We start from the raw sequence: 115343 nt of genomic DNA on the forward strand, positions 1-115343 counted from the left end.
CTGGGAATCGGCGAACGGCTGGTTGACGAATGTTTGAACAGCCGCTCATCAAAATTTGACAGCTATGATGGCTTTGATTTTATCACGATCATTCTTCCCGAAGCGATTTGCCAGGATCTCAAACCGCAGCGGATCGGTATCTATTTCCGGGCTGACTTATTGCTTTTTGTGTCAGATCGCAGCAATTTTATCAACGATATTGTTATCAACACCCAGACCGAAGGGATTAAGGTTCACAGCCTGGGGAAATTTTTCCATTTGTTTTTTGACAAACTCACCATTGATGACCGGGAGGTCTTGGTGTCAATTGAAGAGGAAATCTCCAGTCTGGAAGAGGAATTTATTGTGTCGGTTAAAAATGATCTGGCGGATTATCTGATCACCTTCCGCAAGCGTCTGCTCAGTCTTAAACAGTATTATGAACAGCTTTTTGAAATCTCTGAGGCCATCGAGGAAAATGAAAATAACCTGATTGATAAAAAGGAACTGCGTTATTTTAAAATTCTCACCAATCGGACCAACCGCCTCTTTACCAATGTGCTGAACCTCCGGGATTATGGCACCCAGGTCCGGGAAGCCTACCAGGCCCAACTGGACATAAATCTGAATAAGGTCATGAAAATTTTTACTGTCGTTACTTCTATTTTTCTGCCGCTGACTCTTATCGTTGGCTGGTACGGCATGAACATCATGATGCCAGAGTTTCATTGGGAATATGGTTATCCTTTTGTGATTGTTTTATGTATCGTAGTGGTGTTGGGGACACTGCTGTATTTCAAAAAAAACAAGTGGTTTTAGAATCCACTTGTTTTTTTTAGCCAATTTGCTCTTCCCCTAAATAATTCAGAATCTTGAAGGACAGCTGTAAGGAAAATTTTGTTTCGGGATCTGCTAAACTGATATTGAGGATTTCTTCTATTTTTTTGATCCGGTATTTCATGGAATTGCGGTGGATTTGAAAATATTGGGCAGTTTTGGTGACGTTGCCGTCATGGAGTAAATGAATATAGAGATTATGTTGATAGTCGGTTTGGTAGTGGCGATCATAGTCGATTAAGTCAAACAATACCGGGTTACAGAAGGCTTTCAGGTCCGAGTCTGCTCCGGCCGTTTCCAGCAAATGATAGACAGCATAAGCATTATAATCATAAAAAAGATCTTGGGGGCTTAGGGCTGTCCCCAGTTCCAGCGCTTTGATGGACTGGCGATAATGGATTTTAAACTCGGTCAACGACTGGAAACAGGGGCTGATCCCGGCCCGCATTTCGTTAGTCGCTAAAAAGTCCCGCAGTTTATTCACAATGGCATTGGCAACCTCCTCTTTTCGGTGGCTTTGCAGTAGAATCGTAATCTTATTATGATAAACAATCGATTTTTCGGTGCCGATCAGGCGGTTGATGATGGTTTTTAGATAACTCAGGGACATCACCTTTTCGGCTTTTTGATCCGGGCTGATTGTGACCAGCAGCGAATATTTTCGGGAATTCAAGTTCAGTTTTTTTGCCTGCTTCTGTATGGTGTCAGTTCTGGTGATTTTCTCTTCCAGCAGATCCAGTAAAAAATGCTCATATTCATTTTCAAAGTGACTGCTCTGGATATTTTCTTTTTGCAGTTCACTGGCGACAATACTGCACAAAAACTGGAGCAGCTCCAGATCCATATCCGCAAATATTTTATGTGCTTCGACCACGGCAATATGGCCGATATTTTTTTCTTTGATAGTCAATTTGTGGGCCATCCAGCGGGTCGACGAATAGTCGAAATTCTCAATGCAGGGAACTGGACTGGCATAAAGGCGTTCAAATACGCCGCTGTCGTTAAGTTTTTTGATGCGCTCATAGGCCTCAAATTCTGTTTCCGGTTCGGCGGTGGGCCAGGAAGGGTCGCCCACCTCGGCATTTTTATTGAAGGCCAATACATGATACCCCAGATCACTGACAAACATCGGATTGCCCAGGACTTCATAACCCACATCAATGATATGCTGCAGACCACGGCATGATAAGAGCGCCGCCACCAGTCTTGCTTTTTTTCCTTCAATGCACCGCTTTTTTGAAAATAACGCGGTCAGCATTTGCTCCCGGCCGGGATCATTCAGAGAACGTTTCACCCGGATTCTATTCGGATTCTTATTATCTTTCTTGTCCATCATTTTCACCCTGCTTCTTTAATTTTTGAACCGCATTGTTTTGTTCATATTATACGCATTTAATAATTTAATAGCAAATACAGTATCGTCATTTTGCAATAAAACTATTCTTTATTTTTTGCTGTTCTGACATTGTTTTAAATCTCATTCCTGATAGAATTTTGTTAAGTAAACGATTTAATCAAATAGAAAGAGGTTTAATAAATGAACGTAAAGTACGCAAAAATTTTTTCCCCCATTAAAATTGGCAATATACTCGTCAAGAATCGGATTGAAACCTCCCCGGCCGCACCGCGGCTGGCATCTCCCGAAGGTTTGGTAACGCCTGAACTGATCGAGTGGACCCGGGAACTGGCCAAAGGCGGGGCCGGCATTGTCACCGTGGGGATTTCCATGGTCACGCCCCCCTTTGGACACATGAATGGCTTCTGTGTGAATATTGGTGATGACAATGTCGTGCCCGGTCTGGCCGTCCTAGCCGATACGGTTCATCGTTATGGAGCCAAGGCGTCCATTGAGCTGGCCGGATTCGCAATGGGACATGAGCTGCCGGAGGAAGGCAAATCACCCATCGACATGATGAGTCAGGAAGATATTGACAACTGGATTAGTCTCTTTGCCAATGCCGCCGAACGGGCCATGAAAGCTGGCATGGACATGGTGCTGATTCACGGCGGCCATGGCATTCTGGTCAGCAATTTCTTCTCTCCCCTATTTAACCACCGCACCGACAAATATGGCGGCAGCCTTGAGAACCGAGCCCGGTTTGCCTGTGAATTATTTGCTGCCATCCGCCGCAAGGTCGGTCGTAAACTGGCCATTGAGTTTCGTTTAAGCGCCGCTGAACTGGTTCCCGGCGGCGTGGAACTGGAGGAAACCATTGCCTTTATTAAAATTATTCAAGATCAGATCGATCTGGTTCATGTTTCGGCCGGGATGCTGCTGGATGATGCCATGGTCCCGATTACCACCCAGCCCACCTATTTTAAACGCGGTTATAATGCCCATTATGCCGCCAGCATTAAAAAAGCCCCCGGCATTACCGTCCCGGTGACGACAGTTGGCTCCATCGATCTGGATCTGGCGGCGGAAATTATCGAGAATGATGAGGCTGACATTTGTGCCATGATCCGGACCGTGATCGCCGATCCCGGCAGTGTTAACAAGGCCCGTACCGGCAAGGAGGCCGAAATCCGGCCCTGTATCCGCTGCGTGTTATGCTTGAACCGCACCCATGGGATGGAACCGCTGCGGGTGGCTTGTGCGGTTAATCCCAAGGCCGGCCGGGAATGTGAGTTAAAAGATACGCCAAAACTGGCGGATCAACCGAAAAAGGTGGTCATCATCGGCGGCGGACCAGCCGGTCTGGAAGCGGCCCGAACCGCTGGTGATCGCGGTCATCAGGTCGTCCTTTTCGAAAAAAGCGACAGCCTTGGCGGCACCCTGCGACTGGCGGTTGCTCCGGATTTCAAGGCCGATCTTAAAAACTATCTGGACTGGTCGATCCGCATGACCAGCCGCCACCCCAATGTCCAAATCCGGCTGGCCACCGCTGCCACCACCGAAAACATTCTCGCCGAAACGCCAGATACACTGATTATCGCCGTCGGTTCAGAAAGCAATATACCACCGATTCCGGGACTTACTGGAGATGATGTGGTTTGGGTCGGTGACGTGGAATCCGGCTCGGCTTCCGTCGGACAAGATGTCATCATTGCCGGCGGCGGATTAACCGGCTGTGAAACCGCTCTGGATCTGGCCCGCAAAGGGAAAAATGTGACCATTATTGAAATGGTCAGCGAGCAGCAGATGCTCACCCCTTCTCCGATTCCGATGACCGCTTTGCTACAGCTGCTAAAAAAAGAAAATGTCACCATTCTAGCTGAACATAAGCTCGAAAAAGTCAAAGATCATACTGTTCTGTTAAGCGGTGCTGAGGCTCAGAAAGAGCTTGCTTTTGATACCTTGATTCTATCGTTGGGGGTTAAACCAAAGCTGCTGGAAGTCTCCAAATTTGCAAATTTAATTGATGATGTCTTCTGTATTGGTGATTGCACCACCAGCCAGGGGACCCTCTACACGGCCACCACCGCCGGCTACAATGCCGGAATGGATATCTGATCGAAGCCCCGTAGCTTTGTCAGCAAAAAAACGAAGTACCAAAAATTGTCATCTATTACTAACCTCAGGAAACGCATCAACGCGTTTCCTGTTTTTGATTGCCTCACTGGCTTTAATCATTTAAATAAACGCTTGCATTATTATTCGGCATGTTGTATCATACCCACATGGTGGCATCGTCAAGAGCTGCACATGATTAACGCATAAAAACTTTAAATTCATTAAATAATAATCAATTAAAAACCTGCTCTAATCCCTGGTGATAGAGACTGAATAAAGCGATACTGTTTTGCATTTTTATAATGTCACGATAGGTCTTTTTGCAGTTGTTTATTTTCAGTGCAGAGGACCTTTTTTCTTTGCCCAAATTTAGACTACTGTCTATCCGGTTTTGTCGAACAGAGTACCGACAATTGTTACATCATGTTGTTTGCATCGGGGCGAACAGGTTGATAAACCTGCGTGGAGGCAATGAGCCAATCACAAGCTGGCTTGTAGTTGGCGACTGCCCGCGACTAATAAGAAATTTTATTTCTTATTAGTCGCCGATCCCGCAGCAAACAACAGATTAACAATTGGTCGGTACGGGGTTTTCAACACCCTGAGTTTTCAACAGCCACAGGTTTGCGTGCCATGTGTTTCTCTGCTCTTTGCGGTCATAACCAAATACTACTAACAGGTGAAACGCATGAAAATCGGATTTATTGGCGCCGGCAAAGTCGGCACCGCCCTGGGCATTTTTTTCAAACAAAATAGTCTTACTCTCTCAGGTTACCTAAGCCGCAGCGAGACCTCCTCTCAATGCGCGGCCAAAGCAACTGATTCCGCTGTTTTCTTCGACCTTCCCAGCCTTGTTGCCGCAAGTGAAGTGATTTTTATTACCACCGGGGATGATCAAATTTCTGCGGTTATCAATCAACTCGCCCAAACCGCCTGCTTGACCGGGCATCATACTCTTGTCCATACCAGCGGTGCCCTGTCCACCGATCTTTTTGATCCACTTTTAGCTTCAGGGTGCGGTTTGTGTTCGCTTCATCCGATCATGAGTTTTTCTGATCCCTTCACTGCGTCTCAAAATTTAAAGCAAGCGATTTTTACCCTGGAAGGCAATGAAAAAGGTCGGGCCGCTGCACAAAAAATCCTTAAGATCACCAGCAATCCCTATTCCGTTATTGACAAGGGCGATAAGGTCCTCTACCATGCCGCTGCCTGTGTCCTTTCCAACTATCTGGTGACCCTGATTGATTCGGGTTTTGAACTGCTAAAGACCACCGGAATCGCCGCCGATGAGATCACCAGGGCCTTTATGCCGCTGATCACCGCCACGCTGGGCAACATCGAAAGATCCGGAACGGTTAATGCTCTCACCGGCCCGCTGGTCCGGGGGGATGAAAACACCATCGGTAAACACATTGAAGCCTTAAAAACCCAAGCTCCGGAATTTATGACCCTCTACCAGACTATGGGTTTAGCCACCATTGACATGATCAAAGACAAACGGATTGATGCCGAAACCTATGAACATTTAGAAAGCAAACTAAAATAATAAAAACAAAGGAAGATACTAATGAAAAGTAAATTTACTGTCAGTTCTTTTTTGCAAGCCAAAGCAAACAAGGAAAAAATCACCATGTTAACAGCCTATGATTATTCCATGGCCAAAATTGTCAACGACGCCGGCATTGATGCGATTCTGGTGGGCGATTCTCTGGGAATGGTGGTCCAGGGCTATGAATCCACCCTGGAAGTGACCATGAACGACATGGTATATCACTGTCGCGCCGTTGCCCGGGGCGCTGAAAACGCCCTGATCGTCGGTGACATGCCCTTTTTGTCCTATCACGTTTCGGTGGAAGACGCCGTTCGCAATGCCGGCCGATTGATTCAGGAAGGTAAGTCCCAGGCTGTCAAGCTTGAAGGCGGTGTGGAGCAGGTTGCCAATGTTACAGCCATTGTCAAGGCGCAGATTCCCGTCATGGGCCATATCGGCCTGACCCCCCAATCGGTTAACCTATTCGGTGGATTTAAGGTTCAGGGCAAGGACACTGTCCAGGCTCAAAAGGTTATTGATGATGCCCTAGCACTGGAAGCAGCGGGCGTCTTTGCCATTGTTCTGGAAGGGATTCCTGAAAAACTGGCAACTTTAATTACTGAAAAAATCTCCGTACCCACCATCGGTATCGGTGCCGGTCGCTACTGCGACGGTCAGGTTCTGGTCATCCATGATTTATTGGGCATGTATTCAGGTCAATCGCCCAAGTTTTCCAAGCGCTACGCGGCACTGAATGAAACCATCAAGGATTCTGTCATGGCCTATGTCACCGAGGTGAAGACTGCCCAGTTCCCGGAAGAAAAACATACCTTCACCATTGACGATGCGGTTATCGCCGCCTTGCAGCAATAAGACCATGAAGATTGCCAAAACAATAACGGAACTTAAAACCTGTCTTGCCGAAATTGGCAAGGATAAAACCATCGGCTTTGTCCCCACCATGGGTTATCTTCACGACGGTCATCTTTCACTGATTAATGAAGCCCGAAGTCAGAATGATGTCACCGTCGTAAGCATCTTTGTCAATCCCACTCAGTTTGCCCCGGGCGAAGATCTTGATGCCTACCCCCGGGATTTTGACCGGGATTCACGACTTGCCGAAGCTGCCGGAACCGATCTGCTATTCTTTCCTGATCCAATCGAAATCTATCCGGCTGGTGCTTCCACCTTTGTTGCAGTGGAAGGCGCGATTACCAGAAAACTCTGCGGCCAGTCCCGGCCCACTCATTTTAAAGGGGTTACTACGGTCGTCAACATTTTATTTAATCTGATCCTGCCAACCCGAGCCTATTTGGGCCAGAAAGATGCCCAACAGGTGGCGGTGATTAAAAAAATGGTCCGGGATTTACATCTGCCGGTTCAAATTATTGTCTGTCCGATTGTCCGTGATGTGGATGGTTTAGCCCTGAGTTCTCGGAATGTATTTCTGAATCTGGAGGAACGCCGCCAGGCCCTGATTCTCAGCCAGTCACTGACTGCCGCCAAAGCTCTTTACCGAGCCGGTGAAGGCCGGGTTAAAAGCCTAAAAGATCAGATTGTCAGCCACATCAGCACCATGCCGCTGGCGATTATTGATTACGTTGATATCCTTGATTTTGAAACCCTGGCCGACATTGAAACCATCACCGCACCGGCCCTGGCGGCGGTAGCCGTTCGCTTTGGCAGCACCCGGCTGATTGATAATATCATTTTATAGCTAATTGCTAAACTGCCATAAGCTTCGCTGCCAGTTTGCACGAAACAATTTTTACACTGTACGTCGTACAGTTCTCCGAACTGTTCGCCTACACGTTACAAAATTCGCAAAGGTAACGAGCCAATCACAAGCTTGCTTGTAGTTGGCGACTGCCTGCGACCTCGAAGAAATTCGCATCGCGATTTCTTCTGGTTGTTTGTGAAACTAGCATCAAAGCTACAATTGTTCGATTCTTCCGATTTTTGCTATTTCTATAATATCTAGATTAAGAGGTAAATTATGTATATCACCCTATTTAAGTCAAAACTCCATCGGGCAACCGTCACTGAAGCTAATCTCAATTATGTGGGCAGCATTACCATTGATGAGAATCTTTTGGAACAGGCGGATATTCTTCCCGGTGAAAAGGTTCAGGTGGTGGATGTGAATAACGGCCAGCGTTTTGAAACCTATACCATTGTGGGTGAGCGCGGCAGCGGTATTATCTGTGTCAATGGTGCCGCGGCCCGGTTGGTTCATCCCGGCGATCAGGTGATCATCATCGCCTATGCCATGATCGACCGGAAAGAAGCACTGGATTTTAAGCCCCGGGTCCTGATTCTCGATGATGACAATCATGTGACCGCACTTAAGGACCACGAGGTCCACGGCCAGAGTCATTAATTTTCAACGTTTTCATCTAAAAACCAAATAAACAGGCTGCCAATTTTCAGATTCCGATCTGAAAATTGACAGCCTGATCTTATTTTTTTGAAACTGTTTTTTCTATCAACCACTATCGCATTAAATGAATCGCTTCGCCATTGACGGCGTGAGCGGCTTCCATCAGGGCTTCACCAACGGTGGGATGGGCATGGATGGTAGACATCAGTTCGGCCACCGTGGCTTCCAGGCGAATCGCCAGGGCACCTTCAACAATCAGATCGGTGGCTCGGGGACCGGCCATGTGCAGTCCCAGTATTTCGCCGGTGGCGGCGTCGGTAACGTACTTGACCACCCCGGTGGTTTCACCCATAATCATCGCTTTGCCATTAACGGCCATCGGGAAGGTCCCGACTTTTACTTCATAACCCTGATCCCGGGCCTGGGTCTCGGTTAAGCCGACACTGGCCAGTTCCGGTTTGGTATAGACACAATAGGGGATGGTTTTAAAATCAATTTGTGATCGCTTCCCCATGATCGTCTCAACCGCAACGATCCCCTCGGCTGAGGCTACATGGGCCAGCATCACCCCACCGTTACAATCGCCGACGGCATAGATATGCGGCACATTCGTCTGCATTTTTTGATTAACGACGATGGCCCCACGGGCGGTTTCGATGCCAGCCTGATCCAGTTCCAGGGTATCCAGCTCCGCTTTTCGGCCCACTGACATTAGCACTTTGGTAACGGTAATGATTTTTTCACCCGTCTGGGAGCTGGTCGTAACGGCTAAACCAGCAGCGCTTTCCTGGATTGATTCGACCCGGGTGCTGGTAAAAATCTCGACCCCATCTTTTTGCAGTTTTTCTTTTAGCGGTTTGACGATATCGGCGTCCATATTGGCGACAATTTCCGGTAGCATTTCAATAATCGTGACCTTGCAGCCAAAGGCATTGTAGATGCTGGCAAATTCACAGCCAATGACGCCGCCACCAATAATGCCCAGGCTGGCGGGCACAGCGTCCAATGACAGGGCCGTGTCACTGGTGATCACATCCGGATGATTACTCCCCGGTATTGGTGGTATCACCGGTTTTGAACCGGTGGCAATGATGGCAAAATCAAAATCGATGATCGTTGCTGTGTTATTCGATTCGCCTTGATTGTTATTATTGCCATCATTATAAACGACCTTAATTTGATGCTTATTAACAAAAACGGCGGTGCCCATTATTTTGGTAATGGCATTGTTCTTCAACAATCCATTCACCCCGCCGACCAATTTTTTGATGATTTTTGTCTTCCTTTTCTGCAACTTCGGCCAGTCGCCGTGATAATCTGAAATCGTGATACCCAGTTCTTTGGCATCATTTTTTAGAACATCCAGCAGTTCGGTGGTATGCAGCAGCACCTTGGTGGGAATACAGCCGACATTGAGACAGGTCCCGCCCAGATACTTGTTTTCAACCAGGGTTACCGCGGCGCCTAACTGGGCCGCCCGGATCGCGGCCACATAACCGCCCGGGCCGCCGCCGATAATGACAATCTTCATGATTCCACCTCCCTCACAACAGCAATAATCCCGGTTTTTCAATGAGCTCTTTGAGTCGGGCGACAAAAGCCGCCGCCACTGAGCCATCGACCACCCGGTGATCAGCTGTCAAACTCAGGTTCATCATTGGTTTAATGACCACCTGTCCATCCACCACCATGGGAGTATCGATAATGGTGTTGATTCCCAGTATGGCAACCTCGGGCTGATTGATAATCGGCGTGAAGGATTCCATGCCAAACATCCCAATGTTGGTGATGGTAAAGGTGCCCCCGGTAATTTCATCCGTTTCCAGTTCATTGGTTCGGGCTTTTTCGGCCAGGTTTTTGATTTCGCTGGAAATCGCGCCGAGATCCTTTTTATTGGCAAATTTAACGACCGGGACAATCAGGCCATCCGGTAGCGCCACGGCCACGCCAATGTTCACATAATTGCGGGTGACAATGTCGGTGCCAACAATCGAACTGTTTAAAAGTGGGAATTCCAGCAATGCCCGGGATAAGATCTTGACCAGAATATCGGTATAGGTTATTTTGGCAGTGCTTTTTAGTTCTTCCCGCAGCTGTTTCATGGCCGTGGTATCGACCCGCTGGTTGTAATTAACCGTGGCCGATGTTTCCTGACTGGCGGACATCCGGCTGGCAATAATTTTTCGCATCGCCGACATCGGTTTGCTACTGTCCTCCGGGTCGGCAAATTTGAGGAGATCAGCATTTTGCTTAAAGGCCAGTACATCTGCCTTCATAATCCGGCCGTCCTTGTTAATCTGTCCTGGATCGATACCTAAACCGGCGGCAATTACCCCGGCGGTTGGCGACATTTTTGGCTGAGCGGTTTGGGCTTTTTCAGCAAAGGCCGTGACATCTTTTTCGGTTATTGCCCCATCTGGACCGGTACCCGGTACCTGGGAAATGTCAATATTCAGCTCAGCGGCGATTTTTTTAGTGCGGGCTGAAGCTTTGACGCGACCGCCAGCCGCCGGTTGGATTGGGGCTGCGGTCAGCTTGGGCGCTTCCGCGGCTGGCTTTTCAGCCGTCGGGCTGGCTCCGGCCTTGTCTGCTTCGGCCAGCAAAGCCGAGATATCTTCGTCAGCCTTGCCAATGATGGCAATCGGTTTTAACACCTCCACCGTGCCCTCTTCCACCAGTATCTTTCTGATCACCCCTTCTCCCGGGGATTCAAATTCTTTGGTTATTTTATCGGTTTCCACATCAAAGATAATTTCGCCCATGGCAACGCTGTCGCCCTCGGCTTTTCGCCAGTTGGCAATATTTCCTTCAGTCATCGTCAAGCCGAGCTTGGGCATTACTAAAAACTTAGCCATAATGCATCCCTCCTGTTATTCTGAAATCACATAACTATTGAAAATTAAAACATCAAACAATAATTGCTTTACGATCAGTTTCCACAACCATAAGAAATCGCGAAGCGAATTTCTTATGGTTCGCGGACAGTCGCCAACTACAAGCAAGCTTGTGATTGGCTCGTTGCCTTCACGAAAACAATTGTGTAACGTATAGATGAACAGTGTAGCAATTGTTTCGTGCGAAACTGATCGTAAAGCTCACGGCACTTTATTAATTTAATCAAACCTTGAAAAATCCGTTTTTTTGTCCCACTTCGATGGCTTTTTTAACATCCACATGCCAGGGTCCGTTGCGGCTTATTTTAAAGGTAAAGGTCTGATCCTGATGAAATTCGATTTCCCGCTCGCCGTCCAGGGCAATCGTTCCCCGGCAATAGGTGGTCATCTCATATTTCTCACCGAAATTTAAGATCACCGGCTCGCTGGTACCAATTGGTAGAACAATCCCGGCCGCCATGGGAATCCGAATTTTGGGCGCATTTTTATCAATGCTGACATAGGCCCCAAAATCATCATCCTCAGTAATAATGGTTTTCCCGCCGACCACCGACGAAAAACCAATCGAGGCCGGATGACTGCGGGCCACAAATATTTTCTCGATATCCTCAACTTTCCAGATCGCTCGGGATCCCACAAAGACATCACGGGAAATCACCGCATCGATGAGAGCAATGTCTTTAAGCTGCCCCGCCGAGGATATTTCGATAATCTTATCTCTATTTGAATAGACTTCTTTATCAAATTTATGGGAAGCCACCACTGCTGCGGCAATGCCAGCAATCGTTCCTTCGATCATGTCCGGATAGACATTGTTGGTACCGGTAGAGATCGAAATCATCGGGATCTCTTTAATATCTTTGGCCACCGCCCGATTGGTACCATCCCCCCCCAGGGTGACAATGCAACCCACTTTTTTTTCATTCATTAATCGAACCGCTTTATACGTATCTTCAACGGTGTCTTCCTTGTAAAAATCGAACACCTCAATTTCACATCTCAACTCGCCGGAGGTTTTAAGCTTATCCTCGACCCGATAGCCCATATTATAGGGATCTGGCATCATATATACTTTTTTGACGCCATTCTGCTGGGCGCCCAGTATGATTCGCTCCACAATATTAATCTTCTCGTTATTATCGATAACCGTTGCATGCGAAACCAGTCGTCTGATATCCTTACCCGAAGCCGGATTGGCAATTATACCGATTGAATTCATAAGTCCACCACCTTTTTCTGTCTTAAAAATGCTAATAAGTATGCCATAACGTAGTACCGACAATTGTTGCATCATGTTGTACGCATCGGAGCGGACACGGCATCGCCTGTCCGATTCCGCGGCGAACAACAGATTAACAATTGGTCGGTACGGTAGTCATCTTGTAACCCTTAAAAAAGGTTCTGGAAATAATTTCATCGTTGTCACTCCATTATTTCCAAAACCATGACCCTTTTTCCCGAGTTAATTATTATAAGTTAAAATAAAGATTTAACCGCTTGAACCACATCGTCGGCATTGGGCAGCACGTATGCTTCCAGATTACCGGAAAACGGAATCGGGGTATTGAGGGCACAAACCCGTTTGATTGGCGCATCACATTCATAGAAACATTCATCGGCAATGATCGCGGCCAATTCGCCAGCATAGCTGCCCCGTTTGGCTTCTTCTGAGACAATGACAACCTTATGGGTTTTCTTGACTGATTCAAAGATCGCTTCCGTATCCAACGGATAGAGCGATCGTAAATCGATGACTTCCACATCGATGCCGTCTTTTTCGAGCATTTCGGCTGCTTTGAGGGAATCATATACCTGTTTGCCATAGGTAATAATGGTGACATCACTCCCTTCCCGTTTGATATTGGCTTTTCCTAATGGAATCGGTTTAACCTCATCTTCAACCTGGCTGGCGACGGCATACAAAGTTTTGTTTTCCAGATAGATAACCGGGTTATCATCATCAATGGCCGTCAGCATCAAGCCGATGGCGTCCTGGGCATTAGAGGGATAGACGACCTTCAGACCGGGAACATGTGTAAACCAGGCTTCCAGCGATTGCGAATGCTGAGCTGCTGCGGCTACGCCACCACCGGATGGTAAACGAACCACCATCGGTAGTTTCAGTTTCCCGCCAAACATGTAGCGCATTTTAGCGGCCTGGTTAACCAGCTGATCCATCCCGACTGTGGCAAAGTCAACAAACATCAGCTCGGGAATCGGTCGTAAGCCAACAGCGGCGGCTCCAACAGCAGCACCAATAATGGCACCTTCCGAGATTGGCGTATCGCGGACGCGTTTTTCGCCAAATTCTTCAAATAAGCCAGAGGTTACACCAAAACAGCCTCCGAAAAGACCAACATCCTCTCCGAAAATGAATACATCGGGGTTTTCCAACATTTTTATCCGCATACCTTCTTTGATTCCTTGACCATAAGTGAGCTCTCTCATCTTGATCGTCCCTCCTCTACTATATCGGTATAGACATCTTCAACTGCGGATGAGATATCTGGGAATTTACTGGCCAGCGCAAAATCAACCGCTTCTTCAACCAGAGCGTCAATTTTTTCATTGAGTTTATCCATTTCTGCCTGGGTCATCACCTGATTATCAAGGATATACTTTTCCACTCTGGGGATCGGATCTTTTTTCTTCCATTGTTCCAATTCACCTTCGGGTCGATAAACCGTTGGATCGCCTTCGAAATGACCACGCCAGCGATAGGTTTTGCATTCAATCAGGGTTGGGCCCTGGCCTTTACGGGCGCGGGCAACGGCTTCCTGAACCGCTTCAAAAACAGCAAAGACATCATTTCCATCGACGGTAATCCCAGGAATATTGTATGAAACTGCCCGCTGGGAAATATCGGTAATGTTCTGATGACGGGCCTGGCTCACGGAGATACCGTAGCCGTTATTTTCGCAAATAAAGACAACCGGCAATTTCCAGGTACTAGCCAGATTCAAGCCTTCATGGAAGGTACTCTGGTTGGTGGAGGCATCGCCAAAGAAGCAGGCACAAACCTGATCGGTGCCCTTATACTGAATGCCCAAACCGGCACCGGTAGCAATGTTATGGCCAGCGCCAACAATCCCATTGGCGCCGAGGATACCCTTGGTGGCATCGGCAATATGCATGGATCCGCCCTTGCCTTTGCAATAACCGGTTTCTTTGCCAAAGAGTTCTGCCATCATGTATTTCATGTCGCCACCCTTGGCTAAAATGTGCCCGTGACCGCGATGGGTACTGGTGATGTAGTCATCATCCCGTAAGCTTTCACATGCTCCCGTTGCAACGGCTTCTTCACCGATATAAAGATGGACAAATCCGCCAACCTGACCTTCGGCAAAAAGATTCATCGCTCTTGTTTCGAACTTCCGGATTTTTACCATTTTTTCATACATTTCAATGATGGTTTCGTTTGAAATTTTCAAAATACTTCCTCCTTTGTAATCTGTTCTTATTTCGGGAATCATATCAATACTAAGCTGAGCTACACACTCACGGTTACACAAACAATAGCGGCTTCAATCGTATCATCGGTATCGCCAAAACCGGGAAAGAAAAGACCGGCGGTAGTTAATCCTCCTTTCCTGGCTGTAATGGTTACCTTTCCCACCGGGAACAGTTTTTTTAGCTCCTCGATGTTTAAATCTTCTGGCCGCGACACGCCGATAATTGCCTCAATCATCATTTTTTCATTGAGATTTTCTTCGGTTAAACCATGGATCTGATTCAGGCCAATCAGACAGCTGCGGGAAATAGCATCTTTAATCGCTTTTCCGGCCGCTTTATTGACATCCTGACCATGAAAATCCATCCCCATTCCAAATTCAATAATAAACTTTTTGATAAGGGTCACCTCCTGACTTTTTCCAGCGGTTAATACTGACCCGTGCTCATTTTACGACTAAAATATTTCGTCGCCGCTTTTATTCTCCAGACCGGGGTGAATATCAAACCTGACGACGCCGACGGCTGCTTTTCCTTTGACGGCTTCACTGACCATTGCCGTCCCCCGGTGACCAAACCCGCCGCACAGTTCGAAGGCTACTACCCCTTCATCAACCAGCTTCCGGGCTGTATCCACCGCTGCTTCGTAAGATGAAACTCCGACCGCGATCAGGGTAACCTGTTCGGTTTCAACCGCAGACCGGTGAATGGCCGGATCTGCATTGGGGGCAATAAAAATAAATGCTGCTTTTAATGCCATCGTAAACCTCCTTGTTTTTATTTAATTACATGCGTTGCCTATTATTGTAGCAATATTCATGCCAGAATTTATAAATCTTCTCTATATTTAAACGTTTACTTAAATGGTGCTAATTTCCGATTTTGGGAAGAGCTGATGGTTTTCTCAGTAAATGGTTCAGTGATTATTTCTCATTATGAGAATTAGCGTCTCAAAATGAGAAAAGCAGTCTCAAAAATGAGACTGCTGAGGTTTTCAAAAAGATAACCCAGTACCGACAATTGTTACATCATGTTGTACGCATCGGAGAGGACACGGCGATAGCCTGTCCGATTCTGCGCGCAGGCAACGAGCCAATCATAGGCTTGCTTATAGTTGGCGACTGCCCGCGACCAATGCGAAAGGAGCGTAGCGAATTTCGCATGGCGCGGCGAACAACAGATTAACAATTGGTCGGTACGGTAGTAGGTGTTCACAAGCGTTTTAGAATGTCACTACGCAGCAGGCGCAATGCCTCGGAGGTCATCATTTCCTCGGGACTGGCATGCTTAACCGGCACGACAATTTCTTCGATAATGTGGGCCGGTGATCCGTTAATGATATAGATTCGGTCGGATAAAAAGATCGCCTCATCGATATCATGGGTAATGAATAGCACTGAACCCTGGATTTTTTTTAATATCTCCAGCAGGTACTCCTGCATTTTCAGTCGGGTAATGGCATCCAGTCCGCCGAAGGGTTCGTCCAGTAGCATGATCTCCTTTGAAAACATCGTGGTTCGCAGCAGTGAGACCCGCTGTTTCATCCCGCCGGATAATTGGATTGGATATTTTTCACCATCGTCTTCCAGCTGAAAAACCGGCAGCATCGCCTTGACCTTTTCCCGGGCTTCTTTTTTAGGGATGCCACGGATTTCCAGGGGTAAGATGCCATTGTCAATGACGTTGCGCCAGGGCAGCAGCAGATCCCTCTGATACATATAGCTGACTACTCCGGTTTCTCCGGTAACCTCTTTGTCGTTAACGAAAACATGACCGGCTTCCGGGGTCAGCAGTCCGGCGATGACATTAAATAGGGTACTTTTTCCGCAGCCGCTGGGGCCCAGGATGGAGACAAATTCGCCCTGATTTAAATGGATATGGATATCTTCAATAATATTCTTATGGTTATATTCCTGGGTTACCCCGACCACCTTGAGCACGCATTTATTGTGGCAGGTATTCATTGGTAAAGGCCTCTTCGGCATTTAACTGGTTCTCCAGCAAGCCCTGATCGTACATCCAGTTGCCATAGTTTTCCCAGATGTCTGGACTCATGAGACCCCATTTTTCGGCGTCACTCTGGTATTCGGCTGCCAGATATTTTTGCGAAGCCACTGCCAGCTCACGGTCAATTTCGGGGTTGTCAATTAATAACAGATCAGCTGCCGCTTCGGGATTTTCGATGGCATATTGATACCCTTTGGTGACGGCCCGTAAGAACTTTTTAGCTGTTTCCGGATTCTTGGCCAGATACTCTTCGTTGGCGATGATCACTGGGGTATAGTAATCCAGGTTTTTATCGACATCCTGAAGTTTAATAAAATTAATGGGTTCATTTTTAAGTTCGGCGGAGACCCCATCCCAGCCATAGAAGATCCAGGTAAAATCGACATGATCTTTAACCGCGGTAAAATAGTCCATGGCGCCGACATCAACGATTTCCAACTTGGTAAAGTCAGCATTGGCACCTTCCATCAGTCCCTTTAGGGTCGCTACTTCCATGGGAGAACCCCAACCGCCATATTTTTTTCCTTCAAAATCTTTAGGGCTGACAATCTTACGATCCGCTGGTGACGCGAAGCCGGAGGTGTTATGCTGGATAATAGCGGCAATGGCTTTAATCGGCAGGGGATTGGCCGCCGTTCTGGCATAGGTAACCTGTTCCTGATAGCTGACTCCAAATTCTCCCTGTCCGGCGGCAATCAAATCGGCCGAGCCGCCTTCGCTTGGTTGAATGATCTCCACATCCAGTCCTTCTTCTGCAAAATAGCCCAATTGCTGCGCCGCATATAAGCCCGTGTGATTGGTATTGGGGATCCAATCCAAAACCACGGTTATTTTTTCATTTTCTTTTGTTGTACACCCGGTTAATCCAATTATCAGTAAACCGACTAAAATAATCATACATCTCTTTTTCATTCCAATTCCTCCTTTAATTTTTCCCAGGGCATCAGGGCCCTTTGAATTCCGGCGATGCCGTAAAATAACATGATCGACAAGACTACAATCACCAGTATCGATGCGAAAACCAGATCCAGAGCAAAGGCATGCCTGGCTCTTAACATGTAAACGCCCAGCCCGGCTTTCCCACCCAGCCATTCTCCGATGACCGCCCCCATAATACTATAGGTGGCCGCAATTTTCAGGCCTGAAAAAAAATAAGGCAGGGCACTGGGAAACTTGATTTTAGCAAAAATCTGATGCCTGGTCGCACCCATCGACCGGACCAGGTTGATCAGTTCCCCATCCACACTTTGGAGCCCTTCGATCAGGTTTACGGTGATCGGAAAAAAACAGACCAGCACCACTACAAATATTTTAGGGGCGATCCCAAAGCCAAACCACATCGCCAGTAGCGGGGCAATAACGATAATTGGCACTGTTTGGGAGATTACCAGCACCGGATAGATGGCTTTTTTAACCACCGGAAACTGATCCATCACAATCGCCATAATTAGCGATAAAAAAATGGCCACCAGCAGCCCCGTCATGCCTTCAAAAAAGGTCACCCAGGTGTGCATCATGATATCCGTCCAGTTCATTAGCAGGGCATTGACGATATCAGTGGGTGATGGCAAAATGTATCGTTCCACCACCCCCAGGTTAACCACCAGTTCCCACAGTACGAGAATAACCAGGATAAAGATAATAGGGATAAGCTTATCACCGATATTTTGATACTTTCTCATCAATTGTGACGCCTTCTTCCTTGTAATCAATTTTTACGATAGAAACCACCCGCTCGGCCCCATGTTGGATGCAGATCGACTGGGCCCGCTTGACAATATCCAGAAGTTCATCCAGTTCACCTTCGATGGATGTCTCAAAAGGCCCCACTAGATACTCCAGACCAGTTTGTCTAATCATCTCAATTACCTGATCCACCACATAATAAATTTCGCTGTCCGGTACCACCGGCAAAACCTGTAAGCTAAGATTCACTTTTGCCAAAACTCTCACCTCCGTGTTCTTTTCGTTTTTGTTTATTCTTTCCATATTAATTGTAGCATGTTTCATGCCAAAAAAAGACCCTCCGAAAAAATAGTTAAAAATTTCTTCACAGGGCTTATCATTTAACTTATGTTCGAATTTATTTCTATACACCAGTCACATGAATATCATAGGCTTTGATTTTCCGATAGATGGTGGCCTTGCTGATGCTGAGATCTTCAGCAGCTTTTACAGCATTACCTTTATTGAGAAAAAGCGCATGTTCAATACTATTTTTTTCCAGATCTCTGAGCGTTTCGCCATCGCTGTCATGGCCAGGGATGATTGTTTCGGTTTCTTTAATCAGCACATCAATGCTGTCAATAAAGACCCCTGATGACAGATAAAAACCTCTTTCCACAATATTTTTTAGTTCTCTGACATTGCCCCTCCATTCATACGCCAGCAGTTTTTCTTCGAATGTCTTGCTGAAGAATTTTTTCGTGTCGCTATTTTCCCGGTTAAGCTGCTCCAGAAAATATCGGCCCAGGGCCAGAATATCTTCCCGCCTCCGCTTCAGCGGTAGCAGCCGTAAATTAATCACATTGAGCCTGAAGTAAAGATCCTGCCGAAAGGCCGATTTTGACATTTCGTTAAGGAGGTTTCGGTTGGTGGCCGCAATGATCCGGACATCGAGTTCCCGTTCAAAACTCCCGCCAATCCGCATTACCTTATTTTCATCCAGCACCCGCAACAGCTTGGGCTGCATTTCCAGCGGAATTTCGCCGATTTCATCCAAAAACAGGGTGCCACCATTGGCCAGCTCAAATTTTCCCGGCATTCCACCTTTGATGGCCCCGGTAAATGATCCGGTTTCGTAGCCAAAAAACTCGCTCTCAACCAGTTCCTTGGGGATCGCGGCACAATTGATGGCGATAAAGGGGCCGTTGCGCCGCTGGCTTTCGTTGTGTATCGATTGGGCAAACAATTCTTTGCCGGTGCCGCTTTCACCTTCGATGAGAACCGAACAATTTGTTTTAGAAATTCGCTTGGCGGTATTAATCAGCTCCAGCATCGTCTTATTCCGGGTAATAATCTTGTCAAAGGTATAGTTCGCCCGAAAGCCCGCCAGTTTATTGATTTCTTTACGAACCTGTTTGGATTCCCGAATCACCAATACCGCTCCCATCACCTTCTCATTAAAAACCACCGGGGTAATATCCAAAAAACAGTCAATTTTCAGCGGTCCGATAAAAAGAGTAATATCTGAATAGGAGAATTTTCGTTTGTTGATAAAAATATTATCTACCACATCAATATCTTTTAGCACATGGCTCATATCCAGGTTTAATATCGCAGCTTCACTCATTTGAAACAGCTCCGAAATCTTATGATTGAACTTTTTGACACGTAGCTCTGTATCAATAATCATTAGCCCATTGAGAATTGAATCCAGGGCCACATCCATTAGTTTATAAGAATCGACAATTTCATAACGCATTTCGCGGGTTAGCGTATCGCCATTTTTCAGTTTTTCCATCAGCGTCTTTACTTCCATGAATTTTACCTCCACTGAATCACCAATTCTACTATAAAATTGCATGACATAAACTCGATCCGGCTTTTCAAACTGACATCAGACGATTTACCTGGCCGCATCGCTTACCTTATGGAATATCCGTCCCGGGCAACTTCCCGTTTTTTTCCGGCCTCGGTGTGGCTATGCTGACCAGCAATTCGCCATTATAGGACCCAGTCGGCAAAAGTTCAGTACGGCCATTAAAAATTTGTTGGGCGGCCACCGCATAGGACCGGGCAATACTGGCAAAAGAACCTTCTCTAATCGTTGGGTTGATATTTCTGGTCACAATTGAAATGGTTCGATCCGCGTTTTTGAGGATTTCAAAAGATCGGAAATTCTGCGGAAAATCCCGGAGTGATGCCGTTTCAACCACCCAGAAACCACGTTCCGGCTGGTTAGGGTCCGGCGATTTTACTGGGGTTATGGTATTACGATGACGATGCCCGGCAACCCAGAGGATCAGATTGGGATAGGATTGCAACTTTTCAATCAATTCCTGTTCTGGCACTGGTGATATGGTACTCCAGGACATATAAGGCCTGGTTAAGGGTTCCTGGTATTCCACCCCAATGGGGATGTGGGCGGCGATAATCATTAATTGGCCGGCTTGCTGGCCGGCTTCCAGTTCTGCCACCAGCCAGTCAAAGCGTTCCCGATCCAGAGAGCCGTGAGCATATCCCAAAACATTGGGATCATCATCCCTTTGGGTATTATCCAGCACAATTACCTTAATGGGGAGCCCTTCTTTGGGCTCAAAGCTGTAGCAGGCAAAACCGGTCTCAAGACTCTCTTTATTAAAACCGTGGCCGCTGGGCTGGGTTTCGGTATTGAAGAATTCTTTCATCCATTCCAACCGGGACAAAAACCGCCGGTTGGGATCATCTGAAACTGCTTTTAACGATTTATCCGGCCAGATATGATCATGGTTGCCAATAATCTGATACCACGGAATCTGCTGATTGAATCCGACCGCCATAAAATCGTCATAGAAATCTTTCCGGGGGCCAATCCGCGGATTGGGATTGACACCAAAGTCCAGATTTATTTCCTTGCCGTCAAAAATGTCAATCGACCAGCGGAGTTCATTATACATGGCATTATTGGTATTATCACCCATGGACAGACCGAAATCCAGAGGATTTTGATGGTGAATGGCATTAACCGAATGAATCGCCCCATCCAAGACGTGGGAAGTGTAATGCATCATCTCCGAATACACTGATACAATCCCGCCGCCATATTTTGAATAGATCCCGTGGGCCGGAAATTCTCCATCGGTGATATGGATATCGGTAATGGCAAAAAAATGAAGCAGTTGTTCAGACTTATTTTCGGTGGGCTGCTGATAGTCAGCCGGCATCAGATCCAACCGGATTTCCGGTTCCTGATGAGGCGCTATCGTCCATCCGCCATAGCCTTCTTGTGCATATCCGATCATTTCGGCAGCCGCCACCTGAGGGGCGGTAGCAATCACCGGATCCAGAAAAAAGCGATAGGCTTCTTTTTCGGAAAAGAAATCAATTTCCCCCTCAATCACCGGCACCGCCACGGGGATAATCAGCTGTTCTATTTCTTTAAGCTGTTTTGCTAAGCGGTTTGTTTTTTTTGAACGTTTATTTCCCATCGGTTAGCCTCAACAATTTCCAGCATAGACAAAGTCCAGCGATTCTCTGGCGATATCAGCCAGATGATAAACCTGAGCCACGTCAGTGGCATCCCGGTCCAGCATTTCATATCTGGGGAAAAATCGCGACAGATGAAGGGGAATGGTTCGTCCCACCGATCCCAGCCATTGGGATAAGGACCGGATTTCCGCTTCGCTGTCATTCTCGCCAGGAACAATCAGGGTGGTCACTTCGACGTGACAGGTTTCACTGGCAATTTTAATCGACTGTTTGACCGTTTCCAGATCGCCGCTGATTTTGTGATAGAATTTTTCATTGAATGCTTTCAGGTCGATGTTCAGGGCATCGATATTCGGGAGAATTTCCCGCAGCGGTTCTTCACAAAAACAACCATTGGTCACCAATACATTTTTCAAGCCGTTCTTTCTGGCCTCCTGAGCACAATCCCGGACAAATTCAAAACCGACCAGGGGCTCGTTGTAAGTATAAGCCAGCCCGATGTTCCCTTCACCCACCAGTCTGAGGGCATTGGCCACCAGGCTTTGCGGAGTCAAGCGCCGGCCATGGGCTTCTTCCCTGCCAGCCATGGATATTTCGTAGTTCTGGCAAAATGAACATCTTAAATTGCATCCGAAACTACCCACCGACAAAATTCGGGAGCCCGGATAAAAATGCCGCAATGGTTTTTTTTCAATGGGATCGAGGGCAATGGCCGTAACTACTCCATAATTTAAATCTTCAATGACATCTGACCGGTTAATCCGGGCCCGGCAAAATCCAATCTCCGCCTCATCCAGTTTGCAATGATGGGGACAGAGCCGACATGCTATTTTACTCACAGTTTTTCCACCCTTCGTTGATTTGCACTGACCAAACTGTCCATTTGAGCACAATGGCCAGTTCAGATGCAATAAAAAAGGAAAACTTCATGATGTCTTCCTTTTTTGTATGCTATTCTTTTCATACCCAAATCGTTAGTTCAAAAATCACCCTGTGGTGATTAAATATCCTTTTTCTTGCAAACTTTTTTCAACCCCGCGAAGAATGCTGTCTGAGACGGCTTCGACGGTATGATAATGAAACTTGTCCGTGAGTTTCATCAGCGGACTGGTCTTTTTTTCTTCCAGTCCAGCCACAAAGGCGTCCACATCGGCCCGGGTGGCCAGAAACAAATTGACCTGTATTTTTCCATAGATTTCATGAATAATAAAAACATCCTTCACGAAACCACCGGCATCAACGATGGTATAGAGTTCATCACCAATCTCTTCGTGGCTGTGATAGACTTTGAAGATCTTTTCCCGGGGCGGCGGATCAACGATGATATAGCCTTTATTGGTCGAAATGATATTGTAATGGGCGGCCTTCAAAAGGGCAATATCCTGGACAATGCTTTGTCGGCTGACCTCAAAAATTTCGGACAAGGCAGTTCCTGAAACCGGCTCTCGGGAAGACCGGAGTGTCTTGACAATATCTTCCTGGCGTTGCTGTTTTTTCATGGTTTACACTCCTTTTCTGATTGACTGCCGTGAGTCTTATAAAAGTCGCAGATTTTTCATCGACAAATCAAGAATCGGCGAAGAATGAGTCAGGGCCCCGCAGGAGATAAAATCTACACCGATCTCACTAAGCTCTTTTAACCGGACTTCCGTGACATTTCCGGAGCATTCGGTTATCGCTTGACCATTGACAATTTTAATAGCGGCCTTCAGAGTCTCCATGTCCATATTATCAAGCATGATGATGTCTGCTCCGGCTTCCAGCGCTTGTCTTAGCATCTCCAGATTTTCCACTTCCACTTCAATCTTGCGGACAAAGGGCGCATATTTTTGGGTGGCAGCAATGGCTTCTTTAACGCCACCGGCAGCATTGATATGATTATCTTTGATCAGAACACCATCGGATAAATTATAGCGATGGTTATAGCCGCCGCCAACTGTCACGGCATATTTTTCGAAGATCCGCATATTCGGTGTTGTTTTTCGGGTGTCCAGCAATCTGGTGTTGGTGCCACTCAAATAACCGACCAGTTTCCGGGTGTGGGTGGCAATACCGCTCATCCGCTGTAGATAGTTCAGGGCAGTCCGCTCGCCAGAGAGCAGGGTTCGGGTATCAGCCTCAACTACCCCCAAAAGATCACCGGGGTTGACGGCATCGCCGTCGCTGACAAATTTTTCAATGGTTGCGGTTGGATCCAGAAGTTCAAATACCCGCTGGTAAACCGCCAGACCGGCAATGATGCCCGCCTCTTTGGCAATCAGATCAACCTGGGCTCTGACCCCCGCTTCGATGACCGCATTGGTGGTGATGTCCTCGCTGGTAATATCCTCCTGTAGGGCCAGTAAAATAAGTGGATCCATGTTAAGCTTTATCAATTCGTTCAATGACTTTACTCCTTTCGATTTCGTCCAGGATGATGGTTTTATAGTCCCTTCGCAACTGTTCCAGATTCTGGTAGTCATCAAGATCCAGCGTTGCCTGGTGAACCTTGTTAATCTCATAATGATCGTGGGTATCTTTAGCCGCTCTTTTGGCAAAGACCAGGCTTTCCAGCAGTGAGTTGCTGGCCAGCCGGTTGGCACCGTGGACCCGGTTGCAGCTGATTTCACCAATAGCGTAGAGATGCGCCATGGAGGTGCGGCTGTCCAGATCCACTTTGATGCCACCCATAAAGTAATGCTGGGCCGGGGTCACCGGGATACATTCCCGGGTGATATCATAGCCTTCTTCCAAACAGTGCTGATAGATATTGGGAAAACGATGGGTGATCACTTCTGCCCCCATGTCCTGCATCGACAACCAGACAAAATCACTTTCTTCCTGTTCCATTTGCTCATGGATGGCCTTGGTCAAAAGATCCCGGGGTAATAGTTCATCGACAAACCGCTGCATTTTGCGGTTATAGAGCACTGCCCCCTCTCCCCGCACCGATTCGGATATCAGAAACCGACGCCCGGGCTTTTGGGAATACAGGGTGGTGGGATGGATTTGAATATAACTGATGTTTTCCAGTTCGATCTGACGTTTTAAAGCGATGGCGATGGCGTCCCCAGTGAGATGGGCTAAATTGGTGGAGCTGTGAAACAGCCCGCCCAAGCCGCCGGTGGCCAGAACCACATAGTCGGAATAGTACAAGTGAATGGCACCGGTCCCATCACTGGCCACGACCCCGCTGCAACGGTTATCCTGACAAATCAGATCGACCATGGCCATATTTTCGATGATGGTAATATTGGGACGCTGTTTAACCTGGGTCAGCAATTTACTGGTGATTTCTTTGCCGGTGAGGTCTTCGTGATAAAGAATCCGGGCCCGGGAATGGGCCCCTTCCCGGGTATAGGCCAGTTCGCCGTTTTTCTTTTCAAACGCCACGCCAAGATCGATCAAATCGGTGATTATTTCCGGCGAGCTGCGGATCATCACGTCCACTGAGGCACGATCATTTTCATAATGTCCAGCTTTCATGGTATCCTCAAAAAAACTGTCATAATCGTCCTCATCCCTTAAAACACAAATCCCGCCCTGGGCCAGGTAGGAGTCACTTTCATCCACGGCCCTTTTGGTGATCATTAGAATCTCTTTGCTTGGGGGAATATTCAGGGCGTAAAACAAACCAGCGGCACCGGTGCCAACCACAATAATATCTGTTTTGCCATTCATTGCCGATGCTCCCTCATCTGGCCAGTTCCAGCATTTTTTCCAGGGCCAGAACGGCCTTGGTCCGGGTTTCATCATCGACTTCCATCTGATTAATGCCGTTTTCCAGGGCATAAACCACCTTAGCCAGGGTGATCTTTTTCATATTGGGACAGATCTGGTTTTTATTGATGGGATAGAATTTTTTGTCAGGATTGTTTTTCCCCAGTTGATAGAGAATGCCGATTTCGGTACCGATAATAAATTCGTCGGCATCGCTAGCCGTGGCATAATCAATAATCCCCGCCGTACTCCCGACATAATCGGCGGCGCCAATCACCGTCATTGTACATTCGGGGTGAACCAGTGCCTTGGCCTTGGGATGAGCAGCTTTGGCCTCTTCCAACTCATCGATCATGATTTCGTCATGGACATGACAATAGCCGTCATTAAAAATAAAGTGTTTTTCCGGAACCTGGCTGGCAATATATTGGCCCAGGTTTTGATCCGGCACAAAATAAATATTCTGCTGGGGCAAAGCCCTGACAATTTTTAGCGCATTGGACGAGGTCACACAAACATCCACGTACTTTTTAATTTCGGCGGTTGAATTGATATAGCAAACCACCGCCAGATCATCGTATTTTTCACGAATTTCTTTAATTTTATCGATGGAAGCCATATGAGCCATTGGACAATCGGCCAGCGCTTCCGGCATAATCACGGTTTTTTCGGGACTTAGAATTTTGGCACTTTCGCCCATAAAGGTAACCCCGCAAAAGACAATCACTTTTTGGGGCAGCTCAACAGCAATTTTACTGAGATAATAAGAATCGCCCACATAATCGGCAATTTCCTGGATTTCATCATTGACATAGTAATGGGCTAAAATAACCGCATCTTTTTCTTTTTTCAGTTTTTCTATTTTTAACAAGATCTCTTTCATTTTTATGCCTCCACCTTTTAATCGGGTTTTCATGATTAAAAGTATAGCACTTATCTTTACACCTGACAAGCTGACTGTAAAGTTTATTTTAGATAATTAACGGTTGTCGTTGAAATGCCGTACCGACCAATTGTTAATCTGTTGTTCGCCGCGGAATCGGACAGGTTTATCAACCTGTTCGCTCCGATGCGTACAACATGATGTAACAATTGTCGGTACTGCTTTATCTTTTTGTCTAACGTTTTTACTTAATTTATAAACTTCCTGATCTTGCGATTGCCCGCCATCATCTGCCAGCCGATGATAATGCCGGCCTGGTAGTGAAGGTGGCAGTCATCACTGGTGGCGACAAGCTGTTCCAATAATTGCTGGTTGGCGAAGACATCGTGGTAATAGCCCAGATCGTCCTGCATTTTTTCAAAGGCGTCCATCGATTTGCGGGTCTTCCGGTCAAGAATCGAAGCTAACTGTTCGATGACGTAGCGGAGTTTTTTGCTTTTGATGCGAACCCGGTGAACAGCCTGTTGATCTTTTATATCAAGACTTTTCATGATCCGCCTAATTTTCTTCAACCAATTTTCAATATGCTTGTCGGTATAGTCTTTGATTGATAATTGCAAATCTGGTGCTCCCGCTTCCCAGGGATCATTGAGTTTCCAGACCCAAATGTCCAGCAAATCCAGGGCAAAAGCATCACTTTCCAAGTCGCCCAATAACTGTCTAAAGGCCATTTCCCGTTTCCCTTGAAGATGATCTTTGAGCTTCCCTAAATCACTGCTCTCCAGATTCGCGTTTTTTTCGATTTCAGAAATTCCGGAAAGCAGAACATCCAGTTGCCGAACTTCACCAAATTCCTGTCCCATTTTTCGCAGTGTATCCTGTTGTAGCTGATAGCTTTCAACTTTGAATAGTGGTTTGAAAAAAGCCAGGACCGCCCGAAATTTGCGAATTCTAACCCGGACCTGATGAACCCCTTCCGGATCGCTCTGATTCTCAAAAAACCGATCATAAGCATTTAGGATTTCATTAAATCCGCTATTCATGATGATCTCTACCGCTACGCCAACCTTCTTTTTAGCTTTGATATTCAGGCTTGCCTGATTAACAACCCGTACTGATTTTATCGGCGGTATCTGAGGCAACCGTAATCCTTTTCCATATCGCCCCTGATTTTCTATTAATAAGATCGACAGCTTTTCCATCATCATCGCTATTTCCCAGCCTTTCAGGTTTATTATTTCATCGTTTTATTTATATACCCACCTTTACCTTAAACCCATGATTAAATCGATTGTTTTCACCGAAAACAAAAACAGGAAATCAACAATGCTGATTTCCTGTTTTTTTATTATGAGACAATGGTGGTTAAATTTATTGATCAACAAAGAACGCAAATTCCGGATTGATATAAATGATAAATGGTTCACTGAGATTCTTTAAGTGGTTGCGTTCTTCCCTGCTGATTTCGCACTGAATATGAAAATCATGTATTGACTCCGGTCGGGCACCTATTTTTAAATAAAGCGATGTTCGAAAAGGACCATCGCTTTCATCAGCGATCCAGACCTTAAAACAGTTTTCTTGCTGGCCATCCGGCTCGTCCACCAGTTTAACCTGATTGGCTCTGATCCCCAGATAACCGTTATCGTGTTCGATTTTCATGACCGTGGTCAGTGAAATATTCCACTGCGGGACGTGCAGGCGGTTTTCAGCCAGCCGGGTTGCTGCAACAATATTTTTGCAGCCAGTTATTTTGGCGGTCTCCAATGATGCCGGCCATTTGAAGATCGCATCTTTTTGTCCATAGATTTCGACCTTGCCAGTGTTAAATACGGCGATATAATCTGAAAGACGGTAAGCCTCCTCACGATTATGGGTGACAAAGAGGGTCAATCCCTGGAAGTCTTTTAACAACTCTGACATTTCTCGCATCATGTGATTTCTGAGATGCACATCTAAAGCTGAAAATGGCTCATCCAATAAGAGCATATCCGGTTCAACTGCCACCGCTCTGGCCAAGGCCACCCGTTGTTGCTGCCCCCCGGATATTTGGGTGGGGTATCGTTTGCCAATATCACCCAGATGGTATTTTTCCATCAAGGCGCTGACCCGGTTCTTTTTTTCAGTCTTCACCAGCTTGTCGAGTCCGAAAGCGATATTTTCCTCAATCGTCATATTGGGAAAAAGGGCATAGTTCTGAAAAAGGAAACCCACTTTTCTTTCCCGCATCGTCAGGTTGATTTTTTTTTCTGAATCGAAAAATGTTTTGCCATTAATAATAATTTGGCCTTCGTCCGGATTTACCAATCCAGCGATACACCGTAATAGCATACTTTTTCCTGAACCGGAAGCGCCTAATATTCCAATAGTATCTTCCTTTGACTGGAGTTTTACATCCAGTTGAAAATCATATAGTTTCTTTTTGATATCAATAATAAACTCCATCGATTACCCTCCAAACCCCCGTTGCTGGTTCTTTTTACGACTTTCCCAGTAATTGTTGATAACCAACACCGTTAACGAAATGGCAAAAATGATCAGCACCCAAATTAGGGCTACTTGCATCTCACCACCCTGGGTGGCAAAATAGATGGCAATCGGGATGGTTTCAGTTTTTCCGGGAATGCTGCCAGCTACCATCAGGGTCGCACCAAATTCGCCGAGACAGCGGGCAAAGGTCAGCGCTGTAGCGGCGGCAATCCCTGGCCGGGCTACCGGAACAGCAACCCGCCAAAATACTTTAGCTTCTGAAGCCCCCAGAGTTCTGGCGGCACTGAGGATATTGGGATCAATTTGTTCAAAGGCTCCCATGGTGGTTTTATACATCAGCGGAAAGGCCACCACGATGGCCGCAATCACGGCGGCATACCAGGAAAAGATGATGTTGACACCAAATATTTCCAGGAATTTTCCAACCGGGCCGTTATTGCCAATCAACAATAAAATCCCGAATCCGGCGACGGTCGGCGGTAAAACCAGTGGAAGTGTTAAAATGCCATCGATCAAGCCCTTCCAGCGGCCATTATATTTTGTCATCAGCCAGGCCGTAATGAGGCCCAGAAAAAAGACGATGACCGTGGCGCTCAAGGTAACCTTAATTGAAATCCATGCCGGTGATAGATCGAAATTCATTGAATCACTCCCTTTCTTTGTTATTTTGAGTTTCTGCTGTGAGTTTTTATCTTACAGGGTGGTGAAACCGTATTTGTCAAAAACGGCTTTAGCGGCGTCACTGCTTAGAAAGTCGACAAATGCTGCCGCCGGCTCGGGGTTTTTGCTGGCTTTTATGACTGCTGCCGGATACACAATCGCTTTATGAGATGCGGCCGGGGCGGTTGCAATGACCTTAACTCCGGTTGAGGCTTTAGCGTCGGTTGAGTATACAACACCAGCGTCCACATTTCCTGTTTCAACCCAGGTTAATACTTCTTTAACATCTTTTCCATAAACGATTTTTTCTGTTATCTGATCCATCACGTTATAATAGGTAAACACGTCCACTGCATATTGACCGACTGGGACACTGGTTGGTTCACCCAAGCCCAGTTTCGTGATGGCGGGATCAACAATCTGGGCAAAATCGGTAATCGCTGATTGGGAGTCTTTGGGTACAATCAATACCACTTCATTTCCAAGGATGTTTTTGAGGGTATCATCATTTAGTAATCCCGCATCTTTTAAGGTCGTCATATCCTTTGAAGAGGCTGGCATAAAGACATCAACCTCAGCCCCTTGCTGAATCTGCTGGGCCAGTGATCCCGATGATCCAAAATTCAGGGTTAAGGTGGTATCGGGCTCTTCTTTTAAATACAGGGTCTGGATTTCCGCCATCGCATCTTTCAAGCTGGCTGCCGCGGAAATGGTCAAGGCCACCGGTTCAGACTTCGCTTCCTCCTTGGCTGCTGGTTGACAACCAGCCAGGGCAAAAACGATTGACAACAATGCGATCAGTACAATTCCTTTTTTTAACAACTTCATCTCATTTCTCCTTTTTCTTTCTTTAGTTATGTTTTGTTATGTTTGATTGTTTTTCATTATACAAAACAGAATTGTTCAAGTCAAATGATTCTGCTGTTTTTTTTTAGTACATTCTGATCACGCTTTTTATTTATTAACCTCATCAGCGTGTTTAATTCCTTTTACATTCGCCCGAGATTGGTTATAATAGATAGTAGCATGCCATTGCGAGAAGGCTTTCAGCTTCTACTGTATAAATTTAATGCAATAATTTACTGTAGCCTTTATCGTCGCGCTATAAGTCAATAAAACAACAATCCGGAGGAGGCGATCATCGTGAATGACGAACTTTTATTCACCCCAGAAGAGATCAGCAAAAAACTTAAAATAACTAAAAACACCGTTTACGAGATGATCAAACGGGGGGATCTCGATGCTCATCGTTTGGGTAAGCATTTGCGCATTTCCCAGTCCCAGTTCGAAAACTATTTATTAAAGTCAAAGGGTTCCGCCAATCAGTATCAGGGAACCGTATTTATCGAAGATGACGACAAATTCGTTAAAATTGATACTGTCAATATCCATGTTCATACCGATTTATCCGGTGAAGTAAAGCTTTCCATCAGGCCGGAGGATATTATTCTCAGCCTTGAACCATTTACCAGCAGTGCCCGGAATATTTTTAAAGGCACGGTTGTGGATCTCATTGAAAATGATGATGGCGTCAAAGTTGTCCTGGATATCGGCATTCCGTTGATGTCAATGATTACTAAAAAGTCAATGGAGAACATGAACATCTCCAAAGGCTGCGAGCTTTATGGTGTTTTTAAAACCATGTCCATCAATGTCTATAAATAAATTTATCATTTAAAAGGACGATTGATGCCCCTTCCTAAAACCGTTATATAACGTTTCGAAACGTTATATAACGGTTTTTATTTACCATTTTTCCCATTATAATTATTTTCGTCACGTTTGTCAATCTAAATAATCACTAATATCAATTGTCAAACGTAACGAAACGTGTTATAATTCATTTAATTTATAATGACATGGAGATGAATATGGAAAATAACACCGCTTTAACCGCACAAGATGTTGCTGACATCCTTAAAATAGCCAAGAATACTGTTTATGAGTTGATCAAACGGGGCGAATTGAATTCTTATAAGGTTGGCCGGAAGGTTCGCTTCACCCTCAGCGATGTCGAGGAGTATATTGCCCGCTCCAAGAGTATCCAAAAGCCCCTTATCGGATCCGTTGTCACGCCTTCCCAGCCACCTTTAAACAATACGAATCCGACGGTTTCCGTGAATGATTTCATTATCTGCGGCCAGGATTTAATGCTGGACGTTTTGTCCAGCCATATTGAAAAGCTGGCTCCGAGCACCCGCACCCTGCGCTCTTATATTGGTAGCTATAACAGCCTGGTTGCCCTCTATCAGGGTCATGTTCAAGTTGCCACTGCTCACCTCTGGGATGGCGACACCGGCGACTACAATCTACCCTATGTACGGCGGCTGCTACCGGGAATACCCACTATTATTATCCACCTGACCGCCCGGATTCAGGGTTTTTATGTGGCCAAAGGCAACCCCAAAAACATTCACACCTGGGCTGATTTGAGCCAACCTGATCTGACCATCATTAACCGTGAAAAAGGCTCCGGATCCCGGATCCTTTTGGATGAACACCTGCGCCTGTTGGGAATCAACAGCGCTTCAATTAACGGTTATCTGCGGGAAAGCCAATCCCACTTTGCCGTTGCCAGCACGGTTGGCCGGGGCGGAGCAGATGTAGCCGTGGGTCAGGAAAAAGTAGCCAGCCAGATTAAGGACATTGATTTTATTCCGCTGCAAAAAGAACGCTATGAACTGGTTATTAAGAAGGAAGATTACCACTCGGCCCCGGTCCAGACAATTATTAAAATTCTCCGGTCCGAAGAATTCCGACAGGAATTTGAAGGCATCGACGGCTATTACATCGAAGAAATGGGAAACATTATTGCAGAAATATAAAAAAACGGCTTGCGCCGTTTTTTATTTGTTTCCCAATATTTCCATGATTTCGTCAGCAATCTGCGCTGGCAAAAATTTGCAGTAGTCGTACAACGCTGGGAGATCGCCCTGTTCCATTAAGGGATTTTCAATGGCGTGAATGCGGACCTTGCCGGGCTTAAGGTGGTCATCCTGGGCGATTGCAGCGGCCAGTTTTTCGCCGATTCCGCCACTTCTGATTCCTTCTTCCAGAACATACACAAGTTTTGGCTGTCCTATTAGTGACCGGATTTTTTCCAGCTGCAACGGATAAACCTTGACCAGTTTGATTAACCGGATCCGGTTGTTTGCTTTTAATAATTGAATTGCCTCATAAGCGTTTTTGGTAATTCGGCCATAGGTCAGGATCACAATTTCCGGATGCGCTGCATCTTTACCAGCTTCCGAAAAATCCTGATAACTGAGATCGCCATCATGAATAAAACCGCTGCGGTCGTATTGCTGTTCTGCTCCCTTGGGGTAACGGATGACTGCCAGATTTTTGTTTGCAAAGCTCTGCTTAAAGCTCTGCTTCATTTCGGTATAGGTTTCCGGACTGAAAATTTCCATTCCCGGAATGGAAGACAGATAGGAACAGTCGTAAATGCCCTGATGGGTAATCCCGTCGCCAGGCACCAGTCCGCAACGATCGAGCGCCATAATCAGCGGCAGTTTTTGAATCGCGGCATCATGAATCAGTTGATCATAGACCCGTTGAACAAAGGTTGAATAAATGGCACAAACCGGAGTCTTGCCATTGGCCGAAAGACCGGCTGCAAAAGTCACGGCATGTTCTTCGGCAATCCCCACATCGTAAAAACGCCCAGAATGGGTCTTGCTGAATTGTTCCAATCCGGTGCCACCGGTCATAGCGGCGGTAATGGCACAAATGGCGTTATTGGTATTGGCGGCTTCAACCATTATTTTTCCAAACATGGCCGAAAAGCTGTCTTCAGATTCTTTTTTCTCAATCCCTTTTTCCAAATTGAAGGGTCCTGATGAGTGATACATTTCAGGATGTTCCTCGGCATCGGGATAACCCTTTCCTTTAACCGTGTGGACATGAACCAGGCAGCAGGTGGTTTTACTTTTTGCTTCGCTAAGCACTGACTCGAGTTTTTTGAGATCACAGCCATCTACCGGCCCCAGATAGTCCAGGCCCAGATGTTCAAAAAAGTTCTCGGCAACCACCCGTTTTTTAATATGTTTTTTAAGTTTTCGGGTTCCTTCAATCAGACCATCCCCGACTAAGGGTATTTTGTGTAAAAACGACTGGGTCTGATGCTTTAAATTAAAATAATTCTGACTGTTTCTGATTTTTGACAAATAATTAGACAGCCCGCCGACATTTTCTGAAATCGACATTTCATTGTCATTCAGGATAATAATCAATCGCAAATTTTTTTTATTGCAATTATTCAAGGCTTCGTAAATCATCCCATTGGTGAATGATCCATCACCGACTACGGCAATCACATAATTATCCTTATTGTCCAGCTGATTGGCCATGGCCAAACCCAGCGCCGCCGATATCGAGGTGCCGCTGTGACCGGCTCCAAAAGCATCTTTGTCACTCTCTTTGCGATTGGTGAAGCCGGAAATTCCGTTCCACTGACGGAGGGTGTCAAATTCCTGCTGTCGCCCGGTTAATAATTTATGAGCATAGCATTGATGACCGACGTCAAAAACAATTTGATCATCGGGGTTGTTAAAAACCCGGTGGATGGCCAGCGTCGTTTCGACAATACCCAGATTTGATGCTAAATGGCCGCCATTTTTCGATACCGTTTCTAAAATTCTATTACGCAACTCTCCGGTCAGATTTTGGAGATCGGCTTCCTCCAGATTTTTTAAATCCTGGGGGGATAATATATTTTTTAATTGCTTCAATTTGAATCCTTTCACCGTTTCTTCCCCTCTATGCCATAGCACAAGGGATCATCGAAACAATTGCCTCAATCACAGCATTTTTTATTTGGTCAGATTCCTTTTTCGCGAATCTGACTTAATGTGTAATCATACCATACGAAGTATTATTTTTCTTTAATCCACTCTGTCCGTGATCTTCTCTGTTAACAACATTTCAAAGTCCTTTGCCGACAGCGGTTTATGGAAATAATACCCCTGTATTTGCTGACAATGGTTTTCTTTTAGAAACAGAAATTGTTCCTGCGTTTCAACGCCCTCAGCAATCACATTTATGTCCATTTGAGCGGCCAGATTCAAAATCGTTTTGGCAATGCTTCCGGTATCATGCTGTGGATAATCTTTAATAAATTCCCGGTCGATTTTCAGTTTGTCAAAGTTGAAATTCTGCAGATATTTTAATGATGAATATCCGGTACCGAAATCATCGATGGCCACCTTCACCCCCAGGGCTTTGATCTTCTCCAGCTGCAAGCTGGTACCCTCCATATTTTCCACCAGAATACCTTCTGTAATTTCGATTTCCAATAATTCGGCTGGCATCTGGTATTTTTCTAGAAGCTCTTTAATAATTTGTGGCAGATCAGATCTTTTGAATTGGATGGGTGACAAATTTACCGCCACTACAATTTTCTTGTTTGTTATATCGTACCACTTTTTGTTTTGTTTGATGGCTTCTTCCAAAACCCAATTCCCGATCGGGATGATTAGATCCGTTCTTTCTGCTACCGGGATGAATTGTTCCGGGCTTACCGGTCCCAGATTTTCATTATTCCATCGCAGTAGGGCTTCACTGGCGATGATTGCTCGCGTCTCGACCTGCACCTGGGGCTGATAGGCTAAACTGAGTTCATTCTTTTCAAGCGCACTACGTAATTCCGTTTCCAGTTTCAGATTATTGAGATAGTTTACCCTGATTTCTTTCTCATAAAAAACATAGGTGTTATCGCCAGTTTGAAGGGCATAATTTTTAGCAATATTTCCGTATTCAATGAGTTTTTCCAGATCAGCGCTGTCCTCCTGGAAAACAGCGATGCCAATGGACACATTTAAATAAACCTTCTCATTTTCAATTACAACCGGCTCTTTGAGATAGGTCATCATTTTATTCATTAAATGTCCCATTTCCAATTTGTCATTGCTATTGATCCGGGCAATGATAAACTAGTCTTTATGGAGAAACCCCAGTAGATCTTCATCTCTTAAAAATGTCTGAATCCGTCGGGATGCTTCATTGATCAAGATTGTCCCGGATTTTTTTCCTAAATTATCATAAAGGGCGTTAAAATTTGTAACCTGAAGGATAATGATAGCCATGTTATCATATTGTTTGATGAATTCCCGGGTCTTAAGTTCAAAAAGCGCCTGGGTTGCAGTCCGGTGACCTCATCATAATGTTTAATTTTATTGATCGCCTCTTCAGTAATCCCGGTATTGGTTAAATCTTCAAAAACCTCCAAATAATTGCTTAAGGTATCGCTTTTGCTGTCAAATATTTTCGAAATGGTGATATATTTGGGATAGGTGCTGCCGTCTTTTCTGACATCGACAATTTCACCCTGCCAATTACCTTCTTCATTGACGGTTTTCCAGATATTGCTGTAGACCTCCCTCAGCTTATCTGATGACTTAAAATCGATGGGTTTTTGACCCATGACTTCATCTTCAGGATATCCGGTTATGGTCGAGAAAGCTTTGTTGATATAAACAATCCTCATTTCGGCATCCATAATCATGATGCCTTCTTTGGAGTTTTTGAAAATGCCGTCGGTTATTTTTTCTCGCGAGCTGGCCTCTTTCCTGATCAGCAACAACCATGACACAATCAGGCTGATGATGGCTAAAACAAGGACCAGTAGAGCAGCGATCAGCACGATCATCCGGTTATCCTCATTTGCAAAAACACCGAGAACATCTAATGGTGCCGCGCCAACCAGTACCCAATGGAGATTCCGATAACCTTCGAGGGGATAAAGGGGGGCGTAAAAGTAAAGATCTTTTCCATCATCAAAATAGCCGCGACCATTATTTAAGATGGCCTGCCAAATTTCCGGATTTTCCTGACTAAATGATCCCCCTTGCTGATCGCCGTACACAAATGAAAATTCTTTGTTGCTATTCTCACTTAATAAATAATAGCCTTCATTATTTAACAGCAATATTTTCATATCCATGTTGCTTTTTGAATAATTTTCGATTTGATCTAACATGTTTTTAGCCAGATAGTTTAAAACCAGGATTCCCTGCCGTTCGTTTTGATCATTAAACACCGGCAACACCAGTCGCATTAACGGTTTTATCGGCATTTCAATTTCATCACCGGTCATGCTTAAATCCATCGGCGATATATAAATTTCGCCCGGATTAAGCTTCATCCCTTCCGCAAAATAAGTCTGATTGCCTTTATCTTCTAATTCGCTGTCCGTTACGGCAATCGTGGTGCCATTATCGGCATCATTGACCCGAACTTTCTCATAACCATCGATGCCGACAAACCGGATTGAATCATAAATTTTTTTGTTGGTCATCATATTGGAAAAAATTCGTTTGAGTTCATTTTGATTGTTGACCTCTGCGGCATTAGCCACATAGGCCTTAATTTCACTGGAGCTCAGAATAATATTTCCATCTGACTTGATATCTTCAAAGATCGAATTGACATTGAAACTGACAATCTCACTGTTATTCAACTGTCTGATTTTGATAATATTTTTTCCGTTGTCAATATTAATATTAATAAAGATCCCGGCTAAAACCGCCACAATAAGCAATCCCGGTGCAAAGATCATGACAAAGTTCTTGAGCATTTGTTTTATTCGTTTATTTTTTAAATCCATCATAACCGCCCTTTCAGTTTTGCTTACAAATCATTATACTAAACTAACTGAGGTGATGCAATCAAATACAAATAGCCACCTCTCATTTCTGACAGATGGCTATTTGTGTTAAATATATTTTTGATACGATGCATACGAAAGTTCTAGACTAACGGGGGTTCAATGATCACATTCGTATTTTTAACTCCCATTCCAGCTTCTGTTTGCGATCTTAAATTCATTTCATGAACGTCTGCTGTTTCAAACAATGATATTTTTTTAATCACTTTTACCCAGACCACTGAGTAAGCAATCAGTACGGCAAACAATCCAAAGAATATTTTATAGACCAGAATTCTGGCATCACCTTCGGCAATATGCCAGATCATATAGACATTACCAACGATACATAAAATCTGCGGTATCCCAAAGAGGGTCAACTTTTTATTGCGGCCCGGCATGTCCGGATATTTCTTTCGCAGTACCAGCACTGAAATATTGACTAGAATATATGAGGTCAACCAGAAACATGATGCCGCCAACAGAATCGTCGCCAAACCTGAAGACTGAGTAAATCCGGTGATCAGCATCACCAGATCACCACCAAAAATCAGCACCAGACCAGCTACCGGGATATTGCTTTTATTCTTTTTGGCAAAAATCTTTGGCATCATATCATCTTGAGCCATGCCCGACAGTATTTTACTCACACTACCCAGTACTGTATTGGCAGTACTGATCCCTGCCAGCAGGGTCACGATTCCCATCCAGTAAAGCCCGACATCGCCCAACAGGTTTTCGGCAAATAACATATGTGGCATCGGTGAACTGGCCAGGGCTTCCAGGGTAACATAATGGGTCATTCCGACACCAAGCATGGCTTGAACAGCAAACAATAAGATCAGGCCAAGAATCATTGCCAGGGTCACATCACGTTTGGGATTTCTTAAATCTTTAGCCATGGGAATGACAAACTCAATACCAATGAACAACCAGAATGCTAACGCCGCCAGAGAAGCATAACCACTGATCCCGGTCACCGGCGGTGGGGTTTGCTGGGCCGCAGTGATCACTGTTCCGGTCCCCAGATTAAAGAAACTGATAACCCCCAGGGCAATCAATGAACCAATCAGTAATACGACCACCACATTCTGGACCTTGGCAAAAATATCCACGCCATTGTAATTAACTAAAAACAGAATCGCCAGTAACAGCACACTGAGAATGGGTGCTGGGATCATCGGCAAAAAGATCTGATTAATCACCATCCCGCACATCGCCATTTCTACTGAAGATGCCAGAATCATGGTAATTACATAGGCTGATAAGTTAGAAATAATCGAAGCCACTGGACCAAGTCCCGCCAGCGTATACTGGCCAAGGCCACCTTCCACATCTGGCATAATCGCATGAAGTTCGCCAAATGTCAGTGATAGCATCACATTCAAAAAAAGTACAATGCCTAACGAAATAATAAATCCAGAACCTGCTAAACCCATTCCCTGACCCAGTAACAGCAAACAGCTTGTTGCGACAATCAGACCAACACAGACTGATACCGCAGAGCCTAAACCTAATTTTTTCTGATTCTCCATAATAATCTCCTTCTAATGTTTCTTCGCACTTAACTTCTTCATTGAAAAAAGTGCTTTGATGGTGTTCTATTAACTATATAAAAAGATGCTCAAATATCACATCTGGATATCTGAGCATCTTTGCTCCCATTTTTATTCAGCTAACACGATCCTAAAACATGATGAGAAACACCTATTTGTATTTCTCATCACTGCCCGGAAAACCGCCGCCCACACGCAAGCTTAGTTTTCCGATAAAAATAAAAAGACAAGACAGTTGATTCCCCAATGGAAAATCAGACTGCTTTGTCTTTCTGATATTACTATACTCTATTTTACTTTGCTTTTATTGTAAAAATCGGAACTCTTTAAAATTCGTCCGATTTTTTATTCAATCGGAATCCTAATTTGCGCAACTTCTCTGCCTTTTCCTCTGATAAAGATAACGTTGAGATTTTTACTATTCTTCTCCAGACCATAAGCAATGCTGGCTGAACAGCTGCCACCAATCGGCGTTTCCTGAATCATTCGGTTGGGATCTTTGATATTATAGGTCTCCAGGACATTCCCTGCGTCATCAGTAACCACAAAGTCCCCCTGGGCTAAAAAGAAATCCATATCATTTCTTTTTTCATAACTGATATTTTCGTAAGTAAAATCCAGAAACACGACCTGTTCAGGATCAGACTCCGAATTTTCATTTCGTTCCGGGGTTGTTCTAGCGCCAGTGATTGTGAGACTATAATCGCCATTGACGGTGGTTACTAAAAAAGGCTCATTCAAAACGATTTCCGGTAGTTTTTTTTCGGTACCGGCACCATCTCTTGGATTGCTTAAATACTCTACTATTCCACAGCCGGTGAGTCCAAAAACCACCAAACCAAAAACAAAAAGCATTATCCCTATTTTTTTCATCCTTGACCTCCGCATACTTAAATTATAGTCCTGTTGAAAGCAGAAGGCAAGGAGAAAACAACCATTGCCGCTCCTGCCGCAATTTAAAAACACTCTTCGCAACGATGGCCTTTCCGTTACCAAGAGTGTTTTTATTTTTTTATTTCATTAAGTGCTTTGTCAGTGATCTTGTCTTACTTTGACAGCGCGCCGATTTTACCAGCCCGGTATGCTTTGCTGTACTTTCGGCAGTGCTTATCCAATCCCAACAATGCTTCGGTAGCAAAAATGGTGCCCATCATGTCACGGTTCATGGGGTCCATCACGGCTGAATCCATCCCGGCCTGAATGGCAAAAGCCAAAGCATTTCGATTAATCAGCGGCCGAATCGGCAAACCGAAAGAAATGTTACTGATGGCACCGGTGACATGAATGGTCGGAAACAGTGTTTTGATGGCGCGGATCTCTTCAACAAAATTCAGCAGCGAATGATTGTCGGTCGACAACGCCATTACACAGGGGTCGATATGAATGCGATCTTGCGAAATGCCATATCTGGCAGCTTTATCGACCATCCTTTTGGTAATGTCCAGCTTTGTCTGCAAATCGGTGGGGATGCCATTATTGTCACAGGTCAGTCCCACCACTTCCCAGCCATTGCCTTCCATCAACGGCAGCAATACCTCGCACTTGTCGCCTTCTTCAGAAATCGAATTGAGCATCCCCGGTTTGTTGGCGTATTTGAAAACTGCTTCAATGACCCGGGGATTGGGACTGTCAATACACAAGGGCGTATCGGTAACATCCTGCACCACTTCCATTAACCATTTGAGGGTTTCAATTTCATATTCTGGTGCGGTACTGGCACATACATCAATGAAATTAGCGCCGGCCTCGGTCTGTTTCACGGCCCGATCGGCGATAAAGGCTGCATCTCTTTTTTCAATGGCTTCCTTCACGGTTGGGATGGTGCCATTGATTTTTTCTCCAATAATAATCATCTGTGTCTCCTTGTCTTTGTTGTACATATCTATCTCTAAGCTGAATCCTTGGTTTTAAATACTAACCGGAGTATCTCCAAAATAATTTTTCCAGAGTCTCAGCAAGTCACTGATCATCCGGATGCCCACTGCCGAAATCAGCACGATTTCGGTTTCTTCAACCGGTTTGATCCAGTGATTCAATACTGCAAAATCATTGACGCTGCTGACTTCAAAAACCCCCTGATCGGTTTGGACAAACCCTTTGATCCGATGGGTTGACAGTTTTATTTCATTCAAAAATCTTTCGAATGTCTGATAATCCAGGATTTCGTCCGTTTTTAAAACATGGGTATGGGGACGGCTTTCCCAGGTATTTACGGAAGGACTGGCTGTGAACGCTGTTCTTTTCATGGTCTTGACCAGATCAGCCAATGGCACCGCGCAAAAAGACGTCTGATAGATTTCCGCTGCCGGGTTAATCCCCTTAATCTTTTCTGTGATAACTTGAAGGGTTTCGGCATTTTGAAGATCGGCCTTATTAATAATAACCTTACTGGCATAAATGATCTGTTTTTCCAGTGCGGCGATCACGTCAACCTGTTTGAGAAAATAGCGTCCATCCACAATACAAATGGAGCCAGCATAATCATAAGCTTTACCCGTAATTTTTGTAACCGTCTCAAGAATAATCCCCATATTGGAAGGATCTGCCACTCCAGAAGATTCGACAAACACAATTTCCAATTGATGGTGTAAAAATTCCGCCAGTCCTTTGATGAAGTTTTCTTTCAGGCAGGCGCAAAAAACCGATCCGTTATTCAATTCAATCAGATCAAAATCCTCATTTTTGATCAATTGTCCGTCAATACCGGTCTCCCCAAATTCATTCATCAGAACACCGATTTTTCGGCCCTCATATTCGATTAACAGTTTTTTCAGCATCGTGGTTTTTCCGGCACCCAAAAATCCGGTCAGTAAGATCAACTTCATTCCATATCTCCTTGTTTTGAGCAGGGCGGCATTGACTGCCGCCGCTTCAGGCCAGCTTCTGGTTATAGATATTTGCCGACCACTTCAATTAATTCCTGCTTGCTGGGAATAATTGATGACCACTGCAGTTGGCCATTGATATAGGTGGATGGCAGGTGCTGAACGCCCATTTTTTTAGTCCGGGCAATATCCATTTTATTGGTGTATTTAAATTCTTTAATCTCAATCCGATCGCCAAACTCTTCTTCGGCCAGCAGGATTCCCTTGACCATGTAGGTACAGGCCGCACAGGTAGCTGAATCCAGGGTGAAGATTTCAATCAGCGGTTTTTCCAGCTTGTCATAATCCGGCAGATCTACGGGGATATCTTCATCCACGGCCTCATAGTTTTCGATCATTTTACGGACCGTTTCCGTTTGCTTAATGGCCTGGACAATCGCTACCGTATTATCAATCGGGACATTATAAGGCATATCACAGCCGGGGCTGACAATCAGGTTATGATGGTTGATCTGATCCAGCATGTCGACAATAAATTTCATATTGTCCTGTTGATTGCCGAACAGCAGGGTGGTTGTCAGTGGAATATTTCCGCCAATGGTAATATTGTATTGGTCGGTGATTTTCTTGGCTTCATAAATATTGACATTCTCATCAATGGAGATCCCGTCGGGATTGGTTTTACACATCACCTCCATTTGAACAGTAGCATCGCCGCAGACAAAGAAACTGCTTAAAGCCCCCTTGCTGCGAATAAAATCAAAGGCCGCCTGGAAGGGTTCCATAAACAGGGCCTCAATCGATTTCGGTGAAATCTGACTGATCAGCGGGTCAACCAGAGCAATGACATCCATCCCGGCATCAATATAGTAGCTTGACATGGCATTACACACTTCCACGCAGAATCCTACCAGTTCTTTGACATACTCCGGATACATGACGATATCCATAAAAAATTCGCTGCCGCGGATATGGGAAGCCAGGGTGACTGGTCCGCAAATTAAACCATAGAGAGCGGTGTCATCCCCCACTGCCGCTTTCACCCGTTTCATCACATCCACCACCATTGGAATGCGGCCGTCGGTAACTTTTGGAATCTTGCATTTGCAGGGTACTGTCAATTCACCGGCATAGGGATGGGTCATTACCGATGGCGGATTATCTTCCGCCCATAACAACTCGCAGCCAAGTATTTCTGCTTCAATTTGAAGATCGAAGATTACCGGCATCCCGTCAGGAGCATAAAGCTTGTGAACTTCCATCAATGAATCAAATAATTTATCGCCGTCGGTTAATACCTCCCGGGCTGTATACCCTTTCAGAAAACCGGCATGGACACCACTGAAAGGCACCCATGGTACCTCATTGACCGTTTCGTGTCTTAATGTCTTTAAAATTAGATCTTTTCCCATTTTTTACCTCATTATTGTGTTTTCTATTTTATTTTTATTTCAGTAACTGCGGTGTTGCTGTTTATTGATGATAATCGTGGTGCTATTGTGCCAAAATCTTCGACTTAATCCCGGATAGATAAAGAATCGGCATCAGCTGTTCGACTGACAAGAATTACCGCAACCAGCATCAGCCCGGCCCCGGCAATGGTATTGCCATTCCATGGTTCGTTGTATAATAAAATACCCAGCACTAAAGTTACCACCGCCTCAAAAGCAATTATCAGTGAGGTTTGGGTCGATCCGATTCGCTTAATGGCAAAGGTGACCATCTGTAGAACAAAGATAGTAATTCCGCCCAATGCCAGGGTGAAAATGATTCCTTTAGTCGATAATGATAAAAATTCTGAATTGCCTGAAATAATCCAGCCCTGAATACCGAAAAATATGGCGCAAATCCCGCCCAGATAAAATATAATTACCCGGTTTTCAAGTTTTTTAAGGCTGCTTTGCTGGAGACTAACCAGATAAATACCATATGCCAAGCCTGATCCCAGTGCTAATACACTGCCCATATTGATTAAATCGAAATTGAAATTCATCAGAAATAAGATCCCTACACTGGCAATGATCAAAGCACTGATCTTCGTCTGGTTGGGTTTTTCTTTAAAAACCATGGCCATAATGACAACCACGAAAAGCGGATAAGAGAAATACAGCATGGTTGCCAATCCCATCGGCATATAATTAAAGGACCGGGCCAATAAAAAAGTGGATCCACCATATCCGACAGCCGAATAAATAAATAGTTCCAGGGCCTGTTTTTTTGTTATCGTGATCTTTTCTTTTTTTAAGATAAAGGTTAGTCCCAAGCTGATAAAAACAACGACATACCGATAAAATAAAATGGTGGTGGCATCCAAACCATCCAGCATTAAAGCCTTGGTTAAGACCGGAATGAGACCTGCGGCCAATGCGGCTGCAACGGCTGCAATGATTCCAATTGACATGTTTGCCTCTTTTTCTTAATTTTTAAAAAGCACTCCTGAGTCGGAGTGCTTCAGACTGTCAAAAAAGATAACCTAGTACCGACAATTGTTACATCATGTTGTACGCATCGGAGCGGACACGGCAAAGCCTGCGTGGAGGCAACGAGCCAAGCACAAGCTTGCTTGTAGTTGGCGACTGCCCGCGACTAATAAGAAATATTATTTCTTATTAGTGTCCGATTCCGCGGCGAACAACAGATTAACAATTGGTCGGTACGGCAGTTAATCGATAACCTCAAGCACTCCCGATTCGGAGTGCTTTATTTGTCATAATCTTTAGTGTCTCCGTCTATTTTAAGCTTAGCTATGCTGTTAATGCTTTGGCGGTATCCACTGCTGCCGATGCATCGGCAGCATAAATAGCTCCTAATTTTTCGCTATATGCTAGTGATAGTGGTGCGCCACCAACCAGATATTGTACGATTAACCCTTCATCCTGGCAGGCATTGATGACTTCCTGCATATAGGTCATGGTCGTTGTCAGCATCGCTGACATCCCGACGATGTCGGCGTTATGTTCTTTGACTGCCGCTACAAATTGCTCGACTTTGGCATCAATCCCCAAATCGATAACCTTGAAACCAGCGCTTTCCAGCATCATCACAACCAGGTTTTTACCAATGTCATGCAAGTCCCCTTTGACGGTTCCAATCACAATAGTTCCCAGGCTGGGCATGTCTTTATCGGCAATCAACGGCTTGACAATATCCATTCCGGCATTCATCGCCCGGGCTGCCATCAACACTTCAGGAACAAACATATCTCCGGCTTTAAATTTTTCTCCGACAACATTCATCCCACTTAATAAACCTTCATTGATAATCGTAATCGGATCGGTTTTCGCTTCAACCAGAAGATTGACGTTTTCAATAATCCCTGGTTCGTTTCCATCAATTACAAATTGTCCTAAATCTGCTATCTTCAACATCATTTTTCACCCTTTTCCATATTCTTTATTTAATTTCTGCCAGCAGTTTTTCCAGTTCAGCGGCTTCTTCATCGGCAATTACATAGGTGTGCACGCCATCATCTGGAAACGCACCATTTCGCACTTCGTCGCAAAATGCGGTGAATCCTTTTAATAATTCAGCCCCTACATTGGCATATTTTTTTACAAACTTAGGGGTGAAGTCATCATAATATCCAACCATATCGGCATAGATCAGTAACTGACCATCGGTAAAGGAACCAGCGCCAATTCCCAGAACCGGAATATTCAGGCGTTCGGTGATGGCTTTACCGACCACTGCCGGAACCCCTTCAACCAAGATAAAGGATGCCCCAGCAGCTTCAATCGCCAGCGCCTGTCGCAATAGTTCCATCGCTGCCCCGGCACTTTTACCCTGGGCTTTATAGCCGCCCATCTGCGCTGCAAACTGGGGTGTTAGTCCAATATGTCCCATCACCAGAATCCCCACATCAGAGATGGCTTTAATCCGCTGACAAACTGAATCGGTTCCACCTTCCAATTTAATGGCATCCACCAGGGATTCTTTAGTAAACCGGCCGGCATTAAAGACCGCTTCTTCGTTGGAAATCTGATAGGACATATAGGGCATATCGCCAACAATAAAGGTATTGGGGGCGCCCCGTCTGACAGCTGATGAATGGGCAATCATATCATCCATGGTTACCGGGAAGGTGGTTTCATAACCCAGGGTTACCATTCCCAGGGAATCCCCAACCAGAATCATATCCACGCCGGCCCGTTCTTCATATTTGGCAGTTAAATAATCGTAGCCGGTAATGTATACAATTTTCTCTTTCTTCTCTGCCATTTCTCTAAAATTAATAATACTTTTTTTCATCATTCGCTCCTTAGTGTTTTATTATTTTCTCTACAGACCAGTCTTTTTTTAAGACCATCCACCATCGCACGCTCGTAAAGCGTGCGAACGGTTGAGGGTCTTGGTTTATTTTATTTTAAGGGGTGGCTGAGGAATATAAAGGGGAAAACTATTTCAGTTTTCCGATTCTTAAATAATCGTTTAGTTCTTCTTTGCTCATGTTGTCAATACCAATGTATTCCAGAGTATAGCCATTGGCGGTCAGGTCTCGGCCCAGGATGGCACAGGCCAGACTGATCATTGAGTCAACAACCGGAGTCTTGACCCCATAGACATCACCCAGTTGCTGATACACATAACAGCCGACGGGAATATCTTCGGTAATGTAACGGTTTTCCATGGTAAATGGACCGGTACCGTATTGGATCGGATCCTGTTTATCAAAGGGAATCAGGTAATCCAGTCCCATGTATTCCTGACCGAGGACGTTTTCCCGGGAAAAGAAATGCTCTTTCTCATAGGGTTGAATGCCCACTCCGATCGTTTCTGCCAAAGTACATTCTTCCTGATAGAAGGTGTATTGAACCTGGGAAATGGATGGACAATAGGCGTGGGAATAAATTGAGAATTTAAATTTATCTTCACCAAAAATGGTACCAAAGTTCTCCATCGTCGAGACCCCAAGAATTGCTCCCGGACAGTGCAGCACCGGATTAACATTAGAGAATCCAGTATCTAAAACGGTATCCCCGGCAACGGCACCTTCACCTTCAGTCACGGCGTCCATTGACGGCAGGTATTTAGAACTTTCGATAAAGGCCGCGGTATCCGTAGCTGGCATGGCGGCCCCACGTAGGGTAATGGCCCGATAATAGACCCGGATTTTATGCGTAATCACGCCACCCGGCATTTCCACCCGGCTGCCATAGGTTGAGCTTGACCAGCCACCGACGATGACATTTTTGGTACAGCCAGCTTCCCGCATCATTTTGCGCAAAATCAAACTGCCAAAATTGTCGGGAAAAATATGTATGACCTGTCCGTCTTCCAGACAGGGGATCAGTTTTTCAAAAAAAGGTTTATGTCCAAAAGTTGGGGTGGCAATTACAATGATACCAGCCCCTTTAACTGCTTCTGCCACATCGGTGGTAACCTTATCCATTTTTGCAAAGCCTTCTCGTTCAAAGCCATAAAGATTAACTTGCTCGCCAAAGAATTTGATCCCAACTTTTTCCACATTTTTTAGTGTTTTTTCAGCGAAAGGTTCAAAGTCACAAATCCTGACTTTTGCTCCGCCTAATGCACAGTCTCCGGCAATCGCCTTGCCAACTGCACCAGCCCCTAATACTGCAATGGGCTTGTCTTTTAAATAACTCATGTCTGCCATATTTTTTCTCCTTTTAGTCATCTCAATTTGAAATAATTGATCGTTTACTTACTGCTGAATTAAAGCAAGGTTCATGCCAACATAACACTGACATCAAATTTTCAGGTATTCGCTTGTTTATTGTCATTCTCAAGCTGGCCTGCTATTTGATCACAAAATGCAGGTGCAAAATTTCAGGCCGCTGATAACAGGCATTATCCTGTTTCCGCTTACTAATTCTTTACAAACCCCGTTTTAACGGGGTTTATGACAAGTGACAATTAATTTTGCGTGTTATCATATTTTGCATACCTGACTTTGTTGATCAGCAGCATATTCGAAAGTCTACAGCCACATCAATCGTCAATTAAAAAAGAACGCTACTCATGGTAGCCTGGACCTTCTGACCAGCCACCAGTTACTCAATAAAAAAAGAGTGTGACCTAATGTCACACCCTTTTGGGCTATTATTTACTCTTTTTTATCTTTTTTATTGTCTTTTTGTTTTTCCAGGGTATACCATTTTTTATGAATATGCGTGTCCGCAAGTTCAGCTTCGGCCTCAGCGGCAGCTGCAGCCACTTCACCATCCATAAAATCGGCATATTCCAGTTCATCCCGCTTTAGTTTGCCGGAAAACAAATGATACAGGAAGCCGAGAATCATTGCCAATTCAATAAAGAGAATGGGGAAACCGGCAATGGTTTTAACGATCTTGATGCCGTCAATCCCGCCGCTGATGACAAAAACCAGCGAAATTAAACCGATAAAGACGCCCCAGAAAACTTTGATTGGCAGCGGCGCTTCTTTGACACCTTTGGACTGTTTTAATGACATGGTCGAGATCGTCGATGTCATCGAATCTGCCAGGGTAATGAATGATAAACCGATGGTTACCAGCATAATGATGCGAATTAATTCGGTGAATGGCAAAAATTCAAAGATATACATCATAAACGCCTGGGCCCCATTATCAGCCAGGAATCCTGACATATCGGCAACGCCTCTTAATTGAAGGTCTAAAGCCAGGCCGCCAAAAATACTGAACCATAAAATGCCGAACATGGCTGGCAGAATAACATTGACGGTAATAAACTCGCGAATGGTCCGGCCATAGGATAATTTAACTAGGAATAAACCAACAATTGGTCCAAAGGATAACCAGTCAACCATCCAGTACATATCCCACCATTGGGGCCATAGATCACTGTCAACAATTGGTTGGGTGAATAAGCTCAAATCAACAAAGTTATTGACAAAATATCCAAATGATTGGGTAAACAGATTAAAGATATAGGCTGTAGGTCCGCAAACCAGGACAAAAATCATCAGGGCAATAAAGATCCAGGCATTTTTATCACTTAGCCAGGCAATTCCACGGTCAAGACCGGTTGCACTTGAGATGGTGTAAGAGGTAATGATCACTGCTGCGATAATCGCCCAGACAAAGGGTCCCGGTTCAATACCAAATACGAAATTCAGCCCACTGCCGATCTGGAGCAATCCGTAACCCAGAGAACCGGCAACACCACCGCAGATAGCAAATAAGATAATCCCATCAATGATTGTATTAATCTTGGAATTCAGCTCTTTGCCATCATTCAGATAAACAAGACCGGCACTGGCGGTATAGCTTTTGTTCATGTTATAGTAGGCATAACCAATGGTGATCCCTGCTACCGCATAAATGGAATAAGGTGAAAATGACCAATGCAGAAAGGACTTGCTCATTCCCCAGATGACTGCATCTAAACTGCCTGGTTCTAACCCGACTGATGGCGGTGGCGTAAAGGTATGCATGAGTGGTTCGGTGGCGCCCCAGAAAACAATCCCGGTTCCGATCCCGGCGCAAAGGGAAATAGCCCACCAGATCCAGGTTTTGTACTTGGGTAATGCATCTTTCCCTCCAAATTTAATACTCCCGAAGGGATGTACAAATAGTAATACCATACAGCCAACAAAAATTAATACGCCGATGGAAACCATCCATCCGGCATTTTCCATTAATGCAATAAAGAAATCGGTCATAATGGTTGTAAACTGTTCGGGAACAATGAAGCCAATAATCAGAATGATACCCATTAACACAATTGGAATCGCAACTGGAACAATACGTATTCGCTTTAACATAAGATTCTCTCCTCCTAAATTTTATACCGTTTTTTAATAACCTGTAAACACATAAGAATAATGATTTCCTGAAAATTACAGTTTCTACCATAAAACACTTTTCTTTTCTAGACACCTCCCGCAGATATTTAGCCATTCATCTATATTCGGTATCTATCGCAAGCTTTATGCCAATTCGTAAAATATATAAATATTTAAATTATCGTGATTTTAAGCCTTTTTTAAGCGATCATTATTACTATGTGTTCTAAACGCTGCAAAACATTATGCACCTCATCAAAGCAAACTTTGAAAACCATTACAAAAACTGCTCCATGTCGGTGTTTCTTGCTGACCGTCTTTTATTTTTGCATGACATTATTTTTTGCAGGCTATTTTATCGTCTCCCATCACATCTTAGTTTTTTTCTGTGGTTTCGAACTTTTTTATTTTTCTTTGTTTTTTTATCTTCTATTATAATGTTAATTAAGCCTTTTTATCATTAGCCTTATTGACAAAATGCCATTGTCCCGCAGCTTGAGAAAATTTAACCGTCGAGCTTTTAACAACGAAGAATGACCGCAATCATTTTTTCTTTTAGCTGGCAATCAATCATTTCTTGGCACAATACTTGCTTGATATAGAATAACAACTAGCAAAATTATATTTAATTATTATTAACTATTCAGGAGGAAGAAATGCAAAGAGATTTAGGAATTAACTACATGACCACCCGGAAAAATCATACCTGTTATGGAATGGGTATTGGAATTATGGTATTAGACGATGCCTATCCCGGTTTTCCTGGCGATGTCCGTAATGCCAGTGCCTGGGGTTTTCCAATCCAGTATGAAATCGCTCAAGGGGTAGACAACTATACCCTGGTCTGGGAACAAGATAAAACCCCCTGTCGTGCCCCCATTGTCCAAGCCGCAAAAAACCTGGAACGAATGGGTTGTAAGGCAATCGCTGCCGAATGTGGCTACTTCGCTTATTTCCAGCAGGATGTTGCCGCTGCTGTTGATATTCCGGTTTTCATGTCCAGTCTGCTGCAGGTTCCCTTTATTCAGCAAACCATCGGACCTAAAAATGCGGTTGGCATCATCTGTGCCCAAAAACGTTTCCTGACCGATACCCATCTGGAAAAAGTCGGTATTGACCTGAACAGTAATTTTTACATTGCCGGTGCCCAGGATGAATATGGCTGTCCGCAGTTTGACACCCTTTGGGATCATGAAAAACGGCCTGAAATTCCTGAGAGTTACTATGATGAATCAGAAAAGGATATGATTCGCATTACTAAAGAATTCATCGCTAAATACCCCGATATTAAAGCAATTATGTTGGAATGTACCGGAATGCAGCCTTTTGCCCGGGCCATCCAACGGGCCGTAGATTTACCGGTATTCAGCTGGGGAACCTTGCTGGATTATGCTTACTCCTGTGTTTCTCATCGTGATTACTATGGTGATATCTAAACCTTGTCCGAAATTCTGAATCTGTAAAGAAAAAACTCAATTAAGGGGATTAAAGTAATGAAACCATATGAAAAATATGTATCAAAAGAAGATATCCAAATTATCCACGCGGAATCGCTAAGAATTCTCAGCGAAATTGGCGTTAAATTCGAACATCCTGAAATATTGGATATTTTTAAAAATCACGGCGCCCGGGTTGTTGGCGAAACCGTCTTTTTAGATGAAAAAATGATCATCAATGCTATTTCAACCATTCCGGAAACTTTCACTATCGAAAACTCCAAAGGAAACCATACCCTTGGCGGCGGTAGTCTGATTTTAATGCCTGGGATCGGAAACATTTTCCGCCTGGAACATGGTCATCTTCATAAAATGACCAATGATGATGCCGTGGATCAGTTTAAGCTGTCCGACACCAGCGACGTTATCAATTGTAACTACTTTAATATTTTTCTCGATGACAAAGGCCTGTCCCTGGATGAACGGGTCTTCAGTCCCATCGCCATGATTTTAAAATATTCCAATAAAACGGCCTTGCATTTACAGGCCAACACCTTCCCGTTAAAATCAAACATGCGAGAATCTTTTAAAAAAGGTTTGGAACTAATTGAAAAATTTGAAGGTCGTAGTGGTGTTTACAATAATATTGTCCACGTCAATTCCTTGTCACCTTTATGCTTTGACCATGATCCGCTGGAAAAATTCCTGATTGCCGCTGACATGAATCAGCCGGTCTGGTTCAGCCCCTGTGCGATGCCAGTCCTCACCGGACCGCCTTCAGTGGCCGGGCTGATTGCGATGACCAATGCTGAAGTTTTGGCCGGAATGGTCATGTCCCAGCTGGTCAAACCGGGTTTGCCGGTGGTTTATGGCCAGACCTCGGCTTCCACCAACCTGCGCACCGTCCAATTGAGCATTGGCGCGCCTGAAACCGCTTTGATTTCTTATGCCACCCGGGGACTGGCTGATTTTTACAAGCTACCATGTCGCACCGGAGGCGGTTTAAGTGATGCTAAAGATTTTGATATGCAGGCCGGGATTGAGTCGGATATGATGATTCGCTCGACCCTTGAAGCGGCTCCCGATCTGGTTCTCCATTCCTGTGGAATCATGGGCAGCTTTAACATCTTAAGTTTTGAAAAATTCCTGATGGACGAAGATACTTATCGGATGAATCGCCGTCTATTAAAAGGAATTAAAACGGAAGAAAGCTACCTTTGTCATGATCTGATTGCCAAAATCGGACCCCGGGGTAACTTCCTTCAGGGCCGAACTCCGAAGATGTTCAAAGAAGAATTCTTTGTTCCCAAATACTTCAATAAAGAAGATCCTAACCAATGGCAGGAAAATGGCAGCAAACCGGTTCTAAGCGATGTCCAGGCCGCTGTCCAAGAACGTCTGGCTTCCTATACGCCACCAGACATTACCAAAGAACAGGCTAAACTGCTGGAAGACTATATCCCAGTTTGCTATCGCGAACGTATTTAATAATTATCATTTAAGATTTAAGGAGACATTATGGAAACCACACAAAGAAATATTGAATTCAATGTATTAAATAAAAATAAAATCGAAACCATTCACGAAAAAAGCATGGATCTGCTGGAAAACTTCGGAATGCGCGTCGTTGGCGCCCGAACCATCGATTTGCTTAAAAAATATGGCTGTACCGTTGATGGCGATCTGGTTAAATTCCCCAAAGCGGTTGTTGATAAAGCCTTGAACACCATTCCCAAAGAATTGACCTTATATACCCGAGACGGCAAACCTAATATGATCATCAACAGCAAAAACAATGTCTATTTCGGAACCCATTCCGATCAACTGGAGATCCTTGATCACAAAACCAATATGGCCCGCCCCTATCTGAAGGCGGACATTAAAAATATGTGCAAACTAGGCAGCTATCTATCCAACATCAGCTTTATTCTGTCAGTGGGGATGTGTGCTGATGTGGATCCATTGGTCCAATCTCAGGTGACCTTTATTGAAACCCTGAAAAACTTTGATAAAACCATCAATTTTTCCACCAATGACATCGAATCCCTTCAGGAGATCATCGACATCGCTGCCGTTGTTGCTGGTGGACACAAAGAACTGGCTGAAAAACCCTTTATCTTTAACTACTGTGAACCGATTCCGCCGCTGACCCATCCGGTCGAAAGTACTGAAAAACTTTTTATCAGTGCCACCAACAAAATTCCGGTTGTTTATATGCCTTACAGCATGATGGGGGGCACCTCTCCGATTACCATCGCCGGTGCCTTAACCCAGAATAACGCCGAAATTTTAGCCGGTGTGGTCATTACCCAGGCCGTTAATGAAGGCGCTCCGCTGATTTACGGTTCGATGCCAACGGTGTTTGATATGCAAACCACCATCGGTTCCTATGGTGCCCCTGAATTCCATAAGTCGGTGGCAGCTGCTTCGGAACTGGCAGACTATTATAACCTGCCCTTCTACGGCACGGCCGGTTGCAGCGATGCCAAAACCGTCGATCCCCAATCCATTGCGGAGGTCCAAATGGAACTCTTCTCGTCCATTTTAAGCAAGGCCAACATCGTTCACGATATTGGTGTATTGGATCACTGTAACTCGGTGGCACCCGCGATGGTGGTATTGGCCAATGAAATGATCAATGAGCTATCGGCCTACTCCAGCGGTGTCGAAGTGAACGAGGAAACCCTGGCCATGGATGTTATCAAAGGTGTTGGGCATGGCGGTCACTACCTTAATGAAATGCACACCCTCAGTAATTTCAGAAGCGTTTGGTATCCGGAATTCTTTAAACGGCGAATGGTTAATCCCGATCAGTCCGATATTCTCGAAATGGTCAATGCAAAAATTGATACGATTCTTGAAACCCACGAGGTCCCCCCATTAGAAGCTTCAATCCTGGCTGAGATTGAAAAAATCGAAAAAAATTACCAGTAATCCGTTGTTCAATCCCCTTTATCAATCAGACAGGCAACCCGTTCTCAGGGTTGTCTCTATGATTTTTTTGGAATTCATGTTATCATACTGTCTTAGTCAGTAAACCCGAAACGGAGAATACCAGTGAAAGTAAAAAACGAGCACATTTTGGAAGCTTTTGGCGAAAATTCTTTCCCGATTCAGGATGTTGAGCGGATCGAAGATGTGTGCATTCATGTTGTTGATGCCAATGGAAAAATCGTCTGCTACTCCAAGGGCTGCGAAATTATCGAAAACATGAAGCATGAAGATGTTATCGGTAAAAACATGTCTGATATTTATGATTATCTTGAAAACGAATCCATGGAATCTCTGGTTTTGAAAACCGGAAAAAAAGTTCAGGATGTCCATGTCAAATATACATCACCTTCCGGAAAGGTTGCTGATGTCATCAGCAGTACTTACCCGGTTTTTTCAAAAACAGATCCCCATAAGGTTGAAGCAGCCATCTGTATTTACCGGGATATTTCCGACTATATTCATATGGCCAATACCATTAATAAACTACAGAACGATCTGAAATCCCAGCAACTGAAAAATAATGGTACCCAATTTACCTTTAAAGATATTATCGGCACCAGTGCCCATATGGCTGAATGTGTTCGTCATGCGGAAATCGCTGCGCAAACCACCGCGCCGATCCTGATCGCCGGACCCACTGGTACTGGTAAAGAGGTTTTTGCCCAAAGCATTCACAATGCCAGTCCCCAGGCCAATAAACTTTTTGTGGCCATCAATTGTAGTGCAATCCCTGAAAACCTTCTGGAGAGCACCTTGTTCGGCACCGTCAAAGGTTCTTTTACCGGTGCGGTTGATTCCGTGGGGCTATTGGAAACCGCAGAGGGAGGCACCATTTTTCTCGATGAGATCAACTCCATGCACATGGGACTGCAATCCAAGCTGTTACGGGTACTGGAAACTGGCAAATATCGGAAGGTCGGCGGCCATAAAGAAATAACAGCCAATATTCGCCTGCTCAGCGCCTTGAACCAGGATCCGCTAAAAGCCATTGAAGAAAAACGACTGCGCTCTGATTTATACTACCGGCTGGCCGTCTTCTCCATTCACTTACCACCATTAAAAGACCGTAAACAGGATATTCTGGATCTGGTACCGGCATTCCTTTCCACCGAAGGGTCGGCCATGGGAAAACAGCTGTTTAAGGTATCTGATGAAGCCCAGGAAATTCTGCTCTGCCATGACTGGCCAGGAAATATCCGGGAGTTAAAGCACGCTATTACTCACGCCATTTATATTGCTCAATATCAGGATACGATTCTGACGCCAGACTTACTACCGGCTTATTTGAGGAAAAATATTTCCGATAAAAAGATCTATGAAAAATACTTATCCGCCAGCATTGATGATAAAAATTTAAAAAACACCTTAAGTAAGATCGAGAAACAAATGATTATCGATGTTTTGCAGGCCAATGATCATAACATTTCGAAAAGCGCCAGAGACCTGGGTATATCACGGCAGAATTTGCAATATAAGATCCGACTGCACGGTATTAAAGATGCCGATGGTGAGCTATAAAAAAGGGTTTCCGCCTAAATTTGACGGAAACCTTTTTTCTGCTTTGATATCCGCCTTCGGTAGCTTAATAAATATTTGATCTTAAAATCAGTTCTTCAGGTTTTTTCCAATAAACTGACAAACCTCTTCCAGGGCCTCAGTAGCCTCCGGGAACATCGGTGCCAGCAAGGGAAAACAATGAAACATCCCCTTCCATACCTTCAATTGCACATCAACCCCGGCTTCTTTCGCTTTTTCGCCAAAACGGGTTGAATCATCCCTTAAGGTTTCGTTATCGCCAACCTGAATAATCGTTGGCGGCAAACCGCTCAGATCTCCGAACAATGGTGAGGCATAGGGGTGCCGCGGATCTCCGCTGCCAACATAGTAACCCAGATAGGTTTCATTTGCGCCTCTGGGCGTACAGGGATCAGCCTTTGCCCTTGTTTTATGGGACTCTCCTGAAATCGTCATATCGGTACATGGTGAAAATACGGCACAGACCCCTGGTAGCGGGATGCCCTCATCCTTGCATTTTAGCAGGGTGGCCAATGCAATGCCGCCACCAGCTGAATCTCCGGCAAAAGCGATATTTTCTGGTTGATACCCTTGTTTAAGCAGCCAGCTGTAGACTGCTGCTGAATCATCAACTGCTGCCGGGGCCGAATGTTCCGGGGCCAGCCGATAGTCAAAGACCAGGGCTTTAATACCCAGATGTTTAACAAAATTCCCGACAATATTTCGGTGCGATCTGGCATTGCCCATGACAAAACCGCCGCCATGAAAGTACAAGACGACTTTTTCTTTGGGAGCCTCTTCACTTTCAACCCATTCCGCATAAAAATCCGGATAGTCACTGGGTTCAAAATCGATGCCCGGAATTGGTTTAAAAAAAAGCTCGGCGGTTTTATCACAGTCTTGTCGCAGCTTTGCGATTGAGGTGTCTTTATCAATCATTTCCGGGCGCAATTGCCCTTTAAAGAGATGACGATATTTCATCGTGTAGTGCATCATTTTTGCTTTTGTACTCATGCTAACTTTATTCCTCGCTTTCTCTTTCAATCAAAAACATCGATGCAATCACCCGATAATCCAGTTCTACGTCCCGATTATTATTGGTTGAATAGTATATTGCCAGACCATTGATACTGGTCCAGAATAAAATGGACAGCATTTTGGGATCACCTCCTACAATGGTTCCTTCTTTTTGTCCCGCTGCCATTATTGCCTCAATAACCTGATAGGGGATATTCCTTTTTTCTTGAATAAGATCCTGAGCATCGATCGGGATTGCTGTTGAATTGATTGCCTGGGTAATCAAACGACAGGTATCCAAAAATGTCTGGCTGTTTTCAATGGTATCCACCAATCGTTCTAAAGCAAAGCGGATTTTTTCACCTGGACCGGTCTCCATATCTCGTACCGAATAGGATGCTGCAATGGTCTTGTCCAGTGCCTCATTGATGAGGTCGACAAAAATTTCATCTTTTGATGAGTAATAATGATATAACAGTCCCTGGGCGATTCCAGCTTGGACCGCGATATCCTGGATTCGGGTGGCGAATAGGCCCTGTTTAACAAATTGTAACAGGGCTGCATTGCGAATCTTTTCTTTACGAGATTCCCTCATTCTATCGTTTTGTTCCTTTGATCGAGCCATGATCCCTCCCGGATGATATATTGAATATATATTCAATATATCATCCGGGTTATCTCTTGTCAAGTCTCAATTTCTATTTTATATACACGCACTGCGGCGCTGCCTGGAAATTTCTTAGGTAATACGTCCTAATTTCAGGTTTTTCTTAAGGAACCGTTTATTTACCATTTTATGTGGTATGATTAAAACAGTGCATATCGAACTACCTTTATTCTCAAACACATTAAGAACATTTAATTGAATCGTTTGTCTTGTAAAGAACTTGTTCTTGTCACGTGAAAGGAGTGCAAACTCTATGAAAGAAAAAGCTTTACTCTACTGTGAAGGTCAATTTGGTGAATCCGATGGAAAGACTGCCAATGGTTTAATCCGACGTTCCCAAAAATACCATATCACATGTGTAATAGACAGCACCAAGACAGGCCTGGATGCCGGAAAAATATTGGAAGGGGTTGACAATGGTATCCCCATCTATCGTGATTTATCCGAAGCCATGGATCAATTAAGCGAGGTTCCCAAATATTTTATTTATGGTATCGCCCCAAAGGAAGCCATCCTATCTACCAAAGAACGACGAATTTTTCTCAAGGCGATGTCTTTGGGGATGGATATCGTCAATGGTCTTCATGAATTTATTTCTGAAGATTCTGAATTTAAACAACAGGCCAAGCGCTATCGGGTTAAGTTATATGATATCCGAAAGCCACTTGCCAATCGCTACCTTCATCTTTTTACTGGTGATATTTTAAATGTAAAGACCCCCAAAATCGCCATCCTCGGGACCGATTGTGCCGTAGGCAAACGAACTACCGCGATGCTGCTGATTGCCGCTTTAAAAGAACGAGGACTTCGGGCCAGCTTTATCGGTACTGGTCAGACCTCATTAATTCAGGGAGAAAAATACGGGATTGCCCTGGATGCCATTCCCTCTGAATTTATGACTGGCGAATTGGAAAATGCCGTTGTCGAAGCCAATATTCACGAAAAACCGGACGTGATTATACTGGAAGGACAAGGCGCCCTCAGCCATCCGGCTTTTATCAGCTCCTGCGCCATTATCCGCGGCGGAAAGCCGGATGGTATCATTGTTCAACATCCTCCCAAACGAGTAAACCGGGTCGATTTCGATTATCTGCCAATGCCCACCCTCTCCAGCGAAATTGAACTCATCGAACGCTTCTCAGAATCCAAGGTTATTGCGATCACAATCAATCATGATGATATGAATGAAAATGAAGTGGCCGATACCATTAAGGCTTATGAGCAAAACTATCAGCTACCCACCACGGACACCCTGTTCCATGGCTGTAACAAGCTGATCAAGGCTGTTTTAGAGGCCTTTCCTGAATTACAAGAAAAAACTACCCACTAAAAAAAGCCCATGCGATTTTTCGCATGGGCTTTTCTGTTATTATCGGGTGGCGTGGTAATAAGCGTAGGTCATCGGTTCCTCTTTGCTGAAACCATCACCGTCAACAACCTTGCCAATGAACATATAGTGGGTTCCCAAATCGATGGTCTGCTCCACTTCACATTCAACAAAACACAGGGTTTCCAGTAAGCCGGGACAGCCGGTTTTGCCAGTAATGTAGCTGAGCGTTTTAAATTTATCTACATCTCTGCCGCTCTGGTAGCCAAAATGCTTGATCAGATCATGATTATCTTTACCCAGAATGGAGACCCCAAAGACGCCGGATTCTCGAACATATTCGGATGTCAAGGTCCCTTTTCCGAGGCACACGCTAGCTTTTAAAGGGGTGCTGGTGACCTGAATAAAGGTATTCGATACCATTCCATTCAGCTTTTCATCTTTGATCGACGAGATAATATATAAGCCATAGCTGACATTAAACAATAAAGTCTGTAAGGCCTCTCTTTTTTTATCGGTTAAACCATCCTCAACTTCTTCAACCAAAACAAATTTTTCTGGTCCCACACCGCAAACCGGGCAAACATCGGGAGGGGTTTCACCCACATGGATATAGTTACAAACGGTACAGCGCCATTTTTTTTCTTTAACAGTTTCAATGACTTCTGACTCTTCGATTAAAACAAACTTATCTGGTCCCACTCCGCAAATCGGGCATTTGTCTGGAGGAGTATCACCTTCATGTACATAATTGCATACTGTGCAGCGCCATTTTTTCATTTTGTTCACCACTTTCTTAGAATTACTGTCTACTTTGTAATTATTATAATTTAAAAGCAAATTGAAGTACAGGAATAAATTGATGTTCTGATTGTCATTATAACCCTTTTTCGATGAGATTCATATAAAAAATGTTTTTTTTTGTAAAAAAAGGGGGTATATCAGGTTATAATTATTTATCGCACACATAATTATAACCTGATATAAAATCACTAACTGTAGATAGGATGAAACATGAGAAAATATAAAGAAGACCTCAAAAAAAATATTGCCGTAGCCAACGGTTTTGAAAAAGCCGATCTGGTTTTTAAAAATGCCAGGATTCTCAACGTATTTTCCGAAGAAATCTGTTTTGGCGATCTGGCTGTTGCCAATGGCACCATAGTGGGAATGGGATCATACGAAGGTATCACTGAAATCGATCTGGCTGGAAAATATCTGGTACCCGGATTCATTGATGCCCATATGCATATTGAATCCACCATGGTTACGCCTTTTGAGCTGGCCCGGGCGATTGTCCCCACCGGTACAACGACGATTATTGCCGATCCCCATGAGATTGTGAATGTCGCCGGAAAAACCGGACTGGACTATCTGCTAAACGCCACTGAGCAGATCCCCTTAAACGTTTTTGTAATGTTACCTTCTTCGGTACCAGCCACCCCCTTTGAAACAAACGGTGCCGGTCCTTTTTTAGCTGCCGATATGCAGACCTATCTCGATCATCCCCGAATCCTGGGACTGGGGGAAGTGATGTGTTTTCCCGACGTTCTGGCCGGTGGTCCGGTGATTCTTGATAAGCTGACACTATGCCGGCACAAGCTTGCTGATGGCCATGCTCCGGGGCTGGCAGGTAAACCACTCCAGGCTTACGCCTGCGCCGGAATCATCAGTGAACACGAATCCACCACCTGGCCCGAAGCCCTCGAAAAACTGCGGGCTGGTTTCTACATTCTGATTCGGGAAGGTTCTGCCGCCAAAAACCTGCATGCCATCATCAGCGGCCTATTAACAACAGCGTTACCGACCGACCGGTTCCTCTTTTGTACCGACGACAAACATTTAGAAGACATCCATCAGGACGGACATATCCGCTGGAATATCAAACAGGCTATTGATCTGGGGTTGTGTCCAATCAAGGCAATCAAGATGGCCACGCTTAATACCGCCCAAGCTTATGGGCTAAAAAAACTGGGCGCCATCGCTCCCGGCTACCAGGCCGATCTGGTGATCGTGTCCGATCTGAACACCCTAGCTGTGGAGCAAGTTTATCAGCATGGCCGCCCGGTGAACGACAGCATCTGGGAACATCAACCCCATTATGAGATTGATTCCCAGCTGCTTAATTCGGTCCATATCCAGACCCTCACCTCAGAAAAACTGCGGCTCCTGATTAATCCCAAAAATCATGTTATCGAAATTATCAAAGATCAGATTGAGACTCATCATCTCCAGGAATCCCTACCCGGGAAAAACGGCTTTTTTATTCCCAATGAAAACTATGCCAAGCTGTGCGTTATTGAACGCCATCGCCATTCCGGTCATGTCGGCGTCGCAGCCATCAAGGGCTTTGGAATCCAGAGCGGTGCCATTGCCACCACCGTTGCCCATGACTCCCACAATATTATTGTCGTTGGCGATAACGATCAGGATATCCTGCTGGCGGTCAATCATCTCGCTGAAATTGGCGGCGGCTATGTGGTGGTCGGCAATCATCAAATAATCGGAGCCGTGCCCCTGTCTCTGGCTGGTCTGATCAGTCTTGAGCCCGGGGCCGAGGTTCAGAAAAAGGTCGCTTCGCTTATTTCAAGTGCCCACGGATTAGGGGTCGCCCCGGGCGTTGATCCCTTTATCACCCTTTCCTTTATGGCCCTGCCAGTGATTCCTTCCTTGCGCCTGACCGATCTGGGGCTTTTTGATGTCGATGCTTTTCAATTGATTAACGACTGAGCAATCAAAAAAGACAGCCATAAGCTGTCTTAGCAGACTGTCAAAAAAAGATAACCCAGTACCGACAATTGTTATATCATATTGTACGTATCGGAGCGGACACGGCATCGCCTGTCCGATTCTTCGCGAAAGCAACGAGCCAATCACAAGCTTGCTTGTAGTTGGCGACTGCTCGCGACTCATGCGAAAGGAGCAAAGCGGATTTCGCATAGCGCGGCGAACAACAGATTAACAATTGGTCGGTACGGTAGTTTATTGACAACCTCAAATGACAGCTATAAGCTGTCTTTTTTTCACTTTATTCAAATACGCGTTTGGCAATGCTGGCGCCTTCCCGGGCATCTTTGCCGTAATAATCGGCACCGATAGTCTTGGCATATTCAGGGTTTAAAACCGCCCCGCCGACCATGATGGTAGTGGCCGGGCAGTCGGCTTTGATTGCGACGATGATTTTTTGCATATTTTTAACCGTTGTTGTCATCAGGGCACTGAGACCCACCAGTTTAATGTCCTCGGTCCGAATGGTCTGGATAATGGTTTCAGCCTTGACATCCTTGCCCAGATCGAGAATTTCGTAGCCGTAATTCTCCAGAATAACCTTGAGAATATTTTTCCCGATATCGTGGACATCTCCCTCAACGGTAGCCAGCACAATTTTTCCTTTAACCACCTGAGTCTGGCCATCTCGCGTCATGGTTTCTTTGATAACTTCAAAGGCCTTCTGCGCCGTTTCCGCCGCAAAAATCAGATGGGGCAGGAAACATTCGCCGGTTTCGAAGGCATCGCCAACGGCATCCAGGGCCGGGACAATCTCGTTATTGACAATATCCAGCGGTTCTCTGGTCTCTAAGAGCATCGCGGTAGCCCCGGCCGCCTGATCAGTCAGTCCCTCTTCGATAATTTCCTTTAGGCCCAGGGCCGTTCGCTCCAGGTCTGATTTGGCTTGGCCAAAGCTGCTGTCTTTATAGGCATTGGCGTAAGCGATGCATTGGCCATCCAAACCCCAGAGCGCCCGGAACGCGGTAATGGTGTCCATCATTTCCCGGTCACTGGGGTTCATAATCGGGGTGGTCAGTCCCGCTTCCAGAGCCATCGCTAAAAAGGTCCGGTTTAACAACTCACGGTTGGGTAGACCAAAGGAAATGTTAGAAACCCCCAGCACCGTTGGCACCCCCAGTTCAGCCCGGAGTTTTTCCAGGGTTTTGATGGTTTCTCGCACTTCGGCCTGTTGGGCTGAGGCCGTTAACACCAGGGCATCAATGAGGATGTTTTTTTTGCTGATGCCGTATGATTCGGCCGTTTTAATGATTTTCCCGGCAATAGCAAAACGATCAGCCGCCAGACTGGGGATTCCGGTTTCATCCATGGTCAGCCCCAGTACCAGGGCGCCGTATTTTTGGGCGATCGGAAAGATCGCTGCCATTGAGGACTTTTTGCCATTAACCGAATTGATTATCGCCTTGCCGGGATAGCTGCGCAGCACCGCTTCGATGACTTCCGGATTAGATGAATCAATCTGTAGCGGACAATCCACCAGACGGCTGACCGTATCAACCGCCTCTTGCATCATCATCTGTTCATCAATGTCCGGCAATCCTAAATTGATATCCAGAATATGAGCCCCATCTTTTTTCTGATCAGTCGCCAGTTGGGTCACCACTGACAGTTCACCCTGGCGCAACGATGCCTTCAGCACCGGATTGGTGGTGGGATTAATACACTCACCAATAATATGGATATCCGTTCCCAAAATGATCGTCTTGGTGCTTGAGGATACGGCGGTAAAAGCTTTTTCAGTTACCTGATAAAGAAGCAGATCTTTGGTGGCGCCTTTCATTTTTTCGATATAGGCTGGGGTTGTGCCACAGCAGCCACCCAGAATTAATGCCCCCATTTCGGCAATTTGTACCATATAGTCGGTAAACTGATCAATGGTGATATCGTAGACCGTTTTACCATCTTTCATATGCGGCAAGCCGGCGTTGGGTTCCACCATGATCGGCACCGAGGCATAGCGCACCAACTCCGCGATAATCGGCAGCATCGCATCCGGGCCTGTCGAACAATTAATGCCGATGGCATCGGCTCCCAATCCTTCCAGGATGTTAACGACAGTCAAGGCATCACTGCCGGTTAAGGTCCGCTTATTTTCCTCATAGGTCATCGAAACAATCACCGGCAGCTCTGACACGGCTTTTGCCGCAATCAACGCCGCCCGGGCCTCGCAGATATCAGTCATCGTTTCAATGACAATTAAATCGGCCCCGGCTTTGTCACCGGCACTGATTATTTCCTTGAAATAATCAACGGCTTCATCAAAGGTCACTTCTCCCAGGGCGCCAATCAGTGTTCCCAACGGTCCGACATCGAGGGCTGTATAATCGGGATTCAATGCTTTTACATTCTTAACCCCGGCCGTGACCAGTTGTTCCACTGTGTAACCACTATCTTTTAATTTGTAACCATTGACGCCAAAGGTATTGGAAAGAATAATATTGGCTCCGGCATCAATGTATAATTGATGGATCTCTTTGATCAGTTCCGGTTGACTCAGATTTAAGGCTTCCGGTACCGGTCCGATCGTTTCAATACGATTCTGGAGCAGACTCCCCATGGCGCCGTCCAGATAAAGCCGTTTCTTTTTTAGTATTTCTTTTATATTCAATGGCATGTTCTCCTTTACGGGTATTCGTTTCTATTTGCTATTTACCCAATTTAGACCAAATACAGACTAATTTATAATAGTTTTATACTCGTTTTATATCAGTTTAAAACTAAGAAAAACCTCGTCCATGACGAGGTTAATGATAACATTAAATCCCATCATTGCAAATAAATCTGCTGGTATTGGCACCGTGCTTGCGCTGGTTGCCGGGTTTCATAGGGCCTGTCCCTCCACCTCTCTGGATAGGTAAATTATTCAATTGCTTTTGTGCATGATACCCTTCAATATTTTCTTTGTCAAGCACAAAATTTCAATCGTTTTTATGATTATTCGGTTTTCCCGCGCTAATTTTTTATCAGCACAATTCAATTTCGCCCCAGGCGCCCAGTTGATCTTCGATGATGATTAATATTCCCAGTATTTCCGGGATGTTTCTCGCCCACGCAAGTCCGCTTTCGACATCTCCCGGTTTCTTAATGCGATTTCCAAGCGCCGTGGCGACTGCATCGGCCAGGGGAATATTGGGGCTGATAATTGTCACCACATCGGCTTTGCCAAAACTCAGGGAATGGCCCATCATCCCGGATGAGGTGCAGACCCCCAACGTTTTTGCGTCAGATTTTATTTTTAATCCTAAATCAGCAAAGCGGGGATTGCCGGTGCGGATCGCAATACGCCGTTTTTTTTGGGTTTTAATCAATAAATCGCCGCCATTTTCGACGATAATTTCCGCGGTGAATGCTTCCAGCAAGCGGCCAATATATTTGGAGACCGCTCCAGCCACTGCTGCCATCGGCCCCACCCCGGCCATTTTGCCAGCTTTCAGCATATCGCAAATAATCGGCACGGCATGTGGATCGAATTCCAGTGGGATCAGGGATTCAATAAAACCGGGATGGGTCTGATTGTAGTCAACAATTGCTTGCCGCAGTTTTTTCAATTCAGCCGTTACGATTTTGGGGAGCTTAGGGGACATCGCCTGATGCTCGACCCCAATAAAAAGGTCGGATTCGAATTCGAGGACCTGGAAATAATCCAGATCCTCGGCTTTCATTATTTTTCGATAGGTTCGCGGTTCATAGATCATCTTCAAATTACGGCATGAATAGCCCGCATCGGGCAGGCTTTAACGCACAGCATGCACTCCAGGCATTTGTCGTCGTGATGGACTAAAGACCAGTCGGCTGTCATTTCGAGGGCACCAACGGCACAGACCGCAGTACATGCGCCACAGGAAACACATTTATTTTCATCGACCTCAACCACCGATTGAATATCTTTGACACCAATCTGGTTTTGTCTTAAAAAAACAATCCCCGCTTCAATATCGGCTTCTTCACCTTTAATTTCAAGCAACAGAGTGCCTTTAATATTGTCATCGATAAAGGCTTTAAGGATATTAAAATCCAGATGGTAAGTTTTTATCAGTTCCATGGCCATCGGCTGACCAGCTGACTTTTGCGGGAACGACAACAGTATTTTTTTTGTCATCATCGGGATTCTCCTTCCTTGATTTCGAGGCCCTTAAGCGAATTTCCCATCGGGAAGCTCTGGATCGGTTCCTGCAGGAAAAAATCGCCTTTTTTGATCCAGTTGTTCAGTTCCTCAGCAATTTCTCTGGCCATTTTCAGACTGGAAAGCGGTGAGGTCTTAATACTTTTTCCATTAATATCCACCGATCCGCTGCGAAGCTCGGCATAGCTGACCTTTTTCAGGGTCGGCTTGGCTTTTTTGGGAACACTGTAGTCAATCACATTGGTGTACAAGTCCTTATTTTCCACCGCCACAAAGGCCATGATTTCCTCATTGAGAATCGGAATCGGGATGCCCACCCCGACAAACATCGAGGCGCCGTAGCCCTCATAAACAGCGCCGCGAATATATTTGGGATCCATTTCTTTCATGTTTCCAATTAACGCCAGCGTCGCACCGGGGGTCTGGGGATAGCCTTTGTCATCTCTTGGACAGGCCGTATTAAACTGGGTTCCCATCCAGGATACATGACCCTGAGCGCCGCCAAAAAAGATCCGGGTACCCATGCCGATGGTTTTCAGCAGGGGATCATTGAGGAGGGGGCTTAATTCACCGGCGGTGCTATAGGTAATATTGCCCATATTTGGCTGTAATATCCCCATATAGGTATAAAGCCGCTGGCTGGAGCCATTAATGGCCGCATTATAATTCTGATAAACATTTCTGGGATTAAACAGATAGGCTTCATTTAAATCTTCCAGCTTCACCCAGGTATCCAGTTCTGTTCTGGGATAACAATCCGTGCCCTGAGATTTTGCCACCAGATGAACTTCTTTGCCGGCGATCAGGTCATGAATCACATGGGCTCCGCCATATTCAATACCCCGGTCTTTTGATGGCTGGGTGGCACCCAGATAGGTATCCACGGCGGCCAGACCGCCATAAGCTTCTACCCCATTGATGGTGATCTCACCCATCCGGATCGGTGGATCCGAATGTCCAAAATTCAAAAAAGCACCGGATGAGCACATCGGTCCGAAGGTGGCGGTGGTGACCACATCCACATATTCGGCGGCCTCTTTAACGCCCCGCTCTTTTACAATGCCGATGACTTCTTCGGCGGTAACAACCACCGCCTCGCCTCTGGCGATTTTTTCGTTAATTTCCTGATAGCTCTTTGCCATTTTCCCCTCCAACAATTCTTCTGATTTAGTTAACTGATTTATGACGTAATTTACACCATGGTATTGAGATAGGCGTTCATAAAGCCGTCCAGATCGCCATCCATGACACTGCCGACATTACCCACTTCGACATTGGTACGGTGGTCTTTAACCATGTTGTAAGGATGGAAGACGTAGGAACGGATTTGGCTGCCCCAGGCAATCTGGCTGTAGTCGCCCTTGATGTCTTCAATATGATCCATCTTTTCCTGCTCCATGATTTCCACCAGCTTGCCTTTAAGCATGTTCATGGCCACTTCTTTGTTCTGATGCTGAGACCGTTCATTTTGACACTGAACCACAATCCCAGTTTTTAAATGGGTAATCCGGATCGCCGAGTCGGTGGTGTTGACATGCTGGCCACCGGCACCACTGGAGCGGAAGGTATCAATCCGGATATCTTCCGGCAATATTTCAATTTCCACCGATTCATCGACCTCGGGCATGACGTCCAACGACGCAAACGAAGTATGACGGCGGCCCGATGAATCAAAGGGTGAGATCCGCACCAGCCGATGTACGCCCCGCTCGGTTTTTAAATAACCATAGGCGTTAATCCCTTCAATCAATAGGGTAACACTTTTGATGCCGGCTACATCGCCGGGTTGGAGATCCAGGGTTTTGACCTTGTATTTTTTCTTCTCCGCCCATCGGGTATACATGCGCAACAGCATTGAGGCCCAGTCCTGGGACTCGGTTCCACCAGCCCCTGGATGCAGGGAAATGATGGCATTATTACTGTCAAATTCCCCAGAAAGCAAGGTTTCAGTCCGGAAATTATCCAGCTTTTCGTCAAGATCCCGGATCGATGCACTGAACCCTTCCAGCAATTCCCCTTCTTCGGCCAGCTCCAGCATGACCATAATATCGTCCAGCGCTTCAGCCAGCTCATTAAAATGATCGACCTTGATTTTAATCAGCTTCTGCTCTTTTAAAACAATTTGCGCACTTTTCTGATCATTCCAGAATTCAGGATTCTCGGTTTTCTTTTCTAGCGCTTCCAATTCTTTGACAAGCCGTGGCAAGTCAAAGTGAATTCCCCATTTCTTTCAGTTTTGTTGCCATTGCATTGATGATCTGTTTTTCTTCATACAAATCTATCATCACGATCACACCCCTTCGTTTTATATTGTTAAATAATTATGAAAATTATTTCAGATCGTCAAAAAAGATAACCCAGTACCGACAAACTCAATTGTTTTTATGCGCCACAGCATTTCTTGTATTTTTTTCCGCTACCACAGGGACAAAGATCATTACGGCCGACCTTATCATGGGCGCTGGCCGGTCCGGCCGGTTTTCCCTCAATTTGGTTTTCGTTGGTTTTCAGCTGACTGAAATCCACCACTTTGGCCTGTTCTTCTTCCGCTGGGATCACCTGAATGTTGAGGTTGAACAGGTATTTGACGGTATCTTCCTGAATCCGCATGATCATGTCGTCAAACATGTCAAAGCCCTCTTTGGTATACTCTTTTACCGGATCATTTTGGCCGTAAGCCCGCAGTCCGATTCCCTGTTTCAGCTGTTCCATATTGTCGATGTGTTCCATCCAGGCAGCGTCGACGCTTCGTAATAAAATCATCCGTTCAATATTCTGTAGCTGTTCCAGACCCAGTTTTTCTTTTTTATCTTCCAGCACTTTGCGGCATTCACCCAGAATCGCTTCCACCAATACTTCGGTGCTTTCCGGTTTTTCTGGTAGGGTTAAACTTTCCTTCGGCAGTACGTTGGCCTCCAGATGCTTGTGTAAGCCTTCCAGATCCCAATCATCATAATATTGACCATCGCCGGTATACATGCTGACATAAGCATTAATCAGGGTTTCAGTCATGCTCCAGATTTCATTTTCCATGTCTTTGCCGTCAATAACCTGTTGCCGCTGTTCATAAATCAGCTCACGCTGGCGGTTCATGACGTTGTCATATTGAAGGACATGCTTCCGAATATCAAAGTTACGGCCTTCCACTCGTTTCTGGGAATTCTCGATGCCACGGGTGAGCATTTTGTTCTCAATCGGCGTTTCTTCGTCCAAACCAATGGATTCAACCAGTCCCTGGATTTTTTCCGATCCAAATACCCGCATCAAATCATCTTCCAGCGATACAAAGAATTGCGATGAACCAGGATCACCCTGACGGCCGGCCCGACCACGGAGCTGGTTATCGATTCGACGACTCTCATGACGTTCGGTGCCGAGTATATGAAGACCGCCCAGTTCTCTGACGCCTTCACCAAGGACGATATCGGTCCCCCGGCCAGCCATGTTGGTGGAAATGGTAACGGCATCTTTTTGACCGGCATTGGCGACTATTTCGGCTTCTTTTTCCAAGAATTTGGCATTTAAGACATTGTGCTTAACGCCAGATCGTTTCAGATAAGTGCTGAGCAGCTCCGACTTTTCAATCGAAATGGTCCCGATCAGAATTGGCTGGCCGGTCGCATGACGACGTTTGACCTCTTCAGTAACAGCCAGATACTTCCCTTGTTCACTTTTATAAATCAAGTCATTAAGATCTTCCCGAATCAATGGTTTATTGGTGGGAATCGATAAAACATTGAGGTTGTAGATTGTCTGGAACTCATCTTCTTCAGTTTTGGCCGTCCCGGTCATCCCCGATAACTTATTAAACATTCTGAAATAGTTCTGGAAGGTGACGGTTGCCAGGGTTTTGGATTCTCGATTGACTTTGACATTTTCCTTGGCTTCAATGGCCTGGTGAAGGCCATTTGAATAACGACGGCCCGGCATTAACCGTCCGGTGAATTCATCGACAATAATAATTTCACCATCCTTGATGACGTAATCCCGATCTTTAAACATCAGCGTATTAGCATGGAGGGCTTGATTAATATGATGGGAAATTTCCATGTTTTCCATATCGGCCAGATTGGTAAGATTAAAATACTTTTCTGCTTTAATGACTCCTTCGTCTGATAACATGACTGATTTTGCTTTTTCATCTCTGATATAATCATCGGCCTTCAGGTTTTTGGCAAAGCTGTTGGCCAGGGCATACAGTTTAGTGCTTTTGTCACCGCTGCCGGAAATAATCAGTGGTGTTCTGGCTTCATCCACTAACACGCTATCGACTTCATCGATGATGGCATAATTAAGTTCCCGCTGGACCTGCTGGGCCTTGACCGAGGCCATGTTATCTCTCAGGTAGTCAAAACCAAATTCATTGTTGGTTCCGTAGGTAATATCACAGGCGTAAGCATGCTGCTTTTCCTGAAAGGATAAACCATGGACAACCAGTCCCACTTGCAGTCCCAGAAACTCATGAATTTTCCCCATCCATTCACTATCACGTCGGGCCAGATAATCATTAACAGTAACGATGTAGACACCGCGACCGTCCAGAGCATTCAGATAGGCTGGCAGGGTTGATACCAGGGTTTTACCTTCCCCAGTTTTCATCTCAGCAATATTACCTTCATGGAGCGCCATGCCCCCCAACAACTGAACCGGGAAATGTTTCATTCCCAGGACCCGGGCACCCGTTTCCCGGACGGTGGCAAATGCATCCACCAATAAATCATCAAGGGTTTCCCCTTGAGCAAGTCGTTCTTTTAAGATCAGGGTTTGACCTTTTAATTCATCGTCGCTCATCGCCGCGAAACGGCTGTCCAACTCCAGAATCTGATCCACCTTTTTTTGCATCCGTTTTAATTCTTTTCTATTGCTATCAAATATTTGATCTAAAATTCCCAATACTTTCACTCCTTTGTAACTTTCTAACTATAATTATACACTAAACTTTATTATAGCATACTCTCTTTAATGAAACTTTATATAATTTTAAGGGGACTGTATTTTTTTATACAGTCCCCTTGCTTTATTTATTATCCGTTATTTATTTTTTCTTGCGCCAGAAGGCCACATCTTTGCCATCCAGTTTCAGTTCAACCAGTTCATAACCGGCCCGTTTTCGTTCGTCAACGGTTTCCTGAAAGTCTTTTCGTTCATCATCATCCATGTTAGCCAGCATTTTTTCCTTGTCTGCACTGGTACTTTCGTATACCCGCCCCACAACTGATTCAGTCACTTCTTCTATTTCCTTCAACGGAATGCCGACATCATCTCGGGGTGTTCCACTGATCAGACTTTCAGCTTCTTTACTGGTTTCTCGCATCAGTTGTTTGCGCCGATTGGCTTTGCGTTTTTCGTCTTCCAGATTCAGACGCTGCCAGACATTGAGCATTTCGTCTTCTGAAAACTCCACATCTTCCTCATCTTTACTTTTTACCCCGCTATCATAGGTGTTGGTTTCACTGCGCAAAACAAAGGGCTGGTCGAGGTCAGTCAATTTAAAACTTTCCACAATTCGCAAATCTGATTCCGGTACCGGATGGGGCTCGCCATCGGGATCACTGAGGGATTTAGCCACCTTGTTGAGCTCCATTTCCCGCATTTGCAGAATCAGTCGCTCTTTTTCAACGGCCAGTTTTTCCTCATAATATTTCTTGGTAAAGAATCCGGCATCATCACTATTGAGAATCTCTTCCATGTCGGCGGCTTCCAGTTCTTTATCACCCTTGACATAGGCGCCCACTTCCTGAATGTTGCTGATAATCTTAGTACTGCCATCATCAACCGGTTCCATAACCCGGGTTTCCTGATTGTCATTTTTACTGATAATAATTTCTTCGGTTTCGGTCCCGATTTCAGAATCCACCCCATCAAGAGCAGCTGGAATCAGTCTGGTTTCAAAGTTATCCCGAGCACCAATACTTTCATTTGAGTTATAGCCTTCTGTCGGAATGACAATCGTGGCGTTTTCATCCCGATCACCGCGAATACCGCCGGTAGCGGCCATATCCCGATAGTAATCTTCGATATCTTCCGGTTCATCATAACCTTCCTGATAACTATTCTGGATTGAAACACCGTCAAATCCATGATCTTCATCATCGCCAAAAATACCCTCATCTTCGCCATGATCATTTCGTTCATCCTGCATAATTGAGGCTTTTTTGTTCATTACATATTGAATAAACCCGATTAAACCAATGATAGTGACAATATTTCCAACCGTAACACCGGCGACCGATCCATAAAGACTCATGACCAAGGGTACATAGGGAACTGGAATGGGCAGATTAATTCCTAAAAACCATAACAGTGTATTGGGCTGAATCAGTGAGTATAGAGGACTTAGTCCCTGGGTGATCTGTTCGCCAAAGGCCGCTGGTAAAATATCGATGACCCCCTGGGCAACCGGCATGTGACCGCCATTAATAAAGATCACCACAAAATTTGCGGTAATCCCAACCGCCATCAGAATAACCCAGAAGTCATCAAGATTAAACACCAGCATGACTAATATCAGGATATAGCTGGCAAAGTTGACAATCTCCAGGTAGGGTTCAACCAGTGAAATACCACCAGTGTATATGTATAGATGCAAGGCAATTTGCAACACCAACCCTAAAATTCCTACAGGTAACAAGGAAATTTTTCTGACTTTGAAGCCACTCAGGCTTCCTCTTCGAATTTTTCCAATTAAAAAACCTAAAATAATCGCAATTAGTATTAACATATTTGTTTTAACCCCACTATTTATTTATAATCATTTCTTAGGTGTTATCATCTCTATCGATGCTTAGATAATAATGCATATAGATCTATTTTAAAACAAAAGAAAAGTTCTGTCAAAACTTTATGCCTAAATAATGTATAAATTTGAAAATAAATTGAATTTATAAAATACAATCATCAAAAACACCCCTTAAAACTATTATTCAAGGGGTGTCTGTTGTTCTTTTCAGTTTTTTCTTAAGAAAGTTTTAGAAAGTAGGCTCGATCAAACCATAATTTCCGTCTTTTCTCATGTAAACAACATTGACATCATCGGTATCTCCATTGAGAAATACGAAGAAATCATGTCCAAGCAATTCCATTTGCAAGGTTGCTTCATCGACATTCATGGGTTTGACTGCAAATTTTTTGGTTCGAACTACTTTAGGCTGGAAAACATCGTCTTCAATTGCTTCGATCCCTTCCAGGTTGAATTTGGCAGTTTCATCCTGATTGCGTTTCTGTAATTTGGTTTTATGTTTTCTGAGCTGACCTTCAAGTTTATTAACAACATCCTCAATCGATGTCACCATATCCTCTGATCTTTCTTCTGCTCTTAAAATGGTTTTTCCCACAGGAATGGTTACTTCCAGCATCTGGTAATTTTTTTCTTTGCTGAAGGTGGCATACACTTCTGTCTCCTGACCAAAGTAACGATCAAATTTCCCAAGTTTCTTTTTTAACGTTTCTTTTAAACCTTCTGATACATGCATATTTTTTCCGTAAATTGTGAATCTCATAACGACAACTCCTTTCAAAAGGTCAACCTTACTCGTTTACACTCATAATATAGTGCTTTTGAGTATATTTCTATTATACCCAATCCAATCCCCTTTAGTCAAAATCATTTGTGTCAAATTCTTGTCACAAAATATCATCTAAAAAGGGAACCTCATTTTAAAAAAGCTGTCTCAGTTGACCTGGTCTTTTCCCCCACACTCGCCAGCTGGAAGTTTAGCTCAGTGTTCGCATCACAACTCCTTCTCTCGGTGTACCCGGCTGGACTTACTTCTAAGACGCACCATGATCAACAACTCTCTATTGAATTGTCTTACGTGGATCGCTTCGCCTGCATCTGGCATCGACTTTCAACCACAAACCTGAGACAACGTCTATTATAAGATCACGATCCGTAAAATGTCAAGGGAAATCAAACCATCACGGATCAGGACTATTCCATTTGATGCCTTTTATGCTATAATAGACGAAATAAACTTTCGGAGGTTTTCATGTTATTGGGCATTACCGTAATCTTTACTGCGATTTTTTTCATCATAAATATAACCTTGACATTCACGATAATTTTTCTGGAGCGAAAAAACCCTCAAAGCACCTATGCCTGGTTATTATTTTTATGGATGGTTCCCATAATCGGTTTTTTATTTTACATCCTGTTCTCCCAGAATTTAACCAAACGCAAAATTTTCCGGTACAATACACCAGAGAATATTCAGTATCACCATTTATTAAGACAACAGCAACGGTCGCTATCCCGGATTATTACCATTGATCCGGACAGCCCCATCGAAAAATATCGTCATTCCATTGAATTCCATTTAAATGTCAGTGAATCTCTTTATACGAACAATAATACGGTCGATATTTTCACCGATGGCTATCAGAAATTTGATGCTCTTTTTCACGCCATGGAACAAGCCCAATCATCCATTCATGTGGAATACTATATTATTAAAAATGATACTCTGACAGCTAAACTTTTTGATGTGCTGACCCGAAAAGCCCTTGAAGGTATCGAGGTCAGGTTACTATTTGACGCCATGGGCGGCCGCTATCTTCCCTCTTCTCTCCTCGATGGCTTTGAATCCGCGGGCGGAAAAATCGGCGTTTTTTTTCCATCCCGTTTCAAGATGCTAAACCTTCGGGTTAATTACCGGAACCACCGCAAGATTGTCGTCATCGATGGGGTTACCGGGTTTGTCGGTGGATTTAACATTGGCAATGAATATCTGGGGCTGGAGAAAAAAATGGGTTACTGGCGGGATACCCATTTAAAAATAGTCGGTTCAGCCGCCTATGAATTGCAGCATCGCTTTCTGCTCGACTGGCGCGCCAGTTCTAATGAAGAGCTGCTTATTGATGACACCAAACTCAATCACTACTTTCCCACCATTCCGCAAAAATCCGGAGCCGGCATCCAGATTGTCTCCAGCGGTCCGGACAACATCAACCAACAGATTAAGCAGGGCTTCCTGCGGATGATCAATACCGCTGAGGACTATATTCTGATTCAGTCGCCCTATTTTGTACCCGACGAAAGTATTCTGGAGGCTCTGAAAATCGCCCTGTTATCCGGTATTGACGTCCGGATTATGATCCCCAACAAGCCGGATCATATCTTTATCTACTGGGTCACCCTGGCTTATGTGGGCGAGCTGATTGAATATGGTGCCAAAATTTTTATCTATGAAAATGGCTTCCTCCATGCTAAAACCATTGTCGTGGACGATTCGGTCTGTTCGGTGGGATCTTGCAACTTTGATATTCGCAGCTTCCGGCTGAATTTCGAAACTAACGCCTTTATTTATGACCGTAAGGTTGCCACTAAGCTTAAAAATATCTTTGTTGAAGATATTAAAAAATGCACTTATTATAACAAAGAACTCTATCGCAACCGCAGCCGACGGGTTAAGATCAGAGAATCAATATCCCGGCTATTTTCGCCGTTGCTGTAATTTACACCGCATTCCAATCGAACCTGGATGCAATCAATTTGAAATCATCTTGATTGTATCAAGGTTTTTTTTGATTATTTTAAAAAAAGATTGACCGCACAATACTATGTGTTGTATAGTATTGTGCGAGGGGAGGTATCTAAATGGATATACAATTAAAACGCGGTCTACTAGAGATCTGTGTACTGACCGTTCTCAATCGTGGTGATTCTTATGGTTATCAGATCATCAAAGATGTGAGTCCGTATATCGAAATTTCCGAATCGACACTTTATCCGATTTTAAAAAGACTGGAGACAAATCAAAGTGTGGTGGTGAACTCGGTGGAACATAACGGTAGACTTCGAAAATACTACAAAATAACCGCAACCGGTCGTAATCGAATTGTTGATTTTCTGGATAATTGGAAAGAGGTTATGACGGTTTATAATTTTATTACAGAAGAAATGAGGTGTTATACAGATGAATAAAACAGAATTTTTATTAAGTCTGGAGAAAAAACTTGTTGCGCTCCCCCGCCATGAAATTGAAGTAACCCAAGGGTTTTATTCTGAAATGATTGATGACCGGATCGAAGATGGCATGCAAGAAGAAGATGCGGTGGCTGCCATCGGCGATGTTGATGCTATCGTCCAGAACACCCTGCTGGAGCTACCCCTACCGACTCTGATGAAAGCCAAGATCCAACCAAAAGCCGGATTGAAGCTGTGGGAAATCGTCCTGATGGTGCTCGGATTTCCACTCTGGTTCCCCTTGGTATTAGCTTTTTTTATCGTGATTCTTGCCGTTTATGTATCCGTTTGGGCGGTTATTATTTCCCTCTATGCGTCAGTTGCCGCTTTTGCACTTAGTGGTGTGGCCGGGATTGTCAGCCTCTTATTTGCCCAAAGCTTCGCCGCCGGTCTGTTAATGTTTGGTTTATCGCTAATTTGCATCGGAATCGCAGTGCTTGCTTTTTTCGGAGTCACAAAATTATCATCCTGGCTGATCGGTCTGACCAGGAGATTTCTCCGTTGGGTTAAATCATTGTTTCTCGAAAAGGAGGTCGTTTAAATGCAATCAAACAAAAAAATAATAATGCTGGTCGCCGGTGGTTTGATTATCCTTGGTTTCGTCATTGCCTTGCTGGCGTTTGCTCTGGCTGGTTTTAACTGGAATTCGTTTAACACCAGTCTGCCTGACGAGGAAACAAGCTACAGCTATGATCTGGCCAGTGTTTCTGGCTTGACTATCAGCGAACTCGATGCGGATGTCATCATTGTCGGAACCGACGAAGACAAAATCAAAATAACTTGCTATGAAAACAAAAAAGATGCCTACACCATCCAACTCCAGGCCAACGGTAATCTGAATATCAAGCGTTCCCTTTACAAACACTGGTATGAATACATTGGTTTTAATATCAGCAATCAAAAAAGAACGTTGACTGTTGCTGTTCCTAAAAAATTCGCCGGTGAAATGGAAGCTGCCACCATGAGCGGGAATCTTGATCTGACCAACTTCGATGGCTTAGCTGCCATTAATACCAGTACTGCAAGTGGACAGATCACCCTTAAAAATGTGACTACCAATAACCATCTCAATGCGTCTACACTGAGTGGCAATTTCGATCTTGACAATCTCCGTACCGACAAGGACATGGAGATTGGAACATCCAGCGGCGAAATCCAATTCAACGACGGAAAAATTGCTGGTAATATGTCAATATCTTCACTCAGCAGCAATATTGACTTAGTTGATACCAGTATCAATGGCGACGTCTCTATTGGAAACAGCAGTGGTAATGTGAACCTTAATAAACTTGCCGCCAATAATCTTTCCATCACTACCCTCAGCGGTAATGTTCGGGGAAGCATTCTCGGTGATCCTGGCAATTATACGATCACTGCTGACAGCCTTAGTGGCACAATTGATATTCCCCGATCCGGAAATGGCAAGAATACTTTTGACATTTCAACCAGCAGTGGTAATATTGATATTGAATTCACCGCCGCCAACTAATCAGCTTCCTATTTAAAAGGGACTCACACAAATAAATCATTTGCGTGAGTCCCTTTATTATTTTAGAATCTAAAATCCCGTTTACCAGAATTAAGCTCCGTTAAATGGGCGGTGGCAATCCCGCGGACCTTATCGTTGGGAATCGCAGCCAGTTCCCGGGCTATGGTTTTTTCGCCATTTAACTTGGTCTCTGGGGCGGCATAATCTTCCAGATATTCTTTCAGGGTCATAATTGCGTTAGGCTGACAACAGTTGGCAATCTGGCCGGATTTGACCAGTTGCATAAAGCGGTCACCGGTGCGCCCTTCCCGGTAACAGGCGGTACAGAAGCTGGGAATATGGCCCATTTCTAACAGCCAGTTGACAATTTCATCAAGTTTCCTCGTATCATTCAGTTCAAATTGAGCGGAGTTTTCTGCTTCCGGTTCGGGGGTATCATAACCACCGACACTGGTACTGGAACCACCACTAATCTGCGATATGCCCAATTTCAGGACCCGCTCCCGGGACGCCTGGGACTCCCGGGTGGAAATGATCATCCCGGTATAAGGTACGGCAATGCGTAACACCGTGACGATTTTTTCAAAGATTTCATCGGAAATGGCATTGGAAAAATCGCCGGTGTCAATATCATCAGCCGGACAGATCCGCGGCACGGAGATGGTATGAGGACCCACTCCCATGGCGGCTTCCAGATGCTCGGCATGCATGAGCATCCCGACAAAATCGTAGCGGTACATGTTCAGGCCGAAGAGGACCCCAATCCCGACATCATCGATGCCACCTTCCATGGCCCGGTCCATGGCTTCGGTATGCCAGGCGTAATCGTGCTTGGGACCCGTAGGATGGAGCATTTCGTAATTTTCTTTATGATAGGTTTCCTGAAACAAGATGTAGGTGCCAATCCCCGCTTCTTTTAACTGTCGGTAGTCATCTACCGTCGTGGCCGCGATATTGACATTGACCCGACGGATATCGCCGTTTTTATGTTTAATGCTGTAAATGGTTTTAATGCTTTCTAAGATATATTCCAGGGGATTATTCTTAGGATCTTCGCCGGCTTCCAGCGCCAGCCGCTTATGGCCCATATCCTGCAGTGCGATGACCTCTTTGGCAATTTCTGCCTGGGTCAGTTTCTTGCGGCTGATGTTTTTATTTTTGGCATGATAGGGACAGTAGATGCAGCCATTGACGCAATAATTTGACAAATAAAGAGGCGCAAACATGACAATGCGATTGCCATAAAACTTGTTTTTGATCTCCATGGCCAGCTTTACCAGCTGCTCATTCTGTTCTTCCAGCTCGCAGGCCAGTAAAACGGCGGCCTCCCGATGGCTCAAACCCTTATAGGTACGGGCTTTTTCAATGATCTCATTAATCATTGCGGCATTGGTTTTATTTGCTTCAGCATAGGCCAGGGTGTCCAGAATTTCCTGGTCATCAATAAATTCAACAGCTTTCTTTGACATTACATTATACATTTTACGCTCCTAAAGTTTTTATTTTGGTTTATTGAAACAAGTACCTGAATTTTATTTTTGGGGGTAATCGCCCCGGTGGGTTAAAATTTCGTAGCCAATTCCTTCCATCCGCTTGCTTAAGCAAACCCGGCATTCAGCCGCTTCGTCGCCCGTACAGATTTTATTGTCGTAAAGACTGTAATCTTTTCGCACCGATACCGGAGACAGATTCGGCATGACCACATTGGCCCCGGCCAGGATTCCCAATTCCCGACCATTAGGATCAATCGTTCCCAGCGCCGTGGTGGCCGGAATCAAGGCCTTAGGCAGCATCAACCGCAGGATTGAAATAAGCAACAGGGTTTCTTCCAGGGTGCCGGCTTCAGCATCCTTATAAGGGGTGTGCTGATGGGGGATAAAGGGACCGATGCCGATCATCTGGGGGTTTAGTTCTTTGATAAAGACCAGGTCCGCAACCAGATTTTCCACCGTCTGATGGGGTGATCCGACCATAAAGCCAGTGCCGACCTGAAAGCCGATTTCTTTGAGATTCCGGAGACATTCGGTTCGATTTTCCAGCAATAGCTCGCGGGGATGAAGTTTTTGATAGTGCTCGGCGGTGGCGGTCTCGTGGCGGAGTAAATAACGGTTGGCACCGGCGGCAAAAAATGCTTCATAAACAGCGCGGGGCCGCTCCCCCAACGACAGGGTGATGGCACAGTCGTTGTAGCCAGCTCTGATTTTTCCGATCAGTTCAACCATCATTTGATCTGAAAAATCTGGATCTTCGCCGCCCTGCAGGACAAAGGTGCGAAATCCTAAATCATATCCGATGGCACAACAATCAAGGATTTCCTGCTCGCTTAAGCGATAGCGATGGGCCTGTTCGTTGCCGCAGCGGATGCCGCAATAATAGCAGTCATTTTTGCAATAATTACTGAATTCGATCAGTCCCCGGACATAAACCCCCTTGCCAAAGGTTTCTCCGGCCACTCTTTGGGCCCGTTTTGAAAGATCCGCCCGTAATTCGGGAGTGTTGTTTTCCAGCAGCCATTTGAACTCGTCTTTTTCCAGAAACTGCTCATTCTCCAGCTTTTCAGTTATTTCATTCATTGTTATCATCTGCGTCTTCACCTTTGGGCAATTTTGAATAAACCGTTTTAATATTCACGCCGTCAATCATTCCCAGCTTCCCAGACAGGGAGCTGATAATATTGGTGGATGCATCGACAACCACACTGATCACTGAAACGTTGCGTTGATGATAAGGGATTCCCATTCGTCCGACGATATGTTCGCCATAATCATGCAGCACCTTGTTCAGTTTTTCCACCGCTTCTTTTTTTTCCACCACAATTGCTATGAGTCCAATTCTTTTTTCCATCTTAAGCTCCTCGTTCACCTTCTTTTAAACCAGCTACCCTTAGCCAAAAATCAACCTTAATTCCGCTGCGCTTCATTTCGGTCGCGGACAGTCGCCAACTGCAAGCGAGCTTGCGATTGGCTCGTTGCCTTAACGAAACCTCAATTCCGCTGCGCTTCATTTCGGTCGCGGGCAGTCGCCAACTGCAAGCGAGCTTGCGATTGGCTCGTTGCCTAACGAAACCTCAATTCCGCTGCGCTTCATTTCGGTCGCGGGCAGTCGCCAACTGCAAGCAAGCTTGCGATTGGCTCGTTGCCTTAACGCGAAAAATCCCTGTACCGCGATGGCACAGGGAAAAATACGCAAATAGCCAAACCATTTATAAAAAATGATATGGGTGAATGACACATGATTCTCTCGCCTTTCCATTAGGGACGAACCCGGATGGCATCAGTACGATAGCTTTGTTCCTTATTTCGATAAATGCTTATCGATGCTTGTTAATTGTCCAGTTCGCTGTCAGAATCAGAGGCTTCGTCATCTTTCAGTTCACTGTTGTTGAAAAGGATATCATATAATTCATCATGCTTCAATGATAATCAGAGGGAAATTTTTGTCTTTTTATTCGCTCCGACAACAGTCTACCGAAAAATAAAGGACAATCCTCTGTCCCGCGGGTTTCAGAAGCTTATCCGAAACCCGATGATCCAGGCATTGTCCTTTTCTTTTTTGCTTACTACAGATTATGAATAAACAATCCGCTTCTTAATTTTGGTTCAAACCAGGTCGATTTTGGCGGCATTACCATACCGGCATCAGCAATGTTCATCAGCTCTTCAATCGCGGTGGGATACATCGAAATCGCCAATACCATATCTTCGTTGACCCGTCGCTCCAGTTCTTTTAAGCCCCGGATGCCACCAACAAAGTCGATCCGTTTATCAGTGCGGATATCGCCGATGCCCAGAATCGGGATCAGGATATTGTTTTGCAGAATCGCCACGTCCAGTGAATTAACCGGATCAGCGGGATCATAAACCCCTTCTTTGACAGTCAGCAGATACCACTTGCCATCGACATATAGGCCAAAACTGCCTTTGTGTGGCGGGGTCACTGGTTCTTTGTCCTTAGGTGTTACCTCAAATTTTTCGGTTAGCGCCGTTAAGAGTTCTTCAACACTGAGACCGTTGAGATCCTTGACAACCCGGTTATAGTCCATGATATACAACTGTTCATCGGGAAATAATACCGACAGGAAGTAGTTAAATTCCTCTTCGCCGGTATAATTAGGGTTTGCTTCCCGACGCATCAGGCCAACCTTGACAGCTGAAGCCGAACGGTGGTGTCCATCGGCGATGTACAAACTTTCAACATGGCCGAATTTTTCAACTAAATCATTAATCACAGCCTCATCGTCAACCACCCAGGCCCGGTGAGTTATCCCGTCTTCGGCGACAAAATCATAAACGGGATCATGGGCTTGACGCCAGCCATCCACCATCGCATTGATTTCATCCTGAGCCCGATAGGTCAGAAAAATCGGTCCAGTATTGGCATTGCAGGCGTCGACATGTTTAATCCGGTCCTCTTCTTTATCAGCTCGGGTCAGCTCATGCTTTTTGATGGTATTATCGAGATACTCATCAATGGCGGTACAGACAACCAGTCCGACCTGGCTGCGGCCATCCATGATCAGCTCATAAATATATAAGCAATCTTTAGTATCCTGAGTCAAGGCATTTCGATGAAACAGTTTTTCGAGATTTTTTCTGGCCGTTTCATAAACAAAGGGATCATTGATTTTAGTACGCGGGTCCAGCGTCGTTTCCGGTCGGTCAACCCGTAAAAAAGAATCCAGTTTACCCCGGGCCGCTATTGCTGCTTCTTCCCGGTTATAGACATCATAGGGCAGGGCCGCCACATCCTGAGCTTTTTCAGGAACCGGACGAACCGCTTTAAAGGGTTTGATTGTTGCCATTTTTTTCCTCCTGTTTTTAATAAAGAAGTGGCTTCGGATTAACGAAGACCACTTCTTGGGATGGTTTACTTATTTTAAAATACGGACCCGGGTGACGCCTTTGATGCCTTTTAAAGCAGTCTTCACGTCTTCACCGACATTGCTGTCAACGTCGATCATGGTGTAGGCCCAAGCGCCTCTGTTTTTGTTGGTCATCACCGCGATATTGAGATCGTGGTCAGCCAGAATTTTGGTGATCTGTCCCAACATGTTTGGCACATTGGCGTGGTTCACGGTAATTCGGTTTTCGGCTTCGCAAACACCCATATTGCAGTCCGGATAATTGACAGAATTAATAATATTTCCATTTTCCAGATATTCTTTTAACGAATGAATGGCCATTTCAGCGCAGTTTTCTTCACTTTCTGGGGTTGAGGCACCAAGATGAGGAATATTGATTACATTTTTCATTTTCAACAAGCGTTCATTTGGGAAATCGGTAATATAGGTTGCAATGGTGCCTTCTTCAATGGCATTTTCCAAAGCATCATAATTAACCAGTCCGCCCCGGGCAAAGTTAAGTAATCGCAGCCCTTCTTTGGTATCTTTTAACAGATCGGCATTGACGTAATCCTTGGTTTCATCCATATAAGGAATATGTAGAGAAATGTAGTCGCAGTTTTTAAAAATTTCTTCTTTGCTGACGGCACGTCTGACTTTCCGGCTTAATCCCCAGGCATTGTCGATGGAAATAAAGGGGTCAAAGCCATAAACCTTCATCCCAAAATCCACAGCCATATTGGCAACCAGCACCCCAATGGCACCTAAACCAATAACGCCCATTTTTTTGCCATAAAGTTCCGGGCCACCAAAAGCGCCCTTACCCTTTTCAACCAGCGCGGGGACTTCATCACCCTTATCAGCCAGTGTACTTGACCACTGGATCCCATCAACCACCTTACGTGAAGAGATGAGCATCCCAGCGATTACCAGTTCTTTTACCGCATTGGCATTGGCACCAGGCGAGTTGCAGACAACAATGCCCTGTTCGGAACATTTATCCAGGGGAATGTTATTAACCCCGGCACCAGCCCGGCCCACAAATTTAACTGACTCGGGAATATCCATATCATGCATTTTATAGCTTCGCAGCAAAATCGCATCGGGATTTTCCGGCTGATCTAAAACCGTATAATTTTCACCTAATAATTTTAACCCTTTTTTAGAAATATTATTGAGAGTCTGAACTTTATAATTCAATGTCGTATTTCCTTTCTTAGCAAAAACGCCTAGGCGTTTTCCTTTTCAAATTTCTGCATGAAATCAATGAGGGTATCAATACCCGCCATTGGCATGGCATTGTAAATGCTGGCCCGCATTCCGCCAACGCTACGATGACCTTTAAGGTTTTCCATTCCGGCTTTTTTGCTTTCTTTAACGAATAGCGCATCTAATTCGTCAGATCCGGTAATAAAAGGTACATTCATAAGTGATCGGTCTTCCGGCACAACGGTCCCTTTATAAAGCTTACTGTTATCAATAAAATCATACAGTTTTTGAGCCTTTTCTTTGTTGACTGCTTCCATTCCGGCAACGCCGCCGTTTGCTTTAACCCATTCAAAAACAAGTTTGCAAATATAAATGCTGTAGCATGGTGGCGTATTGTAGCAAGAATCGTTATCGGCATGGATTTTATAATCCAGCATCGTTGGGGTGAAATCTTTGGCATGACCCAGTAAGTCTTTGCGAATGATCACTGCCGTTACACCAGCAGGTCCCATGTTTTTCTGAGCACCGGCATAAATCAGACCAAATTTAGATACATCATATACTTCTGATAAGATATTAGAAGACATATCCCCAACTAAAGGCACATTTCCGGTATCAGGAATATTTTCAGGTTTAAATCGTGTTCCGTAAATGGTGTTATTAACGCAAATATGGAAGAAATCAGCATCGGGTGTAAAATCCTTAGGATCCACCTTGGGGATGTAGGAAAAGGTTTGATCCTGGGATGATGCAATAACCTTTGCTTCTCCATAACGGGCTGACTCTTGATAAGCCTTTTTTGCCCAACTGCCGGTAATCATAAAATCGGCTTTATTGGTTTTTGAATAAAGATTCAATGGAATCATGGCAAACTGAGTTGATGCTCCACCTTGTAAAAACAGAATCTCATAATTATCTGGGACATTCATCAGTTCTCGGTAAAGATTTTTTGCGGCTTGCAGAATATCGTCAAAATAGGATGATCGATGACTCATCTCCATCACGGACATGCCGGCATCTCCATAGGATACCATTTCAGACCCAGCTTTTTCCAGGACTTCTAGTGGTAAACAAGATGGTCCAGCTGAAAAATTATAAACTCTTTTCACTTTTAATTTCCTCCTTAAAATAGTGTTTTTGGTGTGAATGTAATTCTCTGAAAAAATTACTTCCTGCTATTATATGTTAAATTATTGTCAAATGCAAGATTTTGTATTAAATTTTATGTAAATTTTATTGTTCATTCAAATTTTCTATTCAATTATTACTGTTGTTTTTGCCGGGGTGATCGATTTGACCAAAGACTGCGATAAATTGGTCTGAATCGGCAATTCATATTCCCCCGGGGGTAAATTGGCACAATCAACAAAAGCCTCAATCTGAGACGCATTTAAACTGTTTAAAATGCTGCTGGCGCCTTCCAGTTTAACCACCACCCGGGCATCTTTGACTTTGGCCGCCACCAGACCGGTACCCAGATTTTTGGTGCTTACCTTATCAATGGTAAAGCTTTTTTCCACCGGACTTTCAATGGAAACCGTCACCTTGACTTTTCCGCCATCATCGAGGAAATAACAGCCCACTGGCGGTGTCAGATTGATGTCTTTAGTGAATGTTTTCGACTGTCCCGATACATCAATAGGATCCATGGGGATCGTCTCGATCGAATTCAGTAATGCTTCATTAGCGCCAACTAGTACCTTGGAGGGTTCAACTTGTACGCCGGTGACAATATAGCCGTTAGCCGGACTCCCGGTTGTTGACGGAATAATTCCAATCGATTTCGTTTTCCCAAGGACGATCTCAGTTTTAACGACGTTTGGTAATATCTCCAAATCCGTAATCGGGTCACCGGTAGCATCATAAGCTGCAACCTCCAGATGCCGGGTCGTATCCGATTCCAGACCGCTCACATCTGCCGTTGCAGTAATTTTATCAATCCGGGCGATAGACGCTTCCGGTCCTTCCACTTCGACCTGCTCCAGTGATTCGGCTGAAATCACCGATAAATCATTGGCCGGTTTTCCTTCCAATAAGATAACCACATCCAGGTTTTCTTTAATAATATTGTCCACTTCAATTGAGAGACTGGTGGGATTCATACTACTGATAATAACTGAGTTGGCCAGTCCCTTAACTTCCACATCCAGGTGATAGGTTCCCTTAGCTTCAATATCGCTGAGATCAACTTCAGCAGTAACTTCTTTCATATTAACATTTCTGAGGTTTTTATCGGTACCCTTAACCTGTAAATTAAGATAATAATTCTTATCATCTGCCAGAACGAGGTTTTTTTCGGTTAGCGATTCGACCTTATTCAAGGTTATTGGGATACTGTTAAAATCTTGGGTGATCAGCATATCAGCGTTTCCATTGACCATAAACCAGAGAGTAATTGCAATGCCAACTGATGCCAGGATTCGAAATAATCGTTCGCGCAGAGAAATCTTTTTTTTATTTGCTGCCATCTATTCTCCCCCAGAGTTTGTTAATCCAACCGCTGTCGATATTGCCGTCCTCGCTGACTGTATAGCTCTCCAGAATAATTTGTTTGAGAACCTCGATGATAATGTCCTGAAACAAGGTGCCTTTGGACGCATAGGATATTTGCCCGGTTTCTTCGGATACAATAATCACCAGCGCATCAGATTTTTCAGTCATTCCCAATCCCGCCCGATGCCGGGTTCCCAATTCACTGCTTAAATCGCGGTTGTCAGAAAGGGGCAGTAAACAACCTGCCGCACGAATTTGTCGGGACCACAGCTTGATAATCACGGCGCCATCATGGAGGGGCCGATTGGGGGTGAAAATATTTTCCAGCAATTCACTACTGATATCCGAATCCAGCTCCGTCCCGGTTTGGACAATATTATTGAGTCCGGTATCTTTTTCCAGCACAATCAGCGCACCAGTCCGTTCGCAAGATAGTTTACTGACCGCTTTGATAATTTTGTCAACATCGTCTTCCAGAAAATCCATTGAGGGCTTCTTCATTATCTCTTTAAAAATCCGGTTGTTTCCCAATTGTTCCAAAGCGGAACGAAATTCCGGCTGAAATACCACCACAATGAAAATAAACGCCCAGGTAAAGGCGCTGGTGATAATCAGATTCAGGGTAGTAAAACCCAGCCATGCACTGATGGGCGATAAAAAAAGCAAGACAATCAAGCCTTTAAAAACCTGTTCGGCCTGGGTTCCCCGAATCCACATCAATAGCCGGTAGACAATAAAAGAAATAATGACTATCTCAATGATACTGGCGACGGTGATTCTTGATTGAATATATAACAAAAACTCTTCCATTTTAGTTCCCTCATTCATTCGTTAATGTTAATTATACACTAACAAGGCCGTTTCGTGAAAGATAAATTGGATTTTTTCATAATATTATAGGCGACATTAAGAAATTCCTTAAGGGAGATTTGTGAAATTCATGCTAAAATAAATTCTAAATTGAAACCTTCCAATCTTTTATGAAGAATAAGGAGATCATTTGTATGAAAAACCACCTGTTTTATTTATTACCCAAAAGCGAAACCGTCTTTTTGACCAATACTGATTCATTTAATCAAGCTTACAATATGTTTGTTATTACCAATTATACGGCTCTCCCGGTAATTAATAAGAAAGGGCAATACGTGGGAACCATCTGTGAGGGAGACCTGCTCCGGGTTTTGTCACTGAGTCTCACCCATCCGGAAATTGATTTAGGGTCTTTTGAAATCAAAGATATCGATTTTAAGATCAATCTGGAGGTGGCCCGAATCAATGAAAGCTATGAACATTTGGTGGAACTGGCCGTCAAACAGAACTTCATTCCGCTCGTTGATGACCAGGGTATTTTTATCGGCATTCTCCGCCGCCAGGAACTGATCAAAGAACTGATCAATTTTTTATCAGACAAAGTTGCTGAACAGGAAGCCGGTTGAGTATCCGATTCAAGCCATTATTAAAGCCAATTAATTGGTCTTATTTCACAGCATCTCCCGGTCAAATCATACGGACTGGGAGATGCTGGCATAAGCCTGAATTAATTGGCTTTTTTAGTTACTGCCCTTCTGATATTTACTTTTTAATTGTTTTAAGAGCACTTGTCCGCTGCGGGGACAGGGAATTGCTGCGGCTTTCAGCAACGCTTCATAGCGACTGATAAAGCTCCTTAAGGGCTGATTAAGATAGTTTTCCCGCAGACCTTCATCAAGCAAAAAAGACGCCAGGGCCTGATAAACTTCGGCGCCAGTTTTTTCATCACCGGCCAACACTGGAAAAATTCGTTGCAGAATGGCCAGATCAATAACCTCCAGTTCGCTGAACAAACCCTCAGCACCGCTGTTGATCCCAAAGGCCAGGATTTCATTTTTGCCCCGATATCCCATCGGACAGTCATGGTCAATTAACAACTGTTGTACCCCGTTGAGCAAATGCATCAGGCGCTCGAGAATTTCCGGCAGACCCTTAGCCTGGCTGTGGATTTTAAACTGGCTGTTTTCCCAGTCACTGTTGCCGACAGGACTGCCGTAGTCGGGAAAAACTCCAATTTCTACCACTGGCATTGAGATCACGTTACCGCTGTCAATGACCCGGGCCGGGACAGGAAAATGACCCGGGCCTTCATTGATGGTGGTGATAATATAAAGGTTGTCCGGAAAATTCAAACTGCCGTACTCCCGGAATGCTGTGATATCGGCACCAAAATCTTCCCGGTTTAAAAAGGGCTCCTTGCTGCCATTGATTCCTTCCAGCAACAGCCGCAGGTAATCTGCGGCCGGAGACTGGTCCATTTCGTCCAGCAGCAAAAAATGGGGTTTATCCGGATATTCTTTGGCGGCCTTTAATATCAGCATCAGGGGTCCGGGAATAAAGTGGCCGCGACTGTCCAGATGCCCCATCAAATGGGTATCGTTCTCCCAATTTTTCCCCACCAGCAGTCGCTTAAAGCGACCGTTTTCCGGACTGGCACCGATTGCTTCGGCAAAGAGCCGGGGAAAGCTTGTTTTACCGCTACCCACCCGACCTCTAATCATCACAAATGGTTTTGATTTTATGGACAGGTAATAGGCTTTAATTAATTCGGCCGGATAGTAATAGCCCTTGTTTCCCATTTTTGCCTGAACCAATTGGAGGTCGGGGGTGAGATAATCATTCTTAACCGGATAGCGGCTAAATGATTGTGTTAAAAGATTTTGTGCTTCCGCTGCGGATTTAAGATGGTTCGCTTCCGTAGCTGTTTCTGTCATTTCAGCCTGGAATTGGGGGGGTAGTTTCTGCTCTTCATGGGCATGCATTTCCGTTTCGAGCTGTTGACGATTGAAATCCCTTAGTTCTTCCGGGACGGATTCAACGTCCTCCAAATTTTTGTTTTTTTCTTCATTGGTATTTCCGCTTCCCATGGTTACCGCCGGGTCGGAGCTTTCCGGATTCAAAACCGCCGATTGATCTCTAGCATTTTTATCGCTGCGCGAAGTTTCTTTGCTCGGGTTTTCTTCAATTTGACTTTCTTCAACACGATTATCAAAGACAACCGTCACAGTTTCTGCTGGTACCGAATCCTGTTGTTCCGCAACCAGTTCCTGAACAGAAATTTCCGGTGTTTCCGGAATTTCGGCCACCGCATCATTTTCGATCCGAGAATCCACTTCTTTAATAATTGCTTCAATTGGTTCACCGCTGACCGCTGCTTTATCAGTCATCTGATCCTGAGCGATGCAACATTCATACATTTTTCGGAAATCTTCAAATTCAGCTGCCAGTACGGCATCTGCAGGCATCTCCGTTTCGGTATACTCCCGATAGCAGACAATCCCTGCTACCAGGCTGGCATTGGCCAGCAAAACCTCTTTGTGGTTGGTCTGGTAGTTTCCGGTCGCGATTTTTTTTCGATATGCAGCGGCTTTTTCCGAAAGACTTCTGATCCCAACCCCTTCTTCCCCATAGACGATGGCCAAATAAAGCTTACGGCTGTCCATAGCCAGAATATAAGCCAGATAAAGATCTTCATTATTAATGCTCTGACTTTCTTTATCCAGCACTTTAACCCAGGGGATTTCGGCCCATTGGCTGTCTCCGGCAAAGCCCAGTACCTTATAATGTCCAGATCGGATGCTGTCAAAGCTTTCAATCACCTTCGGGATCTCTTCGTTGATCACATCTTTAAAGGAAAAGCGAAAGTCTCTGGGATAATAATTGGGATAACCGGTAATCCATTTTACCAATAGCTCCTGGAGTCCGGCAGCTGGTGGGATGGCCGCCATGAGCGGGGCGCTTTTTTGCACTTCGCCCTGATTATCCTCATCATTTTCCATCATTAACCGCAGACTGAAAACATCGTTGGCTTTTGCCATTTCCAGCCTTGGCGTTTTCGCGACTTCAGGATTTCCACCAAACCAGGATTCATAATCCGGAAAGGCTTCTCCCAGCTTGCGAATCAGGACCTTGCTCCATTTCAGTTTGGCATTACCGCCTTCTGTTTCCAGATACGAAGGATATTCCCGATTCTGATAAATAATTGCCAGTCGTTCTCCGGCACTGCCAAAAAAACTGATCAGTTCTTTTGGAATAATCATCTCCGTGTTAACGAAGTCAGATAATTCTGTTGTTTTGATAATTCGATCCGATCCTAATAATTCCCAGCTCATTGCTACTGCCTTTCTCTGTTCGCTCATTTTTTTGCGTAAGTTTTCTATTCTTCGCTCTCTGCGCTATTCTCGCTGGTGGTTGTGTCTTTGTTTTCAGCTTCCAGCTTCTGACGCTGCTCTTCCCGCAAACGCCACTCATTTCGCATTTCTTCTTTTATCTGTTCCTGTTCATCCTCATAAGCTTTCCGCTTTTCAAAAATCAAAGCCAATTCTTCCGGCATCGACGCTTCCTCGTTTTCGGCCAAGATAGTCCCTAAACTGCTAATGAAATATTGACGCTCACCCGGTCCCTGAAATTCAACAAAATAAATACTCTGATTTTTGTCCAGCATCAAGGTCCCATTGGTCACCATCACCTGGAGTGACGGTCCAAATATCGTTGCCTTGACGCAGGAGGTGGTCCATCCGGTAAACTTCATGCCGTCATACTTGGGCATCAGGTGGTTCAGCTTATCAAAAAACTCGCGTTGCAGCCGCCAGTCATCATTGATTGAAATGATCACTGCGGCGGTTCGCTCGGGAATTTGAATCTGCACAAAGCCATCTTTTAACCGGGACTGGTCGAGATACTCCCGGACACTTTCGGTAATATCAATAAGTTGTTCACTGTTTGTTATCTCAATCTTATTCGTTTTCATTTACGCTCCCTATTTTGTTGATTAGTTCGTTGCCTGGTCATGATTTTGGGTATATCATTTATTATAAACGATCCGATTTGAAAAAACAAAAACATATCCATCCATGTTGGATAAATATTTGCCGTGTAAACCAGTTGCAAAAATTAATTTAATAAACGATTTATCTATGAGACAATAAAATGATATGTTAAAATGATCCAAAGTTTTTAATTTGAAAGGAATCCTTTATGTATTATAATCTGAGTCTGCTATTTATTTATTTTTTTCTTTATGCAATCATCGGTTGGATGTGCGAAGTGGTGTACTGCTCCATCCCGGAAAAAAAATTTATTAACCGGGGCTTCTTAAACGGCCCCTATTGTCCCATTTATGGAGTCGGTGCGTTGATTATTATCATGTTCTTAATGCCCTATGTCAGTGATCCAATCCTGGTCTTTTTCATCGGGATTATTCTCACCAGCACCCTGGAGTATGTCACCAGCTGGGGGATGGAAAAACTATTTCATGCCAAATGGTGGGACTACTCCGACCACAAATTTAATATCAATGGCCGGGTCTGTCTGCTTAATTCATTTCTCTTTGGGCTGTTGTGTGTGGTGCTGATGTATGTGGTTCATCCGATTGTCTATGATCTGGTTAACAGTTTTTCGTCGTTCTGGATCCAGGTTATTGCCACTGTTGCAGCAGTATTTTTCCTCAGCGATCTAGTCGAATCGACCCGCGAAACAGTTTCCTTTAATAAAAAACTCAGCAGCGTTTACGAAGCAACCACCGAACTTAAGGATAATTTAAAAGAAAAGGGCATTACTACCGCTCACGAAGTTACTGCCAGAGTCCGGGATCTGAAGGATGGCAAGCTTTCCGAAGCTAAAGATTCTGCCCACCACTTAATTGTTTCACTGACCAATCGCATCAACGAAACCAAATTCATCAACCGTTATTCTCATCGCCGGATTATGAGTGCTTTCCCCAAGATGGCCCATCAAGATCACCAGAGTTCCCTGGAACTCTATAAGGCCTATATGGAAAAAAACAAGTCGGCTAAAACGGAGCACGATGTAAAATAATTTTGTCGGTATCTATAAGCATTTTATGGGTATTTTCTTAAACCACTAACAAATTTCTTGCCAAGGAGGTAAGAGCGATGTTGTATCATAGCGAACTTAATCTGCTCAGTCAGCTCGCGGCCCTGGATCTTCCCGTTGAACCTGGTCTGCTACCAGAATATACGGTGGGTGAAATGGTAACCGCGCTGCTGCAAAATGTCAAAGCGCTGCAGGGCGATTGCGCCATGTCCGCCTCCGAGTGGGATAAATCTCTGCATCTGATGATGGATAATCCCAGGCTCACCGCCCTGAAGGTTCTGGCCTATACAAACCAGCCGGATAATGGCCTGGTGGCCTATTGTTTTTCTGATGTCATCCCCGACTGCGGAATCATCGCTTTTCGGGGCACGACCGGTATCGGCTGGGTTGACAATATCAAGGGCGGCTTTTTAACCGATACGCCGCAACAATTAAAAGCCCTGGAATTTTTCCATACCGTTGATGCGGCCTTCACTTTTAAGGAGTATACCTTAACTGGACATTCCAAGGGCGGTAATAACAGTCAATACATTACCGTCGTTGATGGCAATAAAATCAATCGCTGTGTCACCTTTAACAGTCAGGGGTTTTCGGCCGAATTCATTCGCAAATATGCCCCCACGATCAGCGCGAACCAGAGCAAAATAATCGCCTATGAATCCGCCTGGGATGTGGTCAACATTCTGTTAAACAGTATTGCCGGAAAACGGGTTGTCGTCGGCGGCGACTCCAAACTTCCTCACCATAACCATCCGCCCAACCGCTTGCTGGATCCCCGCGGTGAGATCCGCAAACTGGATATGCGACATCCTTTTTATATCGGTTTCCAGAATTTTACGATGAGTTTAACGCTGATGGCCTCGAAAGCCAAACAACAGTTGGAAAAGACCAAAACAACTAAAAAATAAAAGCTAAAAAGCGTCCTTTAGAAATTGAACCAATTGGTCAATCCTCTAAAGGACGCTTTTTATAGACCCGACCTTTTGCTTAGGCCAGTTCTTCCTGTTCGGCTGTCATTTTTTCAATCCGTTCATTGGTAATTTTTCTGAAGACGGCATAGAATACTGCAAAGGACGGAATCCCCAGAATAATTCCCATGAAGCCAAACAGGCTGCCACCGATAATCATCCCGACCAGTACCCATAAACCAGATAAGCCAATCGATCCGCCCACGACTCGCGGATAAATCACATTACTTTCAAACTGCTGCAGCGCAATAATATAAACGACAAAGATCAGACAGTAAATCGGGTTCACCACCAGCAAAATAAAACCACTGGGGACGGCCCCCAAAAAGGCGCCGAAGACCGGAATTACGCTGGTCATGCCAACTAGAACCCCAATCAGCAAGGCATAGGGGATCTGTAAGATGGCCAGGCCAACGGTGCATAAGAATCCCAGAATAAAAGCTTCAGTTATTTGTCCAGCAATAAAGCCATGAAATACCTGGTTGGCAGTGGTGCTGACATCTTGAATAAAATCAGCGCGATCTTTTCTGACATAGGCATAGATCAGTTTATCCTTGAGAGCTAATAAATTCTCTTTGTCCGCCAGCAGATAAATGGAAATGACAATCCCCATGATCACATTAAAGAAACCAACGGTGATATTTTTTGTGGCATTGAAGATTTCTGGAACTGAGCTCAGTAAAAGACTACCAAACTGCTCCATCAGCGTATCCCATTCGATAGTAATATCGCTCCATAATGTTTCCGGCAGATTGAAGAACGCCAGAACATCGTCAACCAGAGAATTAAAGGAGTCGACATAACCCGGTAATTTTATCATCAGGGTATCAATGCTTTCACTCACCTGAGGAATGACAAAGGTTATCAATCCAGCCAGAATGCCGATCACAAAGATGAATGTCAGGGTAATAGCAATCATCCGTTTACCCTTGTTGATATCGCGATTTTTTTTGCTTTTGAACCGTCTTGCTTTATTTTTGAAACGATTCATAAAACCCAAAAAGTGTGTCTCAATAAACGACATCGGGATGTTTAAGATAAAAGCAACTCCCAGACCGATCAGCACCGGCGTAATAATATTCACAAAAAGTCCCAGATATCCGACCAGATACTTTAAATTCAGAAGGGCTACCAGTAAACAGATTCCAAAGGTAATTAAGAAGAAAAAGTTTTTGAAGTTCTTGTCACTCATATCTTGATTTCTATTTTTCCCGTCATTGTTGTTTTCCACAAGTTCACCGCCTTTTCATATTTTTGCTATTATAGCACAAGGCTATCGGATTCCGCTTAATTTTTTGTTTACCAAGTAAAAAGCATCGCCTGGTTGAGCAATGCTTTTTAAATATCTATTATAATGTATGAAGAACGACTTAATAGGACTTGATCAAGGTGATCCCACCAATAAAAGGAAGTGGTTTAGCTTCAAGCTGAATTACATTAATGATCCCATAAATGGCAAAACCAACAAACGCCAGAGGTACCGCACTAAAAAGAATGGTGGACAAGATCCAGCCGATAACGGGTATCACTCCAATAATTATTCCAGCCACGGTCAAAGCCAGCCAAGCTAGAAACAGCACCACACCCTGATTGGTATGGTATCGGGCAAATTGATTATCACTTGCTGCGAATAAGGGAATCAGAAAAATAATGTAGGCAAAAATAGCCATAATTTTGCCTTCTTCAGCTTCTTGCTTGTCAATATCAATCATATTCGTTTAACCTCCTGTTTAAGATCAGATCGGCAATTGAGGACACCATGATTTTTTACCTCAGTTCAGCAATTACTTGTATTTACTACATGATATCACACTAAAAGTTTAACGGTCAATTATTATTTTTTGTACCGGCATTGATATCGCCCACTTTTGTCATTTACACACGCAACCACGATTCCGCTTAGCTTCATCTTTGGTTCGCGAGCAGTCGCCAACTGCAAGCGAGCTTGCGATTGGCTCGTTACCTTCGCGCAAAAAAGGAACGCTGTTTAGGCGTTCCTTGATTTTTAGCGGGAGCTACGTTTTCGTTCCAGTTCGCCCAGGACTTTCTTGCGAATCCGGATATCGGTTGGTGTCAGTTCCACCAACTCATCGTCAGTAATAAATTCGATCGCTTGTTCTAACGTCATAATTCTTGGTTCGACCAATTTTAAGGCCTCATCGGTTCCTGAAGAACGAACATTGGTCATTTTTTTATTCTTAGTCGGATTAACCGTCATATCGTCACTACGATTATTGATTCCAATAATCATGCCTTCATAGACTTTCGTTCCGGCTCTAACCAGCATTTCACCACGATCACTTAAATTAAACAATGAATAGGCCATTGTTTCACCAGCAAACTGGGAAATAAGAACCCCATTGAGACGTTGGGGAATATCACCTTTATGCTCTTCAAAAGCGGAAAATCGTCGAACCATCGTTCCTTCACCATGGGTATCATTAATAAATTCACTTTGATAGCCCAGTAATCCCCGGGTCGGTACAAAAAATTCCATTTTTGTCCAGTTTTCGTCGGTGTACATGCTTTCCATGCGACCTTTTCGGATGTTGAGTTTTGAAATAACCGCACCCGAATATTTTTCCGGTACTGATACAATAACCAGTTCAACCGGTTCCATCAATTTATTATTCTCATCCCGGTGCATGATAACTTCCGGTTTCGAAACCGCTACTTCATAACCTTCGCGACGCATGTTTTCCAGCAGGATCGACAAATGAAGCTCACCACGGCCGGAAACCTTGAAACCGTCAGTGGTATCTTCCAGTTCTTCGACTAACAGACCGACGTTGACTTCCAGTTCTTTTTCCAACCGGGCCCGGATATGTCGGGTGGTCACAAATTTTCCGGAATCGCCAGCAAAAGGTGACTTGTTGACCAGAAAATTCATCGACAGGGTTGGTTGTTCAATCTCTATCAGTTCCATTGGTTGAACCTGATTGATCTCACCAATGGTTTCCCCGATGGATATATCCGGGATGCCCGAAATAACGACGATATCTCCGGCTTTTGCTTCTTTGACCTCGACTCGTGCTAAGCCTCGGTAAACAAATACCTGGTTAATTTTTTCCTTTTTAAAGCTGCCGTCGGTTTTGCAGATTTCGATTTGTTCCCCGGCATGGATGGTTCCGGAATAGACCTTTCCAATTCCCAGACGACCGATATAATCGTCATAGGCCAGTGAAGAAACCTGCATCTGCAGGGGTTCAAGACTCAGATCATCCTGTAGGCCAACATGTTCAACAATGGTTTCAAACAAAGGCGCTAAATTGACGCCTTCATCATCCATATCTCGAATGGCAATACCTTCTTTGGCAATCCCATAAAGAACCGGAAAATCCAACTGTTTGTCATTGGCTTTGAGTTCGACAAATAAATCAAATACCATATCAACAACTTCTTCAGCACGCTGATCTTTTTTATCGATTTTATTAATGAAAAGAATCGGATTCAAACCTTTTTCCAGCGACTTATTCAGGACAAAACGGGTTTGCGGCATCGGTCCTTCACTGGAGTCGACCAACAAAACAACCGTATCAACCGTCTTCAGGATTCGTTCAACCTCTGAAGAAAAATCGGCATGGCCGGGGGTATCGACAATATTAATTTTGATGTCTTTGTACATAATGGAACAGTTTTTTGAGTATATGGTGATTCCGCGTTCTCGTTCAAGGTCATTGCTGTCCATTACGCAGTCCACGACCTCCTGATTTTCTCTAAAAACATTGCTTTGTCCTAAAAGGGCATCTACCAGAGTAGATTTTCCGGCATCGACATGGGCGATGACTGCAATGTTGATAATGGGTTGTTTGTTATTCATAAATTCCTGCTTTCTTAATTTTATATTGCATAGCACTGAAAAGTCCTGCAACATTGAATGTCGCAGGACCTTGTAAAAAGTCTGATATTAACGTTTTGAAAACTGTGGTGCACGACGGGCTTTTTTGAGACCGTATTTTTTTCTTTCAACCATACGTGAATCTCGAGTTAAGTATCCGGCACGTTTCAGTGCAGGTCGCAGGTTGATGTCTGCTTCAAGCAGGGCACGGGAAATCCCATGTCGGATTGCTCCAGCCTGTCCGGTAAAACCGCCACCGTGGACATTGACAATCACGTCAAATGTATTTAGTGTATCAGTTAATGTTAATGGTTGTCTTGCGATAACCTTTAAGGTTTCCATTCCGAAAAATTCATCAATATCACGTCCATTAATGGTGAATTTTCCACTCCCTGGTAATAATCGAACTCGGGCAACCGAGGTTTTTCTTCGTCCAGTTCCAAAATATTGTACTTTAGCCATTCTCTATTTCCTCCTTCTCAGCATTAAAATTCGTAAACTTCAGGCAATTGTGCAGCGTGTGGATGTTCGTTGCCAGCATAAACTTTAAGTTTAGTCGCAATTTTATCCCCTAATTTGTTATGTGGGATCATACCCTTCACTGCTTTGAAAACCAAAAGTTCTGGTTTTTCAGCTAAGAATTTTCGGTAGGTCATTTCTTTTAACCCACCGCAATATCCAGAATATGTTTTGTATAATTTTTGATCCAGCTTGTTTCCGGTTAACACAATCTTATCGGCATTAATGATAATAACAAAATCACCGCAATCCATATGTGGTGAAAAGATTGGTTTGTTTTTTCCTCGTAAAATATTTGCAACTTCTGTAGCCAGTCGTCCTAATACCTTACCTTCAGCATCAATCACATACCATTTACGGTCTATTTCATGAGATTTGGCCATTATTGTGGCATTCGCATTCATCTCAAAAGTCCTCCTCAGTTAATAATTTCTTTTATTTTTTATCTATTGGCTCTCCGATAAGTGGGAGTTATCGAAAATCGTTTTTTATCGTATCGGGGCTAGTGATACATTAACGTCCATCGTTAATTCTATAGCATCTTCCCGGGTGTGTCAAGTTATTTATGCCATTGACTTGCATTATTCTTAATAATATTTAATGATATTTTAATAGTAAACTTCCTTTAAGTAAAGACCATGAGCTGGAGCGGTAATTCCAGCCTTACTGCGATCTTTGCCTTCTATGATTGTTTTGATCGCCTGGGGTTTTAAGCGACCATAGCCGACTTCATAGAGAGTACCAGCCATAATCCTGACCATATTGTACAAAAAACCATTTCCGGTGAAGGTTATTTCCCAAAGGTCGCCGTTATTACTAAATGAAATTTCGGTAATGGTCCGCACGGTTGTTTTAATCGAGCTACCACTGGCCATAAACGCCGTAAAGTCATGCTCACCTAAAAAACTGGTAGCCGCTTCTTCCATCACCTTCCAGTCCAAGGTCCGGGGCACATAAAATGCCAAATCTGCCAAAAATGGGCTGGCTACCGGACTGGCCAGCATTTTATAGAGGTAACTTTTACCTCGGGCCTGGTAGCGGCTGTGAAAGTCCAGCTGGCACTCCCGGCTGGAAATTACCCGTATGTCTGCTGGAAGCCGGGTATTCAGGGCCCGGTACCAACCCTCTGGTGGGATTGTCGAAGCGGTAAAAAAATTGGCGCTCTGTCCCAACGCGTGAACTCCGGCATCGGTCCGGCCTGACCCGGTCAGGTTGACTGATTCACCGGTGAGTTCCTTGATCGCCCGGATGATGACTTCCTGAATGGTCACACCATTTGGCTGAATCTGCCAACCACAATAATTAGTGCCCCGATAACTGATGATCAGCTGTATATTTTTCATTCTGAATCTGGCCTTTATACTGGGAACACTAGTGGAATTTGAATCATCGTCGTCAGGTAAAGACCCACAATCATCATCACCATCAACACCAGGCTGGCACCATCCCGGAATTCAAAACTTAATTGTTTCATCCGGGTTCTGTTTTCACCACCCCGGTAGCAACGGGCTTCCATAGCGGTGGCTAACTCGTCAGCCCGGCGAAAGGCGGATATAAACAGGGGAATCAGAATCGGGATCAGGTTCTTGGCCCGGGAAATGATGTTCCCGGTTTCAAAATTTGCCCCCCGGGCTTTTTGAGCCTTCATAATTCGCTCGGTTTCTTCCATCAATGTCGGGATGAAACGCAACGCAATCGACATCATCATCGCCAATTCATGGGCATATCGCCTGACAAAGGGAATATAGCGCATGCACCACTCCATCCCATCCGTTAAATCAATGGGCGAGGTGGTCAAGGTCATAATGCTGGTACCAATCACCAGAAAGATCAGACGGAGCGCCATATAGGTTGCTACTTTCAAACCTTCCAGCGTAACTGTCAGTGGACCCAAGGTCGCCACTACGGTTCCTGGGGTCATAAACAGGTTTAGGACCACCGTCAGCATGATAATCAGGACTAGACCTTTAATTCCCCGGATAATGTAGCCCACCGGGATTTTAGATAACAGGGTGATCGTTGCCAGGATTAAAAATGTGGCAAGATAACCCCACAGGTTATTCAAAAAAAACAACATCACAACAAATGCTGTGGTAAACAGTATCTTCGTTCGCGGGTCCAGTTTGTGAATCACCGACCCAGTTGGATAATACTGGCCAATCGTAACATCTTTTAACATTTTATTATCCTCTTATGACTTTGAGAATTTCTTTTTTGGCTGCTTCCACCGTAAAAACATCTTCTCTAATTTCTGGATACTTTTCTTTCAGCCGCCGCATCAGATAGGTTACCTCTGGTACCGCTAGGCCAATGCTCTCCAGGGTGGAAATTTCCGTAAACACACGATTGGGCGTATCGAAAAAAACAACTTCCCCTTCATTCATAACCAGAATTTTGTCGACCATTTTTCCGATGTCTTCCATACTATGGGACACCAGAATCACGGTTATTTGTTTCTGACTATGCAATAATTTGATCTGGGCCAGTATTTCTTCCCGACCCCGGGGATCCAGACCAGCAGTTGGCTCGTCGAGGATCAGCACCGAAGGCTCCATCGCTAAAACACCGGCAATGGCCACCCGTCGCATCTGCCCGCCCGATAGTTCAAAAGGGGATTTATCTTTGATCGCGTCAAAATCAAGACCAACCATTTTGATCGATTGTCTGACCCGCTGGTCAATTTCTTCCTCATTGAGACCCTGATTTTTGGGGCCAAAGGCGACGTCCTTTTGGACGGTTTCTTCAAACAACTGGTGTTCCGGATATTGAAAAACCAGACCGATATGGTGTCTGAGAGCGATCAATTCGGCTTTCTTAGTTTCAAAGATATCTTTTCCATCTACTATAACTGTTCCTGATGAGGGGGTCAATAATCCATTAAGATGCTGAATCAGCGTCGACTTACCCGAACCGGTGTGTCCGATAATGCCAATAAAGCTACCGTCTTCGATGGTAATGTTGATATCCTTGAGGGCTTTGAATTCAAAGGGTGAACCTTCCGAATAGGTATGGGAAAGATTTTTTATTTCTACTGACATAAGGCATTCACCATTTCCTCAATGCTCAAAACATCATCGGCTATTTTAAGTCCTTCTTTACGCAGCTCATAAGCCAGCTCTGTCATTTGGGGTACATCCAGACCGATCTCTTTGAGTCGTTTTACCTGTCTGAAGATCGTCCGCGGTTCCCCTTCCATGACAACCTTGCCTTTGTCCAAAACAATAATCCGATCCGCTGCCACAATTTCTTCCATAAAATGGGTGATGTGAATAACGGTCATGTCTTTATCCCGGTTAAGCCGTTTGATGGTTTCCATGACTTCCCGTCGCCCCGATGGGTCCAGCATCGCTGTGGGTTCATCAAAAATGATACATTCTGGTTCCATCGCCAGTATACCGGCAATGGCAATTCGCTGCTTTTGTCCCCCGGATAATTGATGCGGTTTTTGATGTGCGTAGGCCTGCATTTCAACAACCGCCAAGGCCCGATCAACTCGTTCTCGAATTTCCTGCGGCGGTACGCCGAGGTTTTCCGGCCCGAAAGCCACATCTTCTTCGACGATGGTCGCAACCAGCTGATTATCAGGGTTTTGAAATACCATCCCGGCGGTCTGACGGATCGTCCATAAGTTTTCTTGATCCTTCGTGTTAAGACCACTAACAATCACATCGCCCTGAGTCGGAAATATGATTGCATTCAGCAATTTGGAAAGGGTGGATTTGCCTGAACCATTATGTCCGATGATTCCGACAAATTCACCTTTTTCAATATGTAAACTGACTCCGTCCAGTGCGACGACTGACTCGTTCTCGTTATTATGAGGATACGTGAAATAAACATTCCGCACATCGATCATTCTATTTTTACTTTCCATTGTCACTTGTTATCACCTTCTTTGGTGTTAATTAATTAACTTTATAATACAAGAAAGGGATTAAGCGTAAATAACATCTTAATCCCCTGTATGCATCTTAAATTATACTAATTCAATTATAGCCATTTCTGCGCCGTCGCCACGACGTGGTCCCACCCGATAAATTCGAGTGTAGCCACCGTTTCGTTCAGTATATTTAGGTGCTATTTCGTCAAACAATTGTTTTACCACTGCTTCTTGAGTGATATAAGAAATTGCCTGTCTTCTGGCATGTAAGTCGCCTCTTTTACCTAAAGTGACCATTTTATCTGCTATTCTTTTAACTTCCTTCGCTCTGGTTACGGTTGTTTCAATTTTACCGTGTTCTAAAAGGGCAGTGGTAAGATTACGCAGTAATGCTCTTCTTTGATCAGAGGGACGGCCTAGTTTTCGATATCCCGCCATAGTGTTACTCCTTTGCCTTTTCTTCTTCTTGACTCAAGGACAATCCAATTTCTGCTAGTTTGTGCTTGATTTCATTAAGAGATTTGCGACCGAGGTTACGAACTTTAATCATGTCCTCTTCGCTTCGTTGTGTTAATTTTTCAACTGTGTCGATATTCGCTCGTCGTAAGCAGTTACTGGATCTTACAGAAAGTTCCAATTCTTCAATCGACATTTCGCGAATGCGTTCTTTTTCACTTTCTTCTTTTTCTACCATGATTTCCACCGTGGTGGCATGCTCGGTTAAATTAATGAACAGGTTGAGATGTTCACTCAAAACCTTGGCTGCTAAAGAAAGTGCTTCTTCCGGGGTTGTTGTTCCATCTGTCCAGATATCAATAGTTAATTTATCAAAGTCAGTAATTTGACCGACCCGAGTGTTTTCCACTAAAAAATTAACTTTGATAATCGGTGAGAAGATTGAATCCATTGGAATGGTTCCAATCGGCATGCCCGGATATTTATTTTTATCTGCCGCTACATAACCACGGCCCTTTTCGATGCGCATTTCCATATTTAAGGTTGATCCCTTAGATAAGGTGGCAATGTGCATGTCCGGGTTAAGGATGTCGACGTCAGAGTCAGCGATGATATCACCAGCAGTGATTTCACCTTCTTCTGAAGCTTCAATGTAAATAACTTTAGGCTCATCGGTGTAGATTTCCGCCGCCAGCCCTTTGAGATTCAGGAGGATTTCGATAACATCCTCTTTTACCCCGGGAATGGTTGAGAATTCGTGCAAGACGCCTTCAATTTTTACTGATGTGACTGCCACGCCCGGTAGGGATGACAGCATTATTCGTCTCAGACTGTTACCAAGGGTGGTTCCATATCCCCGTTCTAAAGGTTCAATGACAAACCGCCCGTAGGTATCGTCGTCTTTCTTATCAACAATTTCGATGACTGGTTTCTCGAATTCGATCATTTATCAGACCCTCCTACTTATTTATAATCCATACATTAACATGAGGGTTAATTGGTTCCCGAACATGTAGCCTATTTAGAATACAATTCAACAATAAGATGTTCAGCAATTTCGACATCTAAGTCTTCTACTGCCGGTCTGCCAATGACTTTTCCTGATAGTGTTTCAACATCTTTAGACAACCATGGTGCAACGGTTCTATTTTCAGTCACTTCTAAAATGTCTTTGAATTTCTGAGATTTTTTACTTTTTGGTCGAACTTCAATCACATCGCCATCTTTCATAATGTAAGAGGGAATGTTGAGTTTTTTGCCGTTGATCAGGAAATGTTCATGATCGACCAGCTGACGGGCTTCTTTACGGGAAGTTGCCAAACCAAGGCGATAAACAACATTATCCAAACGTGACTCTAAATGAATTAACAGGTTGTGACCAGTAATTCCTTTTTGCTTTTCAGCAATTTCAAAGTAACCACGGAATTGTTTTTCAAGTACACCGTAAATACGTTTTGCTTTTTGTTTTTCTCGTAATTGCAGACCGTATTCAGATAATTTGGTTCTTCTTTTACCATGTTGGCCTGGTGGTGTTGGACGTCTTTCGAACGCGCATTTATTTGTTGAATAACAACGTTCTCCCTTCAGGTACAATTTTGTACCTTCACGTCTACATTGTCGGCATGATGCTTCTATATTTCTTGACATAATTTTCGCCCTCCTATTATACTCGTCGTCGCTTAGGTGGTCGACAACCGTTATGTGGAATAGGCGTAACATCGCGGATCAGGGTAATTTCCAATCCAGCCGCCTGTAAGGCTCGAATTGCTGCCTCACGTCCGGAACCAGGGCCTTTGACTAAAACTTCTACGCTTTTAAGTCCATGCTCCATGGCCGCTTTTGCTGCTTCTTCTGCTGCCATTTGAGAAGCAAAAGGAGTGCTTTTTCGCGATCCTTTAAAACCTAATCCACCAGAACTTGCCCATGAAAGAGCATTTCCTGACATATCTGTAATGGTAACAATGGTATTATTGAAAGAAGATTGAATATGGGCCTGGCCACGTTCGATATTCTTTTTGACTTTTTTAACTTTTCTTCGTGCTTTTTTAACTGCCATTCTTTAGCCCTCCTTATTTCTTTTTGCTTACGAGACGTTTAGGACCTTTTCGTGTTCTGGCATTAGTTTTAGTCTTTTGCCCTCTAACAGGAAGTCCTCGACGATGACGTAATCCTCTATAAGATCCAATTTCGATCAGTCGTTTAATGTTTAAGTTGACTTCTCTACGAAGGTCACCTTCAACGGTGTATGTATCAATCGTATTTCTCAGATCATTCACTTCAGTTTCAGTAAGATCTTTAACTCTGGTATCTGGATTGATATTTAAAGTTTTTAAGATTTCTAATGATGTTGAATGTCCGATACCATAAATATAAGTTAATCCAATTTCTACCCGCTTATCTCGGGGCAAATCGACTCCGGCAATTCTTGCCATAGGGTGTGTACCTCCTAAATTGTTTTCTAAATGCTGGTAATTCTATCAAGCTAGTGACGTAACTGATTCATCCCAGGGTGTTTTTATATCATGAACATGACTAAAATTGCCGCGGTCATGTTCTTTTTTTCTGGACTCGACGGTTTAACCTTGTTTTTGTTTGTGTTTTGGATTTTCGCAAATAACCATAACACGACCATTTCTCTTAATAATTTTGCATTTTTCACAAATCGGTTTTACTGATGGTCTAACTTTCATTTGTATGCCTCCTTTATGATTTCCCTTTTCCACGCCATACGATACGCCCGCGGGTCAAATCATATGGGGATAATTCAACAACTACCTTATCTCCCGGTAAAATTCTAATGTAATTCATGCGAAGTTTTCCCGAAATATGTGCAGTTATCTGATGTCCATTTTCCAATTCAACTAAGAAAATAGTGTTTGGTAATGACTCAACAACTGAGCCTTCTACCTCGATAACATCTTTTTTGGCCATTGATCAAACCTCCTCACGATTCTCATCCCCAATACCATCAGGCATGTGATAGGACTCGAGTATTTTTCTTATCTCAGCGTTAGTTATCTTTTTTCCATTTAATATTTTATCACGAATATCTGTGGCTATGTGATTCGTCTTCGCCAAGTGTTTGACCTTTTTTCTCTTTGGATTACTCACTTTTCGAAGCTTTCCATTCGATACAGTGGTGAAATGGTCGTCCACCACTTCAATAACCACCATAAACTGACCTTTATCCCGGCCAGCTGTAGAACGAACCACCTGTCCAACTTTAAATTCATTCATCCAACCACCAACTTACATCACAGTTAAAAGTTCGGGATCGCCGGTTCCGGTAATCAGAATGGTGTGCTCATAATGTGAAGAGAGCTTACCATCTGTGGTCACCACCGTCCATCCATCTTTTAATGTAACGACGTCAAAAGTTCCGGCATTTACCATTGGTTCAATAGCCAGGGTCATCCCCTGTCGCAGCCGGGGACCTCGGCCTTTAGGGCCATAATTGGGAATTGGTGGATCTTCGTGCATTTGCTTTCCAACTCCATGCCCGACATAGTCGCGAACAACAGAAAATCCGTTTTCCTCAACATATTTCTGGATGGCATTTGAAATATCTGACAACCGATAACCTTCCTTTGCATAGGTGATTCCTTTATAAAAGGACTCCCGGGTGACCCTGATCAGTTTTTCTGCTTCTTCTGAAATATTACCTACTCCATGGGTCACAGCTGCGTCGCCAACGTAACCGTTGTATGTAGCGCCAATGTCAATACTGATGATGTCACCATCCTGCAATAGTCGTTTCTCGGGAATCCCATGGACAACCACTTCATTAATTGAAGCACAGATTGAGTTCGGGAATCCGCCATAGCCTTTGAATGTTGGAATCGCTCCTGCATCGCGAATATACTGTTCGACTGCATGATCCAGTTCTTGTGTTGATACCCCAGGTTTGATCATTTTTCCAGCCAAAGCATGGGCGCATGCCACAATCTTGCCAGCATGACGCATCAGATCAATTTCCTTTTGGGATTTTATGGTTATCATCTTTAATTAACTCCACTCAGGATTTCTTCGATGTTTTCAAAAACGTCGTTCATATGCTGCAGACCATTAATATTGATGATCTTTTGCTTGTCTTCATAGAACTCAATTAACGGCTCGGTCTGATCCTGATAAACTTGAATTCGTTTCTTTACTGTCTCAACTTTGTCGTCGTCCCGCTGGTATAATGGTGTTCCGTCTAAATCACAGACACCGTCAACCTTTGGTTTACTGTACTTGATATGATAGGTTGCATGGCAGGTCGGGCAAATCCGTCGGCCTGAGACACGTTCAATCAAAATATCGAACGGTACCTCAAGATTGATTGCAAAATCCAACTCACAGTCCCGTTTAGCATTGATTCGACATAGGGCTTCAGCCTGATGCACCGTCCGGGGAAATCCGTCTAGTAAATATCCGTAACCAGCGGCCAGTACATCATCATGGGTCAACCGATCTTCAACCATATCGATAACTAAATCATCAGGTACCAAAAGGCCTTGTGACATATATTCTTTTGCTTTTTTGCCTAATGGTGTATCCTTACTCATGTTATCTCTAAAGAGATCACCGGTTGAAATGTGCGGGATTTGATAGGTTTCGCAAATGCGCTTAGCCTGTGTCCCTTTGCCAGCTCCCGGAGGTCCTAATAATACAATTCTCATTTTTCACTTAACTCCAGTTCATTTTAAGATTTTAAAAATCCCTGATGGTGTCTCATCATCATTTCTGCTTCAATCTGTTTAACCGTTTCAAGGGCTACCCCAACAACAATCAGCAGACTTGTACCGCCGAATTGAAGATTGACACCCATAAAATTACCTACAAAAATAGGAATAACAGCAATGATCGCTAAAAAGACGCCACCAAATAATGTTAATCGGTTCATAATTCTCGACAAGTACTCCACGGTTGGTTTTCCTGGTCTGATCCCAGGAATATAACCGCCTTGTTTCTTGATATTTTCTGCAATATCAAACGGATTAAATGTTACAGCTGTATAGAAATAGGTAAACGCAATTATTAGTGTGATGTAAATAATATTAGTAAGCCAGGATCCCCAGGCTAAATAGGTTGAAATAAAATTTGCAAAGGCCGATGTTGGAAAAAAGCTGGCAATTGTGGCCGGAAATAAGGTTAACGAACTGGCAAAGATTACCGGAATAACGCCTGCCATATTCACTCGCATCGGAATGTGAGTTGTTTGTCCACCATACATTTTTCTGCCAACAACTCGTTTTGCATATTGAACCGGGATACGTCGCTGTCCTTCCTGAACTGCCACCACACCAAACACAACCACAACAATGAAGACCAGAAATACGATCAAAGTGATAATATTCAGTGTTCCAATGGTAAGGTATTGGTACATTTGGCCAATTGCAGATGGAATCCGGGAAATGATACTGATGAAGATAATCAGTGAGATACCGTTACCGATACCATTCTCAGTGATTTGTTCACCCAGATACATTAAAAACGCAGTCCCTGCGGTAATACATAAAACAACAGTAAATACGGTAAATGGTGTTTTATCAATTAGCAAATCACCGAAGGATAAGCTCATTCCCAGAGCCTGGATCAGCGCCAGAATAATGGTCAGGTAACGGGTATACTGAGCCAGTTTTTTCCGCCCCTCTTCACCTTCTTTTTGAAGCGCTTCCAGCGCTGGAATGGCAAATGCTAATAGGTTCATGATAATTGATGCATTAATATACGGCGTGATACTCATGGCAAAAATAGTAAAATTACCAAAGTTACCGCCGGATATAATATCAAACAGACCAAAAATCCCACTATCATTGACGAGTTGGCTTAGCTGTTCGGTATCAATAAATGGAACCGGTATGAAGGATCCCAAACGATATACAAACAGCAGCGCTAACGTAATTATTATCTTTCGTCGTAGATCTGGAATTTTCCAAGCATCCTTCAAGGTAGAGACCATACTAGATCACCTCTACCTTTCCTCCTCCAGCGAGAATTTTCTCCTCAGCTGATTTGCTGATTTTATGTGCCTTAATGGTAAATGCCTTTTCAACTTCTCCGTTTCCAAGGATCTTCAGACCATCATTTAATTTGCGGATAAATCCGTATTCCAGCAATAATTCTGGGGTAATCACTGTGTTTGCATCAAATACATTCAGTTCTCCCACATTGACTATTGCAAAAGTTTTTTTGAATCGGGCGTTTGAAAAACCACGTTTTGGTAAACGACGTGCCAATGGCATTTGTCCACCTTCAAAACCTGGTCGCACACCACCACCGGAACGTGATTTTTGTCCATCCTGTCCACGACCAGCAGTTTTTCCAAGACCAGAACCAGTACCGCGTCCTTTTCTCTTGGGTGCCTTTTTTGAACCTGGGGCTGGACTTAAAGTATGTAACTTCATATTGACACCTCCTATACTTCTTTTACTTCGAGCATGAAGTCTGTTATATGAATCATGCCACGAATCTGAGGAGTATCATTATGAGTTACCGTCTGGCCAATTTTCTTCAGGCCTAAAGCTTGAATGGTAGCCCGTTGTTTCGGGTTGCGACCAATTAAACTTTTCTTTAGTGTAATTTCTAATTGCTTAGCCATAATGATTCCTCCTAATCTAAAATTTCTTCAGGTTTTTTACCGCGTTTTACTGCTACTTCTTCAAGTGTAGTCAGTTCTGCAAGGCCTGCCATTGTAGCATTAACCATGTTACGGGCATTGTTTGATCCTAAAGATTTAGTACGAATATCTCTGATACCAGCTAATTCCAATACCGCACGGACAGGTCCGCCAGCAATAACTCCAGTACCTTTTCCGGCAGGTTTCAGTAATACATGACCTGCGCCAGCTTCACCATTGACTAAGTGAGGAATGGTTGTTCCAACCATTGGCACTTTGATTAATGATTTTTTTGCTGCATCGATACCTTTACGAATCGCATCTGGAATTTCCATCGCTTTTCCTTTACCGACGCCAACATGACCGTTTTCGTCTCCAACAATCACAAGACAGCTGAATCTGAAGTTACGACCACCTTTAACAACCTTAGTTACACGGTTGATGGCAACGACTTTTTCCTTCAAATCTAATGTACTTGGATCGATTTTTTTGTTTTGCATCAAATGACCTCCTTTACTTAGAATTTCAGGCCGGCTTCACGAGCGCCGTCAGCCAATTCTTTTACTCTACCATGATATACGTAACCGCCTCGATCAAATACCACTGCTTCGATGCCTTTTTCAAGCGCACGTTTGGCAATTGCCTGACCTACGGCTTTAGCTGCTGCTTTATCTCCACCTTTTGACAGCTGACCTTTAAGATCAGAGTCATTGGAAGAAGCAGAAACCAATGTGATACCTTTAGTATCATCTATAATTTGAGCATAAATATTTTTATTACTTCTAAATACATTTAAGCGTGGTCTCATTTCAGTTCCTGAAACTTTGTTTCGGACCCGATAGTGACGTGCAACACGTATTTTATTTTTAATGGGTTTCTTAATCATCGAGTTTTACTCCCTTCATCATCTTTGACGGGCTAGCAGGTTATTTACCTGTTTTACCTTCTTTACGTCGAATTACTTCGTCAGAATATCGTACGCCATGACCCTTATAAGGTTCTGGTGGGCGTTTTGCTCGAATATTGGCGGCATGCGCGCCAACGGCTTCTTTGCTAATGCCTTTAATTACGACTTTAGTATTAGTTTCTGGAACAGCTTCTACGCCTTCAGGATCTTCCATCTCAACGGGATGTGAGTATCCTAAATTCATCACTAACTTGGTTCCTTTTTTCTCTGCTCTATATCCTACTCCACTGATTTCCAGGGTTCTTGTAAAGCCGCTGCTGACACCAGTAACCATGTTTTGAATTAAAGCCCGGGTTAAACCGTGAAGCGATTTATGCAGCTTACTTTCAGATGGTCGGGTGACAACGACTTCGCTATCTTGGACATCGATGATGACATCAGGATGAAAAGTTCTAACTAGTTGTCCTAATGGACCTTTGACTGTCAAAGTCTGACCGTCTTTTTTAATGTCGACTCCTGGGAGGATTGCAACGGGTGCTTTTCCTACTCTTGACATCTTTTTACCTCCTGTCTTAATTTGTTACCAAACGTAACATATCACTTCGCCGCCAACGCCGGCTTTTCTTGCTTTTTTATCTGTCATTACGCCTTTTGATGTAGAAACGATGGCAATGCCAAGGCCGTTTAATACTTTTGGCACATCGTCTTTACCGGCATATACTCTTAAACCTGGTTTGGAGATTCTTTTGATGCCTGCAACGACACGACTTTTGTTTTCTCCGTATTTGAGTGTAATTTTAATTACGCCTTGCTTTTCATCAGCAATGTAATCAACTTTAGTAATATAACCTTCTTCTAAAAGAATTTGAGCAATTGCTTTCTTTTCTTTTGAAGCAGGCATCTCAACTGTTTTATGACCTGCATCATTTGCATTTCTGATGCGTGTTAACATATCCGCAATAGGATCAGTCATAACCATACTCGGTACCTCCTTTTCTTTGCCAGTTTGTTTTTACCAGCTTGCTTTTCTTACGCCAGGGATTTCGCCTTTATATGCTAATTCTCGGAAACATATACGACAAATGCCAAATTTCTGTAAAACAGAGTGTGGTCGACCACAAATTCGGCAGCGTGTATACGCCTGAGTTGAATATTTTGCTTTGCGTTGTTGTTTTTCCTTCATCGCTTTTTTTGCCACTGTACCGTCCTCCTTATGCTCTACTGAATGGAATGCCAAGCAGTCTTAACAGTTCGTGAGCTTCTTCATCTGTATTTGCCGTTGTGACAAACATGATATCCATGCCTCGGACTTGTTCAACCTTGTCATAATCAATTTCAGGGAAAATGAGCTGTTCTTTTATACCAAAAGCATAATTACCACGTCCGTCAAAGGATTTGTTGGACAAACCTCTGAAGTCACGTACTCGAGGAAGGGCAACGTTGAATAACTTATCGGTAAATTCGTACATACGATCACTTCTCAAAGTTACTTTCGCTCCAATGTTCATGCCTTCTCGGACTTTAAAGTTGGCAACTGACTTTTTCGCCTTTGTTATTACTGGTCGTTGACCGGCAATAATTCCAAGGTCAATCACTGCGGCTTCTAAAGCTTTAGAGTTGTCTTTGCAATCTCCTAAACCCATATTGAGCACAACTTTTTCTAGTTTAGGAACTTCCATGATGTTTTTATATTGAAATTTTTCCATCATTGCTGGAATTACTTCAGTAAGATATTTATCTTTTAATCTGGGCATATTGGTCCTCCTTCCCGAAATTAATTATTAAATGTTTCATTACATTTTTTACAAAATCTGACTTTTTTTCCGTCGCCTAAAACTTTATGTCCGGTTCTAACACCCTTATCACATTTTGCACAGTAGAGTAACACGTTAGAGGCTTCAAGTGCGCCTTCTTGTCTTATTATTCCACCCTGTTGCATTTGTTGTGTTGGTTTCTGGTGTTTAGTAACCATGTTTACATTTTCCACAAGGACTTTTCCATCTTTAGGATAAGACTGAATCACTTTTCCTTTTTTTCCTTTGTCCTTACCGGAAATCACCATTACGATATCATCTTTTTTAATATGCATCTTTCATTTCCTCCTTAAAGTACTTCAGGAGCCAAAGATACGATTTTCATGTATTTCTTGTCCCTTAACTCTCTTGCGACAGGTCCAAAAATACGTGTACCTTTTGGGTTTTTATCATCTTTTATAAGAACCGCTGCATTCTGGTCGAATTTGATGTAACTGCCATCGTCTCTTCTAATTCCGCTCTTTGTTCTTACGACAACGGCTTTAACAACGTCGCCCTTTTTAACATCGCCACCGGGTGCAGCACTTTTAACAGCACACACGATAATGTCTCCGATATTTGCATATCGACGACCGGAACCACCAAGAACTCGGATGCACAGTAATTCCTTTGCACCGGTATTATCTGCTACTTTCAGTCTCGTTTCTTGTTGAATCATCCGAAATACCTCCTTCCGCACATTGACTTATAGTGCTTTTTCTACGATTTCTACTAATCTCCAGCGTTTGTCTTTGCTGAGTGGTCTTGTTTCCATTATTTTAACGGTATCACCGATATTACATTCGTTTTGTTCGTCATGGGCTTTGAACTTTACAGTGTGTTTGACTCGTTTTGAGTAAAGTGGATGTTTTACAAAGCTTTCAACAGCTACTACAATGGTTTTTTCCATTTTATCGCTGGTCACCTTACCGATTCGAGTTTTTCTGTAACCTCTTTCTTCCATAAGCTAAACCTCCTTATCTATTGGTTTATTATGCTTCATCCGACTTCATGGCACGTTCCTGGATAATTGTTTTGATCCGTGCATAAGTCTTCTTAACTTCTTTAATACGCATTGGGTTTTCCAACTGACCTGTCGCATGTTGAAATCTGAGGTTGAATAATTCTTCCTTCAGATCACCCAGTTTTGCTTCAAGCTCGATTGTTGTTAATTCTCTTAATTCACTTGGTTTCATGCTTCATCACCCACTTCTTGTGCTTCCTGATCTTTACGAGTGATAAATTTAGTTTTGATCGGTAATTTATGTTGAGCAAGACGCATGGCTTCCCGAGCTACTTCCTCAGAAATTCCGGCAATCTCAAACATTACTCTACCTGGTTTTACCACTGCAACCCAATACTCTGGAGAACCTTTACCGGAACCCATTCGAGTTTCTGCTGGTTTTTGTGTCACAGGTTTATCTGGGAATATTTTAATCCAAACCTGGCCACCTCTTTTAATATATCTGGTCATAGCAATACGGGCAGCTTCGATCTGATTAGCAGTAATCCATGCTGGCTCCAATGCTTGAATAGCGAAATCTCCGTAAGTGATTTTATTACCACGAAGCGCTTTTCCTTTCATACGACCTCTATGTTGTTTTCTACGTTTTACACGTTTAGGCATTAACATATGCGTTGGCCTCCTCTCTTAGTTTTCTGTCCTGTTAGTAGGAGCTTTTCGGCGTGGTGCGCTTTTTTTAGCTTTTGCGTCATCTTCAGCAGCTACTGCTAAAACATCTTCACGTCCAGTTAAAATCTCGCCTTTATTGACCCAAACTTTTACACCTAGTTTACCATAGGTGGTATCAGCTTCGGCAAAGCCATAGCTAATATCAGCTCGGAGGGTTTGAAGGGGAACCTGGCCCTGGGCATAATGTTCATTACGTGCCATTTCAGCCCCGTTTAAACGGCCGGCTACAGCAGTTTTAATTCCCTTAGCGCCAGCTCTCATGGTTCGCTGCATGGTTTGTTTCATTGCCCGTCGGAAAGAAATTCGTCGTTCCAGTTGCGCAGCAATGTTTTCAGCCACTAATTGAGCATCCATATCAACGTTTTTAACTTCAACGATGTTGATAAAAACGGTTTTCTTGGTCATTTTTTCAAGTTCAAGACGTAATGCATCAATACCTGCACCACCACGACCAATGATCATGCCTGGTTTTGCTGTATAGATATGAATCTTAACCTTGTTACCAAAACGTTCGATGACAATCTTAGAAATGCCCGCCTGGTATTGATTTACTTTTATATATTTACGAATATCATAATCTTCAATTAAACAATCTGCAAAATCCTTGTTGTTAGCAAACCACTTTGCATTCCAGTCCTTAATAACGCCAACTCTTAATCCGTGAGGATTGACTTTTTGACCCATCTATGCCCTCCTTACTCTTTTTCTTTTAATACGGCTGTAATGTGAGACGATCTTTTTCGAATAATTGTCGCACGTCCCTGTGCACCCGCTCTGAATCGTTTTAGTGTTGGACCCTGATTTGCATAAATCTGATCGATATATAAGTTTTCAGGATTCATGTTAAAATTATTTTCAGCATTTGCTAAAGCAGATTTTACAACTTTGTCAATTATTTTAGCTGCTTTATTTGGTGTTAATGCTAGAATACTTAATGCTTCTCCAAGACTTTTGCCTCGAATTAAATCAGCCACTAACTTAGCCTTTCTGGATGAAACACGTACATATTTAGCTGTCGCTCTTGCTTCCATTCGTATACCTCCTTCTGGCTATCTTAATTTAGATTTCTTTTCTCCAGCATGACCTCTAAAGGTTCTGGTTGGTGCAAACTCTCCTAGTTTGTGTCCTACCATATCCTCGGTAACATAAACTGGAACATGTTTTCTGCCATCATGAACTGCGATGGTGTGTCCTACCATTTGTGGGAAAAGTGTCGAGCTTCTCGACCAGGTCTTCAGCACATTCTTTTCACCTTTTTCGTTCATTGCTTCGATGCGTTTAAGTAACTTTTCGTCACAAAAAGGTCCTTTTTTTAATGATCTACCCATTATTCAACCTCCTCTCGGTTCGTTATCTTATGGTTGTATGCTTATTTTTTATTTCGTGATCTTACGATATATTTATCGGAAGGTTTGTTTTTCTTACGTGTTTTATAACCAAGTGCTGGTTTACCCCATGGTGTAACTGGGCCAGAACGTCCGATTGGAGCACGTCCTTCACCACCACCGTGTGGATGGTCATTCGGATTCATTACAGAACCACGTACAGTTGGGCGAATACCCATGTGACGTTTACGACCGGCTTTACCGATTCGAACATTCTGATGATCCAGGTTACCGACCTGGCCAATGGTTGCTCGACATTCAATTCGAACAAGTCTCATTTCGCCTGAAGGCAATCGCAGGGTTGCGTAATTTCCTTCTTTCGCCATCAGCTGAGCGCTGGCTCCGGCTGAACGAACCATTTGAGCACCTTTTCCGTTTTTGAGTTCAACACAGTGGACAGTTGTACCAACTGGGATGTTTTTCAGCGGCAAACAGTTACCCACAGTAATATCTGATTCTGGTCCAGAGAAAATAACATCTCCAACCTTTAACTTGAGTGGTGCAATAATATAACGTTTTTCACCATCAGCATAGTGAACAAGTGCTATATTTGAGCTGCGGTTTGGATCGTATTCAATTCCGGCAATTTTTCCCGGAATGTTATCTTTATTTCTTTTGAAGTCAATAATTCTGTATTTTCTTTTCGCTCCACCACCATGATGTCTGACGGTAATGCGTCCATATGCATTACGACCAGCATGTTTTTTAAGTGGCTTCAATAAGGATTTCTCAGGCTCATGCTTGGTGATTTCCTCGAATGTATTGACACTCATATTTCTACGTCCTGGGGACGTTGGTTTATACTTTCTAATACCCATTAATCGCTACCTCCTTTTTTTGTATGCTTCTCGGGTTGTAGTCTCGTTTGTTTGCTTATACGCCTTCGAAGAATTGGATACCCTTACTTCCGGGTGTTAATTTCACGATTGCTTTTTTCCAATCTGATCTTCGACCAACGAAACGTCCGGTTCTTTTCAGTTTTCCCTTCATATTCATAGTGCTCACTTTTTCAACTTGCACACCAAATATGACTTCTACTGCATTCTTGATTTCAATTTTATTCGCTCTTTTATCCACTTTAAATGTGAATTTTTTTTCTTCGGCATCGGCCATACTACGTTCGGTAATAATTGGCTTGATAATAATATCGCGAGGATTTTTCATTATGCGTATACCTCCTCAATTTTTTGTAATGCTTCCTGAGTCATGATCAACACGTCATATTTCAACATATCATATACGTTTAATTCGTTGACAGTAGTTGTTGCGACTTTTGGAATATTGTTTGCGGAACGGATAATTGCTTCGTTGTTTTCCGGAAGTACAATCAAGGCTTTTTGAGCATTGATATTGTTCAGCACGGCAATCATTTCTTTGGTTTTTGGAGCATCCATCACCAATTGATTTAATACGCGAAGTTCGTTGTCCTGAGCCTTTGCTGAAAATACAGATTTCATAGCTAAAGCTTTAACTTTTTTGTTAACTTTTTTGCTATAGTCTCTTGATTTTGGTGCAAAGATCACACCGCCGCCCTTCCATAATGGAGATCGGATGGTACCGGCACGAGCCCGGCCTGTTCCTTTTTGTCTCCAGGGTTTACGACCACCGCCACGGACTTCTGATCGAGTCAAGGCGGAACGTGTTCCCTGTCGTCTATTTGCAAGTAGTGCTACCACTACTTCATGTACTACGTGTTCGTTGGGTTCGATTCCGAAGATTCCTTCGCTTAATTCGACATCACCAACAACATTTCCTTTTACATCTAAAACGTCAATTTTAGGCATTTGATTTCCTCCTTTCAGGCTTGATTTTTTTATGCTTTAACACTGCTTTTAATTGTAATAAGTGCTCCTCTAATGCCTGGTACCGCACCCTTGATTAAGAGCACATTGTTTTCAACATCGACTTTAACAACTTCCAAATTAACTGCAGTTACATTTTTGTTCCCCATTTGGCCAGGAAGTTTCTTGCCTTTGAATACTCTTGAAGGCGAAGAAGATGCTCCCATGGAACCTGGTCTACGGTGATATTTGGAACCATGAGCCATTGGTCCTCGGGATTGGTTATGTCGTTTGATAACCCCCTGGAAACCCTTACCTTTTGATGTTCCTGAAATATCAACTCGTTCACCAGCTTCAAACACATCAGCCTGAATTAATTGACCGGTTTCATAACTTGCATAATCATCAAGTTTGAATTCCCGGATTACTTTTTTATACTCAACACTGTTTTTGTCATAGTGGCCTTTTAATGGTTTTGTCATTCGACGTTCTTTAACTTCACCAAAGGCCAATTGCAGTGCTTCATATCCATCAGTTTCGATGGTTTTCTTTTGAAGCACAACACAAGGTCCTGCTTCAACTACGGTAACTGGAATGACAGTTCCGTTGTCTGTGAAAATCTGGGTCATTCC

At 44.2% G+C, this 115343-nt stretch carries 118 protein-coding genes, 1 pseudogene and 1 riboswitch (2 of these 120 cut by a window edge); of the genes and pseudogenes, 21 read left to right on the forward strand and 98 right to left on the reverse strand.

Annotated elements, in window-relative coordinates:
• Positions 1-798, forward strand: partial view of a magnesium transporter CorA family protein gene (locus A3KS_RS0102315; protein ID WP_035354995.1) — the 3' portion only. The gene continues 129 nt to the left of window position 1, outside the view; 798 of the gene's 927 nt are visible here — the last part of the coding sequence; the start codon falls outside the window, past its left edge; its stop codon occupies positions 796-798.
• A 16-nt stretch (positions 799-814) separates the two neighbouring features.
• Here the strand turns inward: A3KS_RS0102315 and A3KS_RS0102320 are convergent, their stop codons facing one another.
• The gene (locus A3KS_RS0102320; protein WP_026393528.1) at positions 815-2152 is read right to left on the reverse strand and encodes a PucR family transcriptional regulator; all 1338 of its coding nucleotides are present in this window, start codon (positions 2150-2152) and stop codon (positions 815-817) included.
• 201 nt (positions 2153-2353) lie between these two features.
• On the opposite strand from A3KS_RS0102320, the gene A3KS_RS0102325 reads away from it, so the two are divergent.
• The 5 genes from A3KS_RS0102325 to panD all read left to right on the forward strand — a co-directional run bounded on the left by A3KS_RS0102325 (position 2354) and on the right by panD (position 8181).
• Positions 2354-4270 (forward strand): oxidoreductase, encoded by a 1917-nt coding sequence (locus A3KS_RS0102325; RefSeq protein ID WP_026393529.1) that lies wholly within the window; start codon positions 2354-2356, stop codon positions 4268-4270.
• 688 nt (positions 4271-4958) lie between these two features.
• On the forward strand, positions 4959-5816 hold the full coding sequence (locus A3KS_RS0102330) for a Rossmann-like and DUF2520 domain-containing protein (RefSeq protein ID WP_026393530.1): 858 nt from the start codon (positions 4959-4961) through the stop codon (positions 5814-5816).
• Positions 5817-5837: 21 nt separating this feature from the next.
• Positions 5838-6674, forward strand: coding sequence for a 3-methyl-2-oxobutanoate hydroxymethyltransferase (gene panB, locus A3KS_RS0102335; protein WP_026393531.1), 837 nt, complete (start codon positions 5838-5840; stop codon positions 6672-6674).
• 4 nt (positions 6675-6678) lie between these two features.
• Positions 6679-7518: a pantoate--beta-alanine ligase gene (panC, locus tag A3KS_RS0102340; RefSeq protein ID WP_026393532.1), complete on the forward strand. Its 840-nt coding sequence runs from the start codon at positions 6679-6681 to the stop codon at positions 7516-7518.
• A gap of 279 nt (positions 7519-7797) precedes the next feature.
• The gene (gene panD / locus A3KS_RS0102345; RefSeq protein WP_026393533.1) at positions 7798-8181 is read left to right on the forward strand and encodes an aspartate 1-decarboxylase; all 384 of its coding nucleotides are present in this window, start codon (positions 7798-7800) and stop codon (positions 8179-8181) included.
• Positions 8182-8293: 112 nt separating this feature from the next.
• On the opposite strand, the gene lpdA is transcribed toward panD, so the two are convergent.
• From lpdA to modA, 22 genes are all read right to left on the reverse strand, one after another.
• On the reverse strand, positions 8294-9712 hold the full coding sequence (gene lpdA, locus A3KS_RS0102350) for a dihydrolipoyl dehydrogenase (protein ID WP_026393534.1): 1419 nt from the start codon (positions 9710-9712) through the stop codon (positions 8294-8296).
• 13 nt (positions 9713-9725) lie between these two features.
• Complete coding sequence (locus A3KS_RS0102355) at positions 9726-11036, reverse strand: dihydrolipoamide acetyltransferase family protein (RefSeq protein WP_026393535.1); 1311 nt, start codon at positions 11034-11036, stop codon at positions 9726-9728.
• Positions 11037-11298: 262 nt separating this feature from the next.
• The gene (locus tag A3KS_RS0102360; RefSeq protein WP_026393536.1) at positions 11299-12294 is read right to left on the reverse strand and encodes an ATP-NAD kinase family protein; all 996 of its coding nucleotides are present in this window, start codon (positions 12292-12294) and stop codon (positions 11299-11301) included.
• 257 nt (positions 12295-12551) lie between these two features.
• Entirely contained in the window at positions 12552-13523 is a 972-nt protein-coding gene (locus A3KS_RS0102365) for an alpha-ketoacid dehydrogenase subunit beta (RefSeq protein ID WP_026393537.1), read from the reverse strand.
• On the reverse strand, positions 13520-14476 hold the full coding sequence (locus A3KS_RS0102370; RefSeq protein ID WP_242834723.1) for a thiamine pyrophosphate-dependent dehydrogenase E1 component subunit alpha: 957 nt from the start codon (positions 14474-14476) through the stop codon (positions 13520-13522). Before A3KS_RS0102370 ends, A3KS_RS0102365 begins: the two co-directional genes overlap by 4 nt.
• Positions 14477-14565: 89 nt before the next feature.
• Positions 14566-14934 (reverse strand): Lin0512 family protein, encoded by a 369-nt coding sequence (locus A3KS_RS0102375; RefSeq protein WP_242834721.1) that lies wholly within the window; start codon positions 14932-14934, stop codon positions 14566-14568.
• A gap of 48 nt (positions 14935-14982) precedes the next feature.
• Positions 14983-15285: a DUF6506 family protein gene (locus A3KS_RS0102380; protein ID WP_026393540.1), complete on the reverse strand. Its 303-nt coding sequence runs from the start codon at positions 15283-15285 to the stop codon at positions 14983-14985.
• Positions 15286-15736: 451 nt separating this feature from the next.
• Positions 15737-16489 carry an ABC transporter ATP-binding protein gene (locus A3KS_RS0102385; RefSeq protein ID WP_026393541.1) on the reverse strand — a complete coding sequence of 251 codons (753 nt, stop codon included), beginning with the start codon at positions 16487-16489 and terminating at the stop codon, positions 15737-15739.
• Complete coding sequence (locus tag A3KS_RS0102390; RefSeq protein ID WP_026393542.1) at positions 16470-17444, reverse strand: ABC transporter substrate-binding protein; 975 nt, start codon at positions 17442-17444, stop codon at positions 16470-16472. The genes A3KS_RS0102385 and A3KS_RS0102390 overlap by 20 nt, the downstream gene beginning before the upstream one ends.
• Entirely contained in the window at positions 17441-18214 is a 774-nt protein-coding gene (locus A3KS_RS0102395) for an ABC transporter permease (RefSeq protein WP_026393543.1), read from the reverse strand. The genes A3KS_RS0102390 and A3KS_RS0102395 overlap by 4 nt, the downstream gene beginning before the upstream one ends.
• The gene (locus A3KS_RS0102400; RefSeq protein ID WP_487249264.1) at positions 18189-18521 is read right to left on the reverse strand and encodes a thiamine-binding protein; all 333 of its coding nucleotides are present in this window, start codon (positions 18519-18521) and stop codon (positions 18189-18191) included. Before A3KS_RS0102400 ends, A3KS_RS0102395 begins: the two co-directional genes overlap by 26 nt.
• A 100-nt stretch (positions 18522-18621) precedes the next feature.
• Complete coding sequence (locus A3KS_RS19785) at positions 18622-20013, reverse strand: sigma-54 interaction domain-containing protein (protein WP_051355602.1); 1392 nt, start codon at positions 20011-20013, stop codon at positions 18622-18624.
• A gap of 109 nt (positions 20014-20122) precedes the next feature.
• The gene (locus tag A3KS_RS19790; protein ID WP_051355603.1) at positions 20123-21661 is read right to left on the reverse strand and encodes a metallophosphoesterase family protein; all 1539 of its coding nucleotides are present in this window, start codon (positions 21659-21661) and stop codon (positions 20123-20125) included.
• Positions 21662-21670: 9 nt separating this feature from the next.
• A complete protein-coding gene (gene amrS / locus A3KS_RS0102415) occupies positions 21671-22501 on the reverse strand; it encodes an AmmeMemoRadiSam system radical SAM enzyme (protein WP_338001163.1) in 831 nt (276 codons plus the stop codon).
• A 147-nt stretch (positions 22502-22648) separates the two neighbouring features.
• Positions 22649-23161 carry a transcription repressor NadR gene (locus A3KS_RS0102425; RefSeq protein WP_026393546.1) on the reverse strand — a complete coding sequence of 171 codons (513 nt, stop codon included), beginning with the start codon at positions 23159-23161 and terminating at the stop codon, positions 22649-22651.
• 36 nt (positions 23162-23197) lie between these two features.
• Complete coding sequence (nadC, locus tag A3KS_RS0102430; protein WP_207637737.1) at positions 23198-24022, reverse strand: carboxylating nicotinate-nucleotide diphosphorylase; 825 nt, start codon at positions 24020-24022, stop codon at positions 23198-23200.
• A 1-nt stretch (position 24023) separates the two neighbouring features.
• A complete protein-coding gene (locus A3KS_RS0102435) occupies positions 24024-25322 on the reverse strand; it encodes an L-aspartate oxidase (protein ID WP_026393548.1) in 1299 nt (432 codons plus the stop codon).
• A gap of 13 nt (positions 25323-25335) precedes the next feature.
• Entirely contained in the window at positions 25336-26244 is a 909-nt protein-coding gene (gene nadA / locus A3KS_RS0102440) for a quinolinate synthase NadA (RefSeq protein ID WP_026393549.1), read from the reverse strand.
• 248 nt (positions 26245-26492) lie between these two features.
• A complete protein-coding gene (locus tag A3KS_RS0102445) occupies positions 26493-27452 on the reverse strand; it encodes a CHAD domain-containing protein (RefSeq protein WP_026393550.1) in 960 nt (319 codons plus the stop codon).
• 163 nt (positions 27453-27615) lie between these two features.
• The gene (locus tag A3KS_RS0102450; RefSeq protein ID WP_026393551.1) at positions 27616-28689 is read right to left on the reverse strand and encodes a sulfate/molybdate ABC transporter ATP-binding protein; all 1074 of its coding nucleotides are present in this window, start codon (positions 28687-28689) and stop codon (positions 27616-27618) included.
• A 3-nt stretch (positions 28690-28692) separates the two neighbouring features.
• The gene (gene modB, locus A3KS_RS0102455) at positions 28693-29376 is read right to left on the reverse strand and encodes a molybdate ABC transporter permease subunit (RefSeq protein WP_026393552.1); all 684 of its coding nucleotides are present in this window, start codon (positions 29374-29376) and stop codon (positions 28693-28695) included.
• Between the two features lie 51 nt (positions 29377-29427).
• A complete protein-coding gene (gene modA / locus A3KS_RS0102460; RefSeq protein WP_026393553.1) occupies positions 29428-30222 on the reverse strand; it encodes a molybdate ABC transporter substrate-binding protein in 795 nt (264 codons plus the stop codon).
• A 315-nt stretch (positions 30223-30537) separates the two neighbouring features.
• Between modA and A3KS_RS0102465 the strand changes: the two genes are divergently transcribed.
• Positions 30538-31059: an excisionase family DNA-binding protein gene (locus A3KS_RS0102465; protein WP_026393554.1), complete on the forward strand. Its 522-nt coding sequence runs from the start codon at positions 30538-30540 to the stop codon at positions 31057-31059.
• Between the two features lie 206 nt (positions 31060-31265).
• A complete protein-coding gene (locus tag A3KS_RS0102470; RefSeq protein WP_026393555.1) occupies positions 31266-32219 on the forward strand; it encodes a substrate-binding domain-containing protein in 954 nt (317 codons plus the stop codon).
• Between the two features lie 21 nt (positions 32220-32240).
• On the opposite strand, the gene dxs is transcribed toward A3KS_RS0102470, so the two are convergent.
• From dxs to A3KS_RS0102535, 14 genes and pseudogenes are all read right to left on the reverse strand, one after another.
• Positions 32241-34142, reverse strand: coding sequence for a 1-deoxy-D-xylulose-5-phosphate synthase (dxs, locus tag A3KS_RS0102475; protein ID WP_051355604.1), 1902 nt, complete (start codon positions 34140-34142; stop codon positions 32241-32243).
• A gap of 138 nt (positions 34143-34280) precedes the next feature.
• Positions 34281-35168: a putative bifunctional diguanylate cyclase/phosphodiesterase gene (locus tag A3KS_RS19795; RefSeq protein ID WP_278247288.1), complete on the reverse strand. Its 888-nt coding sequence runs from the start codon at positions 35166-35168 to the stop codon at positions 34281-34283.
• Positions 35166-35480 (reverse strand): annotated as a pseudogene (locus A3KS_RS23980) (diguanylate cyclase domain-containing protein); the annotation flags it as partial. The gene A3KS_RS19795 and the pseudogene A3KS_RS23980, both read right to left, overlap by 3 nt.
• Positions 35426-37000, reverse strand: coding sequence for a PAS domain-containing protein (locus A3KS_RS0102485; protein ID WP_169727685.1), 1575 nt, complete (start codon positions 36998-37000; stop codon positions 35426-35428). The pseudogene A3KS_RS23980 and the gene A3KS_RS0102485, both read right to left, overlap by 55 nt.
• Positions 37001-37143: 143 nt before the next feature.
• On the reverse strand, positions 37144-38574 hold the full coding sequence (locus A3KS_RS19800) for an APC family permease (protein ID WP_084504858.1): 1431 nt from the start codon (positions 38572-38574) through the stop codon (positions 37144-37146).
• Positions 38575-38940: 366 nt separating this feature from the next.
• The gene (locus A3KS_RS19805) at positions 38941-39468 is read right to left on the reverse strand and encodes a DUF4352 domain-containing protein (RefSeq protein WP_026393558.1); all 528 of its coding nucleotides are present in this window, start codon (positions 39466-39468) and stop codon (positions 38941-38943) included.
• A 173-nt stretch (positions 39469-39641) separates the two neighbouring features.
• The gene (locus tag A3KS_RS0102500) at positions 39642-40448 is read right to left on the reverse strand and encodes a methyltetrahydrofolate cobalamin methyltransferase (RefSeq protein ID WP_026393559.1); all 807 of its coding nucleotides are present in this window, start codon (positions 40446-40448) and stop codon (positions 39642-39644) included.
• 54 nt (positions 40449-40502) lie between these two features.
• The gene (locus A3KS_RS0102505; RefSeq protein ID WP_035354999.1) at positions 40503-41420 is read right to left on the reverse strand and encodes a CobW family GTP-binding protein; all 918 of its coding nucleotides are present in this window, start codon (positions 41418-41420) and stop codon (positions 40503-40505) included.
• A 62-nt stretch (positions 41421-41482) separates the two neighbouring features.
• Positions 41483-42832 carry a uroporphyrinogen decarboxylase family protein gene (locus tag A3KS_RS0102510; protein WP_026393561.1) on the reverse strand — a complete coding sequence of 450 codons (1350 nt, stop codon included), beginning with the start codon at positions 42830-42832 and terminating at the stop codon, positions 41483-41485.
• A 104-nt stretch (positions 42833-42936) separates the two neighbouring features.
• Positions 42937-43821: a DMT family transporter gene (locus A3KS_RS0102515; RefSeq protein WP_026393562.1), complete on the reverse strand. Its 885-nt coding sequence runs from the start codon at positions 43819-43821 to the stop codon at positions 42937-42939.
• Between the two features lie 343 nt (positions 43822-44164).
• Complete coding sequence (locus A3KS_RS0102520) at positions 44165-44788, reverse strand: corrinoid protein (RefSeq protein ID WP_026393563.1); 624 nt, start codon at positions 44786-44788, stop codon at positions 44165-44167.
• A 25-nt stretch (positions 44789-44813) separates the two neighbouring features.
• The gene (panB, locus tag A3KS_RS0102525) at positions 44814-45668 is read right to left on the reverse strand and encodes a 3-methyl-2-oxobutanoate hydroxymethyltransferase (protein ID WP_207637735.1); all 855 of its coding nucleotides are present in this window, start codon (positions 45666-45668) and stop codon (positions 44814-44816) included.
• Between the two features lie 148 nt (positions 45669-45816).
• Positions 45817-47034: an NAD/NADP octopine/nopaline dehydrogenase family protein gene (locus A3KS_RS0102530; RefSeq protein WP_026393565.1), complete on the reverse strand. Its 1218-nt coding sequence runs from the start codon at positions 47032-47034 to the stop codon at positions 45817-45819.
• A 450-nt stretch (positions 47035-47484) separates the two neighbouring features.
• The gene (locus A3KS_RS0102535; RefSeq protein WP_026393566.1) at positions 47485-49143 is read right to left on the reverse strand and encodes a BCCT family transporter; all 1659 of its coding nucleotides are present in this window, start codon (positions 49141-49143) and stop codon (positions 47485-47487) included.
• Positions 49144-49820: 677 nt separating this feature from the next.
• Here A3KS_RS0102535 and A3KS_RS0102540 point away from each other — a divergent pair.
• The 4 genes from A3KS_RS0102540 to A3KS_RS0102555 all read left to right on the forward strand — a co-directional run bounded on the left by A3KS_RS0102540 (position 49821) and on the right by A3KS_RS0102555 (position 55112).
• A complete protein-coding gene (locus A3KS_RS0102540) occupies positions 49821-50600 on the forward strand; it encodes an aspartate/glutamate racemase family protein (RefSeq protein WP_026393567.1) in 780 nt (259 codons plus the stop codon).
• Positions 50601-50648: 48 nt separating this feature from the next.
• The gene (locus tag A3KS_RS0102545) at positions 50649-52088 is read left to right on the forward strand and encodes a trimethylamine methyltransferase family protein (RefSeq protein WP_423219227.1); all 1440 of its coding nucleotides are present in this window, start codon (positions 50649-50651) and stop codon (positions 52086-52088) included.
• A 30-nt stretch (positions 52089-52118) separates the two neighbouring features.
• Positions 52119-53534: a trimethylamine methyltransferase family protein gene (locus A3KS_RS0102550; protein WP_026393569.1), complete on the forward strand. Its 1416-nt coding sequence runs from the start codon at positions 52119-52121 to the stop codon at positions 53532-53534.
• A 123-nt stretch (positions 53535-53657) separates the two neighbouring features.
• Positions 53658-55112, forward strand: a complete 1455-nt coding sequence (locus tag A3KS_RS0102555; protein WP_026393570.1) for a sigma-54 interaction domain-containing protein — start codon at positions 53658-53660, stop codon at positions 55110-55112.
• An 87-nt stretch (positions 55113-55199) separates the two neighbouring features.
• Here the strand turns inward: A3KS_RS0102555 and A3KS_RS0102560 are convergent, their stop codons facing one another.
• The gene (locus tag A3KS_RS0102560) at positions 55200-56123 is read right to left on the reverse strand and encodes an alpha/beta hydrolase (RefSeq protein ID WP_035355004.1); all 924 of its coding nucleotides are present in this window, start codon (positions 56121-56123) and stop codon (positions 55200-55202) included.
• A 7-nt stretch (positions 56124-56130) separates the two neighbouring features.
• A complete protein-coding gene (locus A3KS_RS0102565; RefSeq protein WP_026393572.1) occupies positions 56131-56751 on the reverse strand; it encodes a TetR/AcrR family transcriptional regulator in 621 nt (206 codons plus the stop codon).
• Between the two features lie 295 nt (positions 56752-57046).
• On the opposite strand from A3KS_RS0102565, the gene A3KS_RS0102570 reads away from it, so the two are divergent.
• Positions 57047-58123 carry an N-acetyltransferase DgcN family protein gene (locus A3KS_RS0102570; protein WP_051355606.1) on the forward strand — a complete coding sequence of 359 codons (1077 nt, stop codon included), beginning with the start codon at positions 57047-57049 and terminating at the stop codon, positions 58121-58123.
• Positions 58124-58162: 39 nt separating this feature from the next.
• Here the strand turns inward: A3KS_RS0102570 and A3KS_RS0102575 are convergent, their stop codons facing one another.
• Complete coding sequence (locus A3KS_RS0102575) at positions 58163-58900, reverse strand: flavin reductase (RefSeq protein WP_242834722.1); 738 nt, start codon at positions 58898-58900, stop codon at positions 58163-58165.
• A 234-nt stretch (positions 58901-59134) separates the two neighbouring features.
• On the opposite strand from A3KS_RS0102575, the gene ade reads away from it, so the two are divergent.
• Entirely contained in the window at positions 59135-60850 is a 1716-nt protein-coding gene (ade, locus tag A3KS_RS0102580) for an adenine deaminase (RefSeq protein WP_035355008.1), read from the forward strand.
• Between the two features lie 298 nt (positions 60851-61148).
• Here ade and A3KS_RS0102585 read toward each other — a convergent pair whose 3' ends face one another.
• The 8 genes from A3KS_RS0102585 to hpf all read right to left on the reverse strand — a co-directional run bounded on the left by A3KS_RS0102585 (position 61149) and on the right by hpf (position 72529).
• Positions 61149-63521 (reverse strand): homocysteine S-methyltransferase family protein, encoded by a 2373-nt coding sequence (locus A3KS_RS0102585; protein ID WP_035355010.1) that lies wholly within the window; start codon positions 63519-63521, stop codon positions 61149-61151.
• A 146-nt stretch (positions 63522-63667) separates the two neighbouring features.
• Positions 63668-63764, reverse strand: a riboswitch (SAM riboswitch).
• Positions 63765-63870: 106 nt separating this feature from the next.
• Positions 63871-64602 carry a UPF0280 family protein gene (locus A3KS_RS0102590; RefSeq protein ID WP_051355608.1) on the reverse strand — a complete coding sequence of 244 codons (732 nt, stop codon included), beginning with the start codon at positions 64600-64602 and terminating at the stop codon, positions 63871-63873.
• 2 nt (positions 64603-64604) lie between these two features.
• Positions 64605-65009, reverse strand: a complete 405-nt coding sequence (locus A3KS_RS0102595) for an NIL domain-containing protein (protein WP_026393578.1) — start codon at positions 65007-65009, stop codon at positions 64605-64607.
• On the reverse strand, positions 65006-66172 hold the full coding sequence (locus tag A3KS_RS0102600; protein ID WP_026393579.1) for a homocysteine biosynthesis protein: 1167 nt from the start codon (positions 66170-66172) through the stop codon (positions 65006-65008). The genes A3KS_RS0102595 and A3KS_RS0102600 overlap by 4 nt, the downstream gene beginning before the upstream one ends.
• A 50-nt stretch (positions 66173-66222) precedes the next feature.
• A protein-coding gene (gene prfB, locus A3KS_RS0102605) for a peptide chain release factor 2 (protein ID WP_207637736.1) occupies positions 66223-67315 on the reverse strand; the annotation gives its coding sequence in 2 pieces (ribosomal slippage) (positions 66223-67239 and positions 67241-67315; 1092 coding nt in all).
• A 97-nt stretch (positions 67316-67412) separates the two neighbouring features.
• Positions 67413-69923, reverse strand: coding sequence for a preprotein translocase subunit SecA (gene secA, locus A3KS_RS0102615; RefSeq protein WP_026393581.1), 2511 nt, complete (start codon positions 69921-69923; stop codon positions 67413-67415).
• Between the two features lie 142 nt (positions 69924-70065).
• Complete coding sequence (locus A3KS_RS0102620; protein WP_026393582.1) at positions 70066-71751, reverse strand: DUF5317 family protein; 1686 nt, start codon at positions 71749-71751, stop codon at positions 70066-70068.
• A 247-nt stretch (positions 71752-71998) separates the two neighbouring features.
• A complete protein-coding gene (gene hpf, locus A3KS_RS0102625) occupies positions 71999-72529 on the reverse strand; it encodes a ribosome hibernation-promoting factor, HPF/YfiA family (protein ID WP_026393583.1) in 531 nt (176 codons plus the stop codon).
• 489 nt (positions 72530-73018) lie between these two features.
• On the opposite strand from hpf, the gene cls reads away from it, so the two are divergent.
• The 4 genes from cls to A3KS_RS0102645 all read left to right on the forward strand — a co-directional run bounded on the left by cls (position 73019) and on the right by A3KS_RS0102645 (position 76483).
• Positions 73019-74482, forward strand: coding sequence for a cardiolipin synthase (gene cls / locus A3KS_RS0102630; RefSeq protein WP_035355013.1), 1464 nt, complete (start codon positions 73019-73021; stop codon positions 74480-74482).
• A 143-nt stretch (positions 74483-74625) separates the two neighbouring features.
• Complete coding sequence (locus tag A3KS_RS0102635; RefSeq protein ID WP_026393585.1) at positions 74626-74952, forward strand: PadR family transcriptional regulator; 327 nt, start codon at positions 74626-74628, stop codon at positions 74950-74952.
• Positions 74945-75535, forward strand: coding sequence for a DUF1700 domain-containing protein (locus tag A3KS_RS19810; protein WP_051355609.1), 591 nt, complete (start codon positions 74945-74947; stop codon positions 75533-75535). The genes A3KS_RS0102635 and A3KS_RS19810 overlap by 8 nt, the downstream gene beginning before the upstream one ends.
• Complete coding sequence (locus tag A3KS_RS0102645; protein WP_026393586.1) at positions 75536-76483, forward strand: DUF4097 family beta strand repeat-containing protein; 948 nt, start codon at positions 75536-75538, stop codon at positions 76481-76483.
• Positions 76484-76545: 62 nt separating this feature from the next.
• On the opposite strand, the gene hydG is transcribed toward A3KS_RS0102645, so the two are convergent.
• The 8 genes from hydG to cdaA all read right to left on the reverse strand — a co-directional run bounded on the left by hydG (position 76546) and on the right by cdaA (position 85835).
• Positions 76546-77964 carry a [FeFe] hydrogenase H-cluster radical SAM maturase HydG gene (gene hydG / locus A3KS_RS0102650; protein ID WP_026393587.1) on the reverse strand — a complete coding sequence of 473 codons (1419 nt, stop codon included), beginning with the start codon at positions 77962-77964 and terminating at the stop codon, positions 76546-76548.
• A 51-nt stretch (positions 77965-78015) separates the two neighbouring features.
• Complete coding sequence (hydE, locus tag A3KS_RS0102655) at positions 78016-79056, reverse strand: [FeFe] hydrogenase H-cluster radical SAM maturase HydE (protein ID WP_026393588.1); 1041 nt, start codon at positions 79054-79056, stop codon at positions 78016-78018.
• The gene (locus A3KS_RS0102660) at positions 79049-79327 is read right to left on the reverse strand and encodes a TM1266 family iron-only hydrogenase system putative regulator (RefSeq protein WP_026393589.1); all 279 of its coding nucleotides are present in this window, start codon (positions 79325-79327) and stop codon (positions 79049-79051) included. The genes hydE and A3KS_RS0102660 overlap by 8 nt, the downstream gene beginning before the upstream one ends.
• Positions 79328-80042: 715 nt before the next feature.
• A complete protein-coding gene (locus A3KS_RS0102665; protein WP_026393590.1) occupies positions 80043-81284 on the reverse strand; it encodes a DUF1015 domain-containing protein in 1242 nt (413 codons plus the stop codon).
• 69 nt (positions 81285-81353) lie between these two features.
• Positions 81354-82523 carry a phosphoglycerate dehydrogenase gene (locus A3KS_RS0102670; protein ID WP_026393591.1) on the reverse strand — a complete coding sequence of 390 codons (1170 nt, stop codon included), beginning with the start codon at positions 82521-82523 and terminating at the stop codon, positions 81354-81356.
• A gap of 29 nt (positions 82524-82552) precedes the next feature.
• Positions 82553-83641, reverse strand: a complete 1089-nt coding sequence (gene serC / locus A3KS_RS0102675) for a 3-phosphoserine/phosphohydroxythreonine transaminase (protein WP_026393592.1) — start codon at positions 83639-83641, stop codon at positions 82553-82555.
• A 144-nt stretch (positions 83642-83785) separates the two neighbouring features.
• Positions 83786-85000, reverse strand: coding sequence for a CdaR family protein (locus tag A3KS_RS0102680; RefSeq protein WP_051355610.1), 1215 nt, complete (start codon positions 84998-85000; stop codon positions 83786-83788).
• A complete protein-coding gene (gene cdaA / locus A3KS_RS0102685) occupies positions 84987-85835 on the reverse strand; it encodes a diadenylate cyclase CdaA (RefSeq protein ID WP_035355016.1) in 849 nt (282 codons plus the stop codon). The genes A3KS_RS0102680 and cdaA overlap by 14 nt, the downstream gene beginning before the upstream one ends.
• A 194-nt stretch (positions 85836-86029) precedes the next feature.
• Here cdaA and A3KS_RS0102690 point away from each other — a divergent pair, with 194 nt between their 5' ends.
• Positions 86030-86461, forward strand: coding sequence for a CBS domain-containing protein (locus A3KS_RS0102690; protein WP_026393595.1), 432 nt, complete (start codon positions 86030-86032; stop codon positions 86459-86461).
• A gap of 114 nt (positions 86462-86575) precedes the next feature.
• On the opposite strand, the gene A3KS_RS0102695 is transcribed toward A3KS_RS0102690, so the two are convergent.
• Both A3KS_RS0102695 and A3KS_RS0102700 read right to left on the reverse strand, forming a co-directional pair.
• Positions 86576-89194 carry an MrcB family domain-containing protein gene (locus A3KS_RS0102695; protein ID WP_084504859.1) on the reverse strand — a complete coding sequence of 873 codons (2619 nt, stop codon included), beginning with the start codon at positions 89192-89194 and terminating at the stop codon, positions 86576-86578.
• Between the two features lie 17 nt (positions 89195-89211).
• The gene (locus A3KS_RS0102700) at positions 89212-89805 is read right to left on the reverse strand and encodes a secondary thiamine-phosphate synthase enzyme YjbQ (RefSeq protein ID WP_026393597.1); all 594 of its coding nucleotides are present in this window, start codon (positions 89803-89805) and stop codon (positions 89212-89214) included.
• Between the two features lie 227 nt (positions 89806-90032).
• Between A3KS_RS0102700 and A3KS_RS0102705 the strand changes: the two genes are divergently transcribed.
• Complete coding sequence (locus A3KS_RS0102705; protein ID WP_026393598.1) at positions 90033-90872, forward strand: putative ABC transporter permease; 840 nt, start codon at positions 90033-90035, stop codon at positions 90870-90872.
• Between the two features lie 77 nt (positions 90873-90949).
• Positions 90950-91798 (forward strand): Mbeg1-like protein, encoded by an 849-nt coding sequence (locus A3KS_RS0102710; protein ID WP_026393599.1) that lies wholly within the window; start codon positions 90950-90952, stop codon positions 91796-91798.
• A gap of 79 nt (positions 91799-91877) precedes the next feature.
• On the opposite strand, the gene A3KS_RS0102715 is transcribed toward A3KS_RS0102710, so the two are convergent.
• From A3KS_RS0102715 to rplC, 40 genes are all read right to left on the reverse strand, one after another.
• Positions 91878-93089, reverse strand: a complete 1212-nt coding sequence (locus A3KS_RS0102715; protein WP_051355611.1) for an AI-2E family transporter — start codon at positions 93087-93089, stop codon at positions 91878-91880.
• Between the two features lie 139 nt (positions 93090-93228).
• Positions 93229-93570 (reverse strand): hypothetical protein, encoded by a 342-nt coding sequence (locus A3KS_RS0102720; RefSeq protein ID WP_026393601.1) that lies wholly within the window; start codon positions 93568-93570, stop codon positions 93229-93231.
• 293 nt (positions 93571-93863) lie between these two features.
• Positions 93864-95678: a translational GTPase TypA gene (typA, locus tag A3KS_RS0102725; protein WP_026393602.1), complete on the reverse strand. Its 1815-nt coding sequence runs from the start codon at positions 95676-95678 to the stop codon at positions 93864-93866.
• Between the two features lie 87 nt (positions 95679-95765).
• Positions 95766-96158 (reverse strand): 30S ribosomal protein S9, encoded by a 393-nt coding sequence (gene rpsI, locus A3KS_RS0102730; RefSeq protein ID WP_026393603.1) that lies wholly within the window; start codon positions 96156-96158, stop codon positions 95766-95768.
• 23 nt (positions 96159-96181) lie between these two features.
• Positions 96182-96619 (reverse strand): 50S ribosomal protein L13, encoded by a 438-nt coding sequence (gene rplM, locus A3KS_RS0102735; protein WP_035355020.1) that lies wholly within the window; start codon positions 96617-96619, stop codon positions 96182-96184.
• 204 nt (positions 96620-96823) lie between these two features.
• Positions 96824-97558, reverse strand: coding sequence for a tRNA pseudouridine(38-40) synthase TruA (gene truA / locus A3KS_RS0102740; RefSeq protein WP_026393605.1), 735 nt, complete (start codon positions 97556-97558; stop codon positions 96824-96826).
• A 14-nt stretch (positions 97559-97572) separates the two neighbouring features.
• Complete coding sequence (locus tag A3KS_RS0102745; protein ID WP_026393606.1) at positions 97573-98394, reverse strand: energy-coupling factor transporter transmembrane component T family protein; 822 nt, start codon at positions 98392-98394, stop codon at positions 97573-97575.
• A 4-nt stretch (positions 98395-98398) separates the two neighbouring features.
• Positions 98399-99253, reverse strand: a complete 855-nt coding sequence (locus A3KS_RS0102750) for an energy-coupling factor transporter ATPase (protein ID WP_026393607.1) — start codon at positions 99251-99253, stop codon at positions 98399-98401.
• Complete coding sequence (locus tag A3KS_RS0102755; RefSeq protein WP_035355023.1) at positions 99244-100089, reverse strand: energy-coupling factor transporter ATPase; 846 nt, start codon at positions 100087-100089, stop codon at positions 99244-99246. The genes A3KS_RS0102750 and A3KS_RS0102755 overlap by 10 nt, the downstream gene beginning before the upstream one ends.
• A gap of 102 nt (positions 100090-100191) precedes the next feature.
• On the reverse strand, positions 100192-100533 hold the full coding sequence (gene rplQ, locus A3KS_RS0102760; protein WP_026393609.1) for a 50S ribosomal protein L17: 342 nt from the start codon (positions 100531-100533) through the stop codon (positions 100192-100194).
• Between the two features lie 4 nt (positions 100534-100537).
• The gene (locus A3KS_RS0102765; protein ID WP_026393610.1) at positions 100538-101497 is read right to left on the reverse strand and encodes a DNA-directed RNA polymerase subunit alpha; all 960 of its coding nucleotides are present in this window, start codon (positions 101495-101497) and stop codon (positions 100538-100540) included.
• Positions 101498-101568: 71 nt separating this feature from the next.
• Positions 101569-102198: a 30S ribosomal protein S4 gene (gene rpsD / locus A3KS_RS0102770; RefSeq protein ID WP_026393611.1), complete on the reverse strand. Its 630-nt coding sequence runs from the start codon at positions 102196-102198 to the stop codon at positions 101569-101571.
• Between the two features lie 16 nt (positions 102199-102214).
• Complete coding sequence (gene rpsK / locus A3KS_RS0102775; RefSeq protein WP_026393612.1) at positions 102215-102607, reverse strand: 30S ribosomal protein S11; 393 nt, start codon at positions 102605-102607, stop codon at positions 102215-102217.
• Positions 102608-102620: 13 nt separating this feature from the next.
• Positions 102621-102983 carry a 30S ribosomal protein S13 gene (rpsM, locus tag A3KS_RS0102780; protein WP_026393613.1) on the reverse strand — a complete coding sequence of 121 codons (363 nt, stop codon included), beginning with the start codon at positions 102981-102983 and terminating at the stop codon, positions 102621-102623.
• A gap of 144 nt (positions 102984-103127) precedes the next feature.
• Positions 103128-103241 carry a 50S ribosomal protein L36 gene (gene rpmJ / locus A3KS_RS0102785; protein ID WP_013382261.1) on the reverse strand — a complete coding sequence of 38 codons (114 nt, stop codon included), beginning with the start codon at positions 103239-103241 and terminating at the stop codon, positions 103128-103130.
• Between the two features lie 13 nt (positions 103242-103254).
• Complete coding sequence (gene infA / locus A3KS_RS0102790) at positions 103255-103482, reverse strand: translation initiation factor IF-1 (protein ID WP_026393614.1); 228 nt, start codon at positions 103480-103482, stop codon at positions 103255-103257.
• Positions 103483-103485: 3 nt separating this feature from the next.
• Positions 103486-103788, reverse strand: coding sequence for a KOW domain-containing RNA-binding protein (locus tag A3KS_RS0102795; protein ID WP_026393615.1), 303 nt, complete (start codon positions 103786-103788; stop codon positions 103486-103488).
• Positions 103789-103800: 12 nt separating this feature from the next.
• On the reverse strand, positions 103801-104550 hold the full coding sequence (gene map, locus A3KS_RS0102800; RefSeq protein WP_026393616.1) for a type I methionyl aminopeptidase: 750 nt from the start codon (positions 104548-104550) through the stop codon (positions 103801-103803).
• Positions 104551-104552: 2 nt separating this feature from the next.
• On the reverse strand, positions 104553-105212 hold the full coding sequence (locus A3KS_RS0102805) for an adenylate kinase (RefSeq protein WP_026393617.1): 660 nt from the start codon (positions 105210-105212) through the stop codon (positions 104553-104555).
• Between the two features lie 23 nt (positions 105213-105235).
• On the reverse strand, positions 105236-106495 hold the full coding sequence (gene secY, locus A3KS_RS0102810; protein WP_026393618.1) for a preprotein translocase subunit SecY: 1260 nt from the start codon (positions 106493-106495) through the stop codon (positions 105236-105238).
• A 1-nt stretch (position 106496) separates the two neighbouring features.
• Positions 106497-106940, reverse strand: coding sequence for a 50S ribosomal protein L15 (rplO, locus tag A3KS_RS0102815; protein WP_026393619.1), 444 nt, complete (start codon positions 106938-106940; stop codon positions 106497-106499).
• 11 nt (positions 106941-106951) lie between these two features.
• Complete coding sequence (gene rpmD, locus A3KS_RS0102820) at positions 106952-107134, reverse strand: 50S ribosomal protein L30 (protein ID WP_026393620.1); 183 nt, start codon at positions 107132-107134, stop codon at positions 106952-106954.
• A gap of 11 nt (positions 107135-107145) precedes the next feature.
• Positions 107146-107652, reverse strand: a complete 507-nt coding sequence (rpsE, locus tag A3KS_RS0102825; protein WP_026393621.1) for a 30S ribosomal protein S5 — start codon at positions 107650-107652, stop codon at positions 107146-107148.
• 17 nt (positions 107653-107669) lie between these two features.
• The gene (gene rplR, locus A3KS_RS0102830; protein WP_026393622.1) at positions 107670-108038 is read right to left on the reverse strand and encodes a 50S ribosomal protein L18; all 369 of its coding nucleotides are present in this window, start codon (positions 108036-108038) and stop codon (positions 107670-107672) included.
• Positions 108039-108078: 40 nt separating this feature from the next.
• A complete protein-coding gene (gene rplF / locus A3KS_RS0102835; RefSeq protein WP_026393623.1) occupies positions 108079-108615 on the reverse strand; it encodes a 50S ribosomal protein L6 in 537 nt (178 codons plus the stop codon).
• A gap of 24 nt (positions 108616-108639) precedes the next feature.
• Positions 108640-109038 carry a 30S ribosomal protein S8 gene (gene rpsH / locus A3KS_RS0102840; protein WP_026393624.1) on the reverse strand — a complete coding sequence of 133 codons (399 nt, stop codon included), beginning with the start codon at positions 109036-109038 and terminating at the stop codon, positions 108640-108642.
• Between the two features lie 33 nt (positions 109039-109071).
• Positions 109072-109257, reverse strand: a complete 186-nt coding sequence (locus tag A3KS_RS23050; RefSeq protein WP_084504860.1) for a type Z 30S ribosomal protein S14 — start codon at positions 109255-109257, stop codon at positions 109072-109074.
• 13 nt (positions 109258-109270) lie between these two features.
• Positions 109271-109813: a 50S ribosomal protein L5 gene (gene rplE, locus A3KS_RS0102845; RefSeq protein ID WP_026393625.1), complete on the reverse strand. Its 543-nt coding sequence runs from the start codon at positions 109811-109813 to the stop codon at positions 109271-109273.
• Positions 109814-109833: 20 nt separating this feature from the next.
• On the reverse strand, positions 109834-110148 hold the full coding sequence (gene rplX, locus A3KS_RS0102850) for a 50S ribosomal protein L24 (RefSeq protein WP_026393626.1): 315 nt from the start codon (positions 110146-110148) through the stop codon (positions 109834-109836).
• A gap of 14 nt (positions 110149-110162) precedes the next feature.
• Positions 110163-110531, reverse strand: a complete 369-nt coding sequence (gene rplN, locus A3KS_RS0102855) for a 50S ribosomal protein L14 (protein WP_026393627.1) — start codon at positions 110529-110531, stop codon at positions 110163-110165.
• A gap of 27 nt (positions 110532-110558) precedes the next feature.
• Complete coding sequence (gene rpsQ, locus A3KS_RS0102860) at positions 110559-110816, reverse strand: 30S ribosomal protein S17 (protein WP_026393628.1); 258 nt, start codon at positions 110814-110816, stop codon at positions 110559-110561.
• Positions 110817-110844: 28 nt separating this feature from the next.
• Complete coding sequence (rpmC, locus tag A3KS_RS0102865) at positions 110845-111048, reverse strand: 50S ribosomal protein L29 (RefSeq protein WP_026393629.1); 204 nt, start codon at positions 111046-111048, stop codon at positions 110845-110847.
• Positions 111045-111485, reverse strand: coding sequence for a 50S ribosomal protein L16 (gene rplP, locus A3KS_RS23890; RefSeq protein WP_026393630.1), 441 nt, complete (start codon positions 111483-111485; stop codon positions 111045-111047). The genes rpmC and rplP overlap by 4 nt, the downstream gene beginning before the upstream one ends.
• Positions 111486-111503: 18 nt before the next feature.
• Positions 111504-112229 carry a 30S ribosomal protein S3 gene (rpsC, locus tag A3KS_RS23895; protein WP_026393631.1) on the reverse strand — a complete coding sequence of 242 codons (726 nt, stop codon included), beginning with the start codon at positions 112227-112229 and terminating at the stop codon, positions 111504-111506.
• Between the two features lie 11 nt (positions 112230-112240).
• On the reverse strand, positions 112241-112576 hold the full coding sequence (gene rplV / locus A3KS_RS0102880) for a 50S ribosomal protein L22 (RefSeq protein WP_026393632.1): 336 nt from the start codon (positions 112574-112576) through the stop codon (positions 112241-112243).
• Positions 112577-112594: 18 nt separating this feature from the next.
• On the reverse strand, positions 112595-112873 hold the full coding sequence (rpsS, locus tag A3KS_RS0102885) for a 30S ribosomal protein S19 (protein WP_026393633.1): 279 nt from the start codon (positions 112871-112873) through the stop codon (positions 112595-112597).
• A gap of 41 nt (positions 112874-112914) precedes the next feature.
• Positions 112915-113748 (reverse strand): 50S ribosomal protein L2, encoded by an 834-nt coding sequence (gene rplB / locus A3KS_RS0102890; RefSeq protein ID WP_026393634.1) that lies wholly within the window; start codon positions 113746-113748, stop codon positions 112915-112917.
• Between the two features lie 55 nt (positions 113749-113803).
• Positions 113804-114094, reverse strand: a complete 291-nt coding sequence (gene rplW / locus A3KS_RS0102895) for a 50S ribosomal protein L23 (RefSeq protein WP_026393635.1) — start codon at positions 114092-114094, stop codon at positions 113804-113806.
• The gene (gene rplD / locus A3KS_RS0102900) at positions 114094-114714 is read right to left on the reverse strand and encodes a 50S ribosomal protein L4 (RefSeq protein WP_026393636.1); all 621 of its coding nucleotides are present in this window, start codon (positions 114712-114714) and stop codon (positions 114094-114096) included. Before rplD ends, rplW begins: the two co-directional genes overlap by 1 nt.
• A gap of 29 nt (positions 114715-114743) precedes the next feature.
• On the reverse strand, positions 114744-115343 hold the 3' portion of the coding sequence (gene rplC, locus A3KS_RS0102905) for a 50S ribosomal protein L3 (protein WP_026393637.1). 30 nt of this gene lie beyond the right edge of the window; 600 of the gene's 630 nt are visible here — the last part of the coding sequence; the start codon falls outside the window, past its right edge — the gene reads right to left on this strand; it ends in the stop codon at positions 114744-114746.

The organism is Acetobacterium malicum subsp. dehalogenans DSM 11527, from assembly GCF_000472665.1.
Lineage (GTDB): Bacteria > Bacillota > Clostridia > Eubacteriales > Eubacteriaceae > Acetobacterium > Acetobacterium malicum.

Excerpts from the sequence above, each read along its gene's own strand:
- A3KS_RS0102700 (WP_026393597.1), bottom strand. The coding sequence starts at position 89,805 with ATGAAAACGAATAAGATTGAGATAACAAACAGTGAACAACTTATTGAT.
- modA (WP_026393553.1), bottom strand. The coding sequence starts at position 30,222 with ATGAAGTTGTTAAAAAAAGGAATTGTACTGATCGCATTGTTGTCAATC.
- rplV (WP_026393632.1), bottom strand. The coding sequence starts at position 112,576 with ATGGAAGCAAGAGCGACAGCTAAATATGTACGTGTTTCATCCAGAAAG.
- A3KS_RS0102435 (WP_026393548.1), bottom strand. The coding sequence starts at position 25,322 with ATGAATGGCAAAACAGATATTATTGTGGTTGGCACCGGTGCCGCTGGT.
- A3KS_RS0102750 (WP_026393607.1), bottom strand. The coding sequence starts at position 99,253 with ATGTCAGTAGAAATAAAAAATCTTTCCCATACCTATTCGGAAGGTTCA.
- A3KS_RS0102530 (WP_026393565.1), bottom strand. The coding sequence starts at position 47,034 with ATGGCAGACATGAGTTATTTAAAAGACAAGCCCATTGCAGTATTAGGG.
- A3KS_RS0102660 (WP_026393589.1), bottom strand. The coding sequence starts at position 79,327 with ATGGAAAAAAGAATTGGACTCATAGCAATTGTGGTGGAAAAAAAAGAA.
- A3KS_RS0102360 (WP_026393536.1), bottom strand. The coding sequence starts at position 12,294 with ATGAATTCAATCGGTATAATTGCCAATCCGGCTTCGGGTAAGGATATC.
- rplM (WP_035355020.1), bottom strand. The coding sequence starts at position 96,619 with ATGAATGCGAATGCCACAATAATGGCCAAATCTCATGAAATAGACCGT.
- A3KS_RS0102365 (WP_026393537.1), bottom strand. The coding sequence starts at position 13,523 with ATGAGAGAGCTCACTTATGGTCAAGGAATCAAAGAAGGTATGCGGATA.
- rplE (WP_026393625.1), bottom strand. The coding sequence starts at position 109,813 with ATGCCCAGATTAAAAGATAAATATCTTACTGAAGTAATTCCAGCAATG.
- rplX (WP_026393626.1), bottom strand. The coding sequence starts at position 110,148 with ATGCATATTAAAAAAGATGATATCGTAATGGTGATTTCCGGTAAGGAC.
- A3KS_RS0102595 (WP_026393578.1), bottom strand. The coding sequence starts at position 65,009 with ATGATGACAAAAAAAATACTGTTGTCGTTCCCGCAAAAGTCAGCTGGT.
- A3KS_RS0102680 (WP_051355610.1), bottom strand. The coding sequence starts at position 85,000 with ATGGCAGCAAATAAAAAAAAGATTTCTCTGCGCGAACGATTATTTCGA.
- A3KS_RS0102665 (WP_026393590.1), bottom strand. The coding sequence starts at position 81,284 with ATGGCAACAATCAAACCCTTTAAAGCGGTTCGTCCGGTTCCTGAAAAA.
- panD (WP_026393533.1), top strand. The coding sequence starts at position 7,798 with ATGTATATCACCCTATTTAAGTCAAAACTCCATCGGGCAACCGTCACT.
- rpsC (WP_026393631.1), bottom strand. The coding sequence starts at position 112,229 with ATGGGTCAAAAAGTCAATCCTCACGGATTAAGAGTTGGCGTTATTAAG.
- A3KS_RS0102330 (WP_026393530.1), top strand. The coding sequence starts at position 4,959 with ATGAAAATCGGATTTATTGGCGCCGGCAAAGTCGGCACCGCCCTGGGC.
- rpmD (WP_026393620.1), bottom strand. The coding sequence starts at position 107,134 with ATGGCTAAGCAATTAGAAATTACACTAAAGAAAAGTTTAATTGGTCGC.
- A3KS_RS0102505 (WP_035354999.1), bottom strand. The coding sequence starts at position 41,420 with ATGAAGTTGATCTTACTGACCGGATTTTTGGGTGCCGGAAAAACCACG.
- rplB (WP_026393634.1), bottom strand. The coding sequence starts at position 113,748 with ATGGGTATTAGAAAGTATAAACCAACGTCCCCAGGACGTAGAAATATG.
- A3KS_RS0102395 (WP_026393543.1), bottom strand. The coding sequence starts at position 18,214 with ATGAGAAAGTATCAAAATATCGGTGATAAGCTTATCCCTATTATCTTT.
- A3KS_RS0102720 (WP_026393601.1), bottom strand. The coding sequence starts at position 93,570 with ATGATTGATATTGACAAGCAAGAAGCTGAAGAAGGCAAAATTATGGCT.
- rplF (WP_026393623.1), bottom strand. The coding sequence starts at position 108,615 with ATGTCAAGAGTAGGAAAAGCACCCGTTGCAATCCTCCCAGGAGTCGAC.
- A3KS_RS19810 (WP_051355609.1), top strand. The coding sequence starts at position 74,945 with ATGAATAAAACAGAATTTTTATTAAGTCTGGAGAAAAAACTTGTTGCG.
- A3KS_RS19805 (WP_026393558.1), bottom strand. The coding sequence starts at position 39,468 with ATGAAAAAAATAGGGATAATGCTTTTTGTTTTTGGTTTGGTGGTTTTT.
- infA (WP_026393614.1), bottom strand. The coding sequence starts at position 103,482 with ATGGCCAAAAAAGATGTTATCGAGGTAGAAGGCTCAGTTGTTGAGTCA.
- A3KS_RS0102470 (WP_026393555.1), top strand. The coding sequence starts at position 31,266 with ATGGAAAATAACACCGCTTTAACCGCACAAGATGTTGCTGACATCCTT.
- rplO (WP_026393619.1), bottom strand. The coding sequence starts at position 106,940 with ATGAAGTTACATACTTTAAGTCCAGCCCCAGGTTCAAAAAAGGCACCC.
- rpmC (WP_026393629.1), bottom strand. The coding sequence starts at position 111,048 with ATGAAACCAAGTGAATTAAGAGAATTAACAACAATCGAGCTTGAAGCA.
- A3KS_RS0102805 (WP_026393617.1), bottom strand. The coding sequence starts at position 105,212 with ATGAGAATTGTATTATTAGGACCTCCGGGAGCTGGCAAAGGGACACAG.
- ade (WP_035355008.1), top strand. The coding sequence starts at position 59,135 with ATGAGAAAATATAAAGAAGACCTCAAAAAAAATATTGCCGTAGCCAAC.
- rpmJ (WP_013382261.1), bottom strand. The coding sequence starts at position 103,241 with ATGAAAGTTAGACCATCAGTAAAACCGATTTGTGAAAAATGCAAAATT.
- A3KS_RS0102500 (WP_026393559.1), bottom strand. The coding sequence starts at position 40,448 with ATGATTATTATTGGAGAAAAAATCAATGGCACCATCCCAACCGTGAAG.
- A3KS_RS0102320 (WP_026393528.1), bottom strand. The coding sequence starts at position 2,152 with ATGATGGACAAGAAAGATAATAAGAATCCGAATAGAATCCGGGTGAAA.
- rpsS (WP_026393633.1), bottom strand. The coding sequence starts at position 112,873 with ATGGGTAGATCATTAAAAAAAGGACCTTTTTGTGACGAAAAGTTACTT.
- A3KS_RS0102425 (WP_026393546.1), bottom strand. The coding sequence starts at position 23,161 with ATGAAAAAACAGCAACGCCAGGAAGATATTGTCAAGACACTCCGGTCT.
- rplD (WP_026393636.1), bottom strand. The coding sequence starts at position 114,714 with ATGCCTAAAATTGACGTTTTAGATGTAAAAGGAAATGTTGTTGGTGAT.
- A3KS_RS0102705 (WP_026393598.1), top strand. The coding sequence starts at position 90,033 with ATGTATTATAATCTGAGTCTGCTATTTATTTATTTTTTTCTTTATGCA.
- typA (WP_026393602.1), bottom strand. The coding sequence starts at position 95,678 with ATGAATAACAAACAACCCATTATCAACATTGCAGTCATCGCCCATGTC.
- rpsM (WP_026393613.1), bottom strand. The coding sequence starts at position 102,983 with ATGGCAAGAATTGCCGGAGTCGATTTGCCCCGAGATAAGCGGGTAGAA.
- A3KS_RS0102745 (WP_026393606.1), bottom strand. The coding sequence starts at position 98,394 with ATGTTAAAAGATGTTACGATTGGCCAGTATTATCCAACTGGGTCGGTG.
- A3KS_RS0102635 (WP_026393585.1), top strand. The coding sequence starts at position 74,626 with ATGGATATACAATTAAAACGCGGTCTACTAGAGATCTGTGTACTGACC.
- A3KS_RS0102600 (WP_026393579.1), bottom strand. The coding sequence starts at position 66,172 with ATGGCAAAGAGCTATCAGGAAATTAACGAAAAAATCGCCAGAGGCGAG.
- A3KS_RS0102590 (WP_051355608.1), bottom strand. The coding sequence starts at position 64,602 with ATGATCTATGAACCGCGAACCTATCGAAAAATAATGAAAGCCGAGGAT.
- A3KS_RS0102450 (WP_026393551.1), bottom strand. The coding sequence starts at position 28,689 with ATGGAGTTTATTATTGATATCAAAAAGAAACTATATGATTTTCAACTG.
- rplP (WP_026393630.1), bottom strand. The coding sequence starts at position 111,485 with ATGTTAATGCCTAAACGTGTAAAACGTAGAAAACAACATAGAGGTCGT.
- cdaA (WP_035355016.1), bottom strand. The coding sequence starts at position 85,835 with ATGGAAGAGTTTTTGTTATATATTCAATCAAGAATCACCGTCGCCAGT.
- A3KS_RS19800 (WP_084504858.1), bottom strand. The coding sequence starts at position 38,574 with ATGGAGAATCAGAAAAAATTAGGTTTAGGCTCTGCGGTATCAGTCTGT.
- A3KS_RS0102540 (WP_026393567.1), top strand. The coding sequence starts at position 49,821 with ATGCAAAGAGATTTAGGAATTAACTACATGACCACCCGGAAAAATCAT.
- hydG (WP_026393587.1), bottom strand. The coding sequence starts at position 77,964 with ATGTATAATGTAATGTCAAAGAAAGCTGTTGAATTTATTGATGACCAG.
- rpsQ (WP_026393628.1), bottom strand. The coding sequence starts at position 110,816 with ATGGAAGAAAGAGGTTACAGAAAAACTCGAATCGGTAAGGTGACCAGC.
- A3KS_RS0102370 (WP_242834723.1), bottom strand. The coding sequence starts at position 14,476 with ATGTATGAAAAAATGGTAAAAATCCGGAAGTTCGAAACAAGAGCGATG.
- map (WP_026393616.1), bottom strand. The coding sequence starts at position 104,550 with ATGATAACCATAAAATCCCAAAAGGAAATTGATCTGATGCGTCATGCT.
- A3KS_RS0102620 (WP_026393582.1), bottom strand. The coding sequence starts at position 71,751 with ATGTTAATACTAATTGCGATTATTTTAGGTTTTTTAATTGGAAAAATT.
- A3KS_RS0102355 (WP_026393535.1), bottom strand. The coding sequence starts at position 11,036 with ATGGCTAAGTTTTTAGTAATGCCCAAGCTCGGCTTGACGATGACTGAA.
- A3KS_RS0102535 (WP_026393566.1), bottom strand. The coding sequence starts at position 49,143 with ATGTTAAAGCGAATACGTATTGTTCCAGTTGCGATTCCAATTGTGTTA.
- A3KS_RS0102515 (WP_026393562.1), bottom strand. The coding sequence starts at position 43,821 with ATGTCAATTGGAATCATTGCAGCCGTTGCAGCCGCATTGGCCGCAGGT.
- A3KS_RS0102585 (WP_035355010.1), bottom strand. The coding sequence starts at position 63,521 with ATGCCATTGAATATAAAAGAAATACTAAAAAAGAAACGGCTTTATCTG.
- A3KS_RS0102400 (WP_487249264.1), bottom strand. The coding sequence starts at position 18,521 with ATGGAAAGAATAAACAAAAACGAAAAGAACACGGAGGTGAGAGTTTTG.
- A3KS_RS0102510 (WP_026393561.1), bottom strand. The coding sequence starts at position 42,832 with ATGGGAAAAGATCTAATTTTAAAGACATTAAGACACGAAACGGTCAAT.
- A3KS_RS0102565 (WP_026393572.1), bottom strand. The coding sequence starts at position 56,751 with ATGGCTCGATCAAAGGAACAAAACGATAGAATGAGGGAATCTCGTAAA.
- A3KS_RS0102560 (WP_035355004.1), bottom strand. The coding sequence starts at position 56,123 with ATGAGTACAAAAGCAAAAATGATGCACTACACGATGAAATATCGTCAT.
- secY (WP_026393618.1), bottom strand. The coding sequence starts at position 106,495 with ATGGTCTCTACCTTGAAGGATGCTTGGAAAATTCCAGATCTACGACGA.
- A3KS_RS0102645 (WP_026393586.1), top strand. The coding sequence starts at position 75,536 with ATGCAATCAAACAAAAAAATAATAATGCTGGTCGCCGGTGGTTTGATT.
- A3KS_RS19785 (WP_051355602.1), bottom strand. The coding sequence starts at position 20,013 with ATGGAAGTAAAGACGCTGATGGAAAAACTGAAAAATGGCGATACGCTA.
- panB (WP_026393531.1), top strand. The coding sequence starts at position 5,838 with ATGAAAAGTAAATTTACTGTCAGTTCTTTTTTGCAAGCCAAAGCAAAC.
- rpsI (WP_026393603.1), bottom strand. The coding sequence starts at position 96,158 with ATGGCTAAAGTACAATATTTTGGAACTGGACGAAGAAAAACCTCGGTT.
- A3KS_RS0102570 (WP_051355606.1), top strand. The coding sequence starts at position 57,047 with ATGAAAGAAAAAGCTTTACTCTACTGTGAAGGTCAATTTGGTGAATCC.
- lpdA (WP_026393534.1), bottom strand. The coding sequence starts at position 9,712 with ATGAAGATTGTCATTATCGGCGGCGGCCCGGGCGGTTATGTGGCCGCG.
- rpsH (WP_026393624.1), bottom strand. The coding sequence starts at position 109,038 with ATGGTTATGACTGATCCTATTGCGGATATGTTAACACGCATCAGAAAT.
- truA (WP_026393605.1), bottom strand. The coding sequence starts at position 97,558 with ATGAAAAATATACAGCTGATCATCAGTTATCGGGGCACTAATTATTGT.
- A3KS_RS0102485 (WP_169727685.1), bottom strand. The coding sequence starts at position 37,000 with ATGGATTTAAAAAATAAACGAATAAAACAAATGCTCAAGAACTTTGTC.
- nadC (WP_207637737.1), bottom strand. The coding sequence starts at position 24,022 with ATGGATCCACTTATTTTACTGGCCCTACAGGAGGATATTACCAGCGAG.
- hpf (WP_026393583.1), bottom strand. The coding sequence starts at position 72,529 with ATGAGATTCACAATTTACGGAAAAAATATGCATGTATCAGAAGGTTTA.
- hydE (WP_026393588.1), bottom strand. The coding sequence starts at position 79,056 with ATGAATGAAATAACTGAAAAGCTGGAGAATGAGCAGTTTCTGGAAAAA.
- A3KS_RS0102445 (WP_026393550.1), bottom strand. The coding sequence starts at position 27,452 with ATGATGATGGAAAAGCTGTCGATCTTATTAATAGAAAATCAGGGGCGA.
- A3KS_RS0102695 (WP_084504859.1), bottom strand. The coding sequence starts at position 89,194 with ATGAGCGAACAGAGAAAGGCAGTAGCAATGAGCTGGGAATTATTAGGA.
- A3KS_RS0102765 (WP_026393610.1), bottom strand. The coding sequence starts at position 101,497 with ATGATCGAATTCGAGAAACCAGTCATCGAAATTGTTGATAAGAAAGAC.
- A3KS_RS0102710 (WP_026393599.1), top strand. The coding sequence starts at position 90,950 with ATGTTGTATCATAGCGAACTTAATCTGCTCAGTCAGCTCGCGGCCCTG.
- rpsK (WP_026393612.1), bottom strand. The coding sequence starts at position 102,607 with ATGGCAGTTAAAAAAGCACGAAGAAAAGTTAAAAAAGTCAAAAAGAAT.
- A3KS_RS0102575 (WP_242834722.1), bottom strand. The coding sequence starts at position 58,900 with ATGAAAAAATGGCGCTGCACAGTATGCAATTATGTACATGAAGGTGAT.
- panB (WP_207637735.1), bottom strand. The coding sequence starts at position 45,668 with ATGAAAAAAAGTATTATTAATTTTAGAGAAATGGCAGAGAAGAAAGAG.
- A3KS_RS0102795 (WP_026393615.1), bottom strand. The coding sequence starts at position 103,788 with ATGAATGAATTTAAAGTTGGACAGGTGGTTCGTTCTACAGCTGGCCGG.
- A3KS_RS0102390 (WP_026393542.1), bottom strand. The coding sequence starts at position 17,444 with ATGAAAAAGAGATGTATGATTATTTTAGTCGGTTTACTGATAATTGGA.
- rpsD (WP_026393611.1), bottom strand. The coding sequence starts at position 102,198 with ATGTCAAGAAATATAGAAGCATCATGCCGACAATGTAGACGTGAAGGT.
- A3KS_RS0102385 (WP_026393541.1), bottom strand. The coding sequence starts at position 16,489 with ATGAATACCTGCCACAATAAATGCGTGCTCAAGGTGGTCGGGGTAACC.
- rplR (WP_026393622.1), bottom strand. The coding sequence starts at position 108,038 with ATGATTAAGAAACCCATTAAAAATAAAATACGTGTTGCACGTCACTAT.
- rplN (WP_026393627.1), bottom strand. The coding sequence starts at position 110,531 with ATGATTCAACAAGAAACGAGACTGAAAGTAGCAGATAATACCGGTGCA.
- A3KS_RS0102755 (WP_035355023.1), bottom strand. The coding sequence starts at position 100,089 with ATGGAAAGTAAAAATAGAATGATCGATGTGCGGAATGTTTATTTCACG.
- A3KS_RS0102520 (WP_026393563.1), bottom strand. The coding sequence starts at position 44,788 with ATGTTGAAGATAGCAGATTTAGGACAATTTGTAATTGATGGAAACGAA.
- rpsE (WP_026393621.1), bottom strand. The coding sequence starts at position 107,652 with ATGCAAAACAAAAAAATCGATCCAAGTACATTAGATTTGAAGGAAAAA.
- A3KS_RS0102690 (WP_026393595.1), top strand. The coding sequence starts at position 86,030 with ATGAAAAACCACCTGTTTTATTTATTACCCAAAAGCGAAACCGTCTTT.
- A3KS_RS0102325 (WP_026393529.1), top strand. The coding sequence starts at position 2,354 with ATGAACGTAAAGTACGCAAAAATTTTTTCCCCCATTAAAATTGGCAAT.
- panC (WP_026393532.1), top strand. The coding sequence starts at position 6,679 with ATGAAGATTGCCAAAACAATAACGGAACTTAAAACCTGTCTTGCCGAA.
- A3KS_RS19790 (WP_051355603.1), bottom strand. The coding sequence starts at position 21,661 with ATGGGAAATAAACGTTCAAAAAAAACAAACCGCTTAGCAAAACAGCTT.
- nadA (WP_026393549.1), bottom strand. The coding sequence starts at position 26,244 with ATGAAAGAGATCTTGTTAAAAATAGAAAAACTGAAAAAAGAAAAAGAT.
- rplQ (WP_026393609.1), bottom strand. The coding sequence starts at position 100,533 with ATGGCGGGATATCGAAAACTAGGCCGTCCCTCTGATCAAAGAAGAGCA.
- cls (WP_035355013.1), top strand. The coding sequence starts at position 73,019 with ATGTTATTGGGCATTACCGTAATCTTTACTGCGATTTTTTTCATCATA.
- rplW (WP_026393635.1), bottom strand. The coding sequence starts at position 114,094 with ATGAAAAATCCTCGCGATATTATTATCAAGCCAATTATTACCGAACGT.
- A3KS_RS0102550 (WP_026393569.1), top strand. The coding sequence starts at position 52,119 with ATGGAAACCACACAAAGAAATATTGAATTCAATGTATTAAATAAAAAT.
- A3KS_RS0102380 (WP_026393540.1), bottom strand. The coding sequence starts at position 15,285 with ATGGCATTAAAAGCAGCATTTATTTTTATTGCCCCCAATGCAGATCCG.
- modB (WP_026393552.1), bottom strand. The coding sequence starts at position 29,376 with ATGAATTTCGATCTATCACCGGCATGGATTTCAATTAAGGTTACCTTG.